At 56.8% G+C, this 115,343-nt stretch carries 100 protein-coding genes, 2 tRNA genes and 1 pseudogene (1 of these 103 running past the window's edge); 53 read left to right on the top strand and 50 right to left on the bottom strand.

All coding sequences use genetic code 11. The features are described 5' to 3' along the window. Both ACWORE_RS09360 and ACWORE_RS09355 read left to right on the top strand, forming a co-directional pair. Positions 1 to 982, top strand: the 3' portion of a protein-coding gene (locus tag ACWORE_RS09360; protein ID WP_455303631.1) for an FAD-binding protein. Its footprint begins 452 nt before the window's first position; only the last 982 of its 1,434 coding nucleotides appear in the window; the start codon falls outside the window, past its left edge; it ends in the stop codon at positions 980 to 982. A gap of 91 nt (positions 983 to 1,073) precedes the next feature. Beyond that, entirely contained in the window at positions 1,074 to 1,835 is a 762-nt protein-coding gene (locus ACWORE_RS09355; RefSeq protein WP_455303630.1) for a decaprenylphospho-beta-D-erythro-pentofuranosid-2-ulose 2-reductase, read from the top strand. A gap of 69 nt (positions 1,836 to 1,904) precedes the next feature. On the opposite strand, the gene ACWORE_RS09350 is transcribed toward ACWORE_RS09355, so the two are convergent. From ACWORE_RS09350 to ACWORE_RS09330, 5 genes are all read right to left on the bottom strand, one after another. Beyond that, positions 1,905 to 3,560, bottom strand: coding sequence for an alpha-keto acid decarboxylase family protein (locus tag ACWORE_RS09350; RefSeq protein ID WP_455303629.1), 1,656 nt, complete (start codon positions 3,558 to 3,560; stop codon positions 1,905 to 1,907). A gap of 187 nt (positions 3,561 to 3,747) precedes the next feature. Continuing rightward, positions 3,748 to 4,545, bottom strand: coding sequence for a PspA/IM30 family protein (locus ACWORE_RS09345; protein WP_455303628.1), 798 nt, complete (start codon positions 4,543 to 4,545; stop codon positions 3,748 to 3,750). A gap of 592 nt (positions 4,546 to 5,137) precedes the next feature. Further along, complete coding sequence (gene trxA / locus ACWORE_RS09340; RefSeq protein ID WP_204087706.1) at positions 5,138 to 5,512, bottom strand: thioredoxin; 375 nt, start codon at positions 5,510 to 5,512, stop codon at positions 5,138 to 5,140. A gap of 227 nt (positions 5,513 to 5,739) precedes the next feature. Next, positions 5,740 to 6,651: an ABC transporter ATP-binding protein gene (locus tag ACWORE_RS09335; RefSeq protein ID WP_455303627.1), complete on the bottom strand. Its 912-nt coding sequence runs from the start codon at positions 6,649 to 6,651 to the stop codon at positions 5,740 to 5,742. Then, complete coding sequence (locus tag ACWORE_RS09330; RefSeq protein ID WP_406605293.1) at positions 6,648 to 7,415, bottom strand: hypothetical protein; 768 nt, start codon at positions 7,413 to 7,415, stop codon at positions 6,648 to 6,650. The genes ACWORE_RS09335 and ACWORE_RS09330 overlap by 4 nt, the downstream gene beginning before the upstream one ends. A 684-nt stretch (positions 7,416 to 8,099) precedes the next feature. Here ACWORE_RS09330 and ACWORE_RS09325 point away from each other — a divergent pair. Next, entirely contained in the window at positions 8,100 to 8,300 is a 201-nt protein-coding gene (locus ACWORE_RS09325) for a heavy-metal-associated domain-containing protein (RefSeq protein WP_296138881.1), read from the top strand. Between the two features lie 35 nt (positions 8,301 to 8,335). Here ACWORE_RS09325 and ACWORE_RS09320 read toward each other — a convergent pair whose 3' ends face one another. The 11 genes from ACWORE_RS09320 to ACWORE_RS09270 all read right to left on the bottom strand — a co-directional run bounded on the left by ACWORE_RS09320 (position 8,336) and on the right by ACWORE_RS09270 (position 19,440). Next, on the bottom strand, positions 8,336 to 8,674 hold the full coding sequence (locus ACWORE_RS09320) for a fluoride efflux transporter FluC (protein WP_406605291.1): 339 nt from the start codon (positions 8,672 to 8,674) through the stop codon (positions 8,336 to 8,338). After that, entirely contained in the window at positions 8,671 to 9,135 is a 465-nt protein-coding gene (locus ACWORE_RS09315) for a fluoride efflux transporter FluC (RefSeq protein ID WP_406605290.1), read from the bottom strand. The genes ACWORE_RS09320 and ACWORE_RS09315 overlap by 4 nt, the downstream gene beginning before the upstream one ends. Positions 9,136 to 9,142: 7 nt before the next feature. Next, positions 9,143 to 10,732 carry a cation:proton antiporter gene (locus ACWORE_RS09310; protein ID WP_455303626.1) on the bottom strand — a complete coding sequence of 530 codons (1,590 nt, stop codon included), beginning with the start codon at positions 10,730 to 10,732 and terminating at the stop codon, positions 9,143 to 9,145. Between the two features lie 303 nt (positions 10,733 to 11,035). After that, on the bottom strand, positions 11,036 to 12,526 hold the full coding sequence (gene dnaB, locus ACWORE_RS09305; protein ID WP_455303625.1) for a replicative DNA helicase: 1,491 nt from the start codon (positions 12,524 to 12,526) through the stop codon (positions 11,036 to 11,038). Positions 12,527 to 13,450: 924 nt separating this feature from the next. Then, on the bottom strand, positions 13,451 to 13,903 hold the full coding sequence (rplI, locus tag ACWORE_RS09300; RefSeq protein ID WP_455303624.1) for a 50S ribosomal protein L9: 453 nt from the start codon (positions 13,901 to 13,903) through the stop codon (positions 13,451 to 13,453). A gap of 28 nt (positions 13,904 to 13,931) precedes the next feature. Further along, on the bottom strand, positions 13,932 to 14,510 hold the full coding sequence (locus tag ACWORE_RS09295; RefSeq protein ID WP_012732666.1) for a single-stranded DNA-binding protein: 579 nt from the start codon (positions 14,508 to 14,510) through the stop codon (positions 13,932 to 13,934). Between the two features lie 81 nt (positions 14,511 to 14,591). Then, positions 14,592 to 14,879 (bottom strand): 30S ribosomal protein S6, encoded by a 288-nt coding sequence (gene rpsF / locus ACWORE_RS09290; RefSeq protein WP_012732667.1) that lies wholly within the window; start codon positions 14,877 to 14,879, stop codon positions 14,592 to 14,594. Positions 14,880 to 15,061: 182 nt separating this feature from the next. Beyond that, positions 15,062 to 15,250 (bottom strand): hypothetical protein, encoded by a 189-nt coding sequence (locus ACWORE_RS09285; RefSeq protein WP_296138864.1) that lies wholly within the window; start codon positions 15,248 to 15,250, stop codon positions 15,062 to 15,064. Then, a complete protein-coding gene (locus ACWORE_RS09280) occupies positions 15,247 to 16,824 on the bottom strand; it encodes a glycosyltransferase family 87 protein (protein WP_455303622.1) in 1,578 nt (525 codons plus the stop codon). Before ACWORE_RS09280 ends, ACWORE_RS09285 begins: the two co-directional genes overlap by 4 nt. 25 nt (positions 16,825 to 16,849) lie before the next feature. Further along, entirely contained in the window at positions 16,850 to 19,000 is a 2,151-nt protein-coding gene (locus tag ACWORE_RS09275; RefSeq protein ID WP_455303654.1) for a transglycosylase domain-containing protein, read from the bottom strand. A 38-nt stretch (positions 19,001 to 19,038) separates the two neighbouring features. Further along, a complete protein-coding gene (locus tag ACWORE_RS09270; RefSeq protein ID WP_455303621.1) occupies positions 19,039 to 19,440 on the bottom strand; it encodes a DUF5318 family protein in 402 nt (133 codons plus the stop codon). Between the two features lie 142 nt (positions 19,441 to 19,582). Here ACWORE_RS09270 and ACWORE_RS09265 point away from each other — a divergent pair, with 142 nt between their 5' ends. The 3 genes from ACWORE_RS09265 to ACWORE_RS09255 are packed head-to-tail and all read left to right on the top strand — an operon-like array spanning position 19,583 to position 21,640. Then, positions 19,583 to 20,149, top strand: coding sequence for a MarR family winged helix-turn-helix transcriptional regulator (locus ACWORE_RS09265; protein ID WP_455303620.1), 567 nt, complete (start codon positions 19,583 to 19,585; stop codon positions 20,147 to 20,149). A gap of 54 nt (positions 20,150 to 20,203) precedes the next feature. Continuing rightward, on the top strand, positions 20,204 to 21,121 hold the full coding sequence (locus tag ACWORE_RS09260; protein WP_296138851.1) for a universal stress protein: 918 nt from the start codon (positions 20,204 to 20,206) through the stop codon (positions 21,119 to 21,121). A 30-nt stretch (positions 21,122 to 21,151) separates the two neighbouring features. Beyond that, positions 21,152 to 21,640 (top strand): hypothetical protein, encoded by a 489-nt coding sequence (locus ACWORE_RS09255; protein WP_455303619.1) that lies wholly within the window; start codon positions 21,152 to 21,154, stop codon positions 21,638 to 21,640. A 74-nt stretch (positions 21,641 to 21,714) separates the two neighbouring features. On the opposite strand, the gene lepB is transcribed toward ACWORE_RS09255, so the two are convergent. Beyond that, positions 21,715 to 22,473 carry a signal peptidase I gene (lepB, locus tag ACWORE_RS09250; protein WP_455303618.1) on the bottom strand — a complete coding sequence of 253 codons (759 nt, stop codon included), beginning with the start codon at positions 22,471 to 22,473 and terminating at the stop codon, positions 21,715 to 21,717. Positions 22,474 to 22,497: 24 nt separating this feature from the next. Next, the gene (locus tag ACWORE_RS09245) at positions 22,498 to 25,623 is read right to left on the bottom strand and encodes a leucine--tRNA ligase (protein ID WP_455303617.1); all 3,126 of its coding nucleotides are present in this window, start codon (positions 25,621 to 25,623) and stop codon (positions 22,498 to 22,500) included. Between the two features lie 118 nt (positions 25,624 to 25,741). Here ACWORE_RS09245 and ACWORE_RS09240 point away from each other — a divergent pair, with 118 nt between their 5' ends. From ACWORE_RS09240 to ACWORE_RS09225, 4 genes are all read left to right on the top strand, one after another. Next, complete coding sequence (locus tag ACWORE_RS09240; RefSeq protein ID WP_455303616.1) at positions 25,742 to 26,878, top strand: hypothetical protein; 1,137 nt, start codon at positions 25,742 to 25,744, stop codon at positions 26,876 to 26,878. 65 nt (positions 26,879 to 26,943) lie between these two features. Then, positions 26,944 to 27,666 (top strand): SDR family oxidoreductase, encoded by a 723-nt coding sequence (locus ACWORE_RS09235; protein ID WP_406605279.1) that lies wholly within the window; start codon positions 26,944 to 26,946, stop codon positions 27,664 to 27,666. A gap of 23 nt (positions 27,667 to 27,689) precedes the next feature. Next, the gene (locus ACWORE_RS09230) at positions 27,690 to 28,145 is read left to right on the top strand and encodes an SdpI family protein (protein ID WP_296138836.1); all 456 of its coding nucleotides are present in this window, start codon (positions 27,690 to 27,692) and stop codon (positions 28,143 to 28,145) included. A 4-nt stretch (positions 28,146 to 28,149) separates the two neighbouring features. After that, the gene (locus ACWORE_RS09225; protein ID WP_296138834.1) at positions 28,150 to 28,665 is read left to right on the top strand and encodes an NUDIX hydrolase; all 516 of its coding nucleotides are present in this window, start codon (positions 28,150 to 28,152) and stop codon (positions 28,663 to 28,665) included. A 127-nt stretch (positions 28,666 to 28,792) separates the two neighbouring features. Here the strand turns inward: ACWORE_RS09225 and ACWORE_RS09220 are convergent, their stop codons facing one another. Beyond that, positions 28,793 to 30,922: a YhgE/Pip family protein gene (locus ACWORE_RS09220; RefSeq protein WP_455303615.1), complete on the bottom strand. Its 2,130-nt coding sequence runs from the start codon at positions 30,920 to 30,922 to the stop codon at positions 28,793 to 28,795. Continuing rightward, positions 30,912 to 31,826 carry an ATP-binding cassette domain-containing protein gene (locus tag ACWORE_RS09215; RefSeq protein ID WP_455303614.1) on the bottom strand — a complete coding sequence of 305 codons (915 nt, stop codon included), beginning with the start codon at positions 31,824 to 31,826 and terminating at the stop codon, positions 30,912 to 30,914. Before ACWORE_RS09215 ends, ACWORE_RS09220 begins: the two co-directional genes overlap by 11 nt. 289 nt (positions 31,827 to 32,115) lie before the next feature. On the opposite strand from ACWORE_RS09215, the gene ACWORE_RS09210 reads away from it, so the two are divergent. Beyond that, positions 32,116 to 33,096: a bile acid:sodium symporter family protein gene (locus ACWORE_RS09210; protein WP_448235171.1), complete on the top strand. Its 981-nt coding sequence runs from the start codon at positions 32,116 to 32,118 to the stop codon at positions 33,094 to 33,096. Between the two features lie 41 nt (positions 33,097 to 33,137). On the opposite strand, the gene ACWORE_RS09205 is transcribed toward ACWORE_RS09210, so the two are convergent. Genes ACWORE_RS09205 through ACWORE_RS09190 form a run of 4 tightly spaced genes read right to left on the bottom strand, consistent with a single transcriptional unit; the run spans position 33,138 to position 36,447 of the window. Then, complete coding sequence (locus tag ACWORE_RS09205; RefSeq protein ID WP_303734403.1) at positions 33,138 to 33,503, bottom strand: branched-chain amino acid transporter permease; 366 nt, start codon at positions 33,501 to 33,503, stop codon at positions 33,138 to 33,140. Continuing rightward, positions 33,500 to 34,300, bottom strand: coding sequence for an AzlC family ABC transporter permease (locus tag ACWORE_RS09200; protein ID WP_455303613.1), 801 nt, complete (start codon positions 34,298 to 34,300; stop codon positions 33,500 to 33,502). The genes ACWORE_RS09205 and ACWORE_RS09200 overlap by 4 nt, the downstream gene beginning before the upstream one ends. A 30-nt stretch (positions 34,301 to 34,330) precedes the next feature. Beyond that, positions 34,331 to 34,939: a YqgE/AlgH family protein gene (locus ACWORE_RS09195; RefSeq protein ID WP_455303612.1), complete on the bottom strand. Its 609-nt coding sequence runs from the start codon at positions 34,937 to 34,939 to the stop codon at positions 34,331 to 34,333. Then, positions 34,936 to 36,447 carry a CCA tRNA nucleotidyltransferase gene (locus ACWORE_RS09190; RefSeq protein WP_455303611.1) on the bottom strand — a complete coding sequence of 504 codons (1,512 nt, stop codon included), beginning with the start codon at positions 36,445 to 36,447 and terminating at the stop codon, positions 34,936 to 34,938. The genes ACWORE_RS09195 and ACWORE_RS09190 overlap by 4 nt, the downstream gene beginning before the upstream one ends. Before the next feature lie 151 nt (positions 36,448 to 36,598). Between ACWORE_RS09190 and ACWORE_RS09185 the strand changes: the two genes are divergently transcribed. From ACWORE_RS09185 to ACWORE_RS09150, 8 genes are all read left to right on the top strand, one after another. After that, complete coding sequence (locus ACWORE_RS09185) at positions 36,599 to 37,492, top strand: NUDIX domain-containing protein (RefSeq protein ID WP_455303610.1); 894 nt, start codon at positions 36,599 to 36,601, stop codon at positions 37,490 to 37,492. After that, complete coding sequence (locus tag ACWORE_RS09180; RefSeq protein ID WP_455303609.1) at positions 37,486 to 40,218, top strand: hypothetical protein; 2,733 nt, start codon at positions 37,486 to 37,488, stop codon at positions 40,216 to 40,218. The genes ACWORE_RS09185 and ACWORE_RS09180 overlap by 7 nt, the downstream gene beginning before the upstream one ends. Before the next feature lie 142 nt (positions 40,219 to 40,360). Further along, a complete protein-coding gene (locus ACWORE_RS09175; protein WP_455303608.1) occupies positions 40,361 to 43,969 on the top strand; it encodes a murein biosynthesis integral membrane protein MurJ in 3,609 nt (1,202 codons plus the stop codon). Between the two features lie 152 nt (positions 43,970 to 44,121). After that, positions 44,122 to 44,853 (top strand): RNA polymerase sigma factor, encoded by a 732-nt coding sequence (locus ACWORE_RS09170; RefSeq protein WP_455303607.1) that lies wholly within the window; start codon positions 44,122 to 44,124, stop codon positions 44,851 to 44,853. Positions 44,854 to 45,017: 164 nt separating this feature from the next. Next, positions 45,018 to 45,827, top strand: a complete 810-nt coding sequence (locus ACWORE_RS09165) for a hypothetical protein (protein WP_406605270.1) — start codon at positions 45,018 to 45,020, stop codon at positions 45,825 to 45,827. Between the two features lie 29 nt (positions 45,828 to 45,856). Further along, entirely contained in the window at positions 45,857 to 46,783 is a 927-nt protein-coding gene (gene trxB, locus ACWORE_RS09160; protein ID WP_406605269.1) for a thioredoxin-disulfide reductase, read from the top strand. Between the two features lie 199 nt (positions 46,784 to 46,982). Then, positions 46,983 to 47,306 (top strand): thioredoxin, encoded by a 324-nt coding sequence (gene trxA, locus ACWORE_RS09155; protein WP_406605268.1) that lies wholly within the window; start codon positions 46,983 to 46,985, stop codon positions 47,304 to 47,306. Positions 47,307 to 47,398: 92 nt separating this feature from the next. Further along, positions 47,399 to 48,577, top strand: a complete 1,179-nt coding sequence (locus tag ACWORE_RS09150; RefSeq protein WP_455303606.1) for an N-acetylmuramoyl-L-alanine amidase — start codon at positions 47,399 to 47,401, stop codon at positions 48,575 to 48,577. Positions 48,578 to 48,686: 109 nt separating this feature from the next. On the opposite strand, the gene ACWORE_RS09145 is transcribed toward ACWORE_RS09150, so the two are convergent. The 11 genes from ACWORE_RS09145 to rpmH form a co-directional block, all read right to left on the bottom strand. Beyond that, positions 48,687 to 48,905 (bottom strand): hypothetical protein, encoded by a 219-nt coding sequence (locus tag ACWORE_RS09145; protein ID WP_406605266.1) that lies wholly within the window; start codon positions 48,903 to 48,905, stop codon positions 48,687 to 48,689. A gap of 167 nt (positions 48,906 to 49,072) precedes the next feature. Then, positions 49,073 to 49,342 carry a ribbon-helix-helix domain-containing protein gene (locus ACWORE_RS09140; protein ID WP_406605265.1) on the bottom strand — a complete coding sequence of 90 codons (270 nt, stop codon included), beginning with the start codon at positions 49,340 to 49,342 and terminating at the stop codon, positions 49,073 to 49,075. 149 nt (positions 49,343 to 49,491) lie between these two features. Then, positions 49,492 to 50,217, bottom strand: coding sequence for a hypothetical protein (locus tag ACWORE_RS09135; protein WP_455303605.1), 726 nt, complete (start codon positions 50,215 to 50,217; stop codon positions 49,492 to 49,494). A gap of 4 nt (positions 50,218 to 50,221) precedes the next feature. Beyond that, positions 50,222 to 51,646 (bottom strand): ParB/RepB/Spo0J family partition protein, encoded by a 1,425-nt coding sequence (locus ACWORE_RS09130; RefSeq protein ID WP_455303604.1) that lies wholly within the window; start codon positions 51,644 to 51,646, stop codon positions 50,222 to 50,224. A gap of 345 nt (positions 51,647 to 51,991) precedes the next feature. Beyond that, the gene (locus ACWORE_RS09125; protein WP_046203499.1) at positions 51,992 to 52,936 is read right to left on the bottom strand and encodes a ParA family protein; all 945 of its coding nucleotides are present in this window, start codon (positions 52,934 to 52,936) and stop codon (positions 51,992 to 51,994) included. 135 nt (positions 52,937 to 53,071) lie between these two features. Beyond that, the gene (rsmG, locus tag ACWORE_RS09120) at positions 53,072 to 53,797 is read right to left on the bottom strand and encodes a 16S rRNA (guanine(527)-N(7))-methyltransferase RsmG (RefSeq protein WP_455303603.1); all 726 of its coding nucleotides are present in this window, start codon (positions 53,795 to 53,797) and stop codon (positions 53,072 to 53,074) included. An 82-nt stretch (positions 53,798 to 53,879) separates the two neighbouring features. Beyond that, a complete protein-coding gene (locus ACWORE_RS09115) occupies positions 53,880 to 54,377 on the bottom strand; it encodes a Jag family protein (protein WP_455303602.1) in 498 nt (165 codons plus the stop codon). Between the two features lie 258 nt (positions 54,378 to 54,635). Further along, entirely contained in the window at positions 54,636 to 55,610 is a 975-nt protein-coding gene (yidC, locus tag ACWORE_RS09110) for a membrane protein insertase YidC (protein WP_406605259.1), read from the bottom strand. 89 nt (positions 55,611 to 55,699) lie between these two features. Next, complete coding sequence (gene yidD, locus ACWORE_RS09105; protein ID WP_406606135.1) at positions 55,700 to 56,053, bottom strand: membrane protein insertion efficiency factor YidD; 354 nt, start codon at positions 56,051 to 56,053, stop codon at positions 55,700 to 55,702. A 283-nt stretch (positions 56,054 to 56,336) separates the two neighbouring features. Continuing rightward, on the bottom strand, positions 56,337 to 56,726 hold the full coding sequence (gene rnpA, locus ACWORE_RS09100) for a ribonuclease P protein component (protein WP_455303601.1): 390 nt from the start codon (positions 56,724 to 56,726) through the stop codon (positions 56,337 to 56,339). 240 nt (positions 56,727 to 56,966) lie between these two features. Continuing rightward, complete coding sequence (rpmH, locus tag ACWORE_RS09095) at positions 56,967 to 57,110, bottom strand: 50S ribosomal protein L34 (RefSeq protein ID WP_406606134.1); 144 nt, start codon at positions 57,108 to 57,110, stop codon at positions 56,967 to 56,969. A gap of 181 nt (positions 57,111 to 57,291) precedes the next feature. Between rpmH and ACWORE_RS09090 the strand changes: the two genes are divergently transcribed. From ACWORE_RS09090 to ACWORE_RS09060, 7 genes are all read left to right on the top strand, one after another. After that, positions 57,292 to 57,426: a hypothetical protein gene (locus ACWORE_RS09090; RefSeq protein ID WP_455303600.1), complete on the top strand. Its 135-nt coding sequence runs from the start codon at positions 57,292 to 57,294 to the stop codon at positions 57,424 to 57,426. Between the two features lie 650 nt (positions 57,427 to 58,076). Next, the gene (dnaA, locus tag ACWORE_RS09085) at positions 58,077 to 59,894 is read left to right on the top strand and encodes a chromosomal replication initiator protein DnaA (RefSeq protein ID WP_455303599.1); all 1,818 of its coding nucleotides are present in this window, start codon (positions 58,077 to 58,079) and stop codon (positions 59,892 to 59,894) included. A gap of 624 nt (positions 59,895 to 60,518) precedes the next feature. Beyond that, positions 60,519 to 61,703, top strand: coding sequence for a DNA polymerase III subunit beta (dnaN, locus tag ACWORE_RS09080; protein ID WP_455303598.1), 1,185 nt, complete (start codon positions 60,519 to 60,521; stop codon positions 61,701 to 61,703). Positions 61,704 to 61,753: 50 nt separating this feature from the next. Further along, on the top strand, positions 61,754 to 63,028 hold the full coding sequence (gene recF, locus ACWORE_RS09075) for a DNA replication/repair protein RecF (RefSeq protein ID WP_455303597.1): 1,275 nt from the start codon (positions 61,754 to 61,756) through the stop codon (positions 63,026 to 63,028). Further along, a complete protein-coding gene (locus ACWORE_RS09070; protein WP_296138759.1) occupies positions 63,021 to 63,746 on the top strand; it encodes a DciA family protein in 726 nt (241 codons plus the stop codon). The genes recF and ACWORE_RS09070 overlap by 8 nt, the downstream gene beginning before the upstream one ends. A 176-nt stretch (positions 63,747 to 63,922) precedes the next feature. Beyond that, positions 63,923 to 65,971 (top strand): DNA topoisomerase (ATP-hydrolyzing) subunit B, encoded by a 2,049-nt coding sequence (gene gyrB / locus ACWORE_RS09065; protein WP_448235179.1) that lies wholly within the window; start codon positions 63,923 to 63,925, stop codon positions 65,969 to 65,971. Positions 65,972 to 66,359: 388 nt separating this feature from the next. Then, a complete protein-coding gene (locus ACWORE_RS09060; protein WP_455303596.1) occupies positions 66,360 to 67,784 on the top strand; it encodes an amino acid permease in 1,425 nt (474 codons plus the stop codon). 353 nt (positions 67,785 to 68,137) lie between these two features. Here ACWORE_RS09060 and ACWORE_RS09055 read toward each other — a convergent pair whose 3' ends face one another. Beyond that, a complete protein-coding gene (locus tag ACWORE_RS09055; protein ID WP_296138750.1) occupies positions 68,138 to 68,584 on the bottom strand; it encodes a DUF6918 family protein in 447 nt (148 codons plus the stop codon). 127 nt (positions 68,585 to 68,711) lie between these two features. Between ACWORE_RS09055 and ACWORE_RS09050 the strand changes: the two genes are divergently transcribed. Next, complete coding sequence (locus ACWORE_RS09050; RefSeq protein ID WP_455303595.1) at positions 68,712 to 70,085, top strand: M18 family aminopeptidase; 1,374 nt, start codon at positions 68,712 to 68,714, stop codon at positions 70,083 to 70,085. Here the strand turns inward: ACWORE_RS09050 and ACWORE_RS09045 are convergent. Further along, positions 70,065 to 70,916 (bottom strand): arginase family protein, encoded by an 852-nt coding sequence (locus tag ACWORE_RS09045; protein ID WP_296138746.1) that lies wholly within the window; start codon positions 70,914 to 70,916, stop codon positions 70,065 to 70,067. The two genes, ACWORE_RS09050 and ACWORE_RS09045, sit on opposite strands and share 21 nt — an antisense overlap. Positions 70,917 to 71,023: 107 nt before the next feature. Here ACWORE_RS09045 and ACWORE_RS09040 point away from each other — a divergent pair, with 107 nt between their 5' ends. Further along, complete coding sequence (locus tag ACWORE_RS09040) at positions 71,024 to 71,827, top strand: esterase/lipase family protein (RefSeq protein ID WP_455303594.1); 804 nt, start codon at positions 71,024 to 71,026, stop codon at positions 71,825 to 71,827. Between the two features lie 71 nt (positions 71,828 to 71,898). Here the strand turns inward: ACWORE_RS09040 and ACWORE_RS09035 are convergent, their stop codons facing one another. Beyond that, positions 71,899 to 72,609, bottom strand: a complete 711-nt coding sequence (locus ACWORE_RS09035; protein ID WP_406605248.1) for a serine protease family protein — start codon at positions 72,607 to 72,609, stop codon at positions 71,899 to 71,901. 641 nt (positions 72,610 to 73,250) lie between these two features. Between ACWORE_RS09035 and ACWORE_RS09030 the strand changes: the two genes are divergently transcribed. The 15 genes and pseudogenes from ACWORE_RS09030 (at position 73,251) to ACWORE_RS08960 (ending at position 95,364) form a co-directional block, all read left to right on the top strand. After that, positions 73,251 to 73,829 (top strand): ECF transporter S component, encoded by a 579-nt coding sequence (locus ACWORE_RS09030; RefSeq protein WP_296138735.1) that lies wholly within the window; start codon positions 73,251 to 73,253, stop codon positions 73,827 to 73,829. Position 73,830: 1 nt separating this feature from the next. Further along, positions 73,831 to 76,059 (top strand): ATP-binding cassette domain-containing protein, encoded by a 2,229-nt coding sequence (locus ACWORE_RS09025; protein ID WP_455303593.1) that lies wholly within the window; start codon positions 73,831 to 73,833, stop codon positions 76,057 to 76,059. Continuing rightward, positions 76,017 to 77,723, top strand: coding sequence for an AMP-binding protein (locus ACWORE_RS09020; RefSeq protein ID WP_455303592.1), 1,707 nt, complete (start codon positions 76,017 to 76,019; stop codon positions 77,721 to 77,723). The genes ACWORE_RS09025 and ACWORE_RS09020 overlap by 43 nt, the downstream gene beginning before the upstream one ends. Continuing rightward, a complete protein-coding gene (locus ACWORE_RS09015) occupies positions 77,724 to 83,636 on the top strand; it encodes an amino acid adenylation domain-containing protein (RefSeq protein WP_455303591.1) in 5,913 nt (1,970 codons plus the stop codon). Beyond that, on the top strand, positions 83,637 to 84,734 hold the full coding sequence (locus ACWORE_RS09010; RefSeq protein WP_406605244.1) for a saccharopine dehydrogenase family protein: 1,098 nt from the start codon (positions 83,637 to 83,639) through the stop codon (positions 84,732 to 84,734). Beyond that, the gene (locus tag ACWORE_RS09005; RefSeq protein WP_296138721.1) at positions 84,715 to 85,716 is read left to right on the top strand and encodes an ATP-binding cassette domain-containing protein; all 1,002 of its coding nucleotides are present in this window, start codon (positions 84,715 to 84,717) and stop codon (positions 85,714 to 85,716) included. Before ACWORE_RS09010 ends, ACWORE_RS09005 begins: the two co-directional genes overlap by 20 nt. Next, entirely contained in the window at positions 85,713 to 86,477 is a 765-nt protein-coding gene (locus ACWORE_RS09000) for an ABC transporter permease (protein WP_455303590.1), read from the top strand. Before ACWORE_RS09005 ends, ACWORE_RS09000 begins: the two co-directional genes overlap by 4 nt. Beyond that, positions 86,474 to 87,259 carry an ABC transporter permease gene (locus ACWORE_RS08995; RefSeq protein ID WP_455303589.1) on the top strand — a complete coding sequence of 262 codons (786 nt, stop codon included), beginning with the start codon at positions 86,474 to 86,476 and terminating at the stop codon, positions 87,257 to 87,259. The genes ACWORE_RS09000 and ACWORE_RS08995 overlap by 4 nt, the downstream gene beginning before the upstream one ends. Then, positions 87,256 to 87,969 (top strand): class I SAM-dependent methyltransferase, encoded by a 714-nt coding sequence (locus ACWORE_RS08990; protein ID WP_406605240.1) that lies wholly within the window; start codon positions 87,256 to 87,258, stop codon positions 87,967 to 87,969. Before ACWORE_RS08995 ends, ACWORE_RS08990 begins: the two co-directional genes overlap by 4 nt. Beyond that, positions 87,962 to 88,948: a hypothetical protein gene (locus ACWORE_RS08985; RefSeq protein WP_296138710.1), complete on the top strand. Its 987-nt coding sequence runs from the start codon at positions 87,962 to 87,964 to the stop codon at positions 88,946 to 88,948. The genes ACWORE_RS08990 and ACWORE_RS08985 overlap by 8 nt, the downstream gene beginning before the upstream one ends. 2 nt (positions 88,949 to 88,950) lie before the next feature. Beyond that, positions 88,951 to 89,682, top strand: a complete 732-nt coding sequence (locus ACWORE_RS08980) for an ABC transporter ATP-binding protein (RefSeq protein ID WP_406605238.1) — start codon at positions 88,951 to 88,953, stop codon at positions 89,680 to 89,682. Then, positions 89,673 to 90,449, top strand: a complete 777-nt coding sequence (locus tag ACWORE_RS08975) for a hypothetical protein (protein ID WP_455303588.1) — start codon at positions 89,673 to 89,675, stop codon at positions 90,447 to 90,449. Before ACWORE_RS08980 ends, ACWORE_RS08975 begins: the two co-directional genes overlap by 10 nt. 61 nt (positions 90,450 to 90,510) lie before the next feature. Then, on the top strand, positions 90,511 to 91,746 hold the full coding sequence (locus tag ACWORE_RS08970) for an MFS transporter (RefSeq protein WP_455303587.1): 1,236 nt from the start codon (positions 90,511 to 90,513) through the stop codon (positions 91,744 to 91,746). Positions 91,747 to 92,027: 281 nt separating this feature from the next. Next, positions 92,028 to 93,284: an alpha-hydroxy acid oxidase gene (locus ACWORE_RS08965; protein WP_455303586.1), complete on the top strand. Its 1,257-nt coding sequence runs from the start codon at positions 92,028 to 92,030 to the stop codon at positions 93,282 to 93,284. Between the two features lie 402 nt (positions 93,285 to 93,686). Next, positions 93,687 to 95,364 (top strand): annotated as a pseudogene (locus ACWORE_RS08960) (L-lactate permease). 93 nt (positions 95,365 to 95,457) lie between these two features. On the opposite strand, the gene ACWORE_RS08955 reads toward ACWORE_RS08960, so the two are convergent. Further along, on the bottom strand, positions 95,458 to 95,886 hold the full coding sequence (locus ACWORE_RS08955; RefSeq protein ID WP_406606133.1) for a pyridoxamine 5'-phosphate oxidase family protein: 429 nt from the start codon (positions 95,884 to 95,886) through the stop codon (positions 95,458 to 95,460). A 228-nt stretch (positions 95,887 to 96,114) separates the two neighbouring features. Here ACWORE_RS08955 and nrdI point away from each other — a divergent pair, with 228 nt between their 5' ends. Together nrdI and nrdF are read left to right on the top strand one after the other, a co-directional pair. After that, entirely contained in the window at positions 96,115 to 96,558 is a 444-nt protein-coding gene (nrdI, locus tag ACWORE_RS08950; protein WP_406605234.1) for a class Ib ribonucleoside-diphosphate reductase assembly flavoprotein NrdI, read from the top strand. Between the two features lie 13 nt (positions 96,559 to 96,571). Continuing rightward, positions 96,572 to 97,624 (top strand): class 1b ribonucleoside-diphosphate reductase subunit beta, encoded by a 1,053-nt coding sequence (gene nrdF, locus ACWORE_RS08945; protein WP_296138692.1) that lies wholly within the window; start codon positions 96,572 to 96,574, stop codon positions 97,622 to 97,624. Between the two features lie 79 nt (positions 97,625 to 97,703). Here nrdF and ACWORE_RS08940 read toward each other — a convergent pair whose 3' ends face one another. The 8 genes from ACWORE_RS08940 to gyrA all read right to left on the bottom strand — a co-directional run bounded on the left by ACWORE_RS08940 (position 97,704) and on the right by gyrA (position 104,978). Further along, the gene (locus ACWORE_RS08940; RefSeq protein WP_455303585.1) at positions 97,704 to 98,084 is read right to left on the bottom strand and encodes a hypothetical protein; all 381 of its coding nucleotides are present in this window, start codon (positions 98,082 to 98,084) and stop codon (positions 97,704 to 97,706) included. 689 nt (positions 98,085 to 98,773) lie between these two features. After that, positions 98,774 to 99,106, bottom strand: a complete 333-nt coding sequence (locus tag ACWORE_RS08935) for a hypothetical protein (protein ID WP_296138687.1) — start codon at positions 99,104 to 99,106, stop codon at positions 98,774 to 98,776. Between the two features lie 106 nt (positions 99,107 to 99,212). After that, positions 99,213 to 99,371 carry a methionine/alanine import family NSS transporter small subunit gene (locus ACWORE_RS08930; RefSeq protein ID WP_296138684.1) on the bottom strand — a complete coding sequence of 53 codons (159 nt, stop codon included), beginning with the start codon at positions 99,369 to 99,371 and terminating at the stop codon, positions 99,213 to 99,215. Between the two features lie 2 nt (positions 99,372 to 99,373). After that, positions 99,374 to 101,062 carry a sodium-dependent transporter gene (locus ACWORE_RS08925; RefSeq protein ID WP_455303584.1) on the bottom strand — a complete coding sequence of 563 codons (1,689 nt, stop codon included), beginning with the start codon at positions 101,060 to 101,062 and terminating at the stop codon, positions 99,374 to 99,376. 461 nt (positions 101,063 to 101,523) lie between these two features. Further along, positions 101,524 to 101,596 (bottom strand) — tRNA-Ala (locus ACWORE_RS08920). Between the two features lie 41 nt (positions 101,597 to 101,637). Beyond that, a tRNA-Ile gene (locus ACWORE_RS08915) sits at positions 101,638 to 101,714 on the bottom strand. Positions 101,715 to 101,880: 166 nt separating this feature from the next. Continuing rightward, entirely contained in the window at positions 101,881 to 102,378 is a 498-nt protein-coding gene (locus ACWORE_RS08910) for a DUF3566 domain-containing protein (RefSeq protein ID WP_455303583.1), read from the bottom strand. Continuing rightward, complete coding sequence (gene gyrA / locus ACWORE_RS08905) at positions 102,378 to 104,978, bottom strand: DNA gyrase subunit A (RefSeq protein ID WP_455303582.1); 2,601 nt, start codon at positions 104,976 to 104,978, stop codon at positions 102,378 to 102,380. The genes ACWORE_RS08910 and gyrA overlap by 1 nt, the downstream gene beginning before the upstream one ends. 179 nt (positions 104,979 to 105,157) lie before the next feature. Between gyrA and ACWORE_RS08900 the strand changes: the two genes are divergently transcribed. Next, entirely contained in the window at positions 105,158 to 105,376 is a 219-nt protein-coding gene (locus ACWORE_RS08900; RefSeq protein ID WP_296138675.1) for a CopG family transcriptional regulator, read from the top strand. Continuing rightward, a complete protein-coding gene (locus ACWORE_RS08895) occupies positions 105,373 to 105,708 on the top strand; it encodes a hypothetical protein (protein ID WP_455303581.1) in 336 nt (111 codons plus the stop codon). Before ACWORE_RS08900 ends, ACWORE_RS08895 begins: the two co-directional genes overlap by 4 nt. Positions 105,709 to 105,764: 56 nt before the next feature. Here the strand turns inward: ACWORE_RS08895 and ACWORE_RS08890 are convergent, their stop codons facing one another. Together ACWORE_RS08890 and ACWORE_RS08885 are read right to left on the bottom strand one after the other, a co-directional pair. Beyond that, complete coding sequence (locus tag ACWORE_RS08890) at positions 105,765 to 106,130, bottom strand: hypothetical protein (RefSeq protein WP_455303580.1); 366 nt, start codon at positions 106,128 to 106,130, stop codon at positions 105,765 to 105,767. Between the two features lie 105 nt (positions 106,131 to 106,235). Next, positions 106,236 to 106,589, bottom strand: coding sequence for a hypothetical protein (locus ACWORE_RS08885; protein WP_296138670.1), 354 nt, complete (start codon positions 106,587 to 106,589; stop codon positions 106,236 to 106,238). Between the two features lie 373 nt (positions 106,590 to 106,962). Between ACWORE_RS08885 and mvk the strand changes: the two genes are divergently transcribed. The 6 genes from mvk (at position 106,963) to ACWORE_RS08855 (ending at position 114,087) form a co-directional block, all read left to right on the top strand. Continuing rightward, positions 106,963 to 108,036 carry a mevalonate kinase gene (gene mvk, locus ACWORE_RS08880; protein ID WP_455303579.1) on the top strand — a complete coding sequence of 358 codons (1,074 nt, stop codon included), beginning with the start codon at positions 106,963 to 106,965 and terminating at the stop codon, positions 108,034 to 108,036. Then, positions 108,033 to 109,175, top strand: a complete 1,143-nt coding sequence (mvaD, locus tag ACWORE_RS08875) for a diphosphomevalonate decarboxylase (protein WP_455303578.1) — start codon at positions 108,033 to 108,035, stop codon at positions 109,173 to 109,175. The genes mvk and mvaD overlap by 4 nt, the downstream gene beginning before the upstream one ends. A 5-nt stretch (positions 109,176 to 109,180) precedes the next feature. Further along, positions 109,181 to 110,380 carry a phosphomevalonate kinase gene (locus ACWORE_RS08870; protein ID WP_455303577.1) on the top strand — a complete coding sequence of 400 codons (1,200 nt, stop codon included), beginning with the start codon at positions 109,181 to 109,183 and terminating at the stop codon, positions 110,378 to 110,380. Further along, positions 110,377 to 111,663: an alpha-hydroxy-acid oxidizing protein gene (locus ACWORE_RS08865; RefSeq protein ID WP_406605223.1), complete on the top strand. Its 1,287-nt coding sequence runs from the start codon at positions 110,377 to 110,379 to the stop codon at positions 111,661 to 111,663. Before ACWORE_RS08870 ends, ACWORE_RS08865 begins: the two co-directional genes overlap by 4 nt. Before the next feature lie 124 nt (positions 111,664 to 111,787). Then, complete coding sequence (locus tag ACWORE_RS08860; protein WP_406605222.1) at positions 111,788 to 112,897, top strand: hydroxymethylglutaryl-CoA reductase; 1,110 nt, start codon at positions 111,788 to 111,790, stop codon at positions 112,895 to 112,897. Beyond that, positions 112,894 to 114,087, top strand: coding sequence for a hydroxymethylglutaryl-CoA synthase (locus tag ACWORE_RS08855; RefSeq protein WP_455303576.1), 1,194 nt, complete (start codon positions 112,894 to 112,896; stop codon positions 114,085 to 114,087). Before ACWORE_RS08860 ends, ACWORE_RS08855 begins: the two co-directional genes overlap by 4 nt. On the opposite strand, the gene ACWORE_RS08850 is transcribed toward ACWORE_RS08855, so the two are convergent. Next, on the bottom strand, positions 114,084 to 115,175 hold the full coding sequence (locus ACWORE_RS08850) for a phosphatase PAP2 family protein (RefSeq protein ID WP_296138651.1): 1,092 nt from the start codon (positions 115,173 to 115,175) through the stop codon (positions 114,084 to 114,086). The genes ACWORE_RS08855 and ACWORE_RS08850 overlap by 4 nt on opposite strands. Positions 115,176 to 115,343 lie beyond the last annotated feature (168 nt).

Raw genomic sequence — 115,343 nt, 5'->3', positions numbered from 1 at the left:
CGGTAACCACGTCGCCTCCATGGAACTGCTGGTTGCCGACGGCCGCATCCTCCACCTCGAGCCCGAGGGCAGCGCCGATGACCCAGATGGCGAGCTTTTCTGGGCAACCGTTGGCGGGATGGGCCTCACCGGTATCATCGTGCGCGCACGCATCGCGATGACCCGCACCGAAACCGCCTACTTCATCGCCGACGGCGACATGACCGCGTCGTTGGATGAAACTATCGAATTCCACTCCGACGGTTCCGAGAAGAACTACACCTACTCGTCGGCATGGTTCGACGCTATTTCTCCCGAACCGAAGCTGGGCCGTGCCGCTATTTCCCGCGGATCCCTGGCCACGCTGGATCAGTTGAAGGAATACGCCCCCAAACTGGCGAAGAAGCCGTTGAAGTTCAACGCACCCCAGCTGATGACGGTCCCGGACATCTTCCCGAACTTCACGATGAACAAGCTGACCATGATGTCCATCGGTAAGCTGTGGTGGCTGAAGTCCGGAACATACCGCAACAAGGTGCAGAACCTGACGCAGTTCTACCAGCCACTCGACCTCATCGGCGAGTGGAACCGCGGCTACGGCTCTAAGGGCTTCCTGCAGTACCAGTTTGTGGTCCCGCGCGAAGCCGTCGAACCCTTCAAAGAGATTGTCCGCGACATTCAGCGCTCCGGGCACTACTCCGCCCTCAACGTCTTCAAGCTGTTCGGTGAAGGCAACCGCGCACCCCTCTCCTACCCGATGCCCGGCTGGAACGTCTGCGTCGACTTCCCCATCAAGCCCGGCCTCGGCGACTTCCTGGATGACCTGGACAAACGAGTCATGGAATTCGGTGGGCGCCTCTACCTGGCGAAGGAATCGCGTACCTCGGCCGAAAACTTCCACAAGATGTACCCCAAGATGGACAGCTGGCTGAAGACCCGCAACACCATCGACCCGAGCGGCGTGTTCGCCTCGGACATGTCCCGCCGTCTGGAACTGCACTAATCCGATCTGGCTAATCCACACTCACTGCACGAATTGCATTACTCCGCCAGGCCCTGCGACGGGCTCGGCACACAGAAAGGGTCCTTTCTTTATGCTTAACGCCGTTGGGCACGCACAATCCATCCTTCTCCTCGGGGGAACGTCGGATATGGGCCTCGCCATTGTCGAGGAATTCCTCTCCCAAGGCTCCGCCACCGTCACCCTCGCAGCCAGGAAGAACAGCAAAGACCTCCCCGTCGCGATTGACCGGATGAAGAAAGCAGGGGCGTCCGAGGTCCGCACTATCGACTTCGATGCTCTCGACACCGAATCACACAAGGCCGTCATCGACGAGGCCTTCAGCCACGGCGATATCGACCTCGCCATCGTCGCATTCGGCATTTTGGGCGACCAAGAAGAGCTGTGGCAGGACCAAGAAAAAGCAGTTCAAACTGCAGAGATCAACTACACGGGCTCAGTGTCCGTCGGTGTTCTGCTCGGCCAGGCCATGAAGAAGCAGGGCCACGGGCAGATCGTGGCAATCTCCTCCGTCGCCGGTGAGGTCGTCCGACGCTCCAACTTCGTGTACGGCTCCACCAAGGCCGGGTTCGACGGCTTCTACCGCCAGCTGGGCGAAGCGCTGCGTGACAGTGGCGTCCGCGTCCTCGTCGTTCGCCCAGGCCAGGTGCGAACACAGATGACCGAAGGCCTTGACGACGCACCGCTAACCGTCAATAAGGAAGACGTGGCGGCCGCCGTCGCGAAAGCTGTCGACGACAACAAGTCCGTGATCTGGGTCCACCCGCTATTCCGCTACGTCATGATGGCCCTGGCTCACACGCCGGCCGCTATCCTGCGGAAACTGCCTATCTAAGAGGAGTTAGCGACGCAGGTTTAGCGGCGCAGGTCCCGGCGCGAATACCGGGGCCGGGCGTCAGAGCGTCTACTTCGAGTTGGCGTCGTTAATGGCCTTCCCGATTTTCTTCAGCAACTTCGGGTAGTCCTTCCGCGCGGTACAGACCTCGATAAGCACCAGACGATCCTGGTCGTCCTGCGCCTTTTCGAAGACTTCATTGAGCTCTGCGCGCGTGGTGGCCTTCAGTGTCACGACCTTATCGTTGGTGCCGCCGAGGGCCTGCGGAATCATCCGCCAATCCCACGCCGTGATGTCGTTGTACTCGGCGTCCTCGCCGTGAATCGAGCGCTCCACAGCGTAGCCGTCGTTGTTCACGACGATGACAACGCCGTTGACACCCTCCCGCATCCAGGTGCCCAGCTCCTGGACTGTCAGCTGCGCGGAGCCGTCGCCAATAACAAGAACCGGGCGGCGCCCAGGGCAGGCGAGGCCAGCGCCCATCGCGGCAGGAAGCGTGTATCCGATGGAGCCCCACAGCGGCTGGCCAATGAAGGTCGTGTCCGCTGGGAAACGCATCTTCGCCAGGCCAAAGAAACTGGTCCCCTGATCAGCAACAACGATGTTTCCTTCGGTCAGCACGCCAGCTAATGTCGGCCACACATCGTCCTGAACCAAGGGCTCATCGGCGCCCGCAACCCAGTGATGCGGCTCCGGTTCCGGAACCGCACCCGGCGCGCGATCCGCGAACGACGGAGCAAGCTCGGCAAGCGCGTCCAGCGCATCAGCGATATTCAGCGGGGCGAAGGTCTTATCGCCCACCTTCGCGTAATTGGTGGCGATATCCACACAACGTGCCGGGTCGATCTTCTGGCTGAAGCTGGCCGTCGTCGTATCGGTAAAGCGAACACCGGCCATGACCAGGCGGTCCGCACCCTCCACAGCTTTGCGAACGTCGGGCTCAGAGGCCGCGCCCGCATACACGCCCAAGAAGAACGGGTCTTCCTCGTTCACCAGCGTTTTGCCCCACATCAAGGTGGCATGGGGAATACCGCCACTGAGAAGCCGATTCAGGTTCTCTGTCGCTCCCATCCGGTGGACCAGGAGATCCGCCAACACCGTCACATCGCGGCCCTCCAAGAATTCAGAGGCGGCCGCGCGGAACTCCGCCAAAGCACGGTTGGAGGTGTAGGACCGGGCGCCACCCAGAGGAGACGAGGGCGGCTCAACCTCGACGCGGGCGACGTCGGTAGGCACCACAATGTATCCGGGCCGCCTGTGTGTCTGCACCGCCCGCAGCACACGGTCCACCTCGTCCACCGCATCCGCGGGAGTCAGATCAGCAACGGCGCAGGTCACTTCACTAGCCATGCGTCGGAAATGAGAAAAATCACCATCGCCGAGGCTGTGGTGCAGCAGACGTCGGGACGCCTGCGCATCCTTCGACGGGGCGCCGACAATGTGGACCACCGGCACGTTCTCCGAGAACGAGCCAGCGACCGCGTTGATAGCCGAGAGCTCCCCCACCCCGAAAGTCGTGACAACGGCACCGATGCCGTTCATTCGCGCGTACCCGTCAGCCGCGTAACCCGCGTTGAGCTCATTGGCGTTGCCGACCCAGTGCAGCGCATCATGCCCCGTAATGTGATCCAGGAACTCCAGGTTGAAATCACCCGGGACCCCAAAAACATCCTTAATGTGCAGTTCAGCTAGGCGATCTGCAATGTAATCAGCAACTGTGTACATAGTTCTCCTTCGCATGGCTCGGTGGAGCCTGCATCGTATGGCGAGGGGTTCATCACGTGTGCTCGGCATGGCGGGTTGGCCACGTGGACATGTGATGACATCGATGCCGCTGGGTTCGCGCCACTCCACCCATACTGTCAGGAAAACGTATTAAGTAGGTTGCGGGGAGGTAAAAATTGTCGGTGAATTACTTGTCCTCACCGGAATCGAGCTCACCCTGCGGCGCATCCCCCGCATCCAAGGAACGGTCGCCAGCCTGCCCACCGTGCATCTGTGCCCGAATCTCCTCCAACCGAGCCGACGCCTTGATATCACGACCAGCGGTTTCGATCTCCGCCATGCGGGTATCCACCGAACTCTCCGTGAGCTCCTGCTTACCGAGCGCATCCGCATAGCGACGCTCAATCTTGTCGCGCACCGAATCCAGGCTCGGAACGGAATCGTCCTTCGCGCTCAGCGCATTCATCGACTCCGCGGCCTTTGCCGACTCTTCCTGCATCTTCGTCTGGTTGACCTGCGCCCGAAGCTGATCAATCTGCCCCAACTGCTCCTTCAGGTGGGCCTCGGACTTCTTCACCTGCGCCTTGGCCTGCTCCGCGGCCTGAGCATTACTCTGATGAAGCTGCTTCGTCTCCTCAATCTGCTGTTCGACGCTGACCAGCTGCGACGCCACCACCTCAGCCGTGCTGTTCCACTCGCTCGCCTGCTGAGTGTCCTCCTCCTGCGACGCTTTGTCCGCAAGCTGCACTGCTTTCTGCGCCTGAGACTGAAGACTCTCTTGATCCTTAATCAGCCGGTTGAGTTTCATCTCAATCTGCCGCTGATTCCCCAGAACAGACGACGCCTGCTCCACAACAGCCTGGTGCTGTTTCTTCGCCGCCTCCGTGGCCTGCTGGATCTGCACCATCGGGTCTGCTTTCTCATCAATGGTGCTATCAAACTTAGCCATCGCGTATTTCCACCCTTTTGAAAAGGGGTTAGCCATCACAATCTCCTTAACATCTGTGGGCATCCGTCGGGCCTACTGTGCGGTTCACACACGCTCTGCAGTTCAGGCGTACAGTGCACTATGAACAACATTGATCGCAATCGTAAGCAATCCTGACGCACGTGTTCGTGTCAGACGGCGAGTCCACCACCCAATCCATACCGACATTACCCATCTAGCCTGAACATCAATAGGTTTCAGGCGATGCGACGTCGGTAGGACCGGTATCTCCCCACAACCGTGCCACAGAAAGAATGGAGAACTCATGGACGTTCTGAACAGCATCCTCGCACTTGCCGAGCATCTTCTTGCTATTTCCGGCAACCCCGGCCCCGTCATTCCCGACGGCACCACCATCGAGTAAGTAACGACGTTGCACGTGGCTCCTCCATTGTGATTCCGTCGTCGCGGGTACGTCTGCTGTCGTGCAAGCATGCGCTTTGTGTGGCAACTAACTCTCGCAGGAGCCCCGTGGCGTGCGACAACGCGCCCCACCGATACAACACCGGTTGGGGCGCGTCGTGTTATGTGCATGTTATGCGGCTAGTCGTACGTTTACGCCGCTACTCCCCCGATAGCGTCGATGAGGCTACTCCCCCGACTCTTTAGCTTCCTGCTCCGCGATCTGCTTCCGAACCTCATCCATGTCCAGGTTCTTCGTCTGCTCAATGACGTCTTTAACCTGACCAGCGGAGTGGACGCCTGCATGGCGGTAAACCAGAACGTTGTCTCTAAAAACCATGAGCGTCGGGATGGACTGGATGCCCAGCGAGCCCGCGATCTCCTGGTTGGATTCCGTGTCTACCTTGCCAAAAGTCACATCAGGGAACTGCTCGGAGACTTCCTCGAAGATCGGGCCGAACATGCGGCACGGACCACACCATTCAGCCCAAAAGTCCAGCGCAACAACGCCATTAGAGACGGTGTCGGTGAAATTGTCCTTCGTCACAGTAACTGTAGCCATAAATTCCTTTCACTTATTTTTAAAAAGACAGCACTCCTGGCCACTTTAACTGGGCCACTTTAAGGGGCCGGCGACCACGGTCATTACGCCGTCTACCTGCACAATATGAGACAGGGGCCTTTAGGGGGACCATCATAGACCAGACAGTCTAGAACTGCAGCGGGGATGTGTGACCTCACATGCGGATGTGGATATAGCGGATACAGAAATGACGAAACCGAGGACAGCTATTCATTCAGTTCTAAGTAGATGCTCTCCAATGACTTACTTTCCTTAGTGAGGCCTTCAATTTTGACCCCACTCCGGACCGCGACTTCCGCAATCGTCGCTGTATCGAGACCACTAATAGAAAGGGTCTGCCCGGAGACACCATCAATATGCCCACCATTGTTGAGCATGGCTCGCTGGGCGGACTCGATATCCCCTCGGACTGTTAACAGAACACTATTCGTCGTTCGTAGCTGGTCAAGCGGCTTTTGAACTATAGTGCGCCCATTTTTAATCATGACCACATAGTCAGAAAACTGCTGAACCTCATTCAGCAAGTGCGATGAAATCAAGGCCGTTCCGCCGGAACTAATATATTCCTTCAGCTTGTTCTGAAATGCGATCGAGCCATCTGCGTCCACCCCATTGTGCGGCTCGTCCAAAATCACGATCTCAGGATCGTTAAGAAATGCCACCGCAAGGCAGACACGTTGCCTCATACCCAGCGACACTTTCGCAAGCTTACGATTACAAGCATGAGCGAGACCGTATTCGTCGAGAATGTCGATGGCTTTGTTCTTAGTATCTGAAATACCCTTCAACAGCATTTGACTGCGAAGGAAGGTAAGTATCGACACCCGCGTATCTATCCATTCGGGATCAAGAAGATAGCCAATCGATGCCCGGCAATGATCGATCCCGACTGCACTCTTATAGGAGTCGGCACGTTCCAGGTCGATCGTGACCTCACCGGAATCGGCATGTGTGAGCCCCGCAATAATCTTCATTATCGTCGATTTACCCGACCCGTTTGGCCCCAACAACCCCGTGACCTTGCTCCTCGCCACGTCGAACGTCATATTCTCCAAAACCGGGACTTTTTTACCAAACGACTTATTAATCCGGTCAACAGAAATTGCCGACGAACTCATGCCTCATACCTCCACAAACGTGCTGCACCACATGCAACGGCCACGACACACCACAAACCAACTTCAAGCAGGCCTTCCAGCGACGTCGCATTAGCTTGCGTTAGTTTGTCCACAGCAAACGGGAAGCTGTGATGGAGCAGGAGATTACCCTGGTCATGACCCATCGCCATCAAGATGGCCCCCGCCATCGGGAGAATGAGCATGATCACAATGATCAACGTGAATGACAGGGTTACGTTTCGAGCTAGGTGAGAGATCCCGCCGGCGACCAGTCCAATAGCCACCATGCACGCTGCCCATGAGACGCCGAGAATCAATTCCCTCGCGACAGAATCAGTGGTGACACTAAAACTGGTTAGGGCAGATAAAACAAGTAAAAGGACAACAAAGATTAAGGCGAACACTAGCCAAAAGGCCAAAGAAATAACAACGCTGGTGATGAGGCTAGCGAGATAAGCGCTGAAACGGGAGGGAATGGAAAGAAGGGTGTAGTTCACCGATCCCTTTGTGTAGCTACCAGCAATATAGAGGGATAACGCGAACGCAATGAAGAAAAACGTTAACTCCGAGTTACTAGCTAAGCTACCTGAGAAACCGATTGCCCCATTATTGCGACGCGATATATCTACGGCTAATCCGACTGTGAGGATGGTCATCACAACCAGCGAGACCTTCAGCAAAGAGGTGTGTATGAACGTCGTCAGTTCGGACTTAATACCGTTGACTACAAAACCGGTTTTGTTATGTGGCTCACTCGGTTCCATGTTCCCCCTCTTTCTTTACGCGTTTTTTGTTTTCCACGCCCTGACCCCATATACACATTAACGCGAAAAAGCCAACGACCGGCATGATGAAGTCCCTAAAACCATGCAAGCCGACCGTAAACACTACGAAGACGACTGCAGCTACATAGGGAATGAGGATGAAAAGCCCAGTCCAGTCGGGAAGATACCTGGGTAATAGATACTGAAGTGCGATGCACGTTACCCCTATGACGGCGTATATAAGTCCGCCCACTTACTTCTCTCCTCTGCCCTCTGCATGTTTCGTCGAGGTGCGCTGTGTCGTGTATTTAGCATGACTCAATAGGTGACCTTTACCTTAACATTAGGGAACTCCGATGGTCGCGTCGGTTTTGCGAGTGGGAGCGATCATGGTGGACGTACCTTCCCCACCGAACCGTCGGATCAACTGAAAAGCTCCTCCAAGTCCGCCGCCGGGCCATATGTGACGGACAAGCACCCCCTGAAATACCCCTAAACATGTGCAATATAGAAATTGTCACTAGTGCAAATTAACAACAATAACTAAAGTCTCGTTCCACACGGGGCTATTGTGTGCCCCGCGCTATAGCCCATGGAGCACACACTCGCCTGTGAGGCACCAGCTAGCACCGGCCAACCGTCGTTGGCCATCGACACGACAGTATCCCACAAGGAGATACCCCCATGATGAAGAATTACACCATCACCGGCATGAGTTCCAACGAAGGAGCCGCCGCCATCAAAGACGCGGTATCTCAGGCACGCGGAGTACAAAACGTCACTATTTTCGACGACGGCCATATGACCGTCGAAGGTGAAGACTTCGGTGATGCCGATATCAACGAGGCCGTCGCGGAAGCGGGATACACGCTCGAACCCAAGTAGACCTCGACGTCTCCGTGCAACTTCCCCGGCGCGACTTACCCGCCGATGACCAACCCTAGCCATGCCGCGAAAACCGCCACCACCAGCGTCGATAATGCATATATAGTGCCACGGCGAGCGCTACCTTGAGTGACAGCCTCGACAGACGCCGTGGAGAACGTGGTGTATCCACCCATCATTCCGGTACCTAGGAGGCCCAACAGCGCTCCCCCGGATAGGCCCGCCACACACAGCCCGAGGACAAACGAGCCGGTCACGTTAATCACGAACGTGGCACACGGAAACTCTGCCGGCCACCGCGCACGGATCCACGCATCCACCGCGTACCGCAGACACGCACCAAGGCCACCGCCGAGCGCCACAAGCACCATCATCGTTGCGTCACCTCTCTACGGCCGACGCGTTCCCACCACGCCCCGGCAAACGCCGCGATCGCGCCACAAATCACGCTGAACAACGCGTAGTACACCGCGAAGCTCATGCCCATCAGGGACCCGGATCCCTGAACGCCGGCAGCTCCGACCCCCGGGAACCACCGGGCAATGTCCACGGCGAGCGTCGAATAGGTTGTTAGACCACCGCAGAAACCAGTCCCCAGCAGCAGATTTGCGTTCACACGGCCCAGTCGGGCGAAACGGGCGCCCAAAAAGCCGAGCAGAGCGGCACCCACCACGTTCACCGCGAACACCCACCACATCGTGGGCACTACGGCGCTCACCACGGGGCTAGACGTCAACACATCACGCACTAACGTCCCCACGGCACCGCCAACAAACACCAGCACGGCCGAACCGGCAAAGCGCTTCGGCGCCACAGGCTTTCTTCCACGAGACACGACTCGCCTACCTTTCCCGAAGCCCCAGGACAGAATTTTCGCCACTCGCCAGCGTCATGCGGTCCAGCTGCGCTAGCACCTCGTCAATGATGAACGGATCCGCACCCGGCTCGAACCGAGCCGACATGACCTCAACCTGGGCGGCCTCGATCGCCTCCAAACGGACCGCCGTCACTTTGCGACGCACCTTGCGCAGACGACGCACCGCATCCTCATAGTTCTCCGGCTCATCGTCCTTCGGAACGCCCGTCATGTCGCGGAAACGGCGTGCGATGGCCTGAATAGCCTCCGGCGGGAGATCCTCACCCTTCGACTGCAGCACATCCATCGCCGCATTATGCGCACGGCGCAACAGACGATCCATCGTTGCGTCGGCAATGGCATCATTGCCTTCATTGACATTCAGCTTCTGCATGATCCACGGCAACGTCAACCCGGGAACCACCATCGTGCAGAACAGCACCGTGATCGCGATCAGCGGCATTTCGTTATACACATTGATATAGCCCGCGGGCACAGACAACACCAGGGCCAGCGTGACCAAACCGCGCATCCCCGACCAGGTCAGCACCAACACTTCCTGCAGCCGCAGCGGGGACACGTTCTTCTTCTTGCTGTGCTTGTTCAGCAGATACTGGTCATACATCCACAAGAAGCGGACGGCGAAAAGGGCGCCGGAAATAACCAAACCCCAGACAATACCTTCGCCGATACGCGTCGAGGTCTGCTCCACCGCATTACGCACCGACAAACCGATCAGGCCGAACGCCATACCCGTCACCAGCAGCTCGGCGGTCTCCCAGAAAGCCGACCCTGTCAACCGGTCCTCCGCCGCCGTCGCCGACACACGCGATGTCATCTCCACGGCGGCCACCACCACCGCAATAACTCCCGACGCGTGAATCTCCTCCGCCGCGATATACACCGCGAACGGAACGACCCAGCTCAGCGCGTTGACCGTGTTCGATCCCGCGGTGTACTCCAACGCCCGCCCGGCTACATGGCCGATCAGCCAGCCCAGGGCAATCGACGCCACCGTGGTGTACACGAACCGCAACAACGCCGGGCCGACGTGGATTGAGTCGTCGTTATACAGCGAATTGAGCGCCAACTGGAAGGCCACCAGCGCGACGGCATCGTTAAAGAGGCCTTCGGTCTGCAGGGTGCCGATCACGCGTCGGGGAATTCCCGCCGGCTCCGCGACGGCCTCCACGGCCACCGGGTCCGACGGGGCTACCGCCGCGCCCAAAGCGATCGCGCCGGCAACGGACAAACCCGGGATCAAGACCATCGACGTCCCAGCCACCGCCAGGATCGTGACCACGACCAACAGCACGGATAACGACAACAGCGTCCGCCACTGGGATCGAATCAGTGGCCACGACAAGCGCCGGGCCATCGCCCAAATCAAGGGCGGGAGGAATAGCGGGAGAATCAGATCGGGTGGTAAGGAAATATCTGGAATCGCGGGGAACACCATCGTGGCCGTCGTTAACAGGGTTAACAACACGGGCCACGGGAGGTTGGTGCGCTCGCCGATGGACACGACGATGACCGTCGCAAACATTAGACCCACAATCACAATGAGGGTCTCCATGCTTGCCACCTTTCATTACTGCCTTACATGCTGCCCCAGCTGCTCCTGCGTGTACAGGTGCTTAACCGCTACGTGTACCGCGTACTTTTACGAGGTCCGGGGCCAGCTCACCAGTTGCCGAATGAGCACCATGGGCACGTCACACGCGGGTCCGTAACAGATGAGCACTCCGCGTGAGCGCATCACTCAGCGATCGGGAACTACTACTCGCTATCCAAAATAGAGGAAAACGTCGGCCCGGCGCGATTTCGCGACACCCCGGGTGCTGCGCTAGCCGATGCGCGGATGCCGAGAAGTCTGCCCCTACGAGAAGTTATCGGTAGCCAGGTTGGCGAACCTCGAGTACTTCAACTGCTCGGCAATCGGGATCGTACCCACCGGTCCCCCGCGGTGCTTAGCCAAAATAATGTCGGCTTCTCCCTCGCGGGCATTATCCAACGCTCCCGGCTGCGAATCCGGCCGATACAGCAACATCACCATGTCCGCGTCCTGCTCCAAAGAACCGGATTCACGCAGGTCCGCCAGCTGTGGCTTCTTGTCGGTACGGGACTCCGGCCCACGGTTGAGCTGCGAAATAGCGATCAACGGAACTTCCACTTCCTTCGCCAACAGCTTCAGCTGACGGGAGAACTCCGAGACTTCCTGTTGGCGCGACTCCACCTTGCGGCCCGACGTCATCAGCTGCAGATAGTCCACAACAATCAGCCCGAGGCCGTGCTTCTGCTTAATCTGACGGGCTTTCGTCCGGATTTCCATCATCGTTAGGTTGGGAGAATCGTCGATAAAAATGGGCGCTTTCTCAAGCTTTCCCATCGTTTGAGCTAACCGGGTCCACTCGGATTCGTCCATTTTGCCACTGCGCATATTAGTGAGTTTCACCTCGGCCTCGGCCGAGAGCAGCCTCAGCACGATCTCCATTTTGGACATTTCAAGGCTAAATAGTGCCGACGGGGTGTCATTCTCTACCGACGCCGACCGCATGAAATCCATCGCCAAGGTGGACTTCCCCACGCCCGGCCGAGCAGCGATGATAACCATTTGCCCGGGGTGAAGGCCGTTAATGGTTTTGTCGAGGTCAAGGAAGCCCGTCGGCACACCACTGGCCGCACCGCCGTGCATTTCGTACTCGTTAAGAAGATCATTGACCTCCTCGAACGTGTCAGCCAACTCGACATAATCCGTGCTAGCGTCACGACGTCCCACCCCGAACACCTGGGACTGGGCGTAATCGACCACCTTGTCCACGTCCTGGCCATCGATGCCGTTGTACCCCAGCTTGGCGATCTCCGTCCCCACTGAAACGAGCCCACGAAGCACCGCTTTCTCGGCAACGATCCGCGCATAGTAACTCGCGTTGGCCGCCGTCGGCACTTTAGTCATAAGGGTGTGGATGTATGGTGCCCCACCCACGCGCTCCAAGTCACCGTCGCGATTAAGCCGGTTGCTCACCAGCACCGGGTCGATCTGCAACTGGGCATCCGCAGACTCGCTATACAGATCGAGGATGGCGTTAAAAATGGTCTGATGGCGCGGGTCATAGAAATCATCCGCGCGGAGTATTTCTACGACATCCGTAATAGCGTCTTGGGACTGCAACATACCACCCAAAACAGCCTGCTCAGCCTCAATATCCTGGGGAGACTTCCGACCGAACTCCTCATAATCCCGCGGATCGGGACCTCCAGAGGGCCCAAACGACGCGTCCTCATAGTCCCCTCCCGGACCAAAACCAGACTCATACGAGTCGTACGAATTATCAAGAGAAGACGCTGATACCGCTGAACGTGATGCCATGGAAATACCCTATCGCCTGCCGCCGACATAAACACTGAGCACAATCATGAGAGGCACGCGGGAATGCGGGCGCACTGCTCTAACTCTTGCTAAACCCTACGAGATCCCACTAGACCTCACTGGATCTCGCTAGGTCTGCTGGAGCCCGCCGGATCTGACCGGATCTCACGGGAAGGGGTTACTCAGAGTAACCCTTTACTGCTTTTTCATAAAGCTCCGACGGCTAGGATACAAATCTCAGTACCTCTTTTCCCACGGAGTTATCCACAGGTTTCGCAGACTGCCTGTGGATAAAATGTGGAGAATTCATCGTTTCCCACGTCGGCCTGTGGAATTTACTGTGGACAAGTTTTTATCGCGACCTGCGAAAACGAGCGTTTGTGCAGGTCAGCCCTGTGACATTTTAATTTGACGAATCTCACAGTAACGGTGGAAAACCGCTTCTACGCTGGGCCTTTTTATCATGAACTGGGGAAATATCCGAGCAAATTGGGGTAAAAATCCGGTTGTCAAGCACCTAACCTGTGCGTGTTATCCCCAGCCCCATCCACGACATCCGACAACATCTCTATCACCATTAACAGAAGGTAAACTACGAAGTTCTTGCGTGAATGATGTTCTTCGCCCGGCCGGTCCCCTCATACGAAAAACGGGCCCGGCATATCTGCCAGACCCGTCGTTATTTCACGCAGGGCGTGGTGTCGAAGCACACCCAGCGTGGAGTGAAGAACACGGCGCGGTGTCGAGTCGCGCCTCGTATTACCGCGGAACGGCCACAAAAGCATGGCACATCCCTTATAAAGCCCCGACAACCACTGAGTTACCCGTCTTATACGGCAATAACCCGCAGCCAGGGCTTACACGCTGTTGTCGACCGGGGGTGTCGAGTCCCCGGAAAGAATTCAAAAAGTGTAAAACCAGAAACTACTGGGATACGACCTCGAAGTTAATGGTGCCGTGGATATCCTCGTGGAGCTTAACGTCCACCGAGTACTTACCCGTCGACTTCACAAAACCCTTGGTCATGTCAATGCTGTGCTTATCCAGCTCCGGACCACCAGTAGCTACGACGGCCTGAGCAACGTCGTTAGGCTTAACAGACCCGAACAGCTTGCCATTGTTGGCAGTGCGGACGGCGACAGAAACGCCTTCCAGGTTTGCCAACTGCTCTTTGACCTCGCGAGCGCGATCGGCGTCGCGAATAGCACGCGCTTCCTGCGCACGCTTCAAATCCTGAACCTGTTTCTCGGCGCCACGAGTAGCGGGGACCGCGTACCCGCGCGGGAGCAGGTAGTTTCTTCCATAGCCGGCCTTGACCTCGACAATGTCACCAGGAACACCGAGATTGTCAATGGCGGCGGTGAGGATCAGCTTCATGATCCCTAGCCTTTCTTACGTTGATTAGTTAGAAGGGTGGCTCATCATCTGCCCCACCAAACCCTTGGCTGGAGCCCTGGCTGGGAGCGGAATTCCACGGATCCTGATCCGCGCCCGAGTTCCCTCCGGAACCGCCGAAGCCCTGGTTGCCTTGAGACTGCTGGCCACGATTGGAGTTAAAGCCTCCGCCTCGGTTTCCACCGAAGCCACCGCCGCCTTGGTTGAAGCCGTTGCCTCCGCCACTCGTCTTTTCGACGTTTGCCGTGGCGTACTTCAACGACGGGCCGACCTCATCGACCTCGATTTCAAAAACGCGACGCTGTTCGCCGTCCCGAGTCTCAAAACTCCGTTGGCGCAAGCGGCCATTGACGATCACGCGCATGCCTTTTTTTAACGATTCGGCAGCGTTCTCGGCGGCCTGGCGCCACACATTGCAGGTGAGGAACATCGCATCCCCATCAACCCACTGGTTGGTTTGGGAATCGTATCGGCGTGGCGTCGATGCCACACGGAAATTAGCCACAGGAGCACCCGACGGGGTGTAACGGAGTTCTGGGTCAGCAACAAGATTGCCGACGACCGTGATAGGTGTCTCTCCTTGTGCCATGATGAATCCTCTCTCTCTGCAGGACAACCGGTTTGATGATCAGATAAAACCTGACACTGGTGTGTCTACCAGTGTGCCTTTTTAGGCGTCGGTCCGCAGAACTTTCGTACGCAACACCGAATCATTCAGGTTGAGCAGACGGTCGACTTCCAGCACAGTTGCGGACTCACAGGTGAAGTCCACGACAACGTAGATGCCTTCCTCTTTCTTCTGAATTGGGTAGGCCAAACGGCGCTTGCCCCAAATATCAACCTTGTCAACGTTGCCCTTCTCTTTGCGGACAACATCGAGATACTTATCCAGGGACGGGGCTACAGTGCGCTCATCCTGCGCGGGATCGAGAATGATCATGATTTCGTAGTGACGCACGGACCTCATCACCTCCTATGGTCTGGTCGTATTTCGGCCGCGCCATCGTTAGCGCGACAGGAGGGTTCGTTGCGTCAAGCAACCCCACGAGACTACCAAACCGCTGGCCAGAGGCAAAATCCGGAACCTCACGAAAACCTCACATGACAACACGCCAGTTGGCTCGGTGGTGAGCAACCCGGTTAATTGATGAGCGTCGCCCAAAAGACAGCGACGGTCACCGGCACAACAGTGATGAAGAAAACGGCGATGCCAAACAGCATCCACGTCACCTTGGCCGGCTTCTTATACATGAAACTGGCAAACGAGGCCGTGAATAAGAAGAACCCGATAAAAACGCTGATAATCGTTAACGTTACTTGCGGAGTCATGCTGTAATTCCTACGTTCGATCGCGTGCCGACGACACCCGCCCGGCTAGTTACTACGTCGCTAGTCACCGCCCGGCTACTCATTTCCGACGACGGACCGCGCCGCGACGCTACCGTCCCCGGATCCTTTTCCTGCTGCCCAGGGGCCTCTGCCTGGAGCATCGTGCGTGGAGCGTCAGGACGTGTCCCACGCATCTGCTGGATCACCAGCACAAGAATGGCCACAACCAGCGCATCCCGCGCGATCACGAAGGAGTTAAACAGCCAGTCTGGAGCGCCCTTGTTATCCGCCCCCGTGAACCACCACATCCGCACGAACCAGTAAATAGCTTCCACCCACATCCAGGCGAACACCAGGTGCCAGCGGGGGAGAGACAACGCGACGAGGGGCACCAGCCATAGCGAGTATTGCGGGCTCCACACCTTGCTGGTCAGAACGAATGCGGCGACGATCAACAACGAGAGTTCCCACACTGCAGGCTCACGTTTGACCTTCAGCCCGAGAATTAAGATTCCGACACAACACAGTCCGAACAGCACAAAGGAAATGATTGACTGCGCCTTCACCGGAACAGTGGTGGAGTAACTAAAGCCAGTCAGCCATGAAAGCACGCTGTAGATCGTCGAATCTTCAGCTGCTCGCTTCCCATTCCGGGTGAAGAATTCCGCCCATCCAGCAGGGGAGGCGATCATGATCGGAATATTCACCACGAGCCAGGTGACCACAGCCGAAACCACCGTGTTGATGAATTCCGTGCGCTCCCGCCAACGGTGGCGGATGACCAGCACGAGGAAAGCACCTAAGATATACGCGGGCCAGAGCTTTGCGGCCGCCCCCAAGCCGATGAGAACCCCAGCTCCCGCGTACTTCTTCCTGGTCCACAGGAGAATGGCCTCCATCGCGCACACTGTCGCTAGAGAGTCGAAATTGGTGAAGATGTGCACACCCACGATGGGGCTGGCCGCAACCAGAATGACGTCCCACACACGGTGACCGGCCAACTGATAGGTGAACCACAGTGTCCCGATCCATGCAATCGCGAGGAACACCGCGTTCACGCCGAAATAGAAACCGACGCGGGGCACCGACCATCCAATGAGGTCCGCAAACCAGTGCAAGGGGGCCGCTAACTGGGCGCATAACCACTGGTAGAGCCCTGTGAGAACCGGGTACTCCATATGGCGGATGCCACCATCGCCGGCCCAGGAGTAGACATACGGAAAGTGCCCGTCCTTCAGGCCTTCAATGCTGTACAGCGGGATGGAATCCGCGTAGCACCCCGAGATGTACTGACGGTTCGCGGTCCAATTCACCCCGTCACCGTCGCCACGAAGACAATTCGCCTTCGAGAGCCAACCCAGGGACATCATGCCCAGGGCCAGGCCCATCAGGACACGGAGGGGAGTGGCCCATACTGCTCGCCCGACGAGACCGTGGCTTGCAATGGGTCCCCCAAGGAAATGAGTCCACCGTTGCGCTGCGGGCTCCGTCAGGCTCGGCTGAACTCTCAACACGTCGGTGTCCTGCTGTTCTTTTCCTTTAACTGCACCCAACGCCACTATGTCCTTCTTCACTCAGTACGGCGGACTCGTCGATTAACTACGGAGCCGGCTCGTCGTTGTTACCCAAGTCCGGAACGGGAACTTCCACACCAGGGACAATTTCCTGGGTCCGCGTCGGAATGTTCAGGCCGCCATTGTCGGGCGCTTGTGGCATCGGGGCGGGAGTCTCCTGCGTCTCCGGCACATACTGCTGCTGTGGCTGCGGCGCCTGTGTCTGAGGTGCACGAGTACGCTGCGGCTGCTGCTGTTGAACCGTCGTCGTTTGGGTATAGGTCTTCTTCGACCCGCCCGAGTTAGTATTCGACTGCTTGGAACCCGACGAGTTCGAATCACCAAAGGCCATGTAACCATCGCCCTGCAAGGAGCTATCCATGGTTTGCTTCCAAATATCGGCTGGGAGTCCGGAACCATACATCGGGCGGCCAGAGTAGAAGATGGGCTGGCCGTCGTTCGTACCTACCCAGACCACCGTCGCTAATTGCGGGGTTGCACCAACAAACCAAGCGTCCTTGTTATTGCCGGTATCACCCAGCTGAGCCGTACCGGATTTCGCTGCCGAGGTCCTGCCACCAGCCAGGCCGTGGTTACGCGAATACGACGCAATCGGCTCCATCGCCGAGATGACATTATTGGCAACATCTTTATCAATGCGCTGGTCGCCCTCGACATTCGACCGATCCAGCAGCACCTTGCCTGACGACGTTTCCACCTTCTGAACAAAGTGCGTCTGGTGGTACATGCCGTTGTCTGCCAGCGTCGACAGGCCCGTCGCCATATCAATCGGGCGGGTTAAGTACTGGCCCAAGATGACGCCGTCGTACACCTGCCCATCCTTTTCCTGCAAGGTTTTTTCACCATTGACCTCGGTGGGGATACCCAGGCGGTGTGCCATATCGGCCGTGTCCTTCGCGCCATGCTTCAAATCATGCTGCATACGCACGAAGCTCGTGTTCAGCGACATCTTCAGCGCCGTGGCCAAGCTACAGGAACCACAGGATTCGCCTTCAGAGTTCTGAATAGTCAGGTTGTTGATGGTCACTGGGGCAGAGGAGTATACGCGGGAGAGCGACATTCCCTGTTCCAGGCCCGCGGCCAAACCGAAGATCTTGAATGTCGATCCGGTCTGGAGGCCGGTATTCGCGAAATCCCAACCATTCGGATCATCGCCACCGTAATAACCCTTCACCGCACCATTACGGGGATCAACCGAGACCACGGCGGTGCGATAATCATCCGGGTTGCCCTGCATACGGTTCTTCACCGTGTCCGTCACGGACTTCTGAACCTTGGGGTCGATCGTCGTCGTGATCTTGAGACCCTGAGTGTTGACGTCCTGCTCACTAATGCCGGATGCCTCAAGCTCAGACATGACCTGCGATTTAATCAGACCATTCGTGCCCTCAACTTCGGAACCCGTATCGATCGTGTTTGGGTCGATGACCTCGGGGTATGCGGCATGGGCGCGCTCCTCCCCGTTAATAGCACCCATGTCGGCCATACCGTCCATAACGTAGTTCCATCGCTCTTCAGCGGCCTGGCGGTTAGTCCAGGGATCCAACTCCGACGGACGCTGGATGGATGCAGCCAACACAGCGCCTTCCTCCGGCGTGAGGTCCTTGACGTCCTTGTTGAAATACGCCTTCGACGCCGCAGCAATGCCATACGCGTTACGTCCAAAATAAATAGTGTTCAGATACGCGCCGAGGATTTCATCCTTGGACCACTCGCGGGCCATCTTCGCGGAAATAACGAGCTCCTTAGCCTTACGTGTGTAGGAGTGCTCGTTACCTACCAGGGCGTTCTTCACATACTGCTGGGTGATGGTGGAACCACCACCAGAGGATTCCTTACCCGTCACAAGACCAAGCGCAGCGCGTCCGAAACCTTTAACAGAGAAGCCAGGGTTGGAATAGAAGGAGCGGTCCTCCGCAGCTAACACGGCTTGTCGGACAGGTTGAGGGATCTCCGAGAGATCAACGTCCGTGCGGTTACCGTCGGGCGGCACGATGCGCGCCAACTGGGTAGAAGAATCCGACGCGTAAATGGTCGCAATCTGATTAGTCTGAAGCTCTTGAGGCTCCGGGACCTTCGTCACCGCGTAGGCGGAAAAGAATGCCACAACAGGCGCAAGAATGAGAACAAGGAGGATTACACCTGTCCATAGCAGCACCTTTTTCCAGGTAGACATCTTGGCCTGCCTTTGTGGTTGTTTGTTACTCACTATTCCTATTTCTCCTCTACGCGAGGTTTGGACGTACCGCTTCCTACACGGACAAGCATCTCACGAAGCAATACGTTCCACCAGCAATGCACGCATACCTCCACGATGTGGGCGGTAATGTCGCCATAGGTTTCCGCCAGGGCCTCAACTTCTCGACGACTACGCGCGGTCCCTGCTATTTTCCCCAAGTTGTCGCCGAATATCCAGATGACATTTTTTAACGTCCTTTTTCCACACAGCGGACACGGACGATCTTGTGGTTCACCATGAAAATCAGCGGCATCAATCAGCCGACGTGACGACTGCCGCAACTCCTCCGCAGAGATGTCTCCCCGGCGGTATTCAGCCAGCAACCGTTGACGATCAAGCTGATGATTCCTCGTCTCTGTCCAGCTCACCCCGGTCACTATAGGCACAATAGCCTCAGGTGTATAGCCCAAGCACACCGTCGGCACGCATAACCTTTCGCTGCACTCAAACAGCTTTAGCGCGGGTGAGAATCACCATATAATAGGAGGAGTCCATTTCTGACTAACGCACCTGGTGACAATGACCTCAACTGACAAGTCCATCAATAAAAATTCAGGCGACGCCGCTCCGGTCGACGCCACTTCTGACCACGCCACCACACAACCCTCAAACCAATCCTCTCAGGGCATTTCCATCGAAGACATTGCGGCACGGCTCCGACCACTTCTCAATAGGCTCGTCTTAATTTATTACCGTCAGTCGGTTCACACCGCTCTTACCGCTAGCCAAATCTCCATACTTTCCGTGCTGGAACACCACGGTTCTATGCGGATTAGTGACATCGCCAAATTCGAATCCATCCGCATGCCCACCGCATCGAACGCGATCCACCGTCTCGAGTTCGACGGACTTGTTGTTCGAGAGCGCGATAAACACGACCGCCGCGGAGTAACCGTCGCACTGACGGACCACGGTAGGGAAGAGCTCGAACGAGTCAATGCACAACGAAACCTCGAGTTCGCGCGGTTCATCGCTCAATACACCAAAGACGGCAAAGAACTCGCCCTCGAACTCACCGACGTCCTCGAGCGCATCCTTAATGACCACGAGGGCGGCCCCGACGACGAACACCCAGCACACGACTAACACCCCGCCCTTCTCACGTCCCAACCCCACCCTTCCGACCAACGGAGCACCACCGTGACTAACGAATCCCCGGTTCGCATCCTCATCGCCCGACGTCCCCATCCCACCGAATCCAGTGCCGAAGAATTCGCCGCATGGTTCGCCCGTACCTCGCCGGCCGTCATTCGGACCGTCACTGTCCTGCCATCCATATGGCCATCCGACGCTCCCGACGAACTGGGGGAGGACTACCAACGCTGGATCCGCAAGGAAACAAAAAAGTGTGAACGCGCTGCTCTTGAGGCGCTGAAAGACGCCCATGTTCCCGACGATTCCTTGGACGCCCATCCCTTTGAGTTCGTCACCGCTACCTCCGAAACCGATGCTCTTAGCGCGGCTGCCACCGATTTCAACGCGACGATTGTTTTGCTCGGATCCCACGCCTCTGCACCCGAGGGCCGATTTGTTGCCGGATCCACAGCGGATGCTCTCCTTCATTGCGCACCTGTATCCCTGGGCCTCGCCCCGCGTGACCTACGCACATCCAAAAAGGGCGTCACGCGCGTCAACTGCGCCTACGTCGATACTGAACAATCACAGGAAGCATTGCGGAAAGCGTGCGACTATGCACACCGGTGGGATGTTCCTCTCCGCCTCGTCGCATTCACCCCCCACGGGCCGTCAATGTACCCCACCGAAACACCGTATAAACACGCAAAAGAGGCGACCCGGCAATGGCGAGACCAGGCTCAGAACATCCTTGAGCGTGGACAAGAACGCGCCCTTGCGCGCTTCGACGATCTCCACGTCGATCTCGCCATCGGGTCCGGCGCAGACTGGAAAAGTTCCATTACCGACCTAGATTGGAAGAAAGGGGACCTTCTGGTCGTGGGCAGTTCCACGCTAGGGGTCTTCGGGCATACCTTCCTTGGTTCCTCAACAAACCAGATTGTGCGGAATTCGCCCGTCCCCACTGTTATTGTTCCCGTCTAAACCAACATTTTCGCTGTAGAGGAGGTTCGAGTGGATAGGCACGGGAAATCCCATTCTCACCGCTCCGATGACCCCGACCAGCACGTCACCGTCGATAAAGCAGACTCCACACCATCCAAACCATCCCAGCTGGATTACGAACTCGACCCATTATTGCGCCTCGAACAACACACGCGGTCCACACACCAGGCCATTGTGTATGTCATCGTGGTGCCGCTGATTACGCTGCTCGCGGCCGGGATCATCCTGTTCATTTCGCACAACCAGGGTGGCCCCGATTGCGACGCGGGGGAGTCGGCATGGATATGTTCGCGTACCTACGAAATTCTATTCCCGGTGGTGCCGGGGGCGATCGCCCTCATCGGCGCGCTCGGGGGAGTGTGGACCACCTATATCAAGTGGGCACGGTATGACCGCTGGCGCCCATGGCTCGCCATTTGTTGGGTGCTTATTCCCTTCGCGCTCGGGTGGATCACCAGCACCGGGTGGATGGCTATCGCCGGGCTTGATTACCGGTAGGGGCGCCGGGGGGTGGTGCGACGGTGATATGCCGCCCGCACCACCGGCAACCCGCGCCGGGCGCAACGCGCCGGTTAGTCCTTCTGAATGTCCGGGTGGCTCACAGTACCGATCCGATTGAAGGGCAAAATACGGGCATCCACCCGGCCAATAATGTTCTTCTCAGGCACCGTGCCCTGGTACTGATCCTCCATGTGGTAACGGGAATCCGCAGAATTCGTGCGGTTATCGCCCATCAACCACACATTCCCATCGGGCACAGTGATCGGGCCAAAGTACCCGCCACCGCACGCTTCTGAGCCATGCTCAGTGTCGACCTCCCGCTGCGGGGGCTGCAGAGTGTACGACGAATCGATCGTCTTCCCATTCACCTTGATGCCGTCGTCCCCGGGTCTGCACTCAACGGTCTGCCCGCCCGTCGCGATAACTCGCTTCACGACGTCATTCTCCGGGGGAGTTGCCAGCCCGATATACGACGCACCAGTACGCAACACCTTGCTGAAGCCGCTGCTCTCATCCAATGTGCTCTCACCGAATTCCCCTTCGTCCCAAGACTCGGGGCCTCGAAACACGACGACGTCGCCCGGCTTGGGGGAACTGAAATCGTAGGCAAGCTTATTGACGAAAACGCGGTCGTTATTGCAGCCCGTGCACCCATTGAGCGTCGGCTCCATGGATTCCGAGGGAATAACGTAGACGCGCCCAATAAAGACCTGGAACAGAACAGCCACGAGGAGCGCGCAGAGGATAATGATCGGGATTTCGATATACCAGGGGCGTTCCTTCTTCACCGTGGCCGCAGCGGGGGTTGACCCCTTTGATTTTCCAAACATGCTGTTTTCCGTTCCGGGTCGAGCCTAGATCACCACGTTGACCATACGGCCAGGGACAACGATCACTTTCTTAATCTCATGATCGCCCACGTGCTCTTTCACCTTGGCGTCATCAAGCGCCACGGCTTCAATATCCTCGCGCGAGGTATCCGTCGCTACATTAATACGGCTACGGACTTTGCCCTGCACCTGAACAGGAATCTCGACGGTGTCGTCGACAAGCCACTTCTCCTCGAACGTCGGGAAGGGGCCGTGAGCCAGGGACTTCGTGTGGCCCAACCGTGACCACAGCTCTTCCGCGATGTGCGGGGCCAGCGGGGCAACGAGCAGCACAACCGGTTCGACGATCTCGCGGGGAGCGCCGCCCGCGTACGTTTTGGTCACGTAGTTGACGTACTCGATGAGTTTCGCCACCGCGGTGTTGTCCATCAGCTGGGCGTAGTCCTCGCGGACTGCGGCAATCGTGCGGTGCAGTGCGCGGCGATCGTCATCGGTGGGGGTCGCATCCGTGACGACGAGGTCACCGGTGGATTCGTCGACCACCAACCGCCACAGACGCTGCAAGAAGCGCTGCGAACCCACGACGTCCTTCGTCGCCCAAGGGCGCGATGTGTCCAGCGGGCCCATCGACATTTCGTAAATGCGCAGCGTATCCGCGCCGTAATTGTCGCAAATGTCCTCGGGGGAGACGGCATTCTTCAGGGACTTACCCATCTTGCCGTACTCCTGGTGGACCTGAATTTCGCCGTGCTCGTTGGTCTGGACACCGTCCATGTTCCGCCCGTCGCTGGGGACCCACCAGAAGGAGCCGTCGCGCTCGACGACCTCCGCGGCGGGGATGTACACACCGCGGTCGTCGGTGTACGCGAAGGCCTGGATATAGCCCTGGTTGAAGAGGCGATGGTACGGCTCGCAGGAGGACACGTAGCCGAGGTCAAACAGCACCTTGTGCCAGAACCGCGAGTACAGCAAGTGCAGCACCGCGTGTTCGACACCGCCGACATACAGGTCCACACCGCCGGATTTCTTCTGATCCGTGGGGCCCATCCAGTACTTTTCGTTCTCAGGATCGCAGAGCGCGTCCTGGTTGGTGGGATCCACATAGCGGAGCTCGTACCAGGAACTTCCCGCCCATTGCGGCATCACATTCGTATCGCGTCGGTACTTCTTGGGGCCATCGCCCAAATCCAGCTCGACATTGACCCAGTCCGTCGCCTTGGCCAGCGGCGGGTGCGGCTCGGACTCCGCGTCATCGGGATCGAAGGACACCGGCCGGTAGTCGTCAACATCCGGGAGCACAACGGGCAACATGGACTCCGGGAGCGGATGGGCCACGTCATTCTCGTCGTACACAATGGGGAAGGGTTCACCCCAGTACCGCTGCCGAGCGAAAAGCCAGTCACGCAGCTTGTACTGGATTTTTTCCTTGCCGACGCCACGCTGGGCAAGCCAATCAATGGTGCGGACTTTCGCGTCCTCCAAGTGGAGGCCATTGATGTCTAGGCCGTCGTCGTTGGCGGAGTTCACTGCGGTGCCGGCGCCCGTGAAAGCCTCAACGGTGACGTCGCCGCCGGAAATGACCTCGGTGATAGGCAATTCGAAGACGCGCGCGAAGTCGTAGTCGCGCTCATCGTGCGCGGGAACAGCCATGATCGCGCCTGTGCCGTAGCCGGACAGGACATAGTCGGCGATGAACACAGGGATACGGCGGCCATTCACGGGGTTCGTGGCGTACACGCCCAGGAACACACCGGTCTTTTCCTTATTCTCTTGGCGTTCCAAATCGGACTTCGCGACGATGGACGCGCGGTACTCCTTCACCGCCTCGGCGGGGGTGGCTGCTCCACCGGTCCAGCGGTCGATGGCGTCGTCGGACAGAGAGCGCTCAGCGCGGAGATCCGGCCACTGATCAGCGACGACCTCGTCGACAAGCTCGTGTTCTGGCGCCAAGACAAGGTATTCCGCGCCGAAGAGGGTGTCGGGGCGGGTGGTGAACACGGGGCACGTGGCGGCGCTGTGGTCGGGGCCGTTCGTCGGGATGGTGAAGGTTACTTCCGCACCCCTAGACCGGCCGATCCAGTTGCGCTGCATGGACTTCACCTTGTCGGGCCAATCCAACAGGTCGAGGTCGTCGAGCAGGCAATCCGAGTACTGAGTGATCCGCATCATCCACTGGGTCAGCTTCTTGCGGAAAACAGGGAAGTTGCCACGTTCCGAGCGGCCGTCGGCGGTGACTTCTTCATTGGCCAAGACCGTGCCGAGCCCGGGGGCCCAATTCACTGTTGACCTGGACCGATAGACCAAACGGAAGGTTTCAACGATATGCTCATGCTGGGCATCATCCAGCGCTTCCCATATTTGCGCGGAACTCTTACCGGCTTGTTCAGCGGCTTCGACTGCCGCGCCCGTGTCGGGATCAACACTCTGGTAGCCGGGGCCGGAGGTCACATCGACCGCGCCCGAGGCCAGCTTTTCCCGCAATTCCGAAACCGGCCGGGCTGCGTTGGCCTCGGGGTCAAACCACGAGTTGAAAATCTGGAGGAAAGTCCACTGGGTCCAGCGGTAGAAATCTTGGTCAGTCGTGGCAAATGACCGACGGGGGTCGTGCCCCAAGCCCAGGCGCCCCAGCTGGCGCTTCATGTTTGCGATATTCGCCTCGGTGGTGGTCCGTGGGTGCGTCCCTGTCTGGACCGCGTACTGTTCCGCAGGGAGACCGTAGGCATCGTATCCCAGGGTGTGCAGGACGTTCTTGCCCAACATGCGGTGGAAACGTGCGTAGACGTCCGTCGCAATGTAGCCCAGAGGGTGCCCAACGTGCAGGCCCACGCCCGATGGGTAGGGGAACATATCTTGGACAAAGATCCGATCGCCGGGAAGATCCGAACCACCATCGCGTGGCGCTAAATCCCCGGTGGGGTTGGGGGCGTTGAACGTTCCCTCGTGGGACCAACGCTCGTACCAGGCGTTTTCGATCTCCGCAGCCAGGCCGGCGGTGTAGCGGAAACGTGGTTCGTCGTGATGTTGTGCCGACGACGCACTCGACCGCGAAGAAAGAGAGCCTGACGAAGTATTGTGGGAGGAGGACACTGATGTAGTGGGATGACCAGTTGACTGGCCCCCATTCGGGCTCTTTTCTCTCGGATTTGTCATGGTCACATAGTCTAGTTGGGCCCATGATGAGGGCAACTACAACGGTCACCGCTGACATACCCGGTCATCAACCCGCTCGTCTCAAACACACGAATCCTGACGAAAACAAGGAGCATGTATGCCGAACACCACTGTTTTTTCTGACTTCGTCGATTTCTACCGCGAGATGTATTCGCCGAAGACACTGTCCGCATCCGACATTTTCGCTAAAAAGACCGAATCCTTTTCTATCGACGACGTTGTTCACCCTGCTGACCAAAAGTGGTTTTCCGAGCACCACAAAGAAGCAACGATTAAGAAAGGTTCCGTCGTTTACCTGGGGGATGAACCTTTTTACGGTCTTCTCTCTGAGGTCGACGACGGGATTATCAACCGCACGTTCCCGCACATCGTGGACCGCCCTGCCTCGAACCACATCAAACTCATGGTCCTCGGCGATAACGCAATCTTTAAAAACAAGGTTTCTGGATACTTAGCTGACGGGTTAATCCAAGTTAAAAATACGGAAGGCCATCAAGGCTCCGCCGAAGAACCTATTAAGTACTTCGATGCTCTTCTTCAAAAGATTGACCACTCCTTGCCGTTGGTTCGACGTCAACGCGGGGAGCAGCTTGGCCATTCACTGACCCGCACAGCGCAAGCGCTGGCAGAAATTCTGGACCTCAATGACCAGCAGAATGCGATGATGACCGGCCGCGAGGATCTCTCCGTGGGGGACAATGAGTTCCCCCTTATTCCAGCGTGGGAGCTTCGCCACGCCCTCATGGATAAGTGGCCAGGGAACCGGATGACCACGGACGGCGTACTGCATATTTCCGGGGATGATCTGCCTCAATCCAGCGAGATCGGCCGGCTCGAGCTTTACCCGTGGCGTAGCCTCCAGCGGGGTGTTATTCCGGAATGGATTAAAGAGGCGATCGCTTCGGGCGACGTACCACCGTCGGTAAGCAAAGCTGCCTCTGTGATCATTAACATTCTTGATCGCCTGGACGATGACGCGAATGATCTCCTTTTCGTCGTGGCTAATCCTGAAGAATGGACCGACGCTATTCGCGGGACCGCGACGGCCGCAGGCCACGACGATGTTGACCAGCTGATCGATCGCTTCACGAAGAAGCAATTGCTGTATTCCGACACCCGAGATCTCTCCATCGACAACCTCCTCGACGCCTGTATCGGCGACGGAGCTCAATCGCAGCAATCCGCCGACAAACGCCTCCACGGTTTGAGCGGCGTCGATATCACCACTACCTAAAGCCCAGATCAGCGGCCTATTTTGGCCGCGTACCCGGCCACGCACACCACTGAGGAGCCACCCCCATGACCACACCGCCCACCACATCCTCCGAACGTCCCATCGCCCTCATCACAGGAGGGACCCGCGGTATCGGGCTAGCCATCGCCCACGACCTCGCCACCACACACACCGTCTACATCGGCGGGACCAGCAAAGAGAGCGTCAAGAAGGCCCAAGAGACCGTCCCCGATGCGCGACCATTCGTCGCGGATCTCACAGACCCGTCATCCGTCGGCAAGGCTCTTAAAGCTTTTCCTGAGCCCGCGTTGGACGTGCTTGTTCTCAGCGCCGGGATATCGGTCGGCGGCGCGATTGCCGATGTCTCCCGCGAAGACTGGGTGCGGGTGCTTGACCTCAACGTTGTTGCGCAGGTGGACCTCATCCGGCAGCTCTTGCCGAAGTTACGCGCCACCCACGGCGACATTGTGGCTATCAATTCCGGCTCCGGGCACAGGTCCCGCCCCGGCAGTGCCCCGTACTGCGCCTCTAAGTTCGCTCTGCGCGCTATTACCGACGCACTCCGCGAAGAAGAGCGCGGTGTTGTGCGCGTGACCTCGGTCCACCCAGGTCGCGTCGATACTGATATGCAACGCGAAATCCAGGCAGAGAAGGGAATGGCGCCCGAGGACTACGACGGAGCCATTTATGTGCAGCCGGAATCCATCGCGGCCGCGGTGCGCACAGCCATCGATGCCAAACCCGAATGCACCGTGGAAGAGATCCGCGTCCGGCCTGTGATCGCGTAACGCGGCGGGCTTACACTAGAACCATGATTGTCGGCATCATTCTGGTTATTCTCGCTGTTGCACTGGGTGGCGTGGGCCTGGCCGCCTGGGGAGGAAAACTTCCCGGGAACAGCTGGGTGGGCATTCGTGTCCCCGAGGTTCGACGTGATCCCGCCATGTGGGAACTTGCGCACAAAGTGGCCGCGCCGAGCTGGACAGTCGGTGCGTTGGCTCTGCTGCTCGGGGGAGTTGTCGCTTTTGGTGCTTCCGGATGGGCATGGCTGTGGGTTGCCGTCGCTATCATCGCATCGGTGGCGCTCATCGGTGTGGGTTCCGCCATGGGCGCGCACACTGTCGCGGTGCTTGACGCTCAACAACAAGCCGAGGAGAGCAATACGTCCTGCTCCTGCGGTGGTGGCGACGCTTCACAACAACCCAGCAAGCCCGTGGCCGTCGATATCGATGCCGCTCGACGTGCCGCACAGGCTGCGGATTCCTAGGCCGATGGCTACACCGCCCTTCATCATTAATCTTCGCTCCAAAATTGGCCACGACCCGCTGTGGCTTCCTGGGGTGACTGTCGTCATTCTTCGCGACGGTTCCGCTCCCGGTGCGCGTGAAGTTCTGCTGGTCCGTCGCGTCGATAATGGGCAATGGACGCCCGTGACGGGCATCGTTGACCCAGGTGAGCACCCTCATGTTGCGGCTGTCCGGGAAGCCCAGGAAGAGACGCGGACGCTTATCACGATCGAATCTCTTTTGAATGTCCAGGCGGTCGGGCCGGTGACGTACCCCAATGGCGATGTGACCTCATATGTGGACACCGCGTTTCGTGCGTCGCTTCGGGACGATTCGCCCGAGGTCGGTATTGGCGACGACGAATCCCAAGCCGTTGCCTGGTGCGATGTGAACGAATTGCCCGATATGAAACCGCGGTTCCGGGCCATTATCGCTCGGGCCTGCGACGATGCAGATCACGGTGGGGCTGCGTCGTGGGGGCCGCTTCCCAGGGCGGAGTAAGTCCGACATGGTGCCCGTCGAGACCTAGTTAACCGGGCTTGACCATAGAAAAATCCTCCCAATCCGAGCAGGACTGGGAGGATTACAGCGCTGGAGCTGAGAGTTAGTCCCTCGCCCCGCCAGCCCCTTACACCACGGCTGGGTGCAGGGTAGACATCGTGTATACCCGCTTGCGGGATACTCCCCAGACCAGGAAGACCATGGTCAGCACCGCTACGAAAGCCAACACAAGTGCGGAATTCCAGAATTGAGCGTTCAATTCACCGACCCCGGCTTGTCTCATCCCTTCAATGAGCCAACTAAGTGGCATGAATGGGTGAAGTATCTGGAAGAACTTGGGCGATGTTTCGATGGGGTACAGCCCGCCCGCGGACGCGAGCTGCACCACCAAGGCAACGATGCCCAACAACTGCCCTTTTCCTTCACCGAACCAGATAATCAGCGCCTGCTGGAAGATCAAGAATCCGAATCCGCCCAGCAACATGAGGGCCGTCCAGGCGAGGAGGTTTCGGGGACGAATATCCAACGTAAACCAGCTGATGCCAACCAGCAGCGCAACCTGCAAAACGCTGATCAACAGCGCTGGAGTGGTGGTGCGGATAGCCAACCGCAGCGAGGACACCGACGCAGCAAGGTTCCGTCGGGGGAGTGGCCGAACCACCTGCCACACGAACAATCCGCCCAAGAAAATTCCGAAGCCAGCCAGGAACGGGGCTAGGCCTTCACCCATCGACGACACCTTGTGTACCCAGCTCTCATTCAGTTCCGACGGGCCAGCCATGGTGTCCGCGTTGTGAGCGACCATCTGCGTCGTAAAGGCTGGTACGCGATCCTGCGAGGATGCCAAACTATCGTGCAGCGTACCCGCACCCTCTGACAGCTTCCCGGTTCCTCCGGCTAGCTGCGTCGTTCCGTTCTTCAGGTCTTTTTGACCATTATTCAGCGTAGTTGCACCGTCCTGGAGCCGGCTCGCACCGCCCTGCAACTGGCTCAGACCGTTGCTGAGCTGCCCTGCACCTGCATGCGCTTCACCCAGCTTCGAGGCGATGGTTTGGCTACCATCCTGGAATTGCTGGAGCGCACCGCTAATCTGCGTGCTGCCGTCGGCCACTCGTCGGGAACCATCGGAGGCCTTCTGAGCACCGTCGGCGAGCTGGTGAGCTGCCGAATTTGCCTGATTAACGCCGTCGAGAAGTTGCCGGACCTGAGGCAGCTGGTTGATACCGGGGATTCCCTCAATCGCGGCCAGCTTACCTTTCATCTCATCGAGCCCAGCTGCGAGTTGAGCGTTGCCCTGTGCCAGCTTGGCGTTACCGTCGGCAACCTGCTGAGCACCGCTCACCAGTTCCGTCGATTTCTCGTGGGCAAGGCCTAACTTGTCAGTGAGCTGCTGCGCGCCGGCTTGGAGCTGCGCAGACCCATCATCGAGCTTCTTTGCACCCGCGTGGGCTTCACCCAGTTTCGACGTGAGCGTCCCGGCGCCGTCCTTCAACTGCGACGATCCATTGAGAAGCTTACTGGCGCCGTTATCCAGCTGGGTCGCACCGCTATTGGCGGTCTTTGCACCATTAGCCAACTGGCCGGAACCGTCGGCAGCCTTACCCATTCCTTCATGGATTTCGTTGAGCGACGAGAACACCTTGGCGCTGGCTGTGTTGGTGATCGACTCATTAATCGTCGAGTGCAGGCGCTCAGCTGCTGCTTTCAACAGGACCGACGCCGATTTACCGTTCGCGTCGTTATAGTCGAAGTTCAGCACAGCCCGGTGCGGATTCCCGGTACCGATGGACGCCACGGACGAGGAAAAATCTTGCGGAATCACAACGGTAGCGAAGTACTTACCGTCCTCCAGACCTTTCCTGGCTTCCGACTCTGAGGGGAATTGCCAATCGAAGGTGGGGTTGGCCTTAACATTCTGAATAATCTCCGGGCCAACATTGACCGGTTGTCCGTCTTTTTCTGCCGGACGGTCATTATTGACGACGGCGACCTTCATGTCGCTGAGGTTTTCCGTCGGATTTTGGTTGGCCCAGAGGAAGAACGCGCCGACGAGCAGCGGGATGGTTGCCAGAATGACGAGCGCGACGGGGAAGATGCGCAGGCGGTGGATTTCCGAGTTCCGCCCGATCAACATGCGGGGCATGATGCGTTCGCGATAGGCGGACGCGCCTTTCCCGCGCGCGGTGAGGCCTCGTCGTTTCGGCCGAGCAGGCGAGGAACCCGCGTCTTTACTGTGGTTGGGCTTGTTATTCGCCATGGTTGGCCTCCTCGGCGGCGAGAGCATGGGTGTGCTGATAAGCAGGTGTGCTGCCCGCTCGGTGGCGGGTCGTGTTGTCCAGTGAGGTGTCGAACGTGCCCCCGAGGCTGGCGTCGTTCTGAGAAGACGTCATGGGGGAGCGGGGGATATCGACGCGCGTTTCCTCATTTGCGAGCTCATCTGCGGATTGATCTGCGGATTCGTCGGTGATGCGGCTTTCATCCCGATTGTCGGGGCGCTCAGCGAAGATCTGTCGAACGCCCTCAGGGATGGCGCCGATGTTGGCGGTGTTCGCAACGATCGTGATTCCTAGCGCAGAGGCACGCTGCAGCGATTCCCATAGGGCAGCCTGGTCATTCGGATTGCGGAGGGAATCGACATCGTTATAGCTGATCACGGAGGGACGACACACGAGCGCGACGAAAAGCCGCGCCTGCGCCTGCCCCAACACGGAGAGGTCTTCGATGGGAACGTCGGGCCCCGGGGGCTCGGTTCCAAAAGCTGCGTGGAGGCATGACGTCATATGCTCGCCCTCCCACCCGGGCCGACGAGCAATGATCGGCGATTCGAGTGAGATCCGCTCGTAGGCTATTTCCGCGATGGTCAGTGCAGGATCCAGATCATCCAGATTCTCGAACCCAGCGAATGTCGCGATCTTTTGGACTTTCCGCATGTGTTGGGGAATGGTGATCCCACCCACAGTGACTGTTCCGCCCGAGGGCTTCATGCGCCCCACCAGGGTGAGCAGCAGGCTCGACAGTCCGTTGGACTGGCCGGCGACGAGCGCGACCGTTTCTCCCGGTTGAACAGTGAAACTTAGCGGCCCGTACACTGGACCCCTTTTTGTCGACAGCTCGACGTCCTGTGCCGAAATGTCCACAGGCATGAAGCTACTTCGCACCACACAGCTCCTTATCATCTCAAGATTTACTTTTGTACTGAAAAGCTTGTGAGCGAAATAATAACACAACGGTTTCCACCCACTAATTATTTTTCATTTAAAAGTATGATGAAGTTTCATCCGTGGCCCCCACGGACGTGTGGTGCAAAGCTAAGAGACCTCGGCGAATCGCCTTCTACGCCAGCGTCTACGCCGGTAGTAGCCCCTTGAGCGCCGGCGGCGTTTCCTCCAGCGTTTGCAGCGATTTTCCTACATCACCCCGCCCCAGCGCGAAGGTTTTTAGAATAGTGACGTGAATCTTCGCAAAATTGCCTCCTGGCGGCCCGATACGTTGATCGTCATGATCCTCTCAGCAGTGACGATCGCTATCCTTTTCCCTGCTCGCGGGTCTTTCGCCAGCGCGTGGGATACCGTCACCACCGGGGCGATTGCATTTCTGTTCTTCCTCTACGGCGCGCGCCTCTCACCCGCCGAGGCGTTCGAAGGCCTCAAGCACTGGCGCCTTCACACCCTCATTCTGGCTTTTACCTACGTCGTCTTCCCGATCATCGGTATCGCGCTCTTCCCACTTCAGCACATGGTGGGGCACAACCTGTATGCCGGCTTTTTGTTCCTCTGCCTCGTGCCGTCGACGGTCCAGTCGTCGGTGGCGTTCACGTCCGTTGCCAGGGGGAACGTGGCGGGCGCCATCGTCAGCGCGTCGACGTCGAATCTATTAGGTGTCGTAATCACGCCTGTTCTCGTGATGTTTTTCATGTCGGGGTCGGGTTTCCACGTATCCGGCAGCGTGTTTATCGACGTTGCGCTGCAGTTACTTGTGCCATTCATTCTTGGCCAGATTGCACGTTTGTGGCGTCCGATCGCGAAAATGTCGGCAAGCCCAGTGACGAAGAATGTGGACCGGCTGTCCATCGCTTTCGTGGTATACGGGGCGTTTTCGGAGGGGATCGTATTGGGCGTGTGGACGTCGATTGCGTGGTGGCAGCTGGTGATCGTCGTCCTGCTGTCCCTTATTTTGGTCGAGCTGATGCTGTGGTTGACGTGGACCGCCGCGAGCCGTTTCGGCTTCGATTACGGCGATCGCGTGGCCATTCAGTTCTGCGGGACTAAAAAATCCTTGGCGACGGGCCTCCCCATGGCGGCCGTCATTTTCCCCCAGAGCGCTGCGGTGATCATTTTGCCGCTGATGGTGTTCCACCAAATTCAGCTGATGGTGTGCTCGGTGCGCGCGAGCCGATACGCGCGCCAGTTGGACGAACACGCCGCCAGCTAGACGAACACGCCAGTTAACCGAATCGGCCGAGGCCGGCACCGCTACGCCACAACGTTGAGCAGCAAAACGTAGAGCGCGGTTCCACCGAAAATGGAGAGCGTCACGCTGTGCCGCCACGCATGAAGCAGGCAGGTTCCCGCGATAGCGACAAGGACGGGCCACCATCCGCCGCTGTCGTGCGAGGTTTCCACAGCGGTGTAGACAATGAGCACCATGGTTACGCCCACCGGCATGGTTCGGCTGAGGTGGGCGACGAAATCCGATCCCCGCAAGCGCGCAATAAACGGAAATGGAAACGCGCGCAGGGCAACGGTGACGACACCGATCACGCACAGCATCGCGAGCGTGTGGGACAGTGACACACCTTCGGGCAACCCGTAATCGCCATAAGCCAGCGTGTGATTCATCGTGGTGTTCCCCCTTCACCGTCGGTAGGGTCAGCGTGGCCACGGCCGAACCGCAGCGTAAGGGTTTCGTCGACAGTAGGGGACCAAAACCGCACGAGGAGCACAGCAAGGTAGAGGCCCAGCCCGATAACCATGAGAGATTGCTCCGACACGATCCATCCGACGGCCGCGCAGACCAGGGCAAGGCCGGGTAGCGACCAGTCCGGATTCGCGGAAAATGACTCCATGGTGAGCACAATGAACAGGGCGACGAGAGCGAAGGACATCCCGTCGATGGTGGGAATGTACTGCCCGACGAGAGCACCAACTATTCCCGACGCCAACCAGAGGGCTTGCACAACGACCTGGATTGTCAGGACGTGGACGCCGCTGATCGAGCTGTTCTTCGCCATGGACGTCGATGCGATGGCATAGGACTCATCGGTCAACGCGTAGGTGGAGTAGACGCGCCAGGCGCGGCTCTTAATCGCGTGCCGAGGGAAGGTCAGGCCGTAAAACGCGTGACGGAAGTTCACCATCAGCGCTGTTAGCCCAGCAGAAAACAGCCCAATCCCGCTGCTGATCAAGCTGATGGCGAGGAACTCCATGGATCCCGCGTAAATAATGGTGGACAAAATTGGTGCCCACCACCAGGAAAAACCTGATTGGACGACCAGAAGGCCGAAGGAAAGTCCAAGCGGAATCAGCCCCAGCCCAATTGCCCAGGTTTCAGCTAAACCTTGCCGGATGTCGGGGCCTAAAGAACCGCCGTGTGCGGGGTTGTTCTGCGGTGATCCGCGGTGTGGTGGTGTGTCCATAACGTGTTCTCTACGGGTGCAAGGTGACGGTTAATTCTCGTTCGGGTCAATGGGGTAGGTCGCGAAGAGGGGGAGTGGCTGCTCTTGGCGACGCATCACCTGCCCCCACACATCAACATTGGCTGGGGCGAGGACGTCTTCGGTTAATGCCGGCGCCACGTACCAGTTTCCGCGCTCAATTTCGGCGTCAAGTTGGCCTGGCCCCCATCCGGCGTATCCGCCGAACATGCGAAGACCGTGCAGTTTCCCTTTCACGTCGTCGGGGTCGGCATCTAAGTTAACTGTCACAAATCGGTGCGCCGTGGTGGAGAACAACGTGCTGTCGTCGATGGCGGTATCTGGTTTCGCTACCCCGACGGCAAGAACCGTGTTGTGGCCCACCGGTCCGCCGAGATAAATCACCTGAGGTGCAGTAATAAGCGGCGTCCACTGCGGCAGGACGTTGTGTGTTGCCATCTCGGTGCGTTCTGTCAGGTCAACGCCGACGGCACCGTCGGGGGGGCCAACGTCGAGAAGGAAAATGACGGAGCGGGTCAGCTCAGCAGACACCGTTCCGGGTGCAGAGACCAGCAACATTCCTGCCTCAGGGGGTGTTTTACTCAGCCCATTGAACAGGCGATCGCTGTAGATATCACTCATGAATGTTGCTCCTCTGAGTCCTGTTCCTCAGTCCACCATTTCTTCAGCTCTAGGATGGCGTCTTCGCGCTCTAAAGGCCCCTGATCCAGGCGAACATCTTTCATGTGCTTCCAGGCTTTTCCTACCATCGGTCCTGGTTCAATATCTAGGATCGTCATAATGTCGTTTCCGTCAAGATCTGGACGGATGCGAGCGAGATCCTCTTTATGCTGAATCTCCTCAATACGACGTTCGAGATCGTCGTACAAGCGTTGTAAACGCCGGGCTTTCGCCTTGTTCCTGGTTGTACAGTCCGCCCGTACGAGCCGGTGAAGCCGAGGCAAAAGGGGCCCCGCATCGGTCACATAGCGGCGAACAGCGGAATCATTCCACGCTTTTTCGGTATAGCCGTGGAAGCGCTGGTGCAGGTAGATCAAACCCGAGACATCTTTGATGAACTGCTTGCTATATTTCAATGCCCTGAACCGCTTGCGGGCCATTTTCGCCCCCACCACATCGTGGTGGTAAAACGTGACGCCTCCACCGGGTTTCGGGGCGCGAGTGCTCGGCTTTCCGCAGTCGTGGAGCAGCGCAGCCCACCGCAGGACTAAGTCCGGACCATCCGGTTCACGATCAATAGCTTGGCGCAGCACCTGCAGCGAATGGGCATACACATCTTTGTGCTGCATGTGCTCGTCACGGGTCATGCGCATGGCAGGAATTTCGGGAATGATGTAGTCCGCCAAACCGGTGTCCACCATGAGTTCAATCCCGTCGGTCGGGTGGTCCCCGAGGATTAATTTATCCAGCTCAGCGTGGATCCGTTCTGCTGTGATCCGCTGGATGTCCCCCGCCATCCTCTCCATGGCCTCACGCACACGTGGAGCCACACGAAGCCCCAGTTGGGACACAAAACGGCAGGCCCGGAGCATGCGGAGGGGGTCGTCGTGAAACGAAATCGCCGGATCGTCCGGTGTATCAAGATAACCGCGGACGAGGTCAGTTAATCCGTGGAGTGGATCGTGAAACACCTGAGAACCGTCGCCACGAACCTCAACAGCCATCGCGTTGACGGTGAAATCCCTGCGGGTTAGGTCTTTGTCTACGGAATCACCAAAGGTGACCTCGGGGTTTCGTGATTCGCCGTCATAGGTGTCGGCGCGAAATGTCGTCACCTCTATATCTTGGCCGCTGCGTTGGCCCGAAACTGTGCCGTAGTCGATGCCCGTATCCCACACGGCATCGCACGTGCTCTCCAACAGCCGGTGGATATCCTGCGGCCGGGCATTCGTCGTAAAGTCAAGATCACTACTCAAACGCCCTAAAAGAGCATCTCGGACGGAACCCCCGACCAAGTAGAGGTCGCAATCATCATCATTAAAAGCCCGGGCAAGGGGTGTCATCACGGGGACTAAGGAGGCCAAGTCTCTGTGCGCACGTGCCAAATACTCTGCCTCCATAACGGACGTGTCATGCGAGGAGCTCGAATCGGACGGACGCGAATGGGAGAGTGAGGACGAACCAGCCATGTCAGATATCGTACCGGTCGTCAAAGCGTGTCTAGTCCCCACCGATCGATACGACGCGAGTTATCCACAAGTGACCATTTATCCACAGGGAACGCGCAATGTGACTGGCCTATCTACCCACATGGGTTCGTCGGCCTCTATCCTGAAAAGAATGAGTAGGAGCACACGGCCACAGTCAGCGAGCCAAGACTCGTCCGACGCTGGCCACACGGGGGGCGGCGGGTCGTCACGGCGCACGCGACGCACAAACGGGGGTCGACGCCGACGCAGCACCTCTAGCTCGAAAAATAACCGCCAGGGTGGCGATAGGAAGAAGGGTAACCACAACCAGGGCAGCGGTTCGTCGAGGGATAAAAATAAGCCACATCAGAAGCGTTCGGCGACGTCGCGACGAAACAGCTCGCGTAATGCTGGTTCTCGCAACAACTCGCGCAATAATGGGAAGCGTTCGAGGCCTGGTAGACCACGTGACCAGCGCTCCGGTCGCGGGTCGTCACGAAACTCGCGACGCAATAAATCCCGCGCCCTCGCTTCCGTATACATGCCTACCTCGGAGGAAACGTCCGCCGGTGGACTCGTCGTCTCTGGATTAGCTGAAGCTGTGGACGATGCCGGGATCGTGAATATGGATCGCATTTATGTATGCCTGATCGGGCGGCTTGACCGGCGTGGGCGGCTACTGTGGTCCATCCCCAAAGGCCACGTTGAGCAGGGCGAAGACCATACCACGACCGCCGAGCGTGAAGTGTGGGAAGAAACCGGGCTCACCGGGCGCGTCTTCGAGGACTTGGGGACTATTGATTATTGGTTCGTGTCCGACGGAATCCGCATCCATAAGACGGTCCATCACCATCTGTTGGAATATGTTGACGGCATCTTTAATGATGATGATCCTGAAGTCACCGAGGTCACGTGGGCCCCTGCCTCTGAGCTCGTGGAGCGGCTAGCCTACGGGGATGAACGGAAATTGGCCCGGCGCGCGCACGAGATTCTGCCGGACCTGGCACGTCAAGCTCATGCGGAGGGGAGGATGACGCCATGGTGAAACCGTGGAGAACACGCATCCTCGGCATGTGCAGCGCTAGTGCTGTAGCTTGTGCCGTCGGACTACTCCCGGCGACGCTCACCGAAACGGGACATCAGGGCCCTACGGCTCGGGCTGCAGAATCGACGCAATGGACCAACCCCTCGGCGCGGGATGGGCACTCCAAAAACGATATTGATGTCTCGATTTCCCAGATCAACCCGACGATTGCCACGATCGATGGGCATGTTGCGTTCACGGTAAAGCTGACGAACTCAACATCAAGCACCCTCGACTCCATTACTTATTCTCTGTCGCGCTCCGACGCCGTCGTCGACACCGCCTCTGCTCGTCTGCGGTTAGCGGACAATAAGGACGTCTTTAACCACAACCTGATCAACGGGTCTGTCGACCACGATCAAGCCAATGATTCGCAATCCACGGGGTCGACGTCGGCACGCGAATCGGGCAAGAAAAGCACGTCGGCTAAGAACAGTAGAACCACCGCGTCCTCGGGTGATAACTCCGCTGTCACTCTCAAACCGGGTGAGTCCACCACTCTGACTTTTGATCTTCCGATCACGGAGGGGAATGGCAAAGCCACGCCGTTGGGCATCACTGATCCGGGGACCTACCCCATCGTGATCAGTGCTCAGTCGGGGTCATATGAGGGTTCATCCAGGTTCTTGCTCCCCGTCCGGGATAAGGCCAAATCGGACAGCGACAATAAACAGGCCAGTGAGAATCAGCCTGTACCACTTACTTTCCTGTGGCCGCTGGCAAGCCGTTCGGCCATCGTCCCAGGTGAAACTGGTGAAGCTCCTGACTCAGCTCCACTCCTGCTGAGCGACGAAACGCTCGCCCATGAGCTTGCTCGGGGAGGTCGGCTCGACGGCCTGTTGTCTGCCTACGCCAACGCAGCCAGCAAGAATAACGGCATTAAAGAGGCGAGCTGCCTGGCCATCGACCCCGACCTGCTCACCACTGTGGAGAGAATGACTCACGGGTACTCGGTGACCAATGAGCGGCCGAGCGCCGTGAGCGAAACAACTCGCTTGCGGGATAGTTGGGGATCGTCCAAGGGAACGAAAACGCGCGATGGCAAGGGCACGGGCGATGCCGAAAGGTGGCTGAAGAAACTCAAAGATACGGCATCCGGGGGATGTGTCGTGTCGCTGCCCACCTCGGGGGCCAATCTTAATGCTGTCGCAGCCACCAAGGATCCTTGGCTAGCTGCGCAAACGCTCTCAACCGGGGATACGAACATTCAAGCTATTCTTGGCACAAGCACGCTCAGCAACATCACCATTCCCGGCGTGGGGTACCTCAACCAAGACGCCATACCGTCGTTAGCCAACGCCTATACCAATGGGGAGCCCATCGATCTGAACTCGCAATTCGAGGGGGGCGTGGCCAATACCGATAAATCTGCCGGCACCCCCACTAGTGAGGAACCGCAGATCAATCCGATTACTCTCACGTCCGACGAGGCGTCGACGAATACAGTGCGGCCAGCCTCGTGGCCTCCTCGGGATCCGCATGTTACGACGCTTGTCGCGGATAATTCGCTGTCTACCAGCACTGAAACGGACAAGGGGGACAAGTCTGATACGACAGCGGGCGATGGTTCGTCCTCTGACAAGGATGATTCCGCTGGTGGGGACTCTGCGGCCCGTTCCCGCGACGATGACTCAGCCACACATGACCAATCCGCGTGGGAAAACAAACTTGTCGACGTTGGCCACGGTGTGACAGCCATTCCGTTTAATGCGGATGTGGGCGCCACCCTTGCGGCAACCGGGGGGACTCCGGAGACGGCGGCGTATTCCACACCGCTGACGCGCTATCACGAGACGCTTGATTCCTCGCACGCGCGCATGCAGGACGCCATTGCCGTCATGTGGCAGACGATTCAATCGCGCACGCCCGTCCTTGCCACGCCCCCCGCGCAGTGGACCGCCGGTAGCGAGGACGCCACCGCATTTTTAGACGCGGTTGGCACACTCCTCGGTGGGGAGGCCACACCCACCGCGCTCTCCGCCATCACATCCCAAACCCCACATTCCACGGGGAGCGTGAACCGCCCGTATGAGGATCCCGGCACGGTAAGCAGCGACGATGTACATCGGGTGGCGACGCAGGCGTCGTCGATCACACGGCTGACCACCATGATGAGCAATGATGACCGGATTGAGCTCACGCGCTTTAACTTCACGGCGCCATTACGTACAGATCTCCTTCGGGCACTCACTGACGAGGGCCGACGGAGTGAGAAGAAATACGACACTGTCACTCAGTATTCGGACACGCTGTTGGACAAGAGCCAGGCGATGCTTCACAACCTGTTGACCTCGGTGAAGCTCGTCCCGCCGGGCAATGTGTACACGCGGACGTCGGATTCATCGCCCATTCTGATCGTAGCGCGCAATGGTTTACCGCTCCCGGTCAAGGCGTCGCTCCAATGGCAAGGTCCATCAAACGTTCAGCTCGACGAGCTGAAACAAACATTGCCTGCCCGTGGTTCAGTGACTCTCCAGGTGCATGCTGATATTGCGGCACGGAGTAAACAAACGAAACTCAAACTGTGGCTAGCCGGCGACCATAACCAAGCGCTATCTGAACCCACCACGGTCGCCATTCAATCCGCCCCAGGTATCTCCTGGAAAGGTGTCCTAACTGTGGGGGGAATCCTGGTTACGATCGCCGGAATCGGCCTTATCCTGCGGGAACGACGAACACGCATGTAGGTTGTCGTCGTTACGATCTGCCCGATGAACTCCCTGTTTTCCCAGCACTAAGCGCCACCCCACCGCCTCAGTATTTCCAATTCACAGCGCTAACGGGCATGTCGATTCCACTTCGTTAAGCAAGTCGGCAACAATGGGCAAGGTGAGTTCAACCGACGAGAACCCAAGCTCCCCAGAGCAACCCGAGCACCAACCGCGTCACACCGCGGCGTCCCCTCGGGCACGTGCTGGACAACGTGGCCGGATCGTCACCCCCAGGCCCCCTGCTCCAGTACCGGAGCCGAGGAAGAAACCGACCCAGCAGTCTGGCCCCGACCTCTCTGCGCTCAGCGAGCGGCCACGCGCCGACCGGTCCGGTGAGCAAGGAGCACGGGGAAGCACAGAAGCATCCGCCGATCGCGCCTCGTCATCGACGGCGACAGCCACCGCGGTGAAGCCCAACCAGGGCCAGGGCGGAAGTGGGGACACGTCGTCCCAAGCAGGCACCAGTGACGGTGAAGACAAGCCACCCACAAGTACCGACACCGAGGTTGTCCGGGCCGGCGGGACGATGGCCGTCGCCACGTTGCTGTCCCGCATCACGGGGTTCTTCCGTAACCTCCTCATCGGCTCCACCATGGGCGCCGGCGTCGCGTCGGCCTACACCAGTGCGAACACTCTGCCGAACCTCATCACGGAAATCGTCCTGGGCGCAATTTTGACGTCGCTCGTCATTCCCGTTCTTGTGCGCGCAGAGAAAGAGGACGCGGACCACGGTGCCGCATTCATTCGACGCTTGCTAACGGTCGCGTCGGCACTGTTAGTGGGTGTGACCGTGCTCGCCGTCCTCGGGGCGCCGTGGCTGGTGCAGTTGTCCTTGGACGCGAACGGCAAAGTCAATGTCACGATGGCGACGGTCTTTGCTTATCTTCTGTTGCCACAGATCCTGTTCTACGGCCTTTTTGCGCTGCTCATGGCGGTGCTGAACACGAAGGGGATTTTCGGGCCCGGCGCGTGGGCTCCGGTGATCAACAACGTCATTGTGCTGGTCGTCCTTCTGGCGTACTGGTTCCTCCCGGGATCATTGGACCCAACCCAGCACGTGGCGATCACTGATCCTCACATCCTTTTGTTGGGCGCGGGCACGACGGTAGGTGTTGTAGTTCAGGCGCTCATGCTGTTCCCGTATCTCCGGATGGCCGGGGTTGACCTTCGCCCGCTGTGGGGCATCGATGATCGAGTCAAGCAGTTCGCCGGCATGGGTTTGGCGATCGTCGTTTATGTCGCTATTTCCCAGGCAGGGTATTTCTTCACGAACCGTATTGCGTCGGCAGCCGACCCCGGTGCCCTGTTCATCTACCAGCAGCATTGGTTGTTGCTACAGGTGCCTTATGGCGTGATCGGTGTGACATTGTTGACGGCGATCATGCCGCGTTTGTCGCGCAATGCCGCCGATGGCGACAACCAGGGCGTTGTCCGTGATTTAACGATGGCCACGAAGATCACGCTGATGGCGTTGATTCCGGTCATTGTCTATTTCACGGTATTCGGCACGACCATTTCGAGCGCTCTGTTCGCATGGGGCCGTTTCGACGCGACGTCGGCGGAAACGTTGGGGTGGACGCTGAGTTTCGGCGCGTTCACCCTGGTTCCGTACTCGATCGTTCTTCTGCACTTGCGCGTGTTCTATGCCCGCGAGCAGGCGTGGACTCCGACGTTCATCATCATCGCGATCACCCTGACCAAGGTCATTCTGTCCTACTTGGCGCCGTTCCTGGCCACGCGCTCTGATTTCGTCGTCGTGTTGTTGGCGGCTGCCAACGGGTTCGGCTTCATCACGGGTGCGATCGTCGGCGCGGTGTTGCTGCACCGGTCCTTGGGGTCCTTGCGCGGCCGTGAAGTTATGAGGTCGACGACGTGGGTGCTCGCCGCGTCCTTGGCCGGTGCTCTCGCCGGCTGGCTACTGGATCTGGTGCTGCGCGGGGATTGGCTGATGCAGTTCCCGAAGTTGGCCACCTTGATACGCACTGGTTTGGACGGCATCGTTTTGGTGGCTGTCGCGGGCTTGATCCTGGCGAAGTCTGGCCTGGAAGAGATCGCGATTTTCGGCCGGGCGTTGGCGCGCATTCCGGGGCTGCGTCGGTTCGTATCGGTGCGGCAGTCCGCGCCGGAAGACATGGTCGGTGTTCCCAACGCGGCCGATGCTGCGGATACGTACAACGTGACCGCCTTGTCGACGGCGTCACCTGGTTTGCCTCCGATGTCGGCCGGTTTTGTGCGCGGGCCTAAGCTCGTGCCGGGGGCTGCCGTCGCGAATGGCCGGTACCGCTTATTGGCCGACCATGGCGGCACGAATGCCATGCGCTTGTGGCATGCCCGCGAGCAGGCGTCGGGCAGGGAATTCGCGCTGACGATCATCGATACCATGCGTATTCCAGGTATCGACGATTACCGCACGGCGCGCGATACGACGGACCGTATTATTGACCGCACCTCTGCCCTTTACGAGGCGAAATGTGCTGGTCTGGCGCAGATCCGCCACATTATCCGCGACTCTGCGGGGGCGATTGTGGTGGCGGACTGGACCCCGGGTTCCGCGTTGGCTGCTGTGGGTCAAGGGCGTCCGGATCCGTATGCCGCGGCATTTGCGTGTGCCGGTCTGGCGGAGGCCACGGTGACCGCGCACCGGCTGGATACGGCGTTGGGGATTGACCACCGTGACCGCTTGCGGATTAGTTCATCGGGTGAGGCCGTGCTGGCTTTCCCTGGGGTTATGCCGCATAACTCGTACGGCCAGGACGTGCACGGCGTCGGCGTTGCCCTGAGCTTGCTGCTGGAGAATGTGAATCCAGTTCCGACGGAGATCGCGGAGCTGCAGGATGAGGCGTTGCACGCCCGGTCGGCGGATGCGGAGACCCTGGCGGATCGGCTGCGTCGTACCGGTTTAGGCGATGCGGAACTTCATGCTGCGGACGAGTCCACCCCGAACCCTGAGGCTCGCCCTGGTTTCGGTGAGGCATCGCGCCGGCCCACGGGCATTGCGGGCATCGGTGCGCTGGCCATTGTTGTGGTCCTGGCAGCCGCGTTGGTCGCGACGTATGTGGTGGGCAAGATCAACCGCAGCGATAACGGTCCTCTGAACTCGGGTTCGTTAGGGCGCGCTGGTTCGTCGATTACTCAGGGCGACGGGGCGAAAGCGATTACCCCGACGGCGGCCGCGTATTGGGCTCCGGAGAATGGGCGGGGTACTCCCGATAACCCCGACATGGTTCCTTTGGTTATCGACGGAAATGGGACGACGGAATGGCGTTCGGATGAGTACCAGGCGCAGTTGGGCTCCTCCGCCACGTCGGTGAAGTCCGGCATGGGAATCATGATGACGTTGCCGGAACCCGCAACCGTGACCTCGCTGCGTATCGATGGCGCAAAGAGCGGGACGCATGTGGAAATCCGTGCCGCTGGTTCGGCGACACCGGCGACCGTGGACGAGACGACGGAGCTGGCGTCGGCCGACCTTGAGGATGGTTCTACAACGATTGATATTCCCAAGGCTGCACGGCAGTCTGCCGCGCCGGGTGCGGAGGGCTCAGCGTCGACGGTTCCCGCCCACACGCAGTATGTATTGGTGTGGATTACGGCCTTGCCAGTCCCAGATGCTGCGGAGATTTCGGAGATCGGCGTGACTGGTGTGGTGGATAAGCCCCAATCCAGCACGGTGAAGCCGACGTCCGCGCGGTCGATGGCACGGGCGGCGGCACACGCTGTGGCGTGATCGGTAGGATGATCTGTTCGCTACCAGGGGTGACGACGTAGGCCTCGGGTGCTCTAGCGCCCGGGGTCTACATGAAGACATACATGTGGGGGATGGCGGGCCTCCATACCGGGCCGGGTGGTGACATCGGGCGTCGGATATGAGAATCTAGTGTGGTGCTCATCGGGGGGAGGGCGCGGATTTCGTCGGGAGACGGTCCGCTGCCAGATCAATCTCAGAATACTGTCGCGCTGTGGGATGCTGACGGCTCTCGTAGCGAAGATCGCCACGCAGCAGATACTCACGCGGCGAACACTCATGCCGATGACGGCCCTGGTCGCGGTTATGACTCACGACGCCCGCGATCCTGTGCGCTAGAAACGATGAGCGACCGGGAGCTTTTCGCCGCGGTCAGCGAAGGTCAGACGGATGCAATGGCGGTGCTGGCCCGTCGGCACGAAAAATCGATCCGCTTCGCCATTTCACGCTGGGTCGATTGTCCGGAGGACGTGGACGATCTGTGGCAGGACACACTGTTCAAAGCTCAGCGCGCAGCCACGATGTTTCGCGGGCGCTGTGCCCCGGGCACGTGGCTCCACCGGATCGCGGTGAATACGGCGAAGGACTACCTCCGTCGACGGGGGAATGCTCGGATGGTCGTCCTTGACGACGCCACAATTCCCGCGGAGTTCTTTCGCGCCAATGAAGGTGGGTTGCGAGCCGCATTGAAGACGGCGCTGGCTGGCCTGGACGAGCCGTTCCGGACGACGTTTTTGCTTGTTGATCTCTACGGGTTCTCGGTGAAGGAGACGGCGGCGAAGCTGGATATCTCGCCGGGAACGGTGAAGTCGCGGTGCTCACGGGCGCGCCAAGCTCTTCGGACTGCGTTGAGCGAGGAGGCGTGACCGATCCGGAGCGTGATCCGCAACGCCAGGAGCTGTTGTACTTAACGGTTGCCGTACCTAGCGTTTTAAGGTCCCAAAACGCGCTCTGACCAGCGGGGAACCTGCAGCCCGATTGCGCGTCTAATTCACTAACCGCCCACCTGTTGAAACCACGGGAGTGTGTCATGCCTACGTTTTCTCATGAGCCGGAGCCTTCGGCTTGGCCACCCCTTACACCTACCGTCTCCGACCTTTCCGACGATGACCTGGACTTTTTAGTCAACCATTTGTTGTCTTCCGACGACGAGCTGGGCGAGGATTCTCCCGAAGTCGACCCGGCGCCGAGTACATCGGCGGCGTCTATCACCGCACCAGCGTCTAGCACCGCGCCGGGCGAGGATCGTCGTGAAGCAAGAAACGAAACGGCACAAAACACTGCCACCGCTGACGGACCAGGCCAGGTAATTCCTTTCCCCACTCGTTACTCCTGGTGGCGAATGGCTGCAATAGTGGTGCTGATCGTGGGTGGTGTGGGATCGTCGTTCTTCATTCCAGGCCTGTTCGGAAAAACATCCACGCCTAACTCGAACTCAGCTCACTCGGATGCGAATCACCCGGACACCGCGGTTATTCCGCGCTCTCAACCACCCAGCACCAAACGGTCCAACGTGGACTTGATCGCCATGACAAGTGAGCAACACGCAGCGGCGAAGAAGGCTTTCACGGGGTCGACAGACCTCAGCAATCTCGATGTTCCCGTCGCGCAATGCTTGTCCACCATCAACATGGCTCATTCGCCGGTGCTCGGGGCCGCTCCCGTCGAAACTGCCCAGCCAGCTGAAACAACAGCCCAGCCGGTATCGCCCCGTACCAAATCTCAGCTGCTCATCCTCAGTGCACCACTGCGCATTGTCGTCGTAGAGCACACGTGTTCTCACGGGGAATCGAGCATCCTCTTCCGCTCAACCCTGAGTCACGGGGAGAGGACAGGTTAGGCTTTGACATGCCATGTAGCATTGCTCGCATGAGTGTTCACGATGTCATCATTGTCGGATCTGGCCCTGCCGGCTACACCGCAGCTATTTATGCTGCTCGGGCAAATCTCAAGCCCCTTGTGTTCGAAGGCATCGAATACGGTGGTCTACTCATACAGACCACTGAGGTAGAAAATTACCCAGGCTTCCACGATGGGATTATGGGCCCGTCACTCATGGAGGAGATGCGCCAGCAGGCCGAGCGCTTCGGTGCCGAACTCAAACAGGACATGGTCGAGAGCATGGACCTGACCGGCGACAACAAGATCGTCCGTTCGGAGGGGGAGGAATACCAAGCCCGAGCAGTCATTATCGCGACGGGTGCAGCCCCTCGCTACCTCGGCGTCAAGGGTGAACAAGAGCACCTGGGTCTCGGTGTGTCCGCCTGCGCCACCTGCGACGGCTTCTTCTTCAAAGACAAACCCATCGTTGTCGTCGGGGGAGGAGACTCCGCCATGGAGGAGGCAGACTTTCTCACCAAGTTTGGTTCCTCGGTCACGATCGTTCACCGACGTGGCGAATTCCGCGCCTCAAACATCATGGTTCAGCGCGCGAAGGATAATCCGAAAATTAATTTCGAGATGAACGCCGTCGTCACCGAAGTGTGCGGCGACGGTCCCGTCGATCACCTCATTCTCGAAGACACGCAAACGGGTGAGCAGCGCACGCTGACTGCGTCGGCACTGTTTGTCGCTATCGGACACGATCCCCGGTCTGAGATGGTTCGCGATGTCATCGACACGGACGATAGGGGATACATCCTGGTACAGGAGCCCTCCACTCGGACCTCGATTCCGGGCGTGTTCGCCGCCGGCGACGTCGTCGATAGCCACTACCAGCAGGCCATCACCGCTGCGGGATCGGGTTGTCGCGCTGCGCTCGACGTCGAACATTATCTCGTTGACCAGCGCGGATAAGATGGCTGCGGACCCTCACCCCACCCTTAGGACCACGACATATGCGGGATAGTGAATAGAAATCCTGCATCCCGCGTTCTACATACATAGAGCGTTCTACGTGGGTAGAGGGTCGTATAAAACCTTCGAACCAACGCTTGTGCCTACATCACTAATTCCAGTCGGAATTAACTCCAGCCGGAAAGGATTTCACACCCCCATGACTTCCCCAGTAAACGTCACCACGGACTCGTTCCGTTCCACCGTCGTGGACTCCGACAAGCCTGTTCTCGTCGATTTCTGGGCAACCTGGTGTGGTCCGTGTCGGAAAATGAACCCCGTTCTGGAAGAAATCGCCGACGAATACGACGGCAAGGCTGTGATCGCCAAGGTCAACGTCGACGAGAACGCACCCCTGGCATCCATGTTCCAGGTCATGTCCATCCCGACGATGTTGCTGTTCAAGGACGGCAAGAAAGTTGAAGAAATCCACGGGGCGCACCCCAAATCGCACATCACTACCGCACTTGAGAACCTTCTTTAACTCTATTCACTAACACAACACTGTTCACTGATAGACTGACTCACTGACATTGTTATAACGGCAGAAATTGGGTTAAAGGGGCTGAGACGATCGTGGAGGAAAACCTGCAAGTGGGGGATAAGAGCCCTCGCGTCGCGGAGGTTCGCACGATCCTCACGAAGGTTGGTCTTCTTAAGCACCCGGTGTCGGAGCACACCAGCACTGACCAGTGGGCTGATGGTGACGATGACTTCGACTATGAACTCCAATCGGCGTTGCGAGCTTTTCAGCAGCAGCGAGGAGTTCTTGCCGACGGCGTTATTAACGACCACACCCTTCGCCTCTTGCGCGAGGCCACCTATTCGCTGGGGGCTCGCGTTCTGCTGTATGACCCGTCATCACCGATGCAGGGTGACGATGTTGCTCAACTGCAGTCGCACCTGCAGGAACTTGGATTCTATTCCTCTCAGATCGATGGGCAGTTTTCCCGTGACACCTATAGTGCGCTGAAAAACTATCAGCGTGATTATGGACTTACCGTCGACGGTGTCTGTGGACCGGACACACTGAAAGCGTTGTCTTATCTGGGGCGGAGCATTACCGGTGGTTCACGCGCGGCTATCCAAGAGCGCGAGACCGTTCGCGCTGCAGGCCCGCAGTTGTCGGGTAAGCGCATTGTCATTGATCCGGGGCTGGGGCTTTCCACACCTGGTCATGTCGTGCGCGGCCCCTATGGTGAGCTGACCGAAGAAGAGATTTTATGGGACATCGCGACGCGACTCGAGGGTCGCATGGTCGCGACGGGTATCGAGACGATTATTTCGAGGCCCCGTCAGACTAATTCGACTGATTCGGAGCGGGCCGATATCGCTAATGCTTTCGGTGCGGATTTAGTCATCAGCCTGCGGTGTGATTGGTATCACAACGAACGGGCGGAGGGGTGCGCGTCGTTTTATTTCGGCTCCCCGCGTGGCCATTCGTCGATTACTGGCGAGTTATTGTCGGGCTATATTCAGCGTGAAATCGTAGCCCGGACTCCGCTGCAGAACTGCCGTAACCATGCGCGTACGTGGGATGTATTGCGCCTCACGTCCATGCCGACGGTTGAGATCGTTGTGGGTTATCTTTCTAATCCACACGATACTGCGGTGCTGGTGGACCCAAACTACCGCGATGTCATCACAGAGGCTATGTTGATCGCAGTGAAACGGTTGTACCTTGCTGATAATGATGATCAGCCGACGGGGACCTTTACCTTCTCGGAACTTCTCGAACTCGAGTCGCAAGGTTAACGACGCAGAGCTAACCGTTTTAGCCACGGTGACGTAAATGGGCGGGGGCCTATTGTTGCTGTGTTATGGGCGAGATGGCGCCGCGGAGGCTCGTTAGTTGTAATTCCTCTTATCCCACAGCAACATCTGGAGGAGCGTCTGTCATACGCCAAGTAATTTCCAGTGTGTCTTCAGGACCGTCAGGCGGGTCTTCAGCCAGCGAGATCGCCTCGCGGACATAAAAATTGAGTTGCCTGAAATTAGGAACCCACGTGGAGACCTCATCAAGATTGGTCACGGTGGCTAGCCAGTTCTTTCCCTCGCGGGTGATATCAGCGGTGTAGGTCATAGTAACCATCCTTTTCCGAGTGCTGGTTCCACCTGTTTTCAATACTTCGTAACGTTCCCACGGGTAGGTCGAATCTTGATGGCGCATTGGTAAGTGACTCGTTCCCCCGTCATCCGCGACAACCACGACGATTTCAAGGAAACGGGCGTGAGGATCGAACCCCCTGCCTAGTCGCCGAGAGGATATACCTCATGCCTCGGGTTGTGATGGGTGATGGCGTAACGGATGGCCGCAGAGCGGTTCATATGAAGTCGATCAGCGAGCTGATCGAGTGCGGCTAACTCCGCAGCCGTCAGATGCACCGTTACGACGTGAGTGGGTCGGATGCCTTGGCCAGGGTAGCCGCAACCACGAGTGATGAGTCTATCGACGTCGTAACCGTCTTCCGCCTCAGCGACGTAAGTGGCTAATTGGTCATCAGTGAGACGGACACGCATGCAAATATCATAATGCAAAAGGGGTGTCATTTAGTTTCGGTTTTTAGTACTTGCCTTCAATCGCGGTCCTTATCTTTTGGGTATGGGGAGGTACGTGAAGCCGAAGCCTCAATGGGCGTCCAACTCCATGTGCTCAACTCTGTGCCGTACTAGTGAGCTCCCATGCCGACTTTGATCCGGAATCCCATGGTGACAGTCGCTTCCCACAGACTCTCTTCGACGGCTGCGAAAAGGTTTCCCGTGTCAGGGAGCTCGATCCGGTATCGCGGGAAAGCCGGATCGTCGGCGGCGACCTCAAAACCGCGCTCTTCCAGCACATCGGAACACAGGATCGGAGCATGGCGGGGAATAAGCGGACTGGTCGCCTTATCGGCTGGTGACGCGGTAGGGCGAACCGCAAAACACTCCACAGCTCTCACCCCACGACGTGATAGTTCGTCGACGGTCGCGTCGATAAGTCGGTGTTCTAGAAAGAGTCCCTGATAAGGCGGTGGCACATGGACCGTAGAGATGAGCACTGCATCATCGCTGACTGGCCCTGTTGGGAAAGCTAGGCGTCCGGGAAGGCTGGCGGGTGGTGCAAAGACCACGGTGGCAGCAGGGACGGCTAAGTCCGCGTTTTCTCCAGACGTTACGTACGCGGTGAAGGCGCAGGGCCCCCACGTGGTGAGGGTGTTGTGCATCCATAATTCTTTATCCATCCGAGGGTCCCCAGAATCCGCGTTTCGCGGTTGACCAGCTGGTCCTGAGGGCTGCGACGCGGTGTCATCGTGACTTTGCGCGCCAGGCTGGGTTGTCCAAAATGTGTTGGTCGCAGCCGTCCCGGCAAGGTCCCCCAGGGTGTCAAGGTTGAGCGGATGTACAACTATTCGCATGGGTCTAGTGGCGTTCTTCCTCCGTACGTGAGGCGTCGTGATGCCCGCTCGGGGAGCGCAGGCCACTATCGGGGCGATTACCGGGTTCCTGGGCTTTTAGCATTGCGATAATGCGGTCGAAGTCCTCCATACCCGCGAACTCGACAACAATCTTGCCTTTCTTCGCACCCATCTGGACTTTCACGTTGGTATCCAAGTAATCGCCGAACGTGTCCGCCCAGTGAGTCATTTTTTCGGGCTGGGGGCGGGAAGCGCGCGGCTCCTTCTTCTTCGGCTTGTCCTCACCCCGGTTGATAAGGGTGACGGCTTCTTCTGTCGCGCGCACCGACAGGCCTTCCGCCACAATGCGTTCAGCGAGCTTGATTTGAGCGTCAGGGCCTTGGGTCACTCCCATGAGAGCGCGAGCATGGCCCGCAGACAACACTCCCGCAGCGACTCGACGTTGAACGGGCAGCGGAAGTTGGAGAAGACGAATGGTGTTTGATATAACTGGCCGGGAAAGACCGAGTCGAGTGGCTAACTCTGCCTGGGTGACGCCAAATTCTTCGAGTAGCTGCTGGTAGGCCGCACCTTCCTCCAAAGGGTTGAGCTGCACGCGGTGGATATTTTCCAGCAGCGCATCCCTCAGCATGGTGTCATCGTCGGCTTCGCGAACGATAGAGGGGATAGCTTCTAGATCTGCTAGTTGGGCGGCACGCAGGCGGCGCTCGCCCATGATGAGTTCAAATTTTCCAGGTTCCGACGCCTGACGCACGACGATGGGCTGGAGGAGACCAAATTCACGAATTGAATGGGCCAATTCACGCAGTGCTTCTTGGTCGAAGTCCTGGCGCGGGTTTTTCTCGTTCCTGATGATCACGTTGATCGGGAGCTCGCGATATGTTGCGGTCTCGTCGCTAATGATCGGTTCCTGAGCCGTATTTTCACTCTGCTGTTCAGCTTGGGCGGCTGCTGCAGAATCAGTGGCTTCCTGATTCTTTCCCTTTTTCGCGGTCGACGATGCGGTCCGTTTTTTATCACGTGCGGCTTCTTTTCTCTCTGCCGCTGCACGCTGCCCTAAACTCGACCGGTTTTTCGGCAACCCCGCTTTCGTTCGTCCGTTGTGGGTGTCCGCCGAAGCCGTGCCCTTATTATCGGCAGCCTTTGTGTTCTTCCCGCTACCACCTGTCTGAGCATCTGCATCCTCAGACGACGTGGCGTTATCTGATTTCGTGCCGTCGGCTGAAGGGTTCACGTTCTGACCGCGCCGCGGGCTCTTCGTCAGGGAGTACCAGGACGGTTCCGGAGCGCTGTTACTACCTCGGTTCGCTCCAAAGATAACGTCGGCGGCGTCATTGCCAATCTGTGGTTTTGCCGGTCCCGTGGGGATCAAGGAGGCGAGTCCTTTACCGAGGCCACTCTTGCGTTTGGCTTCTGCCATGACGTTCATCCTTATCGTTGTGGAGAATCTGCGCCGGGCCCCGGGGGAGCACCGAGTACAGGTTCGTCGATCGATCGTCGATTATGAGGAAATTATTAAATAGTGAGGGTTACAGGCGTCTAGCGGCCCAATTACATTGTGCCCCGTAGCCTAGTCAGTTTTTCATCGTCGTAGGGAAACTAGGCGATTCGTGTACCGTCCAATCGGGCCGCGATCCGAATGTTTCACGTGAAACATTGTGGAACCACGCTCATCGATTCTTCCCGACGTGACACCCGCGAACTTCGGGCACCGAGTTCCAAACTCCGAGTCTCGCGCTCCGCGGTTCCGACGCTGAGTCTCCGGCTTCGAGTGTTACGCCGTGTGACGACCACGACGGGGGTCAGCGTTCTGCAATGGCGACTCCGGCTCTCGACGGGCGAGCTCCTCAACAGCGGCCATGTACGCCGCCGACCCGGGGGAGCCCGCATCGTGCTCGATCACGGTCTGCCCGTAGCTCGGCGCTTCAGACACACGCACATTCCGGGGAATGACACGATCAAACACCAGCGAACCGAACGACTCGCGGACATCGTTCTCCACATCATGCGAGAGATTTGTGCGGCTGTCATACATGGTCAGCAATACACCGGTGATATCCAGATTCGGGTTGAGCGCCTCACGAATCAGGCGGACGTTTTCGGTCAGCTGCGTCACGCCCTCAAGAGCATAAAACTCACACTGAATCGGAATGATAATTTCGTTCGCACCAGTCAGCCCGTTAATCGTCAGAAGGCCCAATGACGGGGGACAGTCAATGAAAATGTAATCGAACCCCATATCGTCGATACCCTCGTCACCGAGCATTTGCGCTACGCGATACTCACGGTTGTACCCGTTAGCCAGTTCCATTTCCGCACCGGCGAGATCAATGGTGGCCGGAATCGTGAACATATTGGGGTTCGACGGGTGAGCTTGAACGGCATCCTTCGGCTCAATTTCACCAATAATGACTTCATAGGTGGACGGAGTACCTTCCGCCCGGTGCTCGGCGCTGAGAGCAGTGGACGCATTTCCCTGTGGATCAAGGTCTACCACGAGCACTTTTTGACCCCGTAGCGACAGTGCCCACGCTAAATTGACAGTCGACGTGGTCTTCCCGACGCCACCTTTCTGGTTCGCCAACGCAATTTTCCGCGTGTGGCGAGGTCGTGGAAGGGGCTTCATCGTCCCCGATTGAAACCGCGCGGCCCGTCGGGCTTGTTCTTCTATGCTGTTGTCGTCGTCATAGTCATACCCGTCCGACGAAACCCTGCCCATGTTCCCGTCCTTTGTGTCCGTGTTATACAACTTCCGTGTGGCTGTCCGCCGTTTTCGTAACCTGGCTTATCCTAGCCCGATTCGCGGGAACAAACTAGCGTTCCTGGTCGAGCAATCGGCGGCTCATGCCGAGTATCAGCGACGTTCGCAACGCACGACGATGCTTGCGTCGGGCAAGACACCGGCCCCCGCCTCGACGACTGAACATTCCCCGCCCCCGGCCGAGCTGATAGTCCTCTGGTCACGCTCGATTTCTTCGTGAGCACTCGCGCCCTTCATCGCCAACACCAAGCCATGCTGCCTGGTTAATGGCAGCGACCATCCCATGAGTTTTCCCAGTGGCGCGACTGCTCTGCTGGTCACGTAATCGGCCCCGCGATTCTGTCGCTTAGTCGTCTTCTCTTCGGCACGGCCACGAACCACTGACACGTTATCCAATCCAAGCTTGCCGACGATTTCCTTGAGGTAATTCACGCGTCGTAGCTGTGGCTCGATGAGCGTGATGTCTAGGTCTGGTCGCGCGATCGCGAGGGGAATGCCCGGAAGCCCGGCGCCGCTTCCGATATCGACGACGCGCGAGTCGCGGTCCATCAGTTCGCCAATAACGGCGCAATTGAGGATGTGGCGTTCCCACAGACGTGGTGCTTCGCGAGGCCCGATGAGTCCGCGGACTGTCGCGTCACTGCGTAACGACTCGTGGTAGGCAACGGCAAGGGGGAGGCGATCACCAAAGACTGTCGCCACCTCAGGGGGAGTGGCTAGGGCTTCATTGACGCCTGAAGTCTTGCTCGCGCCCGGAGCGCAATCGTGGTCACCGTGCTCGATGGATGTTTCACGTGAAACATTGTGTCGGTCAGTCATTACCTTGTTGTTATTACCTTGCTACTGGGTGCTTTGCTGTTCGGTACTCTGCTGCTGGATCGGATCTGATCGCTCACCGATGCTAGCGTACAGCGCCGTCAGATGTTTCACGTGAAACCACGACAGAGCGCATCGGAGGTAAGCCGGCACTCTCAGAGGTAAAGCCCTCCGCTTCCGCCACGCGGCTATGCACAGCAGCGCGCTCAAACGGATTCATCGGCCGGAGGACCACAGGTTCGCCCGTTTCGCGCAGTCGATCTAATGCTTCTTCTGCCTCGACAAAAAGACCCTGACGTTGCGCATCGCGATAACCGTCGATGTCGAGAACAACCCCCGGAACGTCCTTAAACCCTGAAGCGCGAACTGCCAATCGCGTCAGCATCTGCAAAGCATCGATGCCTTCGCCGTGCCGACCGATAAGTTGGGCGCAATCGCCACCCGGAAGTTCCACAAACGGTCGACCTTGAATGACTCCATAGTCAATATCGCCATCGAGATCGGCGGCGTCTAAAAGCTCTTCGATGTAATCAGCAGCTGACTCTGCAGCACGGTCGGTATTGTTCACAGGGTCTTCGTTCATGCCTCAATTATGCGCGCCGAAAGGGGAGTGCGGTAGGGGTAAGGGTGTTTTCAACCCCCATAATCACCTATCCGGAAGTTCACATGAAACGCCGACGACAGCGTCGGTAATTGAAGCACACCACTACGTGAAGCACGCTGCTAAGTGAACCGTGCCGCCGCATTAACCTCCCCACCGCATGAAAAAAGGAGGGCCGGCAAGCCCTCCTTCACGCGTCACGGCACATAGCGTCCCTTCGCGCGACGCTCGGTGCGGTTGTTATTTCTTCTTCTTGCCGCCCTTTTTCTTATTATTCTTCGGCTTCTGGCCAACCTTCGGTGCAGTGGCCCTCTGAGTTTCAGCCTTTGCCTTCTTTTCCTCTTCTTCTTCGCGATCCATCTTGTTGAAGAGGACAATCTGCTGGCCCAGGGTCCAAACGTTGTTGGCTAACATGTAGGTCAGAAGCCCGATCTGCCAGAACATACCGGTGATCAGAATCATCGCCGGGAACAGCCACAGCATCATGTTGTTCATCATGTTGGCCTGCATCTCCATCTGCGGGTTCTGAGCATTCTTCTTTGGATCAGCTGCCTGGCGTGCCTTATTCCTCCGGACCATATTCCGGGCATTGAAGTGTGTAGCCAACGCCGAAATAATCATCAGCGGGATGGCCACCACGAGAATGTTGGTCCGCGTGAAATCAACGCTTCCGCTCGCGGAGAACGCGTCGAACGCTTTTTCCGGCATCCGGATGTATGCCGACAGGGGAGCGCCGAACAGTCGAGCGTCGAGGAAGGACTGCACCTCGGTGGCGCCGAACCCGTAGTTAGGAGTGTTGCGGGTTTGTTCGACGGTCATTCCTAGTTCGCCGTGCCCGGTGCCCGTTCGATTGAAGGACCGGAGTACGTGGTACAGCGAAATAAAGATGGGCATCTGAACTAGAGCCGGCAGGCACGAAGCCAGGGGATTAACGCCCATCTCCTTTTGGAGTTTGCGCATCTCAATGGCTTGGGTCTGCTGGTCGTTCTTATATTTCGCCCGAATTTCCTGCATTTTCGGCTGCAGTTCCTGCATTTTCCGACCGGACCGCATCTGGTTCGCCATTGGCTTGAACAAGAAAATGCGGATGGTGAAGACCAGGAAGATAATGGACAACGCCCATGTCACGCCGGAGTCCGGATTAAGGAATAATCCGAAGAATTTGTACCAGGCCAGCATGACCCAGGACACGGGGTAGTAGATGAAGTTAAGCACGGGGGTGCGTCGCTCCTAATCGTTTACGTTTTGGGGACTGTGGGGCCGTGACTGTTCCGTGGACGTTGCCATGATTGCGCCATACCGAGTCACTGGCGGTTGTTTCGCCCGCCAGCAGTATCGGTTGTGCCCTCACGATGGTCTTTGTCATCGTGCACGTGCGCATCGTGAACACGTTCACGAGGTGTTCGTCGCGGGGGAACAGGATCCCACCCACCTGGATGCCATGGTCCACATTTCGACAATCGAATTGCGGCCATGAGCACACCTCGTACAACACCGTACCTGCGGATGGCTGTCAGAGCGTAATTGCTACACGTGGGCTCAAATCGGCACGAGGGCCCAGGTTTCAGCGGGCTTATTCCATATTGGTAAAAGAGTATCGCTTTTTCAGCCCACGATTGCCGACGACGACCCTCACGGCTGTCTTTATGCTGGTCTATCGAGCCATCGTCACGCTGATTTATGGGGTCACCGCTGGGCTCGTCGCGAAGTGGGGGAGTAGAAGCATGATCGCCGACGGTTGAATCACGACGGTGCGCTGAACTCGTGGAGGCATCACGAACGTCGCCACCATGAGGCGGCAATTCCGAATGTTTCACGTGAAACATCTGCATCCCGTGCCTGTCTACCGTGTGAGGTTAACGTCGGCGGCATTATCCATGATTGGCCATACTGTTATGCGCGATCCTTCTCAGTTCCCGGCACTGTCGACTTCCAGCGTTGTCAGCTTTCAGTCTTCTTAGCTTCCCGACGTCGCGCTTTCCCGTAAGCCTTATTACTACAGTATGTCACTGCTTCGGCTAGGGCAGAGTGCGAAGCGTCAGCAGCGGCAGGGCGGGCGCGAATAACTACATCAACACTCCGCGGAAGGTCATCCACTACCTCTTTAACGACGTGGCGCAGGTGCCGTGCCACTGTGTGCCGAACAACTGAATTCCCCACACTTTTCGAGCACACAACACCAACACGCGGACCATTGATGAGATCAGCCGTGGCTGGGTCGGTAGAACGTATGACGACGTGAACCACGACCAGCTTGCTACCCGACGTGGCGCCTCGAATGGCCGAACGGAAATCCGACCTGTGACGCAACCGTTGCGATGCCGGGAGCACGTGGTTCACATCCTCTACGTGATGAACTTGGGAAATGAGTCAAGAGTGGATTCTGTCGCTATGACATGGATAAGGGTCTCTGTACGGATCGTCCTATACAGATGGCCTCATACATAGACATGTATAGACAAAAGCGGAGCTTCCCCGGACGACATTTGCCAAGAACCGAGGAAACTCCACCACGTTCGCAAAACGACACCAGCTTTACAACCAGCTGGGGAAGTGCGTAGCTCTACGCACTTACGCCGTCAGCGACTTACGTCCTTTACGACGACGTGCCGACACAATGGCACGACCGGCCCGCGTGCTCATGCGGCTACGGAAGCCGTGAACACGGGAACGACGGCGGTTGTTCGGCTGAAAAGTCCGCTTGCCTTTGACCACGGTACTCAACTCCTCAATATACTCGGGCACGCTACACCCGGCGATGCCGTAGCAGGTTGCACCAACCTTGTACCGACATGCCGAGAGCTTGCCATGTAACAGATTATTTCAACGGCAATACAGAAATCCGCTAGGACATCTCGATTACTACGCGGTACTTCCAGACCCGCTAGTACTTCCCATGAAACACACACGGGGCGAGCAGCTTTTCGACGGCAACAGCATGGAGCCAAAGCCAGAATCGCTGTGTATTGCCATGCTCGTGAAAGATCGGACGCCACCGAAAGCGCAGGCATCACGGATCTATTACGAATGACCTTATAAGACTACGGGTTTTACCACACGAGTCACAAATCAGCGATCGGTGTGTTCACTTCACCCCTAAATTGCACGGTTGTAATTCATTTAAAAACTCCACAGTGGTTAAAGACACATCGATGAGCCTGTGGATAAAGCTGCCAGAATAGAAAGTCCAGGTCGCATCGCGTGTCCCTCCACATTCCACAGCGGGTGTGGATAAGTTGTCCACATCTGTGACCTCAACCTTTACTTGAGGTTAATTTTCCCAGGTCACGGCCAAATCTTCCCCAACACAATTAATCCACAGGTTCAAGGCGCCCTGGGGATAAACTCAAGCCCTGTTTATCCCCAGGTTGTGGACAACATTGTAGAAAACGCTTCTGACGTCTGTATTATGTTATTCACAGCTTATTCACAAGTAAGCGAATCTCTGGGGAGAACGTAAATTACAAATGTGGAATTATACTCTGCCCAATTTAGTAACAAAATCTGACCATCAACCCACACTAGAGACCGCCACAATGTCATTTTTCATGAGCGATACCCCGCATTACGGTGTAAAGCTCAAACACACATGACCACGAACGCCGGTGTTTTCCACGTTCGCTACGGGTACCCGTGCCCAACACAGCAGCAATACGACAACAGCAACACAAAGGATGACCGATGGACCTTGGGGGAAGCCCTCACCAATTTGGACAGGCGAGCGAGGACTTTTTCAACACGTGGAACAACGTTGTCGCACAGCTGATGGCAATGAATCCACGGGAGGATATCCCAGGTCAAGCGCCTGGAACGCGAATTACTCCTCAAGATAAGGCCTGGTTAAAGCAAGCTGCTCCCGTCGGTCTTATCGGCGGTGTCGCCGTTATCTCCACCCCTAACCGAACGGCCAAAAGCGTTTTCGAGCGCAAACTCGGCGATATCATCTCCGCCGAACTCACCGCAGCTATTGGGGAGCCAATAAAACTGGCTATCTCGATTAACTCTGCTGCTACGGAATCCGACGATTCCTCTGCAGAACCTCCCCGCACAGAGCCGCCTCGTGCGGAAACTCCTCCCGCACAGCCACGCACAACGCAGTCTCGCCCCACGGAAACTCGCCCTGCAGAGTCGTACCGCGATTTTTCACAACCCAACACGGGCCCCAAAACCGGCACACCCAGCGAAAACATCGCACAAGAGAAGACGCAACTGTCGCGTGAGATGCCCCGGCACACCTCATATGAGGACGATCCCTACGTTCTTCACTACCCCGATAGCTCCCCACAGGAGGAGCGTCCATCCACCTATCCCGACGCCACCCCCACCGAACCCGCTTACTCCAACACCGGAGACGCCCACGTCGGCAATTCTGATGACACACCTGCGGAAACAGCCCCGCAGCCATGGAACGAGGGGTACATCAACAATGCGCGGCCCCAGCGTCGGCAAGAACAAAAGCCTGACTCCGAACGATCATGGTTAAACGAGAACTACACCTTCGATAATCTCGTCGCCGGTGAGGGGAACCGGGTAGTGCGGGCTGCGGCCATCGCTGTCGCGGAAAACCCTGCTCAGGCCTATAATCCGCTCTTTATTTGGGGTGGATCGGGGCTGGGGAAGACCCACATTCTTCACGCCATCGGGCATCGAGCCCTTGAGCTGCGACCCAATCTGCGTGTCCGGTATGTTTCGATCGAGGAATACACGAATGAGTGGATCAACTCGATTCGCAACAACCGAGGTGAGGACTTCAAACGGAAGTACCGAAGCTTCGACATCCTGCTGGTGGACGATATCCAATTCCTGGCTGGTAAACCCGAGACTCAGATCGAGTTCTTCCACAACTTCAATGCTCTCCATGGGGCCCAAAAGCAGATCGTCCTGTGTTCGGACCGGTCGCCCAAGGAGCTAACGGAGCTAGAACCTCGGCTCCGGACCCGTTTTCAGTGGGGGTTCACGCAGGACATTCAAAAACCTGACCTGGAAACGCGCATTGCCATCCTGCGGCTGAAAGCGGAGCGGGAAAACGCGCAGGTCCCCAGCGAAGTGTTGTCATTTATTGCGGAGCAGAAGGCCGAATCGGTGCGTGAGCTCGAGGGCGCGCTGAATAAGGTGCTCATTGTTTCATCGATCCAGCACACACCCGTCACACTCGAGATGGCCCGCGATCAGCTTCAAGACCTGGTCGCCCCTGAGGTAGTGGAAATTACCGCGCCGACAATCATGTCCGTGACCGCGGAATACTTTAACTTAACGACGGCTGACCTGACCGGTCCTGGTAAAGCGCGGCCCATTGCTCACGCGCGGCAGGTCGCGATGTACCTATGCAGGGAGTTGACGGACCTCTCGCTGCCCAAGGTGGGCAACAAATTCGGCGGCCGTGACCACACCACTGCGATGTATGCCGAGCGCAAGATTCGGAAAGAAGTGAGAGAGAAGCGCTCGACGAATGAGGCCATCCAAGAAATCACCGCGCGCATCAAAGATCAGGCTCGGTAGCTTCCTGGTGTTTTAAACCTGTTGTGGATAACTTAGCGCACTGACCTGCGTGTTTTCAGAAATTTCGTTTTATCCACAATGTTATCCACACCTGTGTAATTACAACTTTGTTATTTCGTGATTTCAATCACAACTGACCACGAATTTTTGGCACAGGCTCCTGTGGATAACTGCCCCAAAACGGTGGATATAACAGGGGATAACTAACCCGCGATTGTGAATAAACTGATACCCACCTCGGTTCTCCACAGACCACCCCAATTTATCCACAGCATTATCCCCAGTTTATCCACAACCCAATATCGCCAATGACAAGCGACAATCCCGGTTATCCACTGTTTCCACAACCCCTACTGCTACTACCGCTTTTTCTTTCAAGGAGATGAGTTAAAGAAATAGGACCCGGCCTTGTGTGGGGATAACCCAGACCAAAGCACATTTGCAGCCCTATGTAGAGAGGGCTTAACAGCAAATGCGCTATTGACATTAAGAATCAATTGCCGGCTGAAATAACAAAAAGTGACTCGGGTTTGTCACCAGGAGTAGGTAACATCCAAACGTGCATCACTCCACGATGACGACAACGATCACAACCACGACTGACTCAATGAACACGGAGTAACAATGGAAGCCAATGGTGTTTCTTTTCGGGTGGCGAAAGATGACTTATCCGCAGCCCTCAGCTGGGTAGCGCGTAGCTTAGCGAGCAAACCAACTCAGCCGATTCTTCGCGGTGTCATGATGACCGCTGACGACGAGGACTTGCTCCTTGCCGGATTCGATTACGAAGTGTCCACTCGCGTGCGAATTTCGGCCGAGGTGCTTGAACCCGGGCAGGTCCTCGTCGCCGGTAAATTAGCGAATGACATTATTGGGTCACTTCCACACAAAGATGTCGCTATCTCGGTCGACGGCACCAAAGTTCATGTGACATGCGGGCAATCGAACTTCGAATTACCTGCCATGACCATCGAGGATTATCCGGAACTCCCGTCATTGCCGGAAGAGACCGGGCATATTGATCCGCATGTTTTCACTGCTGCCATTGGTCAAGTTGCGTCGGCAGCGGGCAAAGATGACTCCATGCCTATGCTCACGGGCATAAAAATGGAGGTCAAAGGGGATAATGTCGTTCTCGCCGCGACCGACCGATTCCGTTTAGCCGTTCGTGAGTTCACCTGGGAACCGTCGTCACCCGACGTCGACGCGGAGATCCTTATCCCGGCACGTACCTTGGCCGATTCTGCCCGTACCCTCGATACTCGCCTGAACGATCCCATCCAGCTGGCGATGGGCGCTGCCCAGGACGTCGGCAAAGATGGGCTTTTGGGCATTGTCTCGGAGAATCGGCAAACAACAACACGGCTGATCGACGCCGACTTCCCCAAGTTCAGGCCGCTACTGCCGAAGAGCCACTCATCCATGGCGATCGTGGAAATCGCGCCATTATTGGACGCTATCCGACGTGTCAGCCTGGTGGCTGAACGAAACGCTCAGGTCAAACTGGAGTTTTCGGAGGACCAGCTTGTTCTATCAGCCGGGGGTTCTGAGGCTGGAACCGCGGAGGAGACCCTGCCCGCTCAATTTGCCGGCGAGCCACTTCTCATCGCGTTCAACGCGAATTACCTGAAAGAAGGCTTGGCTTCGATTGATACCAAGAATGTGGTGTTTGGGTTTACTCAGCCTTCCCGCCCGGCGATCTTAATCCCAGAGCCAGAAACCATGCCTGAGCAGGACAGTGATGGCCAATTCCCGACGCCATCGACATACTTCACCTATCTCCTGATGCCAGTTCGGCTACCAGGCTAAAGGCACATTTTCTGTTCGACGTTGTTCCCATCCCACGAGGCATCCCACCTGTGTATATCCGTGCGCTGCAATTACGTAATTTCCGGTCGTGGCCAGAGCTGGATCTTCACCTCGGCCCGGGAATTACTGTGTTTTCAGGGCCGAATGGTCATGGAAAGACCAACGTGGTGGAAGCCCTTGACTATGTTGCTCATCTGGGTTCGCATCGCGTGTCAACGGATGCGCCGCTGGTCCGCGAGGGGCACGAGTACACGACGGTCTCGGCAACGGCCGTCAATAGTGGCCGGGAGCTCACCGCCCATATGCTGATCAAGGCGCGCGGGTCGAACAAAGCACAAATTAACCGTGCCCCGTGTAAAAGCCCACGTCAGCTGCTTGGAATTGTCAAAACGGTCCTTTTTTCGCCAGAAGATTTGACCCTAGTACGTGGTGAACCTGAACATCGGCGGCGTTTTCTTGACGATCTCCTCATCGGGCGATTTCCCCGCTGGGCAGGCACTCGCTCCGACTACGATAAGATCCTTCGTCAACGCAATACGCTGCTTAAACGGTCATCGAGAACCCTCCGACAGGGATATAGAGGAGGTAATGACTCTGACTCCGCCCTCGACACGTTGGATACATGGGATTCGCACCTCGCAGCGGCCGGCGCACAGGTCATGGTGCAGCGGATTGTCTTGGCACACGTGCTCTCGTCGTACGTAAAAAACGCGTACCAGCGTCTGGCACCAGAGTCTCGACCTGCACAGATCACCTACCGGTCCACCGTCGATAAGGCCCTCGGTGAGGTGGGGATCACGCCGGCAACCGTCGCCAATGATGTTGCAGGAGCGACACCTGTCATTGAGGCGGTGTTGTTATCGGAGCTGGCACGCCGGCGGGATACTGATATTCAGCGGGGGACAAGCACGTGTGGTCCTCACCGCGACGATGTCGAATTGTTGTTAGGAACCCAGCCAGCGCGAGGTTATGCCAGTCACGGCGAGTCCTGGTCATTTGCGCTGGCGCTGCGCTTGGCTTCCTTTGAATGGCAGCGTGAGCAGGGTACGGACCCCATTCTTATTCTCGACGATGTCTTCGCGGAGTTAGATGCTGCCCGACGACGCGCGCTGGCCACCGTTGCGAAGGATGCTGAGCAAACGTTGGTGACTGCGGCCGTGGGGGACGACTTACCGCAGGACCTGGTGAATAGTGATATTCGTGTTCTGACAGTGGAAGCGTCGACGGTTGAGGATTCAGATATCCGATCGTCCCGGATCACTCATGATTCCGCTGACGGTGGAGCGACGGAGACCGATGACGAAGGAGGCGACGCTCATGAATGATCCCGTCGCCGAAGCGCTCGCCCGCATCTACTCGCACGGTCGCGTGCCCATGCCTCCCAACATGCGGAAAGTCCTTCAGTCCACTACATCGATAAGTTGTAGCGCTGACCAACACAGCGTGACCCGCAAAAACGGCGTTTCTCGTACAAACGGTGCTGCCGATAAAGACGGCGTAAACAACAAAGCCGTCGATAAGTCCGACGAAGGAAGCGTCGGCAAGAAAGTCGATAAGGACAAGAATTCTAGAAATTCTAGGGACTTATCACGAGCGAAAACTACCAGCGCGACGTCGGTTTTTCGTGAGTTTTCGCGTACATCCCGGGTGTATCCCACGGGGCCGGATGGTCACCGTCGGAAAAATACTCGTCGGTATGAGTCCCTGGGCAGTATCGTCAACAGGGAAGTCGTGCGGCGCGGGTGGACGGAAAAAATTTCCCACGGGTGGATTACTGCGAACTGGTCGACGGTTGCGGGTGACTACTTAGGGGCGCACTCCAGAATAAGGATGATCAAAGACACGACACTGTTTCTTGAGTGTGATTCCACCGCTAAGGCCTCTGAACTGCGATATTTACAGACAGAATTGCTGAGCAGAATTGCACAACACGTGGGGCCCGACGTCATAACTGCGGTGAAAATCTTTGGTCCGCGGCCACCGTCGTGGCGGCATGGACCGCTACATGTCAAGGGTCGGGGACCACGCGATACCTATGGATAGTGGGACACACGCGGGGAAATTCCACTGGTAAGCGATTTCCGGAATAGTCCCCGCGACATATGAGCCCGAAAATCGCGTCATACGGGCCCTACACGCCCGGTAGGCGTTCAACTGAGGGGGGATATACCGGGTATGATGGTGGGCAACTGTGAAAAGTAAAGGAGCGCTGCTACATCGTGGCCGAAAATGCTGCCGAAAATAACACAAGGCACGACTACGACGCCTCATCGATCACCATTCTCGAGGGGCTCGAAGCCGTCCGCAAGCGACCCGGAATGTACATTGGCTCGACCGGAGAAAGAGGCCTACACCACCTTGTGTGGGAGGTCGTCGATAACTCCGTCGATGAAGCCATGGCCGGGTACGCCACGCATGTCGATGTCACCATTATGAAAGATGGGGGCATCGAAGTTGTCGACGACGGACGTGGCATCCCCGTTTCGATGCACCCCTCGGGAGCACCCACCGTCCAAGTGGTCATGACGCAACTACACGCCGGCGGTAAGTTCGACAACGACTCGTACGCTGTGTCCGGTGGTCTGCACGGCGTCGGTATTTCCGTCGTCAATGCCCTGTCCACCCGAGTTGAAGCGGAAATCAAACGTGATGGCTACCGCTGGTACCAGAACTTCACCGACGCGATTCCCGACGAACTAGTCCAAGGTAAAAAAGCCCGCGGAACAGGGACAACCATCCGATTCTGGCCGGACCCGGATGTTTTCGAGACAACAGAGTTTAAGTTCGAGACGATTGCTCGGCGCTTGCAGGAGATGGCGTTCCTTAATAAGGGCCTCTACATCACGCTGACCGACAAGCGTAGCCAGGCTACCGAGACGTCCGAGGATACCGACGACACTGTCGAGGAAGCAGCTGCGGCGAAATCCGCTGAGGAAGCGGCCGCTGACGCGGAGCAAAAAGCCAAGAAGCCCAAAGAGCGGACGGAGACGTTCCATTACCCCGACGGGTTAAAGGACTACGTTGCCTCCATCAACAAGACCAAGACCGCGATCCACCCGACGATCATCACGTTCGACGCCAAGGGCGACGAGCACGAGGTCGAGGTCGCGTTGCAGTGGAACTCTGGCTACGCCCAGAGCGTCCACACCTTCGCCAACACGATTAACACCATTGAAGGCGGAACCCACGAGGAAGGTTTCCGCGCCGCGCTGACGTCGTTAATGAACAGGTACGCGCGCGAGCACAAGCTACTCAAGGATAAAGAACCCAACTTGAGTGGCGACGATTGCCGCGAAGGTCTTGCTGCCGTCATTTCTGTTCGAGTGGCCGATCCGCAGTTCGAGGGCCAGACGAAGACGAAACTAGGAAACACCGAGGTCAAGAGCTTCGTCCAGAAACAGGTTTTTGAGAACGTCAGCCACTGGTTTGAATCAAACCCGGCCGAAGCGAAGATTATTGTCAACAAAGCGGTGTCGTCTTCGCAGGCGCGCGTGGCGGCCCGCAAGGCCCGCGACTTGGTTCGTCGTAAGTCCGCAACGGATTTGGGCGGCTTGCCAGGTAAGTTAGCTGATTGCCGATCCAAAGACCCGACGCTCTCTGAGCTCTACATCGTGGAGGGTGATTCTGCTGGTGGCTCGGCTAAATCTGGCCGTGATTCGATGTACCAGGCCATCCTTCCTCTTCGAGGAAAGATTCTGAACGTCGAGAAGGCTCGGCTGGACCGCGTGCTAAAGAACAACGAGGTTCAGGCGATCATCACCGCGTTGGGTACCGGAATTCACGACGAGTTCGACATCAAGAAACTGCGCTATCACAAGATCATCCTGATGGCCGATGCTGATGTTGACGGTTCGCACATCGCGACTCTCCTGTTGACCTTGCTTTTCCGGTTTATGCGTCCGCTGGTCGAAGAAGGCCACGTCTATCTGGCGCAGCCACCGCTGTACAAGTTGAAGTGGGGCAAGGGTGCTCCCGGCTTCGCTTATTCCGATGCCGAACGTGATGAATTGTTGGCGGAAGGCCTGGAGCAAGGCCGGAAGATCAACAAAGACGACGGCATCCAGCGGTACAAGGGCTTGGGCGAGATGAACCCCAAAGAGCTGTGGGAAACAACGATGGATCCCTCGATCCGTATTCTTCGTCAGGTGCAGTTGGAGGATGCGGCTAAGGCGGACGAGATTTTCTCGGTCCTTATGGGTGACGACGTCATCGCCCGCCGCAGCTTCATTACGCGTAACGCGAAGGATGTTCGTTTCTTGGATATTTAGTCCGTGGGTCGGACTCGGCTCCGGAGACGAAAATATCGAACCAAAGCGGCTGATTGTAGTGATCAGGTTTGGTCTATTTAAGTCAGTGTGACGAAATAATTTACGGGGTAGTTTCGTGAGGTTCGGTGGGTCGGAGTGGCGTCGAATGTTTCACGTGAAACATGGACAGGGGGAGGGTGCGGGGAAGCGTCTCTGTTCAAGAACTCAATATGAGACCTCTAGTCAGCTCAGCATCGTCGAGGTGGTTAACTTATGGGGAGCGAGAAACTATTGGTTCTCACCACGTGATTCTTGTGTGGAAGCGAAATAATGTTTCACGTGAAACATCGTCCATTCGCTGGATGAAATTCAAGAAAGTCTACTGCGTAACGGTAAAGGATTTTTATGTATGGGCAGTAACGAAAAAGCAGAAACGTCATCATCCGGTGATAAAGGATTAAAAAGGGGACTGAGCGCTCGGCACGTTCACTTCATCGCCCTAGGTTCGGCCATTGGAACAGGTCTGTTTTATGGCTCGGCTGATGCCATTCAGTCCGCGGGACCTGCCGTGCTTTTGGTTTATCTCCTGGGTGGCGCGGTGGTGTACTTCATGTTGCGCGCCCTAGGTGAAATGGCAGTGCGAATGCCTGTGTCAGGATCTTTCGCCGAATATTGCCGCATCTTCCTCGGTCCGTGGTCGGGGTACATCACAGGGTGGATGTACGCGTTCGAAATGGTGATCGTGTGTCTTGCGGACCTGACCGCTATTGGAACGTATATGAGATTCTGGTTCCCCGACTCGCCCCAATGGGTATGGGTGGCGGTGACCTTACTCATTGTGGGTGCCGTAAATATCACAAGTTCACGGCTCTTCGGGGAGTTAGAATTCGGCCTCACCATCATCAAGGTATCCGCAGTCGTAGCCATGATCGCCGGTGGCGCAATCATCCTAATCTTCGGTTTAGGCAACCATGCTGATTCCGGCGTTCACAACTTGTGGTCGCATGGCGGGTTTTTCCCTCATGGGCCGTGGGGAATGGCTATGGCCCTCGTGGTCGTCATGTTCGCCTTCGGTGGTTCAGAGATCATCGGGGTAACTGCTGGCGACGCAGAGGATCCGGCAAAAACAATTCCGAAGGCCATTCACTCAGTGCCGATACGTATTTTGCTGTTTTACGTGTTGGCCATCGCGGTGATTGTCACCATTAACCCGTGGTCCTCTATCAATGGTGAATCGTCACCGTTCGTACAGATTTTCAATGATCTTGGTGTGAATTGGGCCGCGGCGCTGCTCAACGTTGTGGTTATTACGGCCGCCCTCTCTGCCATTAACTCAGATCTCTTCGGCGCAGGCCGTGTTGTTCACGGAATGGCAGCCGAGGGCTTGGCCCCACGTTCCTTTGCCCGGACGTCAGCAAAGGGTGTGCCCATCTTTACAACGACGGTAATGCTCGGAGTTCTAGTCATAGGTGTGGTTATCAACTTCTTGATCCCGGAGCGCGTGTTCCTCGTGATCGCTGCTCTGGCCACCTTCGCGACGGTCTTTGTGTGGTTGATGATTTTATTGGCCCACCTCGCCAGCCGGACGGGGGACCAGGCGCCATCCAACAAAGATCTGACCTATCCGGTTCCGCTGTGGCCATGGGGTCAATACTTTGCCCTCGCCATGGTCGTTATCACGATTATCATGATGATGTTTTCCGACGATACGCGGTTGGCTCTGGTCGTAGGTGTCGCCTGGACGGCATTAATGAGTGTCGTGTGGGTAGTCCGAGGTCGGCAAACGTATGAGGATTACCTCGCCACAAGGGAAGCGGAGAAATCTCACGCTTAACACGTTGGGGGCGTCGGGTCCTCATTGATGTCCCATCATTCCCGCCGTCCCGGCCGGCCGACCCGAACAATGTCGGCGCTCATGGTTGTCACATCCTCCCACCGAGCCGAGTAGAAGCAAATGTTTCACGTGAAACTTCGCCGAGTCCGGAGAGTCTGCCGACTCCATCCCGATCCACCGGAATAACTACATAAAAATAACCCAGCCGATCCAGAACGGAGCCGGTTGGGTTTTAATTGTCTGACGCTCATAAACACTGTGACGCCTATAGAGACCCTAGCCCCCACACAGTGCCCATTTTATCAACGCCAGCTTTAGCAACGTCGGTTGTGAACCGAAGCGGAAAAACACTATTAAGAAGCGTGCTTCTCAATAACGTCGCCGAGGTCGGGGAGTCCCTTCTCGACGATCCCCTCAAGCTTCCCGCGGAACGTTTTGTAGATTTTCTGAGCACCTGAGTTATTAATGCTCTCCATACGCTCATCGCTTAGGTCGGCTAAATCCTTGGTGACCTCATCCGACCGCGTCTCGAGGTACTTACCAAAGCCACCTTCCGGCTTACCATTTTGGTAGGCCTGCCAGTAGGGGTTCAGACGATCAGCGAGGTGGGGCAAAAGACGATCGGTCATGTCTTTGACCAGATTGGGCCGGGCTTTGACGGCGCCGCTGAAAGCCGTCTTAATCGCTTTACCGGACAGCCCGGAAAGGTTGTTGATGGAGTTCTCGGTGGATTCCGCCAGGTCAGAGACCACGGGTTCCCGAGTGCCATCCTTCGTCAAAATATCGGAAAGTTCAGACATAGGCTCTAAGACTAGCCAAAAAACCGTCAAGTTGTGGCATCGCACTAAAAGGGGAGGTCAACCTCGGCTGCACAGATGAACCTACGCGTTTAGCGCGCGTCGTTACCCCCGGGCTTATGATCGTTATATGTCTTCATCCCACTCAGACCAGTACATCAACGCCTACATGAATTTCATAGATCAATCGCCGACGAGCTACCACGCGGTTGCGGTAATGGCCGACGAACTCCGTCAGGCGGGATTCCACCCTCAGAAGGAACCCGACCCGTGGGATGTTAGACCTGGGGGACATTACGTCGTTCGTGACGGTGCGATGATCGCTTATGTCATTCCACCGCAGACTACGTCGGCTAGCACTGCGGAACGCGAAAGCGTCGGAAAGAATAACGCGAAAAACAAAAACGACGGCGGTCGTCACCCCGCGTACCGCATTATCGGTGCCCACACGGATTCCCCGGCACTCACACTCAAACCGACGCCACAGTCCACAACGTCCGACGGCTGGGGGCAGTTAGCCGTTGAGGTCTACGGTGGAGCCTTATTAAATTCGTGGCTCGACCGCGAGCTGTGTGTAGCCGGGCGAGTCGTCGACGAACATGGCGCTGTCCATCTGGTTCGGACGAAACCGATCGCGCGTGTCCCGCAGTTGGCCATCCACTTAGACCGCAAGGTCAATGAAGGTCTAGAGCTCAACCCCCAGAAGCATATTCACCCCATATGGACGGTCGACGACGATAGCGCCGACATTATGGACGTCATTGCGGAGTCCGCTGGTCTATCGAGCAAACGCGAGATCTTCGGGTGGGATCTCAAGCTGGTTCCGACGCAGAAGGCGGCAACGTTTGGTGCCCAGTCGCAGTTTATTGCGTCGGGCCGTCAGGATAATTTGTCATCGGTATTCGCGGGGTTTCACGTTTTACAGCAGTTGGGTACCGACTCGATTCCTGGCGACGGCATTCTGGTCTTCGTCGCCAATGACCATGAAGAGGTTGGGTCGGGAACGCGATCGGGCGCGGCAGGCCCCTTCCTTGAGGACGTGTTGCATCGGACAGCCGTCGCTTTGGGGAATGACGCCGACGATGAGGCGCGAATGATGGCTCGTTCCGTGTGTATATCGTCGGATGCCGGGCATTCTGTGCACCCGAATTACGCGGAACGTCATGACCCGGACACTCGCCCGATGATGGGGCACGGGCCGATGGTCAAGATTAATGCTAACCAGCGTTACGTTTCCGACGCCGTGGGCGAGGCCATTTGGCAGCGCGCCTGTGAGGTCGCGGGTATCCAGCATCAAGCGTTTGTTTCACATAACGCTATGCCATGTGGATCGACAATCGGGCCGATCACGGCGACAAGGCTGGGAATGGTCACGGTCGACGTCGGCATCCCGCTGCTCTCGATGCACTCTACGCGAGAAATGAGCCACGAATATGACTGTTGGGCGCTCTCGGAGGCAATACGTGCTTTTTGGACGATGGAATCACTGGAATATGGACAGTGATTTGAGGGTCGTATGAAGACGTTCTTCGTCAAACGGTAAGTACTCGGCGATGGTGAGCCCATCTATTGACCCTGCGGAGTCGATGGATGTCAGGATGGTCTGGAGCTGATCCATGGTCATCGAACCGCCCCCGGACCCGTCACCCGTGAGGTTGGGGTTCGCGAAGTAGGTGGAATGGAAGTTCTGTGGGTTAAGAACGTCGATGTCGAAGTGAACAGCAAGGTGGTCAAACTGGCGGGCAAAGTCGGAAATAGTTTTTGTGGGCAAGAATTGGCCACTCTGAACCGTATAAGGCACCTTGTAGTTCTCTAGCACTGTGCGTTGGTAATCAAAGATATCTTGCAAACCGACGTACAGGATATGATCACCGGGAAACGGTTCATTCCGAAGTTCGGTGCTCAGTGGAACGGAATCGTCACCGAGGAGAGTCGATAATGCCATCGCGTGGGCATAGGGATAGTCATCAGCCGGCGAGGATACGTCAGGATGAGCATCGATCCAGATGATTCCGATGTCTTCGTACAGGCCATGAAGATAATCGAAGGGAGCGACAGAAACTAGGCAGCTCCCGCCAACGGTGATGACCCGGTCCGGGTGATCTTCTTCCAGGATTGATTGGGCTGAGTGAATTCCTTGTGTCAGGGTCTCCAGCCCGTAAATGCCGTCCTTTGTGGGTAATTGCTGGCCGTGAGAGGGAGGGTCGATGGGGACTTTCTTCCAAGGCTGATTGTCATTCTTTGGAAGTACATGCTTCAGTAGCTCGGCACCAAAGTAATAAGTGTCTAGTCCACCGCTAACAAAATCTGGGTATAGGAGCCGAAGTGCGTTCATGACGTCCTCCATATTTATTGCTTAGTGGCTAGCGTAAATCAAAAACTAGGGCGAAGTAGTGTCTAGGTTAGGTTGAGTTAATTACTAATCCTTGGTAACTTCAGCCCATGCTACCTAAAACAATGAAAGCTGCGGTCGCGGCTGCTGGAATCTCGTGTGCTGGAGTGTGTGGTGTGCTTGTTGCGCCAGCCGCTTATGCGGGGGATGCGGCGGACGTTCTTTCCGCGCCGAACGACGTGCATGGTGAGGGTTCTCGCCCGGTTGTCCTTATTCTTCCCGGGCAGTCGGTGGGCACGTTGCCGTACGGGAAAATGAAGTCGAACCTGGAGGCCGGCGGGTATGACGCTCGCGTTCTTGACCTCAAAGGGACCGACGTTATCGCTGATGCTCATCTCATTGGCGACGAGGTTAATCGCGTCCGTGAGGAGAATCCCGATGCAGAAATTTCGTTGGTCGGGCACAGTGCGGGGGGAATTAGTGCCCGTGAGTATCTGAAGCATCAGGAAGGGACCGAGGACATCGCTCGGTATATCGCCATTGGGTCGCCCCAGTATGGGAGTCCGGGCGCGTGTGTGCAGGGTGGCACTGCTAAGGATTTGTGTCCAGGCTCGGACTACATGAACCGGTTGAATGCTGGAGACGATACTCCTGGTCCGACAGAGTATTACGCGATTCGCGGTGAACATGAGTGGGCGGATGGCCGCTTGGATGGCGGTCAATGCAGGATGAAGCCGGTGGCGTCTCCGTCGCCACTAATTAATGGTGGTTTCCACCACTCGATAGAACCGTTGCAGTCTGAGGTTTCAGCCACGGTACTTGCCGCGTTGAATGGCACGTGCACTGGTGAGTTTGTCGACGAGCCGATTGATTCCATCCAGGCGAAGGACACGATTTTCCAGGATGGGCTGTAACCTAGTCGGTCGTTTCACGTGAAACCGGTGCAGATGGGGTGGTGGTGCATGGGTGCACCTAGCACGTGTGTTTACCGCAGTTCTGAATCGACCACGTTCCACGGGATGTAGGCACCGTATTTCCCGGTGTAGTTCTCCAGGTAGCCGACGTTAATTCCGATGACGCGGTTGTAGCGATCGACCATCGCTCCACCCGACGTACCGGGCCTGGAGTTTAGAGGCGAAACGAGGGCTACGGTGTTCGGGCGACCGTTCCAACCCATGAGCGGACGATCGGTCACGCGAGACTCGTTGAAACGCTGCCCGAGTCCGAGGACGTGGACAGGTTCTCCCACGTTGAGTGAGTTGTAGTCACGCTTTTCCCAGCGGCCGTCGACGCGGACAGAGGGGTCAAGGTCGATTTTTACAGCATCGAGACCACGGCTCATTGCCGCGACTCGCCCGATGCGGTGGTTTGATTGGTCGAAAATCTCGGTGCCACGAGTCCAGCGACCGTGCGAGCAGTGTTCTGCGGTGTATCCGATGCGGTCTCCGATCAACGTGATACTGCAGGTTCCGCCGCTACCGGAGCGAATAGTAGCTCCTTGGTGAACGGTGATGGTGCGGTTGTTCGGAGTAGTGAAGACGCCTTTGGTTTTGAAGTCCTTTGAGGCGTCGGGCCACGGGTGATGCGAGTACGTTGGGTGCTCAACGGCGTGAGCTTCATTGGCTGCCATGGGCATACCAACGGCAGCAAGTGTGATTGATAATGCGGCAATAGATGCGCGAAGTAGACGGCGCACTTTCCCCTCAAAAATATGATGTGCAGATTATGTAAATCTGGCGATGTCGGAAGCTGGAGTTTTTCTCGCAGCTAATGAATGAGGATACGCCATAAACGGCGTTTCTGTGAAATGAATGTGAGTGTGATATTTGTCTGTGGGAAAATCGTAGTTTAAAACATCTGCTGCTTTTAATTGGGTAAGAATTTGCCGACGACGCGGTCTAAAGCGCGTACGAGAAGTGCTTCAGATGCGCTGTGAACAGCATGTTTAGAGTTATTGAAAACGTATTATCGAATCTTCTGAATTCAACCGATATTGTTGATTTGGGTAAAACGATTAGGGGATAGGGAGTACTCCATAAACTTAGAGCATTTGATGCATTATCAATGAGTTCACTTTTAACTTCACGCAGAGAATGTAAAACGACATTAAAAAGAAAATATGCGATCTACTAATGCATAATCGGTGAAGCACGTAGCATCTGGACAGTAGCAAGGAGTTTATTCTCAAAGGTTTCACCCCTATTTCACTACTGGAGTCACGCGACATTTTTGAAGTCTAGGGTCATACCCCCGTATGCGGGTAGATATCGCAACTTTTTCTCATTAGCATTTATGATAAGCTCGCCTTAACCAACCTACGTACGCGAGGCGAGCTTCATGGCTGACCAGAATGTCGTCCGTAATAAGCAGCGTGGGCACAAATCGCGCCCTACACCACGAGATCTTCTGATGGCCGTCGCTATCGGTATTGCGGGTAGCGTCGTGACCGTTTCTGTTTCCTATCTCCAGCTTGCCGCCAGCGCAGTTCACGTCTATCTTGTCGCCGCCACCCTAGGATTATGGGCACTCATATGTGTCTTACCCCTTCTCATCGTGAGAGTGCCCGGTGCGAGTGTCGTCGCGTGTCTCGCCATGGGCATCGTCTGTGCCGTCACAACACCCTTCGGTCCCGCTGCCATTGGAACACTGTTGCTAGAGGGCATCATCGTTGAATTGCCATTCTTGGTAACTCGATATCGGCAGTGGTCCGCCGGGCTTTTCACCTTGTCCAGTGTCATTGTCGCGGCATTCCTTGGTTGGTTAGCACCACAAGCCGTCGGGATACAGGGTCCCAGCGCGGGAATGTGCTTGATATGCGCAGTGATCGCAGCGGTCGGTTCAGTGGTGTTTCTGGCCGGTGGCTTCTGGTTGGATCGCAGGCTTGTTGCAGCCGGCGTTGTGGAACGGAGCGCGTAGCGTGTCGGGCAAACGGGTCGCCGTCGATTCTCTAGGTGTTCGGCGGGAAGGGAGAACATCCTGGCGTCCCGAATCTGTCAATCTCACGGTCGATTCCGGTGACCTACGCGTTTTAGCTGGTCCGTGTGGAAGTGGCAAAAGCACAACGGCGAGGGTTTTAACGGGTCTTGCCGCTGCCGATGCTGGGCTTTCATTTCGAGGATCGGCAGTTATTGCTGGTCATGATGCGGTCTCTGAAGGAGAACGAGTATCGTGGCCCGATTTTGTGAGTGCTGTAGGACAAGATCCGGATGCTCAGGTTACGTGCCGAACTGTTGCGGAAGAAGTGGCATCTGGTCTCGAGTTCCGCAGGATCGCATCCCAAGAGATTGAGAAGCGGACTCATGAAGCCCTTGCGAAAGTGGGCCTCTCTTCATTAGCGGCCGAAGAGCCATTTCGACTATCCGGTGGACAAAGACAACGGCTCGCTGTGGCTTGTGCCTTGGCAGCTGCCACGCCTGTCACCGTATTAGACGAACCCGTTGCCAACCTTGATCCCGACGGAGCACAAGACGTTGCTGCGGCAGCAGCAGAATTGCGATCTAATCATGCAGCGGTCTTAGTCATTGATCACGGTTCGGCGGCATTCCAGGATGGAAAATACCCAGTCACAGTGCTGGCTCGCGATGGTAACACCGCTGGAGAGGGACCTTGGAGCCCTCACATTCCCGTCACCCATACGAATCGCACGCCAGGGGCGGTAGTGGCACGCGTGCAGGGAGCGCATCTGCGAACTGCAGGTAAAACTCGGTTACACGATGCGAGCATTACCCTGAGGGCTGGAGAAATCCATGCGCTCGTCGGCGACAATGGTGCCGGGAAGTCCAGCCTTTTCGGAGTAATTGCGGGCTCCTTCCGTCACAAACCGGTGCCCGACGGCTTAGTGGACTGGGCTTTCCAAAACCCCGAACACCAATTCTCAGCGCTTACTGTCGACGAGGAATTACGACGAGCTAGGCTGCGTGGCGTTGATCAAACCGGTGACGGTAGTTCAAGGTCATTAGATGCTGAAACTCTGGATAATCTCGTATCCGGTTTGATAGCAGAACTCCCGACGGACCAACCCCCACACCAGCTTTCCGGCGGTCAGAAGCGCTTGCTTGGTGTTGCCTGTGCCATGCTGAGCAACCGTCCACTTCTCTTGCTAGACGAGCCCACCGCGCACCTTGATGAGCGGGGACTAGCTGCTCTAGCACGTGCACTCGGAGGGTGGGCCCAAGCCGGTGGCGCAGTTCTATTTACCTGCCACGATGAACGAGTAGTGCGGGCATGGGCAGACCGAGTAACGGTGTTACGCCGCGGAACGTCAGTGTGGGCAGGCGACATAGCTCAATGGCCTGGGATGCAAGACGATGAGTCTGGGAAAGGCTCTATTTCCTCAACTGCGTTATTACCATCATCGACATCTACGTCCTGGTCGGCACACGATGTGCAGGCCGTTCGTGCGATGCCATTCGCGGGGCTTAACCCGCTCACCTGTTTTCCTATTATGGGCGCCCTAATTGCCTTAGCGTTCGTTTTACCTGGTGCGACAGGCCGTCTGTACGCATTGATGGTGTCGATTGGAATTCTCACGATTATCACCCCGCTACGAACAGGCCCGGGGTTACCGCGCCGGGTGGCCGGGGTTGCTCTGCGATGGGCGATTGTCGCGATCGTCACCGTGGTGTTTGGGTTACTGGCACTACGTGGCACCGCCTATTCATCGGGTGGTGGAGAGAGTCCCTGGGAACATGCGGCAAGCCATGGTCTGTTGTTAGGTACGGTGTGTGCCGCGACGTTGGTGGCCGGATGTATCGCGGACGCTACTGACATTGTTAATGCCGCAGCGCAGCGCCTCCGTTTGCCAGCAATGTGGGCTGCGGTTGCCAATTCCGGACTAGCAATTGCTCGTTACCTTAGGCACACAGGTCCGATCGCACGAGACGCGGCTAAGTTGCGCGCAGTTCGTCCAGGCCGTCGATTCCACAATGGATTAGTTCGTTTAATTTCTCCCTTTACAGCGCTATTTCCAATTTTTGTGGATGCTATCCACTTCTCCCGACGTTTGGCCGACACCCTTACGCTGCGTGGACTGGGCCTGTCGCGGCCTCGGACCTATCTTCGGGCTTTTCCTTGGAAAATACGGGACACCATTGTCACCGCTGTATGCATCATCCTTCCCTTAGTCATTGCGGGGCTTCTGCTATGACCGCATATTCAAGCACTAATCACGCTAGCAATTTCAAAAACTTCAGGAGTGGAGGCGAAATGAGTGAGCGCTTCATAGACACACTCATCAAGAGGGCACATGAAGAAACAGAAGGGATAACTTTCCTTGATCCGGCAGGGGAGACGACCTTGACCTATGGTGCACTGTGTCGCACTGCCCAGGAATGGGCGGGGTCGTTGATGAACCGCGGTGTGCGCCAAGGTAGCCATGTCGTTCTTCAAATCGTCGACAATAAAGCCCTTGTACCAGCTTTTTGGGCGGCCTTGTGGATCGGGGCAATTCCCGTTCCGATGCCTCCTGCCCTAAGTCCTGAAGATAATGCAAAGCTAGTTCGGGTTATCGGTCTGCTTGATAACTCCGTTGTACTGAGCGACCATGCCGGCGCGTTTACGCCGGAAATTCAGCAAATCACTATCGACCCCGCATCGTTGTCGCAGGCGGGTAGTGGAGAGGCTTTTCTACCCGACCCGGCTGACGTCTCTGCTGAGGACACGAGGATTATCCAGTTCTCGTCCGGGTCTACAGGGTCGCCCAAGGGAATTATCGTTACAGAATCTGTGATCGTCCGCGGGCTTGAAGCAATTGTTCCTCGTCGTCCTGCCAAGGTGAAAAACTCTATGCTCACCTGGCTTCCGCTCACTCATAATTTGTCCCTCTTAGGCTTCCACGTCTACGCAATCCTCCAGAACTATTCACAGGTACTGATGCCTACGGCTAGCTTTGTTGCTAATCCCCTTTCCTGGTTGCGTGCGATAAATAACTACCGGCCGACTGTTACAGCGTGCGTAAACTTTGCGTTCCGACACTTGCTCCGATACATCACGACGCATCAGAGTGAATTAGAGGGAATTGACTTATCGAGCGTGCACAAGATTCTTTGCGGATCAGAACCCATTGATCCAGAACTAGCCACTAAAGTTCAATCCGAGTTGCACAAATATGGATTACGGCCTAACGCAATTAATGCTGGTTATGGTCTTTCAGAAGCGTGCCTTCTTGTATCCGTATCGGATATTTACGAGCCACTTCACGTGATCTACCTCAATAGATCTGAGCTTCTTCCGGGGAATAAGTTAGCCGAAGTTGGACCGACTGATGGTTCTCCATTCGTTTCCGTGGGACATGAAGCTCCGGGTATTACTGTGTCCATTCGTGACGATGAAGGACAAGACCTCGGCAACGAGGTTATTGGTGAGATCTATATCTCGGGACCTTCAGTAACTAGCAAAGTCCTAACGGACAATGGGGTGCAGGATCAACCTTTCACCAATGATGGCGCACTCGCTACAGGTGATATCGGAGTTCTCCATAAGGATGAGCTTTATGTCGTTGGTCGACGGAAAGACATCATCTTTATAGGTGGTAAAAACTATTATTCGAATGACTTGGAATCTTTGCTTGAAAAGAATACCGGTATTCAATGCGCGGTCTTAGGTGCAATGGATCCTAAAACCAAGACCGAGGCAGTTTATGTCTTTGGTGTGCGTCAGGAAGGACTTGCTGAGAAGGCTGGCACAGCACGTCTGAAACAGACTGCTATGCAACAGTTGGCAATACCCATTCATCATGTCGCCTGGGTGGACAAACTTCCTACCACCCCAAATGGGAAGATCTGCCGACACAGGTTGGAGGCGACAATCTAGATGTCTTCGCCCCAAAGTACTCTTTCCCCGGAACAGATCCGTGCCAATGTCGTGGCAGTGATTGAGAATTACTGTGGTTTTGCTCCGCTGAACTCGTCGGCCCCACTCCGGGAAACCATTGTACATTCGCTGACGTTTCTTCAAGTCATCATGGATATAGAAGAACGTTGTAAGCGGTCCTTGGATTACTCGTCATTCGACGTGAATACGAGCTTGGATGAACTTATTGACATAGTCGTATCTGCTAAGGCGCTCAATTCACCGGAATCTCAAAGTCCACCCGAAACTCAACAAACTCTTGAGGAAGGGATCCCCCTCAACCCTATGCAGATTGCATACCTCATGGGGGATGACCCTGATTTAGAACTTGGTGGACAAGCAACCTTAATCTATCTCGAGACTCATCATTCGCAGCCGTCTTCTGAAGTGTACAAAGCAGTGTCCGATGTTCTGAGTCGACATGACATTTTTCGATACCGGCCCGACATTATGACCGGCACACTTCAGCCTGATCCGTCATTTGGACCAAAGATGACCACGGACCAGGACGCTCCGGATCTTGACCGCGAATCAATGATCGCTGAAGGAGCGAAAGCGCACCATAGTAATCACCTTGTGCATGTCCACGTCGTTGCTGAACCTGATGGTGGAACCAAGGTCCAGTGGGTATTAGCAATGGTTGTTGTTGATGCGGGCTCGCTCTACGTCATCCTTGATGAGCTTGCTGAGCGCCTCGCTGGTCACACCCTACCGACCCCACCACGGGCGAAGGATGCTGCGTCCCGACTTGCCACGCGATGGTCATCCGAGGACCGCGCCGTGGCACGCACCTACTGGAGGGATGTTGCTCATCATTTACCCCAGCGTCCTGAGTTTCCGGTATGCGTTACTGGAGATCATCCGTGGCGCACCAAACGGTTATCCACGCTTTTTAGCCCGGATGTTGTGACTACGGCTGAACAACGTGCTAGGCAGTACGGCATCACACTGAATGCTCTCTTACTTGCCCTCCACACAGGAGTTCTTTGTCGGTGGTTATCGGTGCCGGATGTGACTTTTAACGTCACCGTAACAGATCGGCCTTTTGCCGGGGGCCCACAGGGCGCCGGCGTGGGCGATTACACGTCTTCAATTCTCGTTGGTGCCTTTCCGTCCCGAAATCAGTCATTGGAAGAATGCGCACGACAGATTGACCACGCTATGACTGAGGGACTCCGCTACCGGGCGATGAGTGGGGTTGAAGTTCTACAAGAATTTTTCAAAGAAGGTAAAAGTGACGGAAAAGCAACAGCTCCTTTCGTATTCACGAGTTACCTAGGCGCCAACGGCGGTGCTGGTCAGTCGGTTTCTAATCCATTCGATATTGACAATATTTATACCCATACATCTCAGGTATGCCTCGATATTCAGCTGATGCCCAGCGACAAAGGGCTTCTCCTCTCGTGGGATTACGTTCCGGAATACTGGCCATCCATCAATGCCATGTTTTCCTGTGTGACGGATGCTTTTCACGCCGTCATCAATGGTGATGAAACCTGGCCTATAGTAGATGAACAAACGACTAAGAAAATTCAGGACTTTAACAATACAGGTCCTTCGCCATGGGAAAGAAGGACCTTGATTGATCTCGTTCGAGAGAATAGTGAAGCGCATCCAGATGCTGTTGCAATTCGAGATATCGACGAGACAATGTCCTACCAGCAGCTATGGGATAATGCCGGCAAAGTGGCTAATTACCTCCAACGAGAAGGGTGCTCAAAGGGAAACCTTGTAGCAGTCGAATACTCCCGTCGTCCTGCAGATATCGTAGCGATGGTAGGAGCACTGCGTGCTGGGGCCGCGTGGGTACCTATCGATAGCCAGTTACCTGATCGTCGCAAGGAATCTATTCTTCGTCGGAGTAATGCGGTAACAGTTTTATGTTCGTCGGTTGAAGAAACCTGGCGATCTTTGCCTGCAAATCCGAAAGAGGTAGTCCTCGATCCAGATGACCTCGCCTATGTCATATTCACTTCAGGGACAACAGGAGAGCCCAAGGGAGTAGAAATTACCCACCGTGGTGTTGTGGGAACTATTGGAGATATTTCCGAACGCTTTGAGGTTAACCAGACAGATCGATTAATCGCGTTATCATCCTATGGTTTCGACTTGTCGGTGTACGACATATTCGGAGCTTTTGCCACAGGTGCTTCGGTGTCTTTGGTACGCGATGAAAGGGATGCTGACGAAATCATCGAAGTCCTCCGCAACGATAAAACAACCATGTGGAACACGGCACCAGCCTTATTGGAACTTCTCTTCTTGAGAATTGCGGCAAACAACGTTTTTCCCGATATGAGAGTAGTGATGCTCAGTGGTGATCGGATTCCCGCTACTTTAGTGGCTCGGGCACGGGGTGTATTCCCAAACGCTCGAATCATCAGCCTAGGTGGCGCCACAGAAGCAAGCATTTGGTCCATTTGCATAGAAGTCGATGAGAATAGCTTCGACGAAACAATTCCTTACGGATACCCTCTCAGAGGACAACGTGTTCACGTCCTTGGTCCTGATCGGCGCCCTTGTCCTTTAGGAGTTCCGGGAGATATATGGATTTCCGGAAATGGACTAGCCCGAGGATACATCGGCGATCTTAAGCGGACTGCCGCGGCATTTGTAGAGTTACCGAATATCGGTCGTAGTTACGATACAGGTGACCGGGGTGTGATGGGGGATAGCGGTTATGTTGAGTTTCTTGGCCGGAGGGACCGCCAAGTTAAGGTAGCCGGTCACCGAATCGAATTGGGAGAAATCGAGGCCACAGTGACGCAGGTCGCTGGCGTTACTCGGGCTGTGGCTGGTGTATTTTCCACTCGCCAAGACACTCGGGCGCTTTATTGTGTGGTAGTTCAAAGCACGACCGGAAATGGCGAGATGCTTGCGGATGCTGTACGTACTCGTCTCCGTCAGAGTTTGCCAACATACATGGTGCCGACAGTTATTGAAGTACGTACAGAGCTCCCCGTAACGAGCAACGGCAAAGTAGATTACCGACGGCTTGAACAGCAAGTTAAAGAAGGCCAAGTCAGTAGCGGAGACGCTTTGCTGGGCGCGAAATCCAACCGTGATGAACCGATTCCTGAGATTCTTCGTGAAATTTGGGCTGACTCACTCGGAGGCGGATCAGAATCTGAATCTTTGGGCTTTTTTGAAGCTGGCGGCGATTCCCTAGGCTTCCAACGAATGCTGAGGAAAGTAGAGGAAGGAACTGGAATTCGTCCTCGTTTCCGAGACATTATCGTCGAACCTACTCTGCCTACCCTTGCAAAAGTAGTGGCCAAAGGGACCAAAGTACCCAGCCAGCGCATTGACGAACACCGTGAGGATTTGGATGAAATAGGTCCGAATGATCCGTTCCCTCTCACAGAAATGCAGCAGGCCTACCTCATCGGACGCCGTGCTGGATTCCAATACAGTGGAATGGGCGAGCACTACTATCTAGAAAGCGTCACCGACGTTGACCTTGCGTGTCTCGAAGCTGCCCTTAACAAGGTAATACGAGCTCATCCTATGCTCCGCGCAGTAATGGTGGGAGATGACCGGCAGCGTGTTCTCGCAGATGTTGATTACTACAACATCCCGGTGACAGATCTTCGGCACGCGACAGAAGACCAAATTGAGGAACAAATTAGCCGACATCGCGCGCGGTTAAGCCACGAAGTGTTCGATCCTCAACAATGGCCACTTTTCCGACTCGAAGCGTTGCTGTTACCGGACGACCACGCGCGTCTCTTTTTCTCCATTGATTTAATGATCGGTGACGGCGCAAGTCAACAAATCTTTATCGAAGATCTCGGTCGTGCATACCGAGGAGAACCTCTTGTTGAACAAAACGGAACGTTCCAGGAATATGCAATAGAGTTACAAAAGAGAAATCTGACGACTACTCCACAGCGGTTATTAGGGTCTGAAGAATATAACAAGGTGATATCGACATTCCCTGCGGGATCTACCCTTGTGCTCTCCGAGCCGGTTGACGAGGACCCGTCGATGGAGCGGTTAAGTCGCCGTTTTAATGCTTCTGAAGTACATCGATTGCAGGTTACTGCAGCACAGCTGGGATGTTCTCTGTCGGCGCTCTTTCTAGCCGCTTACGCTGCAGCATTGACGAGTTTTAGCCGAGGGAACAGAGTCGGGCTAAACATCACCACATACAATCGTGATCCTGAGATCGGGGCTCACCACAATGTTATCGGGGATTTCACCGGTGTTGTGTTACTTCCGTTCGAGAATGCTGATATCGCTGACTTGGCTGATACCGCACGGGAAGCGCAAAACGCTCTCCTGACCCATCTTACGGCGCGTTACCCGGGTACACAGGTGCTCGCAGAAATAGCCCGTCAGAAGAAGTCCTTCGGGAGTGCGGTCGCTCCGTTCGTGTTTACATCGCTGCTGTTTGACTCAGATGTCAGTTCAGCTTTACCCCACAGCTCAGAAAGCATTGTAAAGAGTACTTCTAGCGGTGGATTTAGTGCAGATCGACGGATCGAGTCGGATCGTAACGTGTTGGGAACTGTGGAATGGGCCGTATCCCAAACACCGCAAGTACTTATCGATAACCAAGTCATTGCAGTAGGCAACGAGATCTCCTTGGCGTGGGACTACCGTTCCGGAGCTCTCGATAAACAGCTCGTAGAGGACGTTTTTGACGTCTACTGCCGCACTATTGATAGCTGTATTACGGGTCAGCCCGACGTAGCGAGACTTGAAAAAACGCAGGCAAGTCGACTGCGGTGCCTTCTTTCTGGTTCGGCATCAAACACGTCGGGTGCTTCGAATAAGGACCCAGTCGCCGGGCAGCCTTCTGCCACTGCTCTTCGACGGGTCAGTGAGGCACTACAAAGCTTTGGTATAAGTTGCGACAGTATCGACGACAACCTGTTTGAGCACGGGATAGATTCCTTGAGTTTTGTCTCCCTCGTGCAGCGTATTGAAGAAATCGCTGGGCACGATATTGCACTTGCCGATGCCCTAGACACCCCGACGCAGCGTGGTTTAGCTGCTCTAGTTCATGAAACCGATCTTCTGCAGCCCCACCGACGGTGCCTCAGTCTCCTACGGAAGGGCGACCCGACCAAAGTACTTTTGTTTGTTCACGGTGGCTTTGGAACCGTGGATATTTACCAACAGCTAGCCCGGTCGATACCCGGAAATTACGAAATATGGGGACTAAGTTTTGCCGAGCATTTCGCGGTATATCCCCAACACCTGTCCATTGAAGAATTAGCGGCGGACTATGTGGCAGCTATTCGCGACAGAATCAGTCCACATTCGAGTGTTGCCGTGGCGGGCTGGAGCGTTGGCGGAACCCTTGCCGTTGAACTTTCCCATCAGCTGGGTGATCGGTGCCAGGCACTTGTTTTACTCGACAGCCTGGCCCCGGGCCCCATAGTTGATGTCGGTGATTTCACCGAGCACTCTGAGCGAAAGCTTCTCGAAAGCATACCGGAATTCGGGATCCCGGCAGAGAAACCTATCTCTGATGGTGTTGAAGGACTATGGATCGAAGCTCAGTGCGCCATTGAGAATGTCCACAATTCGGAAGCCATACGGGAATTAGCCCGCTCACTCTCTCCGACACTTCTTGAAGATCTCGGTATGAGTGGAGATCGGGTGACCTTAACAGACCTGAACACCCTACGAACCTTGGTAGCTGCGCGTAACGCTTATCAGCCTCGTAGTTACCGATATGACGAGGCCTTGCTCGTCCTCCCCGATGATGGAGAGGCAGAAAACAGCAGGAATTGGTCCAAATATGGCGTCAAAAGCGTGCGCAGTGCCGAGGTTATTGGAAACCACTATTCATTCGTGATGGAGCAGCAAGCGTCGGCAACGGGTCAAATAATTGCTTCTTATATTGAAGGGAGGGGGATGTAAATGTCTTCCCCTAACAAACCAAACTCCCAGGGGCGGCTACCAGTTATTGTTATTGGTGGCACCGGAGTCACAGGCCGTATGGTGAGAAGAATTCTTAAGCGATACGGCATCGAATCGCATTACACCTCGCGTAAAGGTGGACCGGAAGCTGAGCACCATGTGCTCGAATTGAACGATAGTGATTCAGATTTTTCGGAAGCTGTTCGATTACTAAGTGGTTTCACGTGGGCTGTTATCTGTGTAGGGCCCTTTGAAGCTGTTGAAGATACTTTCCATCAGGCATGTCTTTCGGCTGGCACGAACATCGTCGACGTTAATGACTACCGCGAACTGGCAATTCAGCTGCGTCAGGAACAAAGTCAGGCTGAAGATAGAGAAGTCCGTGTACTTACCGGCTGGGGACTGAGTCCAGGAATGAGTACAGCGGTGGTGCTCCGCCTTGCAAAGCAGTGGCCCGTATCCATCGCTGATACAGACGTGACTACCGAACTATCCATAGGTCGTGGGCAAGAAAGTGGTGCCGCGGCCGTGAGGTCGATGTTCCGAACGTTGCGTTCGCCGCATATTGCAGTACGCGAAGGAAAATTGATTGAAAGGTCGCGTCCTCATCCCTCCGACGATGGCTACATTGCTTATGAGACGCCGGACGTTCATTACATTCCTTTGGTACTTAAGACGATCCGGAGTTATGAATATCGCGTTCGGTTTGCTGCACTGACAGCCAGCGATGTTCGCATGTTAAGTAAGCGCCGAATATTCACCTCCCAGCGATGGGAAGAGCGTCTGGCTTCCTTCTTCGCCCGGATGGCTTCGAAGAAAGCTCGTAAAGCTGAAGCTGGCGCCCAGGAGGATAGATCGGCCGTATTAACCACCACTTTTTATGGGGAGGACCAGAAATTGGTGGCGCGATTGGTGGGCCTAGGGCCGTACGCCTTAACCGCAGCATTCGCTGCAACTGCAGTTGCAGAAGCGATGTCTCGAGATCTTTCCCCTGGAGTGATCGATCCGGTAACTGATCCCGAATTTACCGATCGCGTATTAGCGCGAGTCCTCGCCGGTGAAGAGGTGAGGAGCTTCAATGTCGATCGAGAAAGATAACAACATGGCTAGTGAAAAAATAGGCTCCCAGACGGCGATCGACGTGGCGGACCTTCATAAATCTTTCGCTAAGGGCAAAAAAGCGGAAGACGAGGTTCGGGTTCTTGATGGCGTGAGCTTTACAGTGCCGTCCGGATCAATCGTGGCTTTCCTTGGGCACAATGGCGCCGGCAAAACTACGTTGGTTCGAATCTTATCGACGCTTATTACGAAGGATTCCGGCATAGTTACGGTCTTCGGTAATGATGTTGAAAAAAGTATTGATGCCGTTCGGCAATGTATTGCGACGACCGGCCAGTATGCCGCGGTAGATGAGCATCTGACCGGAAAAGAGAACCTCGTTTTCTTCGGACGATTACGTGGTTTGAATAAGAAGTCTGCCACCCAGCGGGCCGCTGAGCTGCTGGATCAATTTGATCTGACTGATGCAGGTGGGCGAACGGTGTCCACTTATTCGGGTGGCATGCGCCGTCGCCTGGACATTGCTATATCCCTGGTCGTGGTTCCGCAGCTCCTCTTCCTTGATGAGCCCACTACGGGACTGGACCCGGTAAGTCGCAAGCAATTATGGCAATTGATTCATACGTTGCGTGACAACGGAATGACAGTTGTTCTGACAACGCAGTATCTGGAAGAAGCCGAAGAACTTGCCGACACCATATATTTGCTTCATCAACACCAGATCGTCGCTAGTGGATCTCCTTCTGAGATGCGACGGAGCATAGGTGGCGAAACGGCAGTCGTTGAGTTTAGTAGCGAGGATGAAGCGTCTCGTTTCGCCTCGACCTTATCTGACAAAGCAAATGTGTCGGGGCGGACGGTACAGCTGCTCGTTGAAGACACCTCCCAGGTACTCGTCCGTATTAGTGAGGCTTTGGAAGATGCTGGTTTAACCGCCACGTCGATCTCTGTTGCTCCGCCGACGCTTGACGACGTGTTCTTCCGGTTGGGTACAACCCACCCTGGGGAGGGAGAACAATGAGTCGATTATCGGGAACCGTTGCTTCATTCGTTGGCCGAGATTTGACCCTCCTCCGCCGCAATACGGCGTCGCTTATCTCAATGTTTGTTGTCCCGCCCTTGTTCTTGGTTTGCTTGTGGGCCGTATTCGGTTATGCGGCAGAGCATAGTTCGATGGATTTCGATTACGTCACCTTTGCTCTAGCTGGATGTTTGTTCCAAGCCGCGATGTTTACCGCTGCAGCCTCGTCGATGGTGGTGGCACATGATGCGTCAGAGGGTTTCATTGATCGCATCCGGATTCTTCCTGGATCGACGCTGGGATTCATCGTTGGGCGCGCGGTGACGGACGTCGTGCGTATGGCTGGATCAACCGTCACGCTTTTGCTTGTGGCCGCTCTGTTGGGTTCGGATCCGTGGGCTTTGCCCTTGGGTTGGCTGAGTCTTTGGCTCCTCGTCACGACTATCGCTTTGACTCTCTTTGCCAATGGGCTCGTTCTCGCGAGTAATAACCCCATTGAAGCAGCGGGGAGTATTCAGTCTTTAGAAATGCTGTTGTTGATGTTTTCGACCGCATTTATTCCTCAATGGGCTTTAACTTCTCATTTGAAGAATGTCGTCGCCCATATGCCTTTTTCTCCCATTATCGAAGTATTTCGTGATCCCAATCTTTCGGATATATCGGCCACTGGGGTATGGGAGGCGGCCTTGTGGATCGTCGTCGCAGCAGCCCTGGGCAGCGTCGTTATTGCGATACGACTTGTCGGAAGGAGAAAGGCATGATCGCCATTACTAATCCTGCAGTAAGCTCTGGCCCTTCGTTATTTGTTCGCTCTCTCGGAGTCCACGTCACTCGCCTTATGCGAATCTGGTCTCGAGAGCCCTCGAGCTTGACCATGGTGATTATTGCCCCGCTGGCTTACCTATTCATCATGGTGAAATTGTTCGGTGCCTTAGCGGAATCGTTAACTGGCCACTTCGACGCCAATGCCGGGGTAATTCTTGTGGTTTTTTCGTGGGCGTTCATTTTGGCTGTCACTGGCACAGGTCAGGTTTATGAAGAGCGGCTTCATGGTTTTCACGACCGCCTTCAGACAATGCCGTCTCGATATGTAGTTGTGTTGCTGGCTCGTGCCATAGCCGAATTTCTCCGGATCTTCGTTATGTGCATTGTGGTGACTGCCGTTGCCGATTTGTTTACTTCATCGTCGGTCTTCGCCGATGCACCGCTACGAGCGGTCCTTGTCTTCGTACTGGTGTCGTTGGCTGGGGGAACGTTTGGAACCCACGTCGGTTTTTCCATCACTTCTCCGCAAGGGTCTGTGGTCTTCATGCCCTTAATTATGGTAATGATGTTCAGTAACACGGCTTTGTTACCAGCCTCGATGTATCGATCCGGTTTGGCCGCTATTGCCCGCAACGCACCAATCACGGCCGCATCCCAGGCTTTAGCGGGCGACGCGATACTCCCCATCGTGCTGTGGTGCGGAGGAATTATCGTCGTCTGTTTAGCCGGGTTAGTAGTTCTGTCTCGACGACGTCAACAAGGGGTGATGGGGGCATGAGTTCTGTTGCTCAGCGTATTGGTGGCCTGAAGGTGTACTTAGCCGCCTATGAGAACCTGATCTACCCTCGCTTTCTCCGCAAATATGGTGGCCGGAAACTTAGTCAAGACGACGTTTGGGGTGTGCTGAGTAGTTCTACACAGTTGCCTACTGATGCTGGCCCCATTCTCGACCTCGGATGTGGCACAGGTTGGTTCTCCCGACGGATTGTCGATCATCACGGGTCGACTGGCCCCGCCGTTGTAGGAGTTGACCAGTCGAAACGCGCAATTGACCGTGCGAAGGAATTGCAGAAGCAAGCCGGTATTCCCCCGGAGCGCTTGCACTTCGTTGTGGAGGATATTGAAAAATCCAACCTCGCTGTACCGGATTTAGGGTTCCCGGGCCATGAGCTCGCCAGCGAGGTGTGGTTATGCGGTTGCTTGCATCAACTCTACCGGCCCGAGGATATGCTTCGCCGGATTCGTGGGTTGCTCGTCCCCGGCGGAAGGCTGTGTATCCAAACGTTGGAGGAACCTCCAGATCACAACCAGCGCGTCGACGTTGCGGTGATGCGGAAGATGGGCCAGAAGATATTTCGTCCCGATGAGGTCTCAAAAATTCTTTCTCTCACCGGTTATGACGTGGTCCGGATGGAAACAATTGGTTTTATCAAGCTAGTGGTGGCCACTAATGGGGCTTCCCAATCAGAAAGGAAAGATAATGAGTGAAAACTACGATGGAAATGGTTCCCAGAACGTTGATTTTTCGGCGTTACATGAGGATTCGCGGACTGAAGAAATCCGCCGGCCAGTTCCGCAAGATCAACAGGATTCTCCTGAGAACACGCCCGAGGACATCCCAGAGCCTGCATCTGAGGAAAGACCTCTGCTCTCTCGAGGCCTCGGTAGAGCGATAGGTGCTGGTGCCGTGATGGTGGGCATTTCTGCCCTGGTTATGGCGGGTGCGTCGGTGCATTACGTGACACACCGATCGGATAATGCGGACGTCGTGGCTGTCTCAGATGAGGGCGATGGAAATGGGACTTCGGTGAAAGCAGTAAAGCGAGTTCCGGCTAGTTCTGTTAAAGCTGGGAAGAAATCCACGCATTCGACGTCTGGTAAAGGCGCGGTTGCTGGTGGCAGTGGTGGAAGCGTTGCTGCCGGTGGAGAAAAGAATGATGGAAAATCGGGGTCGTCGTCTGGATCTGGAGGATCATCCTCAGGTGGAGGCCAAGCTCAAGAAGAAGGAGATTCTTCCCAGCCTGGCGATAGTGGTGATCAGGGCGGGTCAGATGATTCTGCGGACGCTTCCGGTCCAGAGTGGGTTGATGGTGTTTTGGTTCTCCGCATGGCGGAACCCACCGTGGATGACTTTGCCGCTCAGTTCACCTACCTCATAGACCCAAATACTTCTGACGCAGGGATTAAAGCGAATATGGACGCCGGTGTGGCCACAGTTCCTGCTGGCCGGCTGCTACAAAAGTCGGTTCAGATGAATCGTACTAACAACTGGCAGTGGTCCTTCCGCGGTCCAGTGACTATTGACGGCGATATAGCGACGGTTCACTTTGTGAACTCTGCTAATGGGTGGCCCGAAACTGACAAGGAATTGGTGTTCAAGAAGGTTGACGGCAACTGGAAGTACTCGCGTGAGACAATCTGCTCCTACTTGGCTGCCAGTGGTGGAGCCGCCCGGTGCAAGGGTTAGCCATGATTGACGTTCAGCGAATATCGAAAAGTTACGGTTCGAAATCGGTTGTCCGAGGCATGAGCGTGCGCCTCCGCGACGGCGAAGTGACCTGCTTGTTGGGCCCCAATGGTGCCGGAAAGTCGACACTATTATCTGCGATGGCTGGGTTAATCCCGGTGGATTCGGGCAGAATCTTGGTCGATGGTGCCCCGCTTCGAGCATCACATAATCCACTGCGGTCAGTATCGTCGGTTCTTGATCGGGATGCCGTACACCCCGCACGTACCGCCCGTGCTCATCTTCGCTGGGTAGCGCGATGCTGCGGGATGCCCGTAGAGCGTGCCGATGCGCTTTTGTCCCTTGTGGGGTTGCAGGATGTGGCGGGGAAACGAGCAGATTCGTTTTCTTTGGGTATGCGTCAGCGTCTGGCTGTAGCAGCTGCCCTCATGCCAGATGCGCAGAATCTTCTTCTTGATGAGCCGATTAATGGGCTGGATGTGGACGGCATTATGTGGATGCGTGAGCTTTTTGCCCATCTGGCCTCTATGGGCCGCTGTGTAGTTGTGTCCAGTCACTTGTTAAGTGAGGTGGAGAAGGTAGCTGATCGGGTACTCATCATCGGTGGGGGACAGGTATTAGCTGATGGCGGAGTTCAGGACTTGAACAGTGAATATGGGGATCTGGAGAAGGCTTATGTGGCGCTCACTCGGAGTGCTGTGAAGTACGGTAAGGTGGCGAGCTCATGTTTCTGATGGCCAAGAGACAGTGTCAAGCAGAGTGGTCGAAGTTGGCTTCCTTGCGTTCTACGTGGGTTATTCTTCCGCTGGCCGTTGTGGTGGGTATTGCGGCGTCATTGGTGATGTGTGCAGAGGCCGTTATTGCCCGGGAGATTTTGGGTGGCGGTGTTCGTCAATGGGAGCCGATTCAGATAGCCCATTGGATTCGCATGATGATCTGTACGTTGTTTTCCTTATGGGCTGTCGGTTCCGTGACGGGCGAATATCGGGTTAGTACAATGCCTCTGAGCTATCGTGCATGCCAGCGTCCAGGCCTGTTGTTGGGCGCGAAATGGCTGTTCACTGGCGTTATCGCTGCTGTGCTTACTGGTGTGACAGTGGTGATATCTATAGCTGCCGATAAAGTGGCTTTTCCCTCTGTGACAGAGAGCTGGAGCTTCAGCAGTTCCGACGTTGTACATCTTATGTGGAGCCTACCGGCATACAGCTTCCTTGTTTGTGGCTTGGGAGTGGGTGTAGGTGCGCTATTTCGTACTGCGTCCGCGTCGGTGGGACTGTTGTTATTGTGGCAGTTCGTTTTAGAGCCCTTCAGTGTGGTTTTGCCCAATGGTGGCAAGGTTTTCGCGTTCTTGCCCTTCAGCAATGGGTCCGTCTTCATTGGTGAGGAGACGCAGTTCCCGTTGCCGATAGAAGGCTGGCAAATGGCAGGAGTCCTCTTTGCTGTGTGGGTGGTCGCTGCGTGCGCCGGGGGCTGGTATCGAGTTGTAAAGCGATACGCATAACCGCTGGTCTATTAGGCTGTAGGTGGTGCATGCAGGTCGTCGATAGCCGTGCGGAGGTCATATGGTCACCACTCCGGATGGCGGTGCCGATTTTGCGTCGGTTAGCAATGCTCCACACACCCACGTGTCGCTCGTTACCAAAAGTGCGGTTGTTCTTTTAGGAATGACCGCACTTCTCAATCTCTATTCGACGCAGCCGATCCTGGGTGAGATCGCCGCGTGGGCGCATATTCCGACCACCAATGCAGCGTGGACGATTAGTACGACGACGGCAGGCGTCGCCATAACAGCTCCTTTTGCGGGAATGTTGTCCGATCGGATTGGCCGTCGGCGGGTAATCCTGGCCGCAGTGACCGCGATGGTGGTCCTGACCGTGGCGGCGTTGACGTCGTGGTCCTATCCGGCCCTTTTGGCGTTCCGTTGTGCCCAGGGAATGTGTTGCCCGTTCGTCTTCGCCGTCGTCGTGGCGTATATCGGGGAGGAATTTGAACCCCCGACGGCCTCCACCCTGAACGCTCTGTATGTCGCTGGTACCGCATTGGGTGGTTTTTCGGGTCGGATGGTCGCTGCCGTGCTCTCCGATTGGGCTGGCGGTTGGCGTTTATCGTTCCTGGGCAATGCGGTTATCTTGGCCCTGACACTGGCTGTGACATACTGGGGTCTCTCGCCGGAGCGGCACTTCATCCGAACTGCGGACCGTGGCGTCGGCGGGTTCTTTGCTAACGCTGGCCGGCTCTTACGCAAACCACGCATTGTCATGACAGTTTTGGTGGGCTTCGCCTTGCTGTTCCAACAGGTTGCGTCATTCACGTTTGCATCCCTGGCATTGGCGCACCCACCGTTCAGCCTCTCTACCAGCGCCATTGGCCTGATTTTTGTCGTATTCCTCATCCCGACGGTGACGACGCCGCGTTTCGGCGCGCTGATGGACAAGTGGGGTCCGCGCCGGGCGTTTCTTGCGTCCCAAAGCGTGAGCGTCGTCGGTCTCGTCCTCACCCTCTTTCCGACGATTCCTACGGTGATCTTTGGTCTCGCGTTGTCCTGCGTCGGTGTATTCGCTGGTCAGGAGGTTGGAACGCTGATGGTAGGGAGGTTAGCCGCGGGTGCGCGGTCGACCGGCGTCGGCTTGTATCTGACGGGCTATTACGTCGGCGGTGCGATCGGCGGGGTAGCACCAATTTCGTTTTATTCGACGGCAGGGTGGAGTGCCGTCGTCGCGGTTGTCCTCGGTGTTGTGCTGTGTGCGACAGCGATGGGTTGGCGGGCATGGCGTCCACTTGAATCGCACACCACCTAATCCCCAAGCACCCGCGCCCCACGACCCCACGACCCCAAATAAGCAGGCTTGTTAAGTAATTGTGGCAACGCTTGGTTCGTCACACACAATTAATGCAGTTAGCCTACCCCCGCATGGTTACACCTACTGTTAATGCATTCACCAATTGTTTAGGCTCGATGTAGTTAGCGCAATCTCGTGTGCTTCACCCGCCTGCCGTGGGATTTTGTTGTGACGACATCGGTGGCAGGTTAGCGAGCCTTGCGCGTGTCTATATTTACGTCCTGCGAATAGGAGTCCCCGTGGTTCAGCGTCAGTTCCCGAATCCTAAAGAAATTAGGGAATATCTGCACTTTAAAAAACCCGAGCTGAATTTGAAGAAGCGTCGTTTGGAAAACGCTTTGACGATTTATGACTTGCGGAAGATTGCGAAGCGCCGCACTCCAGCATCGGCGTTCGATTACACTGATGGTGCTGCAGAAGGGGAGATTTCTATAGCCCGTGCCCGCAAGGCATTCGAGGACGTGGAATTCCACCCGTCCATCCTCAAAGATGCTTCCGAAATCGATATGAGCACCTCGATTCTCGGCGGTCCATCCTCCCTGCCATTCGGTATCGCTCCAACGGGGTTCACCCGCCTCATGCAGACCGAAGGGGAGGTCGCGGGCGCAGGTGCAGCTGGTGCAGCGGGCATTCCATTCTGCTTGTCGACGCTGGGCACCACCTCGATTGAAGACGTGAAGGCCACGAACCCCACGGGGCGCAACTGGTTCCAGTTGTACGTGATGCGTAAGCGCGAAATCTCCTATGGTTTGGTTGAACGCGCAGCACAAGCCGGGTTCGATACCTTGTTCTTTACCGTCGATACACCGGTGGCTGGCAACCGTATGCGCGATGTTCGTCACGGTTTTTCTATTCCGCCTCAGTTGACGGTGAAGACCGTTGTCGACGCCATCCCGCGCCCCTGGTGGTGGATTGACTTCTTAACGACGGCTCCGCTGGAGTTCGCGTCCTTGAGTTCGACCGGGGGCACAGTGGGCGAACTGCTCAATAATGCCATGGACCCCACGATTAGCTTCGATGACCTGAAGACGATTCGTGAGATGTGGCCCGGAAAGCTCGCCGTGAAGGGTGTCCAGAACCTTGAGGACTCCAAAAAGCTTGCCGACCTTGGTGTCGACGCCATTGTGTTGTCGAACCACGGTGGACGCCAGCTCGACCGCGCTCCGGTGCCATTCTTGCTTCTCCCCGAGGTGGCCCGCGAAGTCGGCAAGGACGTGGAGATCATGGTGGACACCGGCATCATGAACGGTGCCGATATCGTCTCCGCGTTGGCCTTGGGCGCGGACTTCACCTTGATCGGACGTGCTTATCTGTACGGGTTGATGGCCGGCGGTCGCGCCGGTGTGGACCGGACCATCGAAATTTTACGGTCGCAGATCGAACGGACCATGAAGCTGCTGCAGGTCACGAGCATTGAGGAGCTAGGTCCACAGCACGTCACGCAGCTCACTCGTTTCAATCGGGTGGATTCGTCACGCGACGATGCAACTGTGTAACTCGCAGCGGGAGGGCTAGGTCTCACACACTTCCTCTAAAAATGTGAGAACTAGCCTCCAGCGTCGCCACGGGTGCGGTTGGTCGCGCCGGGCGCCTGGCTGCCAGTGAATATGATTGACGCCACGGTGAACCCTTTGCGTCTTTAGGTTCCCATTTGGGGGTAAAAATAGGGACCTGTCTGACGTCTACATGCGGTTTCCCGTGTTTTTAGTTGTCGCATCATCACGAATTTTGTCCCGTTTAGGGTGATCGTAGAAGATGTGACTAATACGTCGGTTTCACCACGTATGTGTTGTACATCACTATTTTCTGCTGGTGTGTGAGAAGCAGTCTGGGTGATGCGTAGTTTGTCCCTCGGCATCCCCCAGTGATGCCCCTGAAAAGTGAGAATAACCGGTGTCATGAGTTCCACCTATCAGCCTGATTTGGCTCCGCTGGCAGATAATTTATTTATCTCCGCGTTGGTAGCTTTCCTCCCCTTGGCCACAATCTTTGTCACACTCGGAGTACTGCGGTGGAAGGCCCATTGGGCTGGCCTCACCGCCCTGGCCGTCTCCTTCGTCATTGCAATTACAGCCTATGGAATGCCAGCCCACCTTGCGGGCCTGGCGGCCACCCAGGGTGCGGTCTTCGGCATCTTCCCGATCATGTGGATCGTCATCGCCGCGATCTGGTTCTATGAGATCACTGTTCGCTCGGGCCGCTTCCAGGACTTACGAGCCCTCATCGATCGACTTTCCGACGATCCCCGCGTGCAGGCAATTCTTATCGCGTTCTGCTTCGGTGGCATGTTGGAAGCGCTGGCCGGATTCGGTGCGCCGCTGGCCATCACCGGCGTCATGCTCCTGACCATCGGTTTTTCCCGCATGCGCGCTGCGGTGTCGGTCATGGTGGCCAATACCGCTTGGTGCTGTGGCAACGCCGATCATCACCGCTGGTGCGCTGTCGGGTATTGATTACCAGCACATTGGTGCCATCGTCGGCCGACAGACCCCTATTTTGTCGGTCTTTATCCCACTCTTCTTGTGCATTTTGGTGGACGGAAAGCGTGGTTTGAAAGAGTGCTGGCCGATCGCTTTCGTCATTGGCCTCGTGTTCTCCCTCACCAAGTTCGTGTTCTCTAACTACATCTCGGTGGAACTAACTGACATTGCGGCAGCTCTGATGGGTGTCGCTGCCACCGTGATCATGTTGCGTGTGTGGAAGCCGAAGGGAACAGAAGAAGCCCGCGAGCGATTGTTTGTAGAACGACTAAAGGAGGACCAGGAAGCTGGTACTCAAGACATCGCAGGTGCAGAGACGGTTGCGCAGGAAACAGAAGAGCGTGAGCTCACCGCCGGCCGGACGTTCATGGCGCTCTTCCCGTACCTCCTCGTTCTCGTCGTCTTCTCTTTGGCCGAGTTATGCGACCCGGTGAAACACTTCCTGAAGAGCACAGACGTCACGATTCACTGGCCAGGTTCGGACGGCCACATTCTGACCGCAGACGGCAAGGTATCGGGGGCAACCATCTTTGAATTTACTTGGCTATCGTCACCAGGAACACTGCTGATTATCTCAGGGTTCATTGTTGCCGCTGTGTATCGGGTCTCTTTAAAGGTATTAGGGCAGGCCTATTGGGAGAATTTGGTAAAGATGAAATTCTCCATTTTGACTGTTGCGTCCGTGGTCGCTTTGGCATACGTCATGAACCAGTCGGGTCAGACAATCACGATGGGTACATGGATCGCTGGCGTAGGTGCGGCATTTGCGTTCTTTGCCCCGATTCTCGGTTGGTTGGGTACCGCGGTGACTGGTTCCGACACTAGTGCGAACGCATTGTTCTCGACGCTACAGCAAACAGCTGCTGTGAAAGCGAATGTCGATCCTGCTCTCATGGTTGCGTCGAATACGTCCGGTGGTGTCGTCGGTAAGCTGGTCAGCCCCCAGAACCTCACCATTGTGGCGACGGCGGTCGGCTTGGTTGGACGTGAGTCCGAGATTCTCCGGAAGGTGGTTCTCTGGAGCGTCGGACTTCTGATCGCCCTATGTATCATTAATGGTTTGCAGGCAACCGTATTGAGCTGGATGATTCCGTAATCTCAGATTTTGGCGGTGTAAGACTCGACTATCTCAGATTCGGCGGTTGGGAAATCCATAAGGGAGTGGGGCCCGCCCAGCCGTCGAAATCATTTAAACGCAATAGTCGGGGTCATCACTGTCAATCAGTTCTCCGGCATGCGCGCCGATCATTAACGTATAGATTTGCTGAACATGGATTAAAACACCCGCCTTGGGTGGGGCGTAACCGTGAGCCTCTGCATAAGCAAGGCACGCGTCCCACACTGGCCCGGTGCGGTGGATTTCCGCAGGCCCGATAAACCTGTACCCATCGAGTTCGGCCCAGTCCACCACTGCGACGGCGGCCAGTGAGCCCTCGCGCAAATTTTCATAATGCTGACGCCCGGTGTTCTCGTTATACACCAAGGTATGGTCGTCCCACACGCGTAACGAGCGTTTCGGCCCGAGATTAGGTCGAAGGGTCTCAGCGTCAGTCACCGTCGCCAAAAACGGAAGTTGCTGGCTGATCATTTCTTTCATTGGATCTGTCAGTGTTGCCATCATGCGCCCTTTCTTTAGAAAACTCTCACACCCTTGGTAGGGGCTTGCTGACGAAACCCCCACGCTGAAGGGCTGCAAGTGCTGAAGTTGCTCCTTATGCGCTAGTCCGCGCGGGAGGAGTTACTGAGGCTGTTATTTCATCATGATGAATGATATAGTTCAACCTATTGAATAATGAAGGGATGAACGAGCCCTCATGAGATCTATCCGCCTCCACGTGGGAGAACTATGCCGAGTCCATCTAGTGTCTCTGGGACGCACCTTGTCTACTTTTCGTCTGCCTCGGGAAACACCGCACGTTTCGTGGACAAACTCCACCTACCTGCGGCCCGAATCCCGATGAAATTGAAAGCTCCCGAGCTCCATGTGTCGGAACCATATGTGCTTATCACCCCAACTTATGGGGGAGGGGACATCGCTCGGGCGGTTCCACGTCAGGTCATTCGCTTTCTCAACGATGAAGAGAACCGACGCCTATTACGCGGAGTAATAACCAGTGGGAACACCAACTTTGGGGCGGCTTTTTGTTGTGCCGGCCCCGTGATTGCCTCGAAATGCCAGGTCCCAGAGCTCTACAGATTCGAGTTATTAGGGACGAGCCGTGACGTTGAAAAAGTTCGGAGTGGATTGATGAATTTTTGGAAACACGTGGAAGAAAAAGAAACCCTTTAGAGAGGAAAATGGTTTGTCCTATATCAATGATTCGATAACCCCGGCTGAATGGCCCAAATATGCTGAAAAACCATTGAGGCCTGTGAATTGGAATCGCTTACAAGATCCGAAGGACTTGGAAGTGTGGCAGCGGTTGACGGGGAATTTCTGGCTTCCTGAAAAAGTGCCTCTGTCCAATGATATTTCCAGTTGGAATTCGCTACCTGAAGATCTGCGCCAACTTACCGTGAGGATATTCACTGGGTTGACGTTGCTTGACACTGTTCAGGCGACGGTGGGTGAAGTGAGTCAGATACCGGATGGCAGAACCGAGCATGAGCAGGCGGTATATACCAATATCTCGTTCATGCAGTCCGTACATGCTAGGAGCTATAGCAGTGTTTTTAGTACGTTGTGTAGTACTCCGGAGATCACGGAAGCCTATGGGTGGGCAATGCGCAACACTGTCCTCCAACAGCGTGCAACTAAGGTGATGAAGCACTACTATGGCGGGGATCCTTTGAAGCGGAAGGTAGCGGCCACACTGTTGAGTTCACTGCTCTTATACGCCGGGTTTTATTTGCCATTGTGGTTGAGTTGTCGAGCTAAACTGATGAATACCGCTGACATGATTCGTCTTATCCTTCGTGACAAAGCTGTACACGGTTATTATTCGGGCTATAAATTTCAGCGGGGACTCGATGCTCACCCAGAGAGGAAAAATGAGCTCCAAGAGTTTACGTATTCTCTGGTGGATCAACTTTTGAGTTTGGAGAAAACCTACTCCGGTGAGTTGTATGGCGATATCGCTGTGCCCGATGATTCTCGCAAGAGTGCAGAATCCTCTTTCACCTCGCGTCCGAACTTTACGGGCGTTATGGCTTTTGTCTATTACAACGCGGACAAAGCTCTCATGAATCTCGGCTATCCAGCCCTGTACGAGGATGAAGCTGAGCGGACGGAACCGGATATCTTGGCGGCTCTCGCGCCTGAGGCATCAGAAACGCACGATTTCTTCAGCGGTTCCGGGGCCTCCTATGTGATCGGGAAAACCGAAGCGACAGAGGAATCTGACTGGGATTTTTAGCAGATGCGTAGGGCGGTATTGGGCAGCTGCCCAGCCTGTAGGGCTTTAAACCAGGATGCGAATCTGTGCGTCAAGCGAGCTAGTGGTCGTTTCGAGATTTGATCAACGGATGTATAGCGCACATGATCACTAGACCCAGAGCTGGATACATCAGTAGCGCTGGAGCAAAGATCTCTGGCGAGTCTTGTTGCTGATTCATGACTGACTGACAAAAGAGCGCTACAAATAGACCCACAATACCTAGCACTGATTTAACGTGTGCCGAAGTCTTCTTAAAGATGCCGGCAAAGATAGCGCCGAAAATAGCGCCCAGACCCCCGACAAAGAGCATGTCTAAGAAGGCAGAAGATGCAGTCGTAGCGTTATCTGTGCCGATGATTTCACCCACTACAAAAGCCACAATAATCATGAGACTTCCGACCACGCCTACGCCCAGAATTCGTTTTGTCGCTGAACTCACGAATTAAACTCCTGTCCTTTGGTTGGGGAAAATAGCTTCCCTTGCCGCCACACCTGTGTGAGTGCATTAGCCTGGTAGGCGCCCATTACTCAAGCCGTAAATATGCCACGACGGAACCTGGGCTCCTCCTACATAGGGAAACGAATATCGAAAGTGTTAAGAACACTGAACATAGTTCATCATGTTCAATTGCAGATGTCTATAGACTCAGAAAAGTTACCCTTATAGGGGTAGATAGTAGGACGACGTGTGCGTGAGTAGTAGGAGATGCTTTTCGGAAGTTTCGGCTGTGTTCTTTAGGCCGAGCCACTTAGCGTCGGCTTTTAATCATCGTTGATGACATCAGTGTCTTTAGCTGCATACACCAACTGCCTGAGGATCCCCGTGAGACTGCTAGGTAGTGCAATTTCAGCAACGACCTACATATCGTCCGCCGCGCATATATGTCGGTAAGAAAAGGAATCCCCGCCGTGGTGGCGGGGATTGGCGGGGCGCGTGGTTACCAGACGGGTCGCCAAAAGTTGATCATTTTTCTCCACAGGGGAGGCTGCTGGTATTCGTTCGTGGCTTTCGTGGGTACGGGCAGGTTGGCGCGTTTATAGGCCGTCCGTGATGGGATTATTCCCATCTTTTCGCAACCTCTGATTGCTTTTTTGAGGTTGCGTATATTGCGGGCTTGCGGTGTTTCGTCAGTCCACGTTGTTGTCATCATTCCCACCATCCTTTTCCCCAATAATATTGGGTTCATTATCATCCATCTCGTAGAACTGTGCAATCAAACTCTGTTCTGATGACCTGGCTAGCGGGCTTTCTGATAAGCAGTCTAATTGAATTTCCGCCGCTCTTCGGCACTGTTCGGTAGCTTTATCGTTGTCTACGGTCTCTACCGCCCAGGTGAATCGTCTCCACCATTCGCTGCGGTTGTCACTGTTTGTCTTTTGTTGCAGCGTCAAGATAACAGCAATCAGGCCGCCACCGGCAATGATCAGTTGCACCAGTCGAAGCCACGCTTCTGTATCCATGCCGTTTACCCCCTGTCTACTCCGTGAGTGTTGTTCGACATGGAGTACTGACGCGTTTGTAGAGCGGTGGTTCCCGGAGTGGCCACACCAAGCCCGCGGTGAACGTCTACACCTTGGTGTACTGCGGCAAGTCGTCGAGATCCGTCGTCCCCAACTTTCCGCTGTTCTCATCCGGGTGCTTGGTTAAGTGAATTGCAGCAATGATCAACAATCCCCACACCAGGGCCAAGTAGAGGATCATGACGATGATAGTGACAGTATCCATGGCTAGGCCTCCTTCAGACCAGAGACTTCGAGCCGACGCTCACGGTCGCGAATAGATTCATAGGGATTATCTAGATGCTGGCCGAAGGGTGCTCCCTTCCCGGTCAGCGGCACTCCATAATCACTGACCGGTGGGCCGTCGAGAATCGTTCCGCGTGGCCACGGAACCCGCGACATCAGGAGGGCGCCACCGTAGAAGAGCACAGCCAACCCCCAGCCGAAGATGGCTACCTTGACCGTCGGATAGCCTTCGTATCCATCGCGAACCAGCGTGATGATCTCCAACACAAACGTCGTCCCCAGTACCAGCGGGGTGAGCACCAAGAGACAGAAATCCCACCAGCGGCCAAGCTGCAGGCTACTGATCTGGTTGACGTGCTCCCGTAGCTCAGGCAGACGGCGAAGCACCCAGCCGATGACAATGATCGCCACTACGGCGATGACAACAATACCGATGACATTCACGAACTTATCGACAATGTCCAGGGTGGCAAGCCCCGTGGAGACGGGGAAAAATATGAGCGATGGTACGGCGCAGGCCATACAGACATAGATGGCAGCGCGACGTCGGGAAAGTCCGAATTTTTCCTGCACTGAGGACAAAACGACTTCCACGATGGTGACCAGTGACGTAAAGCCCGCGATAAAGAGAGAACCGAAGAAGAGGACGCCGAAGATCGGACCGCCGGTCATGTTATTGATGATCGTCGGGAAGGCGATAAATGCCAGGCCGATGCCGTTAGTGGCAACGTCGGCGACGGCCACATGCTGGGTGACAGCCATAAAACCCAAAGTTGCGAACACGCCGATGCCGGCGAGCACCTCGAAGGCGCTATTGGATAGGCCGACGACGGCTCCCAGGCCCGAAAGGTTTGCTCGTTTCTGCAGGTAGGAAGCCTGGGTCATCATGATGCCAAAGGCGATCGCCAGGGAATAGAAGATCTGACCATAGGCGGCAATCCAGACTTGGGGATCAAGCAGAGCGCCCCACTGCGGGGTAAAGAAGGCCTCGAGCCCCTCAGCAGCACCCGGCAAAAACAGTGCACGAATGACCAGAATGATGAACATGATGATGAGCAGCGGGACGAAGATCGAGGAGAGCAACCCGGTGCCTTTACGAACCCCCAGTACCATGACCGCGGTGATCGCTGCCCATACCAGGGCTAGCACGATCGCGATCGGCCACACCACATTCGTACTGGTCAGGCTTGTGGTGTCAGCGTGCAGGAAGTCCCCGGTAAAGAACTTCTCCGGGTCCTGTTCCCATGCCAGTTTCAACGAAAACCAGGTGTACATGGCCGCCCAAGCGAGGATCACGCAATAGTAGAAGGCGATGATGTAGGTGATGCCGGTTTGCACCCACCCGATGGCCTCGGTTTTCCGGGAAATACGACGCCACACGAGCGGTGCGGAACCACGAAAGCGGTGGCCGAGGACGTAATCGAGAATCAGGACCGGCACCCCTGCGGTCAGCAGGGCGATGACGTAGGGGAAGAGGAAGGCTCCTCCGCCGTTGTCGTAGGAAATGTAGGGGAATCGCCAGATGTTGCCGAGCCCGATGGCGGAACCGATGGCGGCGAAGATAAACATGGACCGGCCGCCGAAGGTAGCTCGTTTCGCTGGCTTGTTTGCTGGGGAGTTAGCAGCAGAGGCGGGTTCGTCCCCGCTGGATACGGATGTCTTCTGGGGCATGGGTTGCTCCGTGATGTTCGTGCCTGGCCCTCGGGGTTTCCAGTGGTCGCAGGCGAGGGTTTTCGATTTTTCTTTCCGACGCCAACTGGGCCGGTGAAACCTGGGTGTAGGCCGCGGCCCTTTGTTAGCGGGTCTGAATAGCAAAAATCCCCGGTGCGGTTGTTTTCCGCAGGCCGGGGGAGCGTCTGGTAAAGGGTAGCCAGACGCTCAGTTAATAATTCGGTTGAAGGTTACTTGTGCGCTCACGGGTACAGAGCATACCGCATGGTCTAGAAGAGGGTCAGGTGAGGTGCCTACCTCACCTCACAAGGCTAAATGGTCACCAAGTCGCAGTACCATTCATTTTCTGCGACGAAACCCACGCCGACGAGCAGACACACTTGTGTCGTTTAACCCGAATCCGCCCTGACCTGTGATACGACAAAATCCCTGGCCACCGAAGCGTAACCAGGGATTTCCTGTGGAGCGTACGAGAATCGAACTCGTGACCTCTTGCTTGCAAAGCAAGTGCTCTACCAATTGAGCTAACGCCCCCTGTGGTTTTCACCACCCGAACCCCACCGAAGTGGTTTTCGTGGTGGGCCTAGGAGGACTTGAACCTCCGACCCCTTCGTTATCAGCGAAGTGCTCTAACCGCCTGAGCTATAGGCCCATGAACCGTGCAGAACTTTACCCAGGAAAATGGGGTTTACCAAATCTGCAGGTCACAGTGGAAATAGATCGAATAAAAGTCTGCCCGCCCGATTGATGTAATGGCCCGAGTGACCGCATACGGGCCCCGAATCACACGGCCCCGCGATCGCACGGACCGCGGATCGTTAGTCCCGTACCACCATTCTCACTCCACCAACAGCGCCCATCCGAGCCAATCCGTTGTAAATAGCTGCGGCAACAACGCCCAACAGCGTGCCGATGATGGCTTCAAAAACAGCGAGCGCAATGATCGCAATAATCACCATGCTTGTTGGAACTGAGGTGTCTGCGACGTCGTTAAGGGCGTCGTTCATGTTTCCCCAAGCTCCCATTCCCGCTAGGAGACCGAATATGAGGAGGGCAGCGAGTATCCACACAAGCCCAATGATCGCGCTGACCGCCCCCGAGATCCGGGCAGCTCGGTGGAGATCAATATGGCTCACCTCCACGACGCGCTCACCCTGAGGCGCGCCGTGCGCGCTGGGGGAGCTAGGGGAACTGGACGCCGGACCAGCCGCGTCGTCGGCAAGGTTGCCCGTCGAGCGCCGCGTGCCCAGATCCTGATCAGACTGGTTGGCCTGGTTTCCCTCGGGCGTCAGCCCGTGTGGTCCCGGCCCTGTCATTACTTCCCATCCTTAGCGTCGGAGGAGCCGTCACCGTCGGAACCGTCAGCATTGGGGTCGTTCGGGTCCGGTTCGGCCGGATCGGTGGGGGCGTTCCCCTTCTCCGCAGTCTTCGCCGCGTGCTCCTCGCCTTCGTCCTCGACGTTGCGGTCGATGGCGAGCAGCTCAGAACCCTTGTCCAGGTGGACCAACCGCACGCCCATCGTCTGCCGCGAGCTGGGCCGGATGTCCTTCACGTTGGACCGGACGACGGAACCATCGGTAGTAATGCAGAAGATTTCGTCATCTTGGTCGACGACGAGTGCGCCGATCAGCTTGCCGCGCTTCTTGTTGTACTTGAACGTGGCGACGCCGAGTCCGCCGCGGCCCTTCGTCGGGTATTCTTCCATCTTCGTGCGCTTGGCGTAGCCGCCGGAGGTGGCAACCATGAGGTAGGAGTCCTCACGGACGACGGTCAGCGCCAGCAGCGCGTCCTCGCCGCGGAAACGCATGCCCTTGACGCCAGCGGTGGCGCGACCCATCGGGCGCAGCGTGTCGTCGTCGGCAGTAAAGCGCATAGCCTGGCCTTCTTCGGAAACCAGCAGGAGGTCGTCGTCGGCGGAGCAGAGTTGTGCGCCGATCAGCGAGTCGCCCTCGTTGAGGTTGATGGCGATCAATCCACCGGACCGCGCCGAGTCATAATCGGTGAGCTTCGACTTCTTCACGCGGCCTTGCTTAGTGGCCAGGACCAGGTAGGGCGCATCTTCGTAGGTCTGCAGCTGGATGACCTGGGCAATGTGCTCGCCAGGCTGGAACTCCAGCAGGTTGGCGACGTGTTGCCCGCGTGCGGTTCGGGATGCCTCGGGCAACTCATAGGCCTTGAGGCGATACACGCGCCCGAAGTTGGTAAAGAACAAAATCCAATCGTGCGTCGAGGTGACGAAGAAGTGCCGGACGACGTCGTCCTGCTTGAGCTCAGCCCCGCGGACACCCTTCCCGCCGCGCTTCTGGTTGCGGTAGAGATCCACCTTGGTGCGCTTGGCATACCCTGTCGACGTAATGGTGGCGACGACATTCTCCCGCGCGATGAGGTCCTCTTCGGTGACATCCCCGGTAGCCGCGATGATCTGCGTGCGGCGGTCGTCACCGTAGTTGTTGACGATCTCCTCGAGCTCGTCCCGCACAATCTGCCGCTGGCGCTCCGGCCGGGCCAGGATGTCCTTGAGGTCGGCGATGGTGAGTTCGAGTTCCTTCAGCTCGTCGATAATCTTCTGCCGCTCCAGGGCCGCGAGTTGGCGCAGCCGCATCCGCAGAATGGCGTCGGCCTGGAGCTCGTCGATATCCAGGAGGTCCATCAATCCGGTTCGTGCGATCTCCGGGGTCTGGGATGAGCGAATCAGCGCGATGACCTCGTCGAGCATATCCAGCGCTTTGACCAATCCGCGCAGGATGTGGGCACGCTTCTCGGCCTCATCCAGGCGGTGCTGGGTGCGTCGGACGATGACGTCGATTTGGTGATCGACATACAGCCGCAGCAGCTGGTCCAGGCGCAGGGTGCGGGGGACGCCGTCGACAATAGACAGCATGTTGGCGCCGAAGCTGGTCTGCAGTTGGGAATGCTTGTAGAGGTTATTGAGCACAACGCGCGGCACGGCGTCGCGTTTCAGTGTGACGACGATGCGCATGCCGACGCGGTCGGAGGATTCGTCGTCGATCTTGGAGATGCCGGCGATCTTGCCGTCGCGCACTTGCTCAGCAATGCTGGAGACCAGGTTATCGGGGTTGACCTGGTACGGAAGCTCGGTGATGACGATGATGGTGCGCCCGCGCTCTTCCTCAATGGAGGTCACGCCGCGCATTTTGATGGAGCCGCGGCCGGTGGTGTAGGCGTCCTTAATACCTTTATCGCCGACGATGAGCCCGGCCGTGGGGAAGTCGGGGCCCTTCACGCGCTCCATGACGGCTTCGAGCGTGGTGGCCTCGTCCGCGTCGTAATGGTCGAGGCACCAGAAAATCGCCTGGGCCAGCTCGGTGAGGTTGTGCGGCGGAATATTCGTCGCCATACCGACGGCAATACCGCCGGAACCGTTCATCAGCAGGTTGGGAACACGCGACGGGAGAATCGTCGGCTCTAGTGTTTTGCCGTCATAGTTGGGTTCAAAGTCGACGGTGTTTTCGCGGATATCGCGAACCATCTCCATGGCCAACGGTGTGAGGCGGCACTCTGTATAACGCATGGCGGCGGGGCCGTCGTTGCCGCGTGAGCCGAAGTTACCCTGGCCATCGACCAGCGGATAGCGCATGGACCACGGCTGAGCCATGCGGACCAAGGTGTCATAAATGGCGCTATCGCCGTGGGGGTGGAAGTGGCCCATCGTGTCCGCGACGGGTCGTGCGGACTTGACGTAGCTGCGCTCTGGGCGATAGCCGTTGTCGTACATCGCGTAGATGATGCGGCGGTGGACGGGTTTCATGCCGTCGCGAACCTCGGGGAGAGCACGTCCAACGATGACGCTCATGGCGTAATCGATGTAGCTCGATTGCATTTCTTCTTGGATGTCGATCGGGCTGACGCGATCGAAAAGGTCATTGCCCCCGGTATTTCCGCTGTCATCACTCATGCGCTCTACCTTACCTCACAAGGCGGACATGGGAGCTGTGCCTCGGCGGGTTGTTCGGGGCTGATCTTTTCGACGGAGTGCTTCTGTGGGTTTACTGAGGCGCTTTATCGGGGACGTCGTCTAGTTGGTGGTATCGCGGTGGTATCACTTGACGGTGGATCAATGGTTGAATAGTGATTATGGCAATGACCCTACGGCTCACGGACGACCAAGACCGCGCCCTGACGCTGCTGGCAGAGATGACGGGCACTTCGAAGCACGAAGCTGCTGTGCGCGCAATCGTGTCAACGGCGGCACGAACGGTGGACAACGAAGAAGTGCGGGAGCTGGCCAGGTCACGAGTTCCCGAATATGCGGAACTAGTTAAGAAAGTTCGGGCTAAGAAGGTTCGACGATGACCGCGCCGGGAGTAGGCGGATCCCGTGGGGTGGATCATGAACTAAATGCTCGGGCCGGTTTTGGCTCCCGGCCACTGACTGCAGAACAACTCCTTATTATTATCGACGAATTTCGCGCGGCGGCTGGGCCCGGTGTGTACCTTGTGCGTCCGTGGGCGTGTGCGGCGATTGCCGCGGCCGGACAAGGGCGTATCGGTGGAATACCTACGCACCGAAGTGAAGCGGAGATGCTCGACGCCGTGGAAGAGGCGATTACGCGGCTGAAACCGTTGAACAAGGCCAACGGAAAACTAGCTGAGCTAGTGATCGACATTATGACTATGCGACGCTGATCGGATGGTGTCCTGGCTGCTGGCTGTGCGAGCCGCGGCTTTGTGACTCTCGTCCGTCATTTCCACGAGCGAACGAAGTAAGCCACGTAGCAGGCGATTGCGATAGCCGAGAATAGTGCTGCAGCGCCATTGCCTAAATGCGACTTACTGGTTAGATCAAATATCGCGATGATGACGGGAATCATGACTAGTAGCCCGTCCAAGGTGCCTACCTTAGCTCTACCTTTTGCGTTGGCGTGGAAGGTTATCCACGCTGTTAGCAGGACAATAGAGAGCACCACAAAACCGACTGAAGATATCTGCCCTTTGAGTGAGAGAAATGACACTACCGCTAGCAATAATGTGGGGAACACCCCGGCGAGAATTTCAACAGATGCGGGGGAAGTTGGTTTAGAGGAATTGCTGATTTCATTAGGTGCCATTCGTAGACCTTAGTTGTCGTAGTTATTTACGGGAGTTGCGAAGGTGCGCGCTCAGCGGAGGTACTCGGACCGCCATGACGGCACAATTACGCGTGGACGCTGCGACTATGCGACGCTGATGCGCTGGCTTCCCGCATCGCGGCCAATTTTCAGCCACACGGCGTACAACGCGCACGCAATGAAGAGCCCAATTCCGGCGGGCAGAATATATACGTCTAAAAATCCCATCGGACCCACAATGAAGTCGATAATGCCAACAACAGTCACGACGCCAGCTAATGCGATCCACACAGCTAAGTGCTGGACTTTAAAGAGCATGAGCACGAAGTGGTAAATCATCGCCGGTGCGAATGCTGCGAAAACGAATGCAGCTGCTCCGGGAGAGCGCGCTAAGAAAACAAAAGAGATAACAGTAATAATTGCTTCGATTAAGGGGAACTTGAAGAGAGGTTTGGACATGGTCGCGACCTTCCAGATTTATTCTCCGTCGCCGGATGTTCCTCGCCAAGTGTTCCGCCCTTGAAAACACTGAAAAACACTTCGGTTAGGTTTAAAATATACACGACAAACCCGTTACTCCGGGCTCGATTAGCCCCTGAATCCACCAAGAAAAGCCCTGGGCCAGCTGGAGCGTCGTCGTCGATAAGAAACGAGGACTACCCTGAGTCGTGGTAGAGTAGCAGCGTCTGCCGTTGGCCACACTCGGCCGAGCCACGCCCAATGGGGTCCATGCCCAATGGGATTTGCCCGACGGGATCTGAGGAGGTTTGTCGGGTGCTGTAGTTAAGGTGGAGCAACGGCAGGGTTTGATTCATTCCGTATAGGAGCACTGGTGCAGCCACTGAGACATTCCGACGCAGACGTTATTACTTCCTCGCGTCGCAGCGAGGCTCCCGATTATGCACGTGTGAATGAGAGTCAACGGTATAAACAACCTGCGGAAGGGCCTCATTACTCCGCCTTAGCGGACGAGGCCAGGGGGTTCGGCCGCGCTCACGCCAAGATCATTCTGTTTGGCGAGCACGCCGTTGTCTTCGGGGAGCCGGCCATCGCGTTCCCCATGCAGTGCCTGACTCTGCGCGCTACGGCCGAGCCGTGTGATGGGGAATTGTGGCTGACCGCCAACAATTACGACGGTCCTCTTGCCGACGCTCCCACGTTCCTGTCCCCAGTCGGCGCCACGATTAAAGCCTGCCTGGACCTGCTTGAATACCCGCAGTCGGGGATGCACATTTCGTGCCGAGGGAATGTCCCGCCGGCGCGCGGGCTCGGCTCCAGTGCAACGGCGTCGGCAGCGATGGTGGATTCCATCATCGATTTCAGTGGCAAAGACGTTGACTACCACAGCCGATATGAACTTGTGCAGATTGGGGAGCGGGTCGCTCACGGCAGCGCGAGCGGCCTCGACGCCCACACTGTGCTGAACACCCACCCTGTGCTGTTCCAGGGCGGACGCAGCGAACCCATCACCGTCAGCCTCGGGTCGCCGCTCGTTGTCGCCGATACCGGACAACCAGGCGATACGCTCTCGGCCGTCCGGGGTGTCGACGAATTACGGCGCACCCACAAGAAGCGTTTTACCCGGAATGTCGACGCCATCCGTCACCACACCGTCGAAGCGCGGATTGACCTCGCTCTCGACGACCGGGCCTCCCTGGGTGAGCGGATGAACGCCGTCCATGAACACCTCGCTGACCTGGGCGTTTCCAGTCCTGAGCTCGAAAACCTTATCTCGGCTGCGCGGAATGCGGGGGCGCTCGGTGCGAAGCTCACCGGTGGCGGCCGGGGTGGTTGCATCATCGCGCTATCTAAAGACGAAAACCACGCGATCGCGTTGTCCGACGTACTCCGCGCTGCGGGGGCACGTCGCACATGGGTCATGCACCCCTCGGAGTTTCAACGGTGACCGCCACACACCCCAGCATGGGCGATATCGGGCCGATCACGCCTCACACCGCGCGAGCCACCGCTCACCCCAACATCGCGCTGGTCAAGTACTGGGGTAAGCGCAACGCCGACTTAGTTCTACCCGCAACCGGTAGTTTGTCACTGACGCTTGATATCTATCCCACGGATACCGTCGTCAACCCAGATCCGAGTTTGACCAGCGATATTTTCACGCTCAATGGTGAGCCAGTGCCGGGGACGCCGACGAAGAGGGTTAGTGCGTTTCTTGATTTGGTGCGGAAGCGCAGCGTAGAACAGGGGTCTGGCCAGGAGAAACCTGAACTTCCGCACATGTACGCGCGGGTCAATTCCATTAACTCCGTGCCCACCGGGGCAGGGCTAGCATCGTCGGCATCGGGATTCGCCGCCCTCGCCACAGCTGCATCGAAAGCCTACGGACTCCCCGGCGACCCACGATCACTCTCGCGGCTAGCCCGCCGAGGCTCCGGGTCCGCTACACGATCCATCCTGGGCAACCTCGTCATCTGGCACCCAGGCGACGGTGACGACGAACACGCTGACCTCACCTCGTACGCGGAAAGCGTCCCCGGCCCCGACCTTGCCATGGTCATCTGCGTCGTCTCGGGCGCACAAAAAGTCGTGTCCTCCCGCGTCGCCATGGCCGATACCATTCGGACATCGCCCTTCTTCGGCGGGTGGGTGACCAGTACGCAGCGCGACCTCGTCTACATGCAACAAGCGCTGGCAGCGGGCGACTACACGCGCGTCGGAGAAATAACAGAATCCAACGCACTCCGCATGCACGCGGCGATCAACGGCAACCGGCCACCCGTCCGCTACCTAGCGCCAACGTCCGTCGCCATTTTCGACGCCATCGCGCAGCTGCGGAACGACGGGTTAGAGGTGTACGGTACCGCGGATGCCGGGCCGAATGTCGTTGCGCTCTGTCAGGCTAAGGACCTCGACGCCACCCACGCAGCCCTCCACGAACGGTTCCCCGACCTCGAGCTCATTCCTGCTCGCGCCGGGTCAGGCGCTCACCTGACGCCCGTCGGCGAGACCAGCGAAAATGAACAGAACAGCGCACACGAAGGGCAACCGGCACAGGCTCACGACGCAGCGAACCGTCAGGAGTAATAGCCGTGACACAGACCTCAGTCCACGCCTCGGCACCCGGAAAGCTGTACATCGCCGGAGAATACGCCGTCGTCCACCCCGGGCACGCCGCGCTACTCATCGCCGTCGACAGGTATGTGCACGTCACGCTCACGCCCACCGGCACCGAAGTCGGAACACTACGATCCGACGCGAGCGACCCCACGAAACCCGACGAAGCACCGGTCCGATGGGAAGCTAGCGCTGACCCGACGGCGGCCGCGCGGTTCCACACCGACGAGACCGGATTCCACAAATACGTTGCGGCCGCAGTCCTCACCGTCGAACGCTGGCGAGCAGAAAAACACCTTCCCACCAGCGGATACGATATCGACATCTCGAGCCACCTTGACGATGCCACCAGCGGCGCGAAATTCGGGCTCGGATCGTCGGCCGCGGTCACCGTCGCGACCGTCGCTGCCGCTGCCCGCCACCACGGGCTACAGCCCACGCGCGAGCAGATCTACCGACTCGCGGCCATCGCAACAGTGCGGGTTACGACAAAAACATCGGGAGGCGACGTCGCCGCCAGCGCACTCGGCGGATGGGTCGAATACCACTCACCGGACCGAACATGGTTGGAAGACCGCGCCTGGGGGGCGAGCTCCCGCACGACAACGATCAGCGACCTGCTGACAGGGGAGTGGCCAGGTTTATCACTCCGCCGGATCAGCCCCGCCGCGCCGGGAATCCAACTCAGCGTCGGTTGGACAGGGACCCCCGCCGACACCACCGAACTCGTCGGGCACGTCGTCAAGAAAACCGCACTACCCGACGACCTTCTTCAGCGAAGCGACGCAGCCGTCGATAATCTTGTTGAAGCGCTGACCAGCGACAACGGTGGGCGTGAAGCTGGTCCGGACGGCAGGGCAACGTCGGCAACTGGGAACGCCGTCGTACAAGCCCGTCAGGTGTTAGGCGAGATCGCAACGCAACGAGGGGTGGCCATCGAAACCCCGGCGCTGCGCACCTTGATCACCACTGCGCTCGACGAGGGGTGGTGGGCGAAATCGTCAGGAGCAGGAGGGGGCGACTGCGGAATCGCGCTCACCACGCCGGGCGTCGACGCACACGCACTCCACGAGCAATGGATGGCGGCAGGAATCCGCCCTCTGAACTTGCATGTTTCGCCCACGGGAGCGGACACCGCCCCAGATGACACACCAACGGAAGGAGATGGGAAATGAGTGGCAGCCGGAAGGACGACCACCTGGCCCTAGCCGCCAGGCAACAACGCGAGGCTCACGGCGAACCTCCACAGCCCACCGACGCCACAACCCCAGCTCCCGACAACGCTTCCTCCACATCCTCACCCCGCTCCGTCGGTAATGGCTCGACATATTGCGCGTGGGACGACGTCCGCATCCTCCATTACTCGCTGGCCGGAATAGACCCAGGTCAAGCCGATATTTCCACCACCGTCCAGACGGATCGCAGCGTTGGGGGAAATACGAACGCTGTTACAAACGCGGGCACCGGCGCGCACACAGTACAGGCGCTGCATTGGGGGCTACCGTTCTACATCAACGGCATGACCGGAGGATCCGAACTCACTGCAGGAGTCAACCGCGTCCTCGCCGAAACCGCGGCACGCACCGGAATTGTCGTCGCCACCGGCTCCATGTCCATCTTCCTGCGCGAACCCGACACCCTCCCCACATTCCGCATCCTCCGCGACCGCAACCCCCACGGCACCGTGTGGGCAAACCTCAGCGCCGACGCCACACCCGACGACGCCGCCCGAGTCGTCGACGCCCTCCAGGCCGACGCCCTCCAAATCCACGTCAACGCCGTGCAAGAAACCGTCATGCCGGAAGGCTCGCGCGGGTACGCCTCCTGGCCACGCAACATCGAAGCCATCGTTAACGCGCTCGAGGCCACCCACACGCCGGTCATCGTTAAAGAAGTCGGCTTTGGCATGACCCGGAACACACTCCAGCAGCTCCACGACCTGGGCGTATCCATCGCCGACGTCTCCGGCCGCGGAGGAACCAACTTCGCGCGAATCGAAAACGACCGCCGATCCGACCGCGATTTCTCCTACCTCACCGGGTTCGGACAATCCGCTGCATTCTCCCTGCTCGACGCGACCACTGCTGACCCCAACACGTTGCCCACGCTCTTCGCCTCAGGCGGAGTTCGACAACCCTACGACGTCCTACGAGGCCTCGCGCTCGGCGCCGACGCCGTGGGCGTCGCCGGAACATTCCTCCACACCGCGTTGAGCACCGGCGTGGGAGACGCCACCCGCTCGCCACAGGAGCGCGCCCAAGGAATCGACGCCGCCGTCGACGCCCTGACCAGCCAAATCAACCGGTGGGCCGAGCACCTCCAGGCGCTCTACGAAATGGTCGGCGCAACCAGCACGAGCGACCTGCACAACACCGATGCCCTCATCACCGGGCCCCTGGCGGAGTCGGCTCGCGCGCGAGGGATTGATCTCACCACCGTCGCCAACCGTCGTCGATAAAAAATAGTGATCGGCACGCATGTGTTAGCCAGGCTCCTCGCGGACAACAATTTAAAAACAATTCACGAATAAGGCCCCAAATAAGCACCTGACAACACATTTACGAATAAGAAAAGGAAACGTAATGAGCGACAATTTATATGCTCCTATCCCCATGTCATGGATCGGCCCCGTCCACATCTCAGGCAACGTTGTGTCGGGAGAGACAGCGGGATGGAACGCCGAGGACGACACGCAAACCCCGGAATCTGGCGCCAGCTACGAAGCCGTCTCCATTCCCATGGCGACCTACGAAACGCCACTCTGGCCATCCGTCGGCCGCGGGGCAAAAATATCGCGCTACGTCGAAGGCGGAATCCGCGCCACACTCGTCGATGAACGAATGACACGATCCGTGTACTTCGAAGCTCCCAACGCCGGAGTCGCCCTCCGCGTAGCCACCGAACTTGACCGACGCCGCGACGACATGCAGGCCGTCGTCGCCCAGGCCTCCCGGTATGCCAAGCTCATCGACCTGCACGTCCAATACGCCGGCAATCTCCTCTTCGTGCGATTCGAATTCACCACTGGCGACGCTTCCGGCCACAACATGGTCACTCTCGCCTCCGACAACCTCATGCCATGGATCCTCCAGCAGTACCCAGAACTACGCTACGGCTCCATCTCCGGAAACTACTGCTCTGACAAGAAAGCCACCGCAGTCAACGGCATCCTGGGCCGCGGGAAGAACGTTGTCACTGAAATGCTCATCCCGCGCAACGTCGTCAAGGAACGACTCAAAACCACGCCGGAACAGATCGCGGACCTCAATGTTCGGAAAAACCTGGTAGGCACCACCTTGGCCGGCGGGCTGCGCACCGCAAACGCACATTATGCCAATATGCTCCTGGCGTTTTACCTGGCAACCGGGCAAGACGCGGCCAACATCGTCGAGGGATCCCAAGGCATCACCCATGCCGAAGTGCGTGACGGAGACCTCTACTTCTCATGCAACCTCCCCAACCTCATTGTGGGTACAGTAGGGAACGGCAAAGGCCAGGGCTTGGAGGTTGTCGAAAATAACTTGCGACGCCTCGGATGCCGTGAAGACCGCCCAGCGGGTGATAACGCACGCCGACTTGCAGTACTGTGTGCGGCATCTGTTTTCTGCGGCGAACTATCACTGCTGGCCGCACAAACGAATCCGGGCGAACTGATGGCCGCCCACGTGAAAATTGAAAGGAAAGGCGAGTGAACGCACCCGTGAACACAGCTGTGAACCCCATTGGCATCCATGACATCACTTTCGCCACGGGACACCACAGCTTCGCCCTCGAAACCCTAGCCGACAAACACGGGATCGACGTGGGCAAGTTCCACAAAGGCATCGGCCAAGAAGTCATGAGCCAGCCCGCTGCCGACGAAGACATCGTCACCATGGCAGCCACCGCCGCCAAGCGGATCATCGACCGCAACGGAACCGACGGAATCCGCACCCTTCTCTTCGCCACCGAATCCGGCGTTGACCAGTCCAAATCCGCTGGCGTGTACGTTCACGGGCTTCTCGGCCTCCCCGCCCAGGTGCGAACCATCGAAATGAAACAGGCGTGCTACTCCGGTGTCGGCGCGCTGCAAGTCGCGCTGGGTATCGTCGCCCGCAACCCACAGGAAAAAGTGCTGGTTGTTGCCTCCGACGTTGCGCGCTACGACCTCAACTCGGGTGGTGAGCCGACTCAAGGCGCGGCAGCGGCTGCGTTCCTGGTCCAGGTCAACCCCGGCATCCTGGCCGTCGAGCCAGCATCCGGCGTCTACACCTACGATGTGCAGGACTTTTGGCGGCCCAACGACCGGCACACCGCCCTGGTGGACGGAAAGCTCTCCATCGACGCCTACCTCAACGCCGTTCGCGGAGCTTACGACGACTTCATCGATCACGGTGGGGCTGACTTCGCCGCGATCGACCGCTTCTGCTACCACCAGCCGTTTACGAAAATGGCGGTGAAAGCGCACATGGCGTTGCGCGAGCATGTGGGTCTATCAGCGGATAAAGCCGAAACCGCCGCCGAGCTCGAGACCACCATGCATTACAACCGCATGATCGGTAACTCCTACACGGCATCCGTGTTCCTGGCATTAATGTCGCTGCTCGAGACCGAATCTGGCGACCTCGCCGGAAAACGCGTCGGCGTCCTGTCCTACGGGTCCGGTGCGGTTGCAGAATTCTTCACCGGCACCATTGTCGACGGATACCAAAAGTTGCTCCATGCCGATGAGCACAAGAAGGCGCTGGATTCACGCGAGCCGCTCACCTACGACGCTTACCGCGATCTTCATCCCGGGACACGCGTCGCCGACATTACGGATTACGACACACCGGAGGTCACCGATGCGCCATTCCGTTTCGCCGGCGTGAAAGACCACTCGCGGATTTACCAGCGTCGCTAGGAAGTGCGAACCGGCGTACCAGCGTCGTTAGTAATGGTGGTGGAATTCAAACGGCTGGCGACCCACGTCGTCAACCACAATCCGATCAAAATGAGACCGTAGGTCAGGATGAAACTGGCGACCGTGTCAGTCGCCCAGTGGGCACCGATGATCACGCGGCTGGCAGCCATGAGAATTCCCCACACCGTTCCGACCCACAGCGCAATCCGCCAGGCTTTGCCACCGAGCGGGCGCAACACGATAGCCAGGGCTGCAAGGGTGGTGCCCTCTTGAGTGTGGCCCGACGGGAACGAGCGGTGCCCATTAGGCAAATTGATGTGATACCACGGCTGATAGGGGCCTTTTCCAGCATCAACCTCATAGGGGCGGAACCGACCCCACAGGCTCTTCATCCCGTCGTTCACCCCGTGCCCAGCCCACACAATCGCGAGCATAATGACAGCCGAGATCGCGATCAGGCGCAAAGTCTCAGCCGACAAATTCCGAACCAGCAGCCACGCCACCATCGAAATGATGATCAGAAGGACAATATCCATAAACATGGCGGGGGCAAACTGGGACCAGGTCATCGTGTCCGAATCATCATTATTGGCGACGCCGATCGGGGTGCCGGCCGCAAGGTTCGCGCTCCACGACCGACGATACGACTCAGCCTGCTCTGACCAGCCAAGGACCGACAGGAAACTCGCCCATGTGAGCAAAATGCTGCCCAGCCCCCGCGCGATCCCCGGAAGAGAGGAACGGAGGAGGCATCCCGCGAGGACCTGCATAGCCAGCGCACTCAGCACCGCCGGAGGGAACTCGCCATAAGACTGGAACACCGTGCCGAACACGCTGTCATGGTTGATGACGGCATCGCTGACCTGCTTGTCAGTGAACGTAAAGATAATCAGTAAGACAGTAGCCACTCCGAGTAACGCGGTGACCGCCGTGGTATTGACGCCACCCCCGTCGTGTTGACGACGTGGGGTCGTGCCCGGGTTGTGGCCTGGCGCGGGAGTAGCGCGAGCCGGATCCGGCTGCGATTCCGATGTCCAGGCCTGGCTGTCGTCGGCCTGGTGAGTGGGGAGACTAGGTGCTTGTGCCATACGTATGGTGTACCAAGCTTCTTTAACGTCCCACTGACGTAAACATGAACACTAAGTGAAGCTCAGGGGAAACAATGGGGGGCGGTGGTGTGCCGCACCGCCTTTTGTCGCATAACCCCAGGAAGAACTCAATTCCTGGGGTGTGACGCACCGACGCACGGAAGAAGG

This window comes from Corynebacterium sp. c7Ub_26, assembly GCF_053760365.1.
This window is presented reverse-complemented; position numbering and strand designations above follow the sequence as displayed.

Excerpts from the sequence above, each read along its gene's own strand:
- ACWORE_RS08890 (WP_455303580.1), bottom strand. The coding sequence starts at position 106,130 with ATGGCACCTAATGAAATCAGCAATTCCTCTAAACCAACTTCCCCCGCA.
- ACWORE_RS09285 (WP_296138864.1), bottom strand. The coding sequence starts at position 15,250 with ATGACTCCGCAAGTAACGTTAACGATTATCAGCGTTTTTATCGGGTTC.
- ACWORE_RS08900 (WP_296138675.1), top strand. The coding sequence starts at position 105,158 with ATGGCAATGACCCTACGGCTCACGGACGACCAAGACCGCGCCCTGACG.
- rsmG (WP_455303603.1), bottom strand. The coding sequence starts at position 53,797 with ATGACTGACCGACACAATGTTTCACGTGAAACATCCATCGAGCACGGT.
- ACWORE_RS09205 (WP_303734403.1), bottom strand. The coding sequence starts at position 33,503 with ATGAATCACACGCTGGCTTATGGCGATTACGGGTTGCCCGAAGGTGTG.
- ACWORE_RS09115 (WP_455303602.1), bottom strand. The coding sequence starts at position 54,377 with ATGAACGAAGACCCTGTGAACAATACCGACCGTGCTGCAGAGTCAGCT.
- ACWORE_RS09295 (WP_012732666.1), bottom strand. The coding sequence starts at position 14,510 with ATGGCACAAGGAGAGACACCTATCACGGTCGTCGGCAATCTTGTTGCT.
- ACWORE_RS08930 (WP_296138684.1), bottom strand. The coding sequence starts at position 99,371 with ATGGATACTGTCACTATCATCGTCATGATCCTCTACTTGGCCCTGGTG.
- ACWORE_RS09135 (WP_455303605.1), bottom strand. The coding sequence starts at position 50,217 with ATGCGAATAGTTGTACATCCGCTCAACCTTGACACCCTGGGGGACCTT.
- ACWORE_RS08910 (WP_455303583.1), bottom strand. The coding sequence starts at position 102,378 with ATGACAGGGCCGGGACCACACGGGCTGACGCCCGAGGGAAACCAGGCC.
- ACWORE_RS09200 (WP_455303613.1), bottom strand. The coding sequence starts at position 34,300 with ATGGACACACCACCACACCGCGGATCACCGCAGAACAACCCCGCACAC.
- ACWORE_RS09245 (WP_455303617.1), bottom strand. The coding sequence starts at position 25,623 with ATGACAAATCCGAGAGAAAAGAGCCCGAATGGGGGCCAGTCAACTGGT.
- ACWORE_RS09265 (WP_455303620.1), top strand. The coding sequence starts at position 19,583 with ATGACCTCAACTGACAAGTCCATCAATAAAAATTCAGGCGACGCCGCT.
- ACWORE_RS09235 (WP_406605279.1), top strand. The coding sequence starts at position 26,944 with ATGACCACACCGCCCACCACATCCTCCGAACGTCCCATCGCCCTCATC.
- lepB (WP_455303618.1), bottom strand. The coding sequence starts at position 22,473 with ATGTTTGGAAAATCAAAGGGGTCAACCCCCGCTGCGGCCACGGTGAAG.
- ACWORE_RS08925 (WP_455303584.1), bottom strand. The coding sequence starts at position 101,062 with ATGCCCCAGAAGACATCCGTATCCAGCGGGGACGAACCCGCCTCTGCT.
- trxB (WP_406605269.1), top strand. The coding sequence starts at position 45,857 with ATGAGTGTTCACGATGTCATCATTGTCGGATCTGGCCCTGCCGGCTAC.
- ACWORE_RS09140 (WP_406605265.1), bottom strand. The coding sequence starts at position 49,342 with ATGCGTGTCCGTCTCACTGATGACCAATTAGCCACTTACGTCGCTGAG.
- ACWORE_RS09165 (WP_406605270.1), top strand. The coding sequence starts at position 45,018 with ATGCCTACGTTTTCTCATGAGCCGGAGCCTTCGGCTTGGCCACCCCTT.
- ACWORE_RS08885 (WP_296138670.1), bottom strand. The coding sequence starts at position 106,589 with ATGTCCAAACCTCTCTTCAAGTTCCCCTTAATCGAAGCAATTATTACT.
- ACWORE_RS08970 (WP_455303587.1), top strand. The coding sequence starts at position 90,511 with ATGGTCACCACTCCGGATGGCGGTGCCGATTTTGCGTCGGTTAGCAAT.
- ACWORE_RS09125 (WP_046203499.1), bottom strand. The coding sequence starts at position 52,936 with ATGGGCAGGGTTTCGTCGGACGGGTATGACTATGACGACGACAACAGC.
- ACWORE_RS08955 (WP_406606133.1), bottom strand. The coding sequence starts at position 95,886 with ATGGCAACACTGACAGATCCAATGAAAGAAATGATCAGCCAGCAACTT.
- ACWORE_RS09130 (WP_455303604.1), bottom strand. The coding sequence starts at position 51,646 with ATGAACGTCATGGCAGAAGCCAAACGCAAGAGTGGCCTCGGTAAAGGA.
- ACWORE_RS09230 (WP_296138836.1), top strand. The coding sequence starts at position 27,690 with ATGATTGTCGGCATCATTCTGGTTATTCTCGCTGTTGCACTGGGTGGC.
- ACWORE_RS09220 (WP_455303615.1), bottom strand. The coding sequence starts at position 30,922 with ATGGCGAATAACAAGCCCAACCACAGTAAAGACGCGGGTTCCTCGCCT.
- dnaA (WP_455303599.1), top strand. The coding sequence starts at position 58,077 with ATGGACCTTGGGGGAAGCCCTCACCAATTTGGACAGGCGAGCGAGGAC.
- trxA (WP_204087706.1), bottom strand. The coding sequence starts at position 5,512 with ATGGCTACAGTTACTGTGACGAAGGACAATTTCACCGACACCGTCTCT.
- ACWORE_RS09330 (WP_406605293.1), bottom strand. The coding sequence starts at position 7,415 with ATGGAACCGAGTGAGCCACATAACAAAACCGGTTTTGTAGTCAACGGT.
- ACWORE_RS09010 (WP_406605244.1), top strand. The coding sequence starts at position 83,637 with ATGTCTTCCCCTAACAAACCAAACTCCCAGGGGCGGCTACCAGTTATT.
- ACWORE_RS09355 (WP_455303630.1), top strand. The coding sequence starts at position 1,074 with ATGCTTAACGCCGTTGGGCACGCACAATCCATCCTTCTCCTCGGGGGA.
- ACWORE_RS09320 (WP_406605291.1), bottom strand. The coding sequence starts at position 8,674 with ATGATGGTGCTTGTGGCGCTCGGCGGTGGCCTTGGTGCGTGTCTGCGG.
- ACWORE_RS09225 (WP_296138834.1), top strand. The coding sequence starts at position 28,150 with ATGGCTACACCGCCCTTCATCATTAATCTTCGCTCCAAAATTGGCCAC.
- ACWORE_RS08995 (WP_455303589.1), top strand. The coding sequence starts at position 86,474 with ATGATCGCCATTACTAATCCTGCAGTAAGCTCTGGCCCTTCGTTATTT.
- ACWORE_RS09345 (WP_455303628.1), bottom strand. The coding sequence starts at position 4,545 with ATGGCTAACCCCTTTTCAAAAGGGTGGAAATACGCGATGGCTAAGTTT.
- ACWORE_RS08990 (WP_406605240.1), top strand. The coding sequence starts at position 87,256 with ATGAGTTCTGTTGCTCAGCGTATTGGTGGCCTGAAGGTGTACTTAGCC.
- ACWORE_RS09190 (WP_455303611.1), bottom strand. The coding sequence starts at position 36,447 with ATGGCTGGTTCGTCCTCACTCTCCCATTCGCGTCCGTCCGATTCGAGC.
- ACWORE_RS09195 (WP_455303612.1), bottom strand. The coding sequence starts at position 34,939 with ATGAGTGATATCTACAGCGATCGCCTGTTCAATGGGCTGAGTAAAACA.
- rplI (WP_455303624.1), bottom strand. The coding sequence starts at position 13,903 with ATGAAGCTGATCCTCACCGCCGCCATTGACAATCTCGGTGTTCCTGGT.
- ACWORE_RS09055 (WP_296138750.1), bottom strand. The coding sequence starts at position 68,584 with ATGTCTGAACTTTCCGATATTTTGACGAAGGATGGCACTCGGGAACCC.
- ACWORE_RS09040 (WP_455303594.1), top strand. The coding sequence starts at position 71,024 with ATGCTACCTAAAACAATGAAAGCTGCGGTCGCGGCTGCTGGAATCTCG.
- ACWORE_RS08850 (WP_296138651.1), bottom strand. The coding sequence starts at position 115,175 with ATGGCACAAGCACCTAGTCTCCCCACTCACCAGGCCGACGACAGCCAG.
- ACWORE_RS08935 (WP_296138687.1), bottom strand. The coding sequence starts at position 99,106 with ATGGATACAGAAGCGTGGCTTCGACTGGTGCAACTGATCATTGCCGGT.
- ACWORE_RS08985 (WP_296138710.1), top strand. The coding sequence starts at position 87,962 with ATGAGTGAAAACTACGATGGAAATGGTTCCCAGAACGTTGATTTTTCG.
- ACWORE_RS09350 (WP_455303629.1), bottom strand. The coding sequence starts at position 3,560 with ATGTACACAGTTGCTGATTACATTGCAGATCGCCTAGCTGAACTGCAC.
- trxA (WP_406605268.1), top strand. The coding sequence starts at position 46,983 with ATGACTTCCCCAGTAAACGTCACCACGGACTCGTTCCGTTCCACCGTC.
- ACWORE_RS09090 (WP_455303600.1), top strand. The coding sequence starts at position 57,292 with ATGAAACACACACGGGGCGAGCAGCTTTTCGACGGCAACAGCATGGAG.
- ACWORE_RS09045 (WP_296138746.1), bottom strand. The coding sequence starts at position 70,916 with ATGAACGCACTTCGGCTCCTATACCCAGATTTTGTTAGCGGTGGACTA.
- ACWORE_RS08975 (WP_455303588.1), top strand. The coding sequence starts at position 89,673 with ATGTTTCTGATGGCCAAGAGACAGTGTCAAGCAGAGTGGTCGAAGTTG.
- ACWORE_RS09020 (WP_455303592.1), top strand. The coding sequence starts at position 76,017 with ATGCATCATCCTTCCCTTAGTCATTGCGGGGCTTCTGCTATGACCGCA.
- ACWORE_RS09030 (WP_296138735.1), top strand. The coding sequence starts at position 73,251 with ATGGCTGACCAGAATGTCGTCCGTAATAAGCAGCGTGGGCACAAATCG.
- ACWORE_RS08860 (WP_406605222.1), top strand. The coding sequence starts at position 111,788 with ATGAGCGACAATTTATATGCTCCTATCCCCATGTCATGGATCGGCCCC.
- ACWORE_RS09180 (WP_455303609.1), top strand. The coding sequence starts at position 37,486 with ATGGTGAAACCGTGGAGAACACGCATCCTCGGCATGTGCAGCGCTAGT.
- ACWORE_RS09310 (WP_455303626.1), bottom strand. The coding sequence starts at position 10,732 with ATGGAGACCCTCATTGTGATTGTGGGTCTAATGTTTGCGACGGTCATC.
- ACWORE_RS09145 (WP_406605266.1), bottom strand. The coding sequence starts at position 48,905 with ATGACCTACACCGCTGATATCACCCGCGAGGGAAAGAACTGGCTAGCC.
- ACWORE_RS09070 (WP_296138759.1), top strand. The coding sequence starts at position 63,021 with ATGAATGATCCCGTCGCCGAAGCGCTCGCCCGCATCTACTCGCACGGT.
- dnaN (WP_455303598.1), top strand. The coding sequence starts at position 60,519 with ATGGAAGCCAATGGTGTTTCTTTTCGGGTGGCGAAAGATGACTTATCC.
- nrdI (WP_406605234.1), top strand. The coding sequence starts at position 96,115 with ATGCCGAGTCCATCTAGTGTCTCTGGGACGCACCTTGTCTACTTTTCG.
- ACWORE_RS09240 (WP_455303616.1), top strand. The coding sequence starts at position 25,742 with ATGCCGAACACCACTGTTTTTTCTGACTTCGTCGATTTCTACCGCGAG.
- ACWORE_RS09335 (WP_455303627.1), bottom strand. The coding sequence starts at position 6,651 with ATGAGTTCGTCGGCAATTTCTGTTGACCGGATTAATAAGTCGTTTGGT.
- ACWORE_RS09060 (WP_455303596.1), top strand. The coding sequence starts at position 66,360 with ATGGGCAGTAACGAAAAAGCAGAAACGTCATCATCCGGTGATAAAGGA.
- ACWORE_RS09005 (WP_296138721.1), top strand. The coding sequence starts at position 84,715 with ATGTCGATCGAGAAAGATAACAACATGGCTAGTGAAAAAATAGGCTCC.
- ACWORE_RS09325 (WP_296138881.1), top strand. The coding sequence starts at position 8,100 with ATGATGAAGAATTACACCATCACCGGCATGAGTTCCAACGAAGGAGCC.
- dnaB (WP_455303625.1), bottom strand. The coding sequence starts at position 12,526 with ATGGCATCACGTTCAGCGGTATCAGCGTCTTCTCTTGATAATTCGTAC.
- ACWORE_RS09015 (WP_455303591.1), top strand. The coding sequence starts at position 77,724 with ATGTCTTCGCCCCAAAGTACTCTTTCCCCGGAACAGATCCGTGCCAAT.
- ACWORE_RS09275 (WP_455303654.1), bottom strand. The coding sequence starts at position 19,000 with ATGTCTACCTGGAAAAAGGTGCTGCTATGGACAGGTGTAATCCTCCTT.
- ACWORE_RS08980 (WP_406605238.1), top strand. The coding sequence starts at position 88,951 with ATGATTGACGTTCAGCGAATATCGAAAAGTTACGGTTCGAAATCGGTT.
- ACWORE_RS09000 (WP_455303590.1), top strand. The coding sequence starts at position 85,713 with ATGAGTCGATTATCGGGAACCGTTGCTTCATTCGTTGGCCGAGATTTG.
- ACWORE_RS08895 (WP_455303581.1), top strand. The coding sequence starts at position 105,373 with ATGACCGCGCCGGGAGTAGGCGGATCCCGTGGGGTGGATCATGAACTA.
- ACWORE_RS08865 (WP_406605223.1), top strand. The coding sequence starts at position 110,377 with ATGAGTGGCAGCCGGAAGGACGACCACCTGGCCCTAGCCGCCAGGCAA.
- ACWORE_RS09050 (WP_455303595.1), top strand. The coding sequence starts at position 68,712 with ATGTCTTCATCCCACTCAGACCAGTACATCAACGCCTACATGAATTTC.
- gyrA (WP_455303582.1), bottom strand. The coding sequence starts at position 104,978 with ATGAGTGATGACAGCGGAAATACCGGGGGCAATGACCTTTTCGATCGC.
- ACWORE_RS09185 (WP_455303610.1), top strand. The coding sequence starts at position 36,599 with ATGAGTAGGAGCACACGGCCACAGTCAGCGAGCCAAGACTCGTCCGAC.